At 36.6% G+C, this 115,343-nt stretch carries 110 protein-coding genes (2 of these 110 running past the window's edge); 41 read left to right on the top strand and 69 right to left on the bottom strand.

All coding sequences use genetic code 11. The annotated features are described in order from the left end of the window. Positions 1 to 583, bottom strand: partial view of an acylase gene (locus tag FB2170_RS09020; protein ID WP_013306237.1) — the start only. Its footprint begins 1,592 nt before the window's first position; the window shows 583 of its 2,175 coding nt (coding positions 1-583); it begins with the start codon at positions 581 to 583; its stop codon lies beyond the left edge, outside the window. Between the two features lie 171 nt (positions 584 to 754). On the opposite strand from FB2170_RS09020, the gene FB2170_RS09015 reads away from it, so the two are divergent. Further along, a complete protein-coding gene (locus FB2170_RS09015; protein WP_013306236.1) occupies positions 755 to 2,494 on the top strand; it encodes an ABC transporter ATP-binding protein in 1,740 nt (579 codons plus the stop codon). A 9-nt stretch (positions 2,495 to 2,503) separates the two neighbouring features. Here the strand turns inward: FB2170_RS09015 and FB2170_RS09010 are convergent, their stop codons facing one another. The 11 genes from FB2170_RS09010 to FB2170_RS08960 all read right to left on the bottom strand — a co-directional run bounded on the left by FB2170_RS09010 (position 2,504) and on the right by FB2170_RS08960 (position 18,583). Next, positions 2,504 to 2,743 carry a NifU family protein gene (locus FB2170_RS09010; RefSeq protein WP_013306235.1) on the bottom strand — a complete coding sequence of 80 codons (240 nt, stop codon included), beginning with the start codon at positions 2,741 to 2,743 and terminating at the stop codon, positions 2,504 to 2,506. 2 nt (positions 2,744 to 2,745) lie between these two features. After that, on the bottom strand, positions 2,746 to 3,885 hold the full coding sequence (locus FB2170_RS09005; RefSeq protein WP_013306234.1) for an Mrp/NBP35 family ATP-binding protein: 1,140 nt from the start codon (positions 3,883 to 3,885) through the stop codon (positions 2,746 to 2,748). 109 nt (positions 3,886 to 3,994) lie between these two features. Then, on the bottom strand, positions 3,995 to 4,660 hold the full coding sequence (locus FB2170_RS09000; RefSeq protein WP_013306233.1) for an ABC transporter ATP-binding protein: 666 nt from the start codon (positions 4,658 to 4,660) through the stop codon (positions 3,995 to 3,997). A gap of 17 nt (positions 4,661 to 4,677) precedes the next feature. Beyond that, positions 4,678 to 5,415, bottom strand: coding sequence for a head GIN domain-containing protein (locus FB2170_RS08995; RefSeq protein ID WP_013306232.1), 738 nt, complete (start codon positions 5,413 to 5,415; stop codon positions 4,678 to 4,680). A 32-nt stretch (positions 5,416 to 5,447) separates the two neighbouring features. Continuing rightward, positions 5,448 to 7,847 carry an ABC transporter permease gene (locus FB2170_RS08990; RefSeq protein WP_013306231.1) on the bottom strand — a complete coding sequence of 800 codons (2,400 nt, stop codon included), beginning with the start codon at positions 7,845 to 7,847 and terminating at the stop codon, positions 5,448 to 5,450. A 24-nt stretch (positions 7,848 to 7,871) separates the two neighbouring features. Next, on the bottom strand, positions 7,872 to 10,304 hold the full coding sequence (locus tag FB2170_RS08985; RefSeq protein ID WP_013306230.1) for an ABC transporter permease: 2,433 nt from the start codon (positions 10,302 to 10,304) through the stop codon (positions 7,872 to 7,874). A gap of 23 nt (positions 10,305 to 10,327) precedes the next feature. Then, on the bottom strand, positions 10,328 to 12,763 hold the full coding sequence (locus FB2170_RS08980; protein ID WP_013306229.1) for an ABC transporter permease: 2,436 nt from the start codon (positions 12,761 to 12,763) through the stop codon (positions 10,328 to 10,330). Positions 12,764 to 12,801: 38 nt separating this feature from the next. Further along, on the bottom strand, positions 12,802 to 15,156 hold the full coding sequence (locus FB2170_RS08975; protein WP_013306228.1) for an ABC transporter permease: 2,355 nt from the start codon (positions 15,154 to 15,156) through the stop codon (positions 12,802 to 12,804). Positions 15,157 to 15,205: 49 nt separating this feature from the next. Beyond that, entirely contained in the window at positions 15,206 to 15,901 is a 696-nt protein-coding gene (locus FB2170_RS08970) for an ABC transporter ATP-binding protein (protein ID WP_013306227.1), read from the bottom strand. A gap of 63 nt (positions 15,902 to 15,964) precedes the next feature. Then, on the bottom strand, positions 15,965 to 17,215 hold the full coding sequence (locus FB2170_RS08965; protein ID WP_013306226.1) for an efflux RND transporter periplasmic adaptor subunit: 1,251 nt from the start codon (positions 17,213 to 17,215) through the stop codon (positions 15,965 to 15,967). Between the two features lie 15 nt (positions 17,216 to 17,230). Next, a complete protein-coding gene (locus tag FB2170_RS08960) occupies positions 17,231 to 18,583 on the bottom strand; it encodes a TolC family protein (RefSeq protein WP_013306225.1) in 1,353 nt (450 codons plus the stop codon). 203 nt (positions 18,584 to 18,786) lie between these two features. Between FB2170_RS08960 and FB2170_RS08955 the strand changes: the two genes are divergently transcribed. Both FB2170_RS08955 and FB2170_RS08950 read left to right on the top strand, forming a co-directional pair. Then, on the top strand, positions 18,787 to 20,151 hold the full coding sequence (locus tag FB2170_RS08955) for a sigma-54-dependent transcriptional regulator (protein ID WP_013306224.1): 1,365 nt from the start codon (positions 18,787 to 18,789) through the stop codon (positions 20,149 to 20,151). 1 nt (position 20,152) lies between these two features. Further along, positions 20,153 to 21,499: a sensor histidine kinase gene (locus tag FB2170_RS08950; RefSeq protein ID WP_013306223.1), complete on the top strand. Its 1,347-nt coding sequence runs from the start codon at positions 20,153 to 20,155 to the stop codon at positions 21,497 to 21,499. Between the two features lie 16 nt (positions 21,500 to 21,515). On the opposite strand, the gene FB2170_RS08945 is transcribed toward FB2170_RS08950, so the two are convergent. Genes FB2170_RS08945 through FB2170_RS08925 form a run of 5 tightly spaced genes read right to left on the bottom strand, consistent with a single transcriptional unit; the run spans position 21,516 to position 24,956 of the window. Next, positions 21,516 to 21,851, bottom strand: a complete 336-nt coding sequence (locus FB2170_RS08945) for an MGMT family protein (RefSeq protein ID WP_013306222.1) — start codon at positions 21,849 to 21,851, stop codon at positions 21,516 to 21,518. Continuing rightward, positions 21,851 to 22,477, bottom strand: coding sequence for a LysE family translocator (locus tag FB2170_RS08940; RefSeq protein ID WP_013306221.1), 627 nt, complete (start codon positions 22,475 to 22,477; stop codon positions 21,851 to 21,853). Before FB2170_RS08940 ends, FB2170_RS08945 begins: the two co-directional genes overlap by 1 nt. 3 nt (positions 22,478 to 22,480) lie before the next feature. Further along, the gene (gene trmB / locus FB2170_RS08935) at positions 22,481 to 23,152 is read right to left on the bottom strand and encodes a tRNA (guanosine(46)-N7)-methyltransferase TrmB (protein ID WP_013306220.1); all 672 of its coding nucleotides are present in this window, start codon (positions 23,150 to 23,152) and stop codon (positions 22,481 to 22,483) included. Between the two features lie 41 nt (positions 23,153 to 23,193). Further along, positions 23,194 to 24,270 carry a sensor histidine kinase gene (locus tag FB2170_RS08930; RefSeq protein WP_041632772.1) on the bottom strand — a complete coding sequence of 359 codons (1,077 nt, stop codon included), beginning with the start codon at positions 24,268 to 24,270 and terminating at the stop codon, positions 23,194 to 23,196. Then, positions 24,270 to 24,956 carry a response regulator transcription factor gene (locus FB2170_RS08925; RefSeq protein WP_013306217.1) on the bottom strand — a complete coding sequence of 229 codons (687 nt, stop codon included), beginning with the start codon at positions 24,954 to 24,956 and terminating at the stop codon, positions 24,270 to 24,272. Before FB2170_RS08925 ends, FB2170_RS08930 begins: the two co-directional genes overlap by 1 nt. Positions 24,957 to 25,312: 356 nt before the next feature. Between FB2170_RS08925 and FB2170_RS17650 the strand changes: the two genes are divergently transcribed. The 3 genes from FB2170_RS17650 to FB2170_RS08910 all read left to right on the top strand — a co-directional run bounded on the left by FB2170_RS17650 (position 25,313) and on the right by FB2170_RS08910 (position 27,046). Then, positions 25,313 to 25,507 (top strand): T9SS type A sorting domain-containing protein, encoded by a 195-nt coding sequence (locus FB2170_RS17650; protein ID WP_013306216.1) that lies wholly within the window; start codon positions 25,313 to 25,315, stop codon positions 25,505 to 25,507. 177 nt (positions 25,508 to 25,684) lie between these two features. Beyond that, complete coding sequence (locus tag FB2170_RS08915; protein WP_013306215.1) at positions 25,685 to 26,008, top strand: T9SS type A sorting domain-containing protein; 324 nt, start codon at positions 25,685 to 25,687, stop codon at positions 26,006 to 26,008. 57 nt (positions 26,009 to 26,065) lie between these two features. After that, positions 26,066 to 27,046, top strand: a complete 981-nt coding sequence (locus FB2170_RS08910; protein ID WP_013306214.1) for an acyltransferase — start codon at positions 26,066 to 26,068, stop codon at positions 27,044 to 27,046. A gap of 1 nt (position 27,047) precedes the next feature. Here FB2170_RS08910 and tyrS read toward each other — a convergent pair whose 3' ends face one another. Then, positions 27,048 to 28,343 (bottom strand): tyrosine--tRNA ligase, encoded by a 1,296-nt coding sequence (gene tyrS / locus FB2170_RS08905; protein WP_041632771.1) that lies wholly within the window; start codon positions 28,341 to 28,343, stop codon positions 27,048 to 27,050. Positions 28,344 to 28,445: 102 nt separating this feature from the next. On the opposite strand from tyrS, the gene FB2170_RS08900 reads away from it, so the two are divergent. Then, a complete protein-coding gene (locus FB2170_RS08900; RefSeq protein ID WP_013306212.1) occupies positions 28,446 to 29,453 on the top strand; it encodes an NAD-dependent epimerase/dehydratase family protein in 1,008 nt (335 codons plus the stop codon). On the opposite strand, the gene FB2170_RS08895 is transcribed toward FB2170_RS08900, so the two are convergent. From FB2170_RS08895 to FB2170_RS08885, 3 genes are read right to left on the bottom strand one after another with little or no spacing between them, the layout of a single operon-like run. Then, on the bottom strand, positions 29,434 to 29,862 hold the full coding sequence (locus tag FB2170_RS08895) for a DUF4296 domain-containing protein (protein WP_013306211.1): 429 nt from the start codon (positions 29,860 to 29,862) through the stop codon (positions 29,434 to 29,436). The genes FB2170_RS08900 and FB2170_RS08895 overlap by 20 nt on opposite strands. A gap of 2 nt (positions 29,863 to 29,864) precedes the next feature. Continuing rightward, on the bottom strand, positions 29,865 to 31,199 hold the full coding sequence (locus tag FB2170_RS08890) for a dihydroorotase (protein ID WP_013306210.1): 1,335 nt from the start codon (positions 31,197 to 31,199) through the stop codon (positions 29,865 to 29,867). Positions 31,200 to 31,201: 2 nt separating this feature from the next. Continuing rightward, positions 31,202 to 31,930: a polyprenol monophosphomannose synthase gene (locus tag FB2170_RS08885; RefSeq protein ID WP_013306209.1), complete on the bottom strand. Its 729-nt coding sequence runs from the start codon at positions 31,928 to 31,930 to the stop codon at positions 31,202 to 31,204. 131 nt (positions 31,931 to 32,061) lie between these two features. Between FB2170_RS08885 and FB2170_RS08880 the strand changes: the two genes are divergently transcribed. From FB2170_RS08880 to FB2170_RS08870, 3 genes are read left to right on the top strand one after another with little or no spacing between them, the layout of a single operon-like run. Next, positions 32,062 to 33,732, top strand: coding sequence for an ArnT family glycosyltransferase (locus tag FB2170_RS08880; protein ID WP_013306208.1), 1,671 nt, complete (start codon positions 32,062 to 32,064; stop codon positions 33,730 to 33,732). Continuing rightward, a complete protein-coding gene (locus FB2170_RS08875; RefSeq protein WP_013306207.1) occupies positions 33,732 to 34,388 on the top strand; it encodes a DUF4271 domain-containing protein in 657 nt (218 codons plus the stop codon). Before FB2170_RS08880 ends, FB2170_RS08875 begins: the two co-directional genes overlap by 1 nt. Before the next feature lie 5 nt (positions 34,389 to 34,393). After that, positions 34,394 to 35,140, top strand: a complete 747-nt coding sequence (locus tag FB2170_RS08870; protein ID WP_013306206.1) for a uroporphyrinogen-III synthase — start codon at positions 34,394 to 34,396, stop codon at positions 35,138 to 35,140. Positions 35,141 to 35,179: 39 nt separating this feature from the next. Here the strand turns inward: FB2170_RS08870 and pckA are convergent, their stop codons facing one another. Together pckA and FB2170_RS08860 are read right to left on the bottom strand one after the other, a co-directional pair. Next, positions 35,180 to 36,766 carry a phosphoenolpyruvate carboxykinase (ATP) gene (gene pckA, locus FB2170_RS08865; RefSeq protein WP_013306205.1) on the bottom strand — a complete coding sequence of 529 codons (1,587 nt, stop codon included), beginning with the start codon at positions 36,764 to 36,766 and terminating at the stop codon, positions 35,180 to 35,182. 96 nt (positions 36,767 to 36,862) lie between these two features. Then, a complete protein-coding gene (locus FB2170_RS08860; RefSeq protein WP_013306204.1) occupies positions 36,863 to 37,249 on the bottom strand; it encodes a DUF423 domain-containing protein in 387 nt (128 codons plus the stop codon). 84 nt (positions 37,250 to 37,333) lie between these two features. On the opposite strand from FB2170_RS08860, the gene FB2170_RS08855 reads away from it, so the two are divergent. After that, positions 37,334 to 38,707: a saccharopine dehydrogenase family protein gene (locus FB2170_RS08855; RefSeq protein WP_013306203.1), complete on the top strand. Its 1,374-nt coding sequence runs from the start codon at positions 37,334 to 37,336 to the stop codon at positions 38,705 to 38,707. A 47-nt stretch (positions 38,708 to 38,754) separates the two neighbouring features. Continuing rightward, positions 38,755 to 39,225, top strand: coding sequence for an Lrp/AsnC ligand binding domain-containing protein (locus tag FB2170_RS08850; protein WP_013306202.1), 471 nt, complete (start codon positions 38,755 to 38,757; stop codon positions 39,223 to 39,225). 28 nt (positions 39,226 to 39,253) lie between these two features. On the opposite strand, the gene FB2170_RS08845 is transcribed toward FB2170_RS08850, so the two are convergent. From FB2170_RS08845 to leuS, 3 genes are all read right to left on the bottom strand, one after another. Further along, positions 39,254 to 39,949: a zinc metallopeptidase gene (locus FB2170_RS08845; protein WP_013306201.1), complete on the bottom strand. Its 696-nt coding sequence runs from the start codon at positions 39,947 to 39,949 to the stop codon at positions 39,254 to 39,256. Positions 39,950 to 40,067: 118 nt separating this feature from the next. Continuing rightward, positions 40,068 to 40,322, bottom strand: a complete 255-nt coding sequence (locus FB2170_RS08840) for a SemiSWEET transporter (RefSeq protein ID WP_013306200.1) — start codon at positions 40,320 to 40,322, stop codon at positions 40,068 to 40,070. Between the two features lie 31 nt (positions 40,323 to 40,353). Next, the gene (gene leuS / locus FB2170_RS08835) at positions 40,354 to 43,167 is read right to left on the bottom strand and encodes a leucine--tRNA ligase (RefSeq protein ID WP_013306199.1); all 2,814 of its coding nucleotides are present in this window, start codon (positions 43,165 to 43,167) and stop codon (positions 40,354 to 40,356) included. Between the two features lie 81 nt (positions 43,168 to 43,248). Here leuS and FB2170_RS08830 point away from each other — a divergent pair, with 81 nt between their 5' ends. The 5 genes from FB2170_RS08830 to FB2170_RS08810 all read left to right on the top strand — a co-directional run bounded on the left by FB2170_RS08830 (position 43,249) and on the right by FB2170_RS08810 (position 46,755). Next, positions 43,249 to 44,127: a cell division protein FtsX gene (locus FB2170_RS08830; RefSeq protein ID WP_013306198.1), complete on the top strand. Its 879-nt coding sequence runs from the start codon at positions 43,249 to 43,251 to the stop codon at positions 44,125 to 44,127. Positions 44,128 to 44,136: 9 nt separating this feature from the next. Continuing rightward, positions 44,137 to 44,406: a DUF3098 domain-containing protein gene (locus FB2170_RS08825; RefSeq protein WP_013306197.1), complete on the top strand. Its 270-nt coding sequence runs from the start codon at positions 44,137 to 44,139 to the stop codon at positions 44,404 to 44,406. After that, positions 44,407 to 45,201 carry an undecaprenyl-diphosphate phosphatase gene (locus tag FB2170_RS08820; protein ID WP_013306196.1) on the top strand — a complete coding sequence of 265 codons (795 nt, stop codon included), beginning with the start codon at positions 44,407 to 44,409 and terminating at the stop codon, positions 45,199 to 45,201. 42 nt (positions 45,202 to 45,243) lie between these two features. Further along, on the top strand, positions 45,244 to 45,942 hold the full coding sequence (truB, locus tag FB2170_RS08815; protein WP_013306195.1) for a tRNA pseudouridine(55) synthase TruB: 699 nt from the start codon (positions 45,244 to 45,246) through the stop codon (positions 45,940 to 45,942). A gap of 84 nt (positions 45,943 to 46,026) precedes the next feature. Further along, the gene (locus FB2170_RS08810; protein ID WP_041632770.1) at positions 46,027 to 46,755 is read left to right on the top strand and encodes a hypothetical protein; all 729 of its coding nucleotides are present in this window, start codon (positions 46,027 to 46,029) and stop codon (positions 46,753 to 46,755) included. Here the strand turns inward: FB2170_RS08810 and FB2170_RS08805 are convergent. The 3 genes from FB2170_RS08805 to FB2170_RS08795 all read right to left on the bottom strand — a co-directional run bounded on the left by FB2170_RS08805 (position 46,738) and on the right by FB2170_RS08795 (position 49,031). Beyond that, complete coding sequence (locus tag FB2170_RS08805) at positions 46,738 to 47,373, bottom strand: thioredoxin family protein (RefSeq protein ID WP_013306193.1); 636 nt, start codon at positions 47,371 to 47,373, stop codon at positions 46,738 to 46,740. The two genes, FB2170_RS08810 and FB2170_RS08805, sit on opposite strands and share 18 nt — an antisense overlap. An 87-nt stretch (positions 47,374 to 47,460) precedes the next feature. Next, positions 47,461 to 48,351: a YitT family protein gene (locus tag FB2170_RS08800; RefSeq protein WP_013306192.1), complete on the bottom strand. Its 891-nt coding sequence runs from the start codon at positions 48,349 to 48,351 to the stop codon at positions 47,461 to 47,463. A 5-nt stretch (positions 48,352 to 48,356) separates the two neighbouring features. After that, complete coding sequence (locus FB2170_RS08795) at positions 48,357 to 49,031, bottom strand: TetR/AcrR family transcriptional regulator (RefSeq protein ID WP_013306191.1); 675 nt, start codon at positions 49,029 to 49,031, stop codon at positions 48,357 to 48,359. A gap of 226 nt (positions 49,032 to 49,257) precedes the next feature. Between FB2170_RS08795 and FB2170_RS08790 the strand changes: the two genes are divergently transcribed. Next, entirely contained in the window at positions 49,258 to 49,821 is a 564-nt protein-coding gene (locus tag FB2170_RS08790) for a DNA-3-methyladenine glycosylase I (RefSeq protein ID WP_013306190.1), read from the top strand. Between the two features lies 1 nt (position 49,822). Beyond that, positions 49,823 to 50,488, top strand: a complete 666-nt coding sequence (locus tag FB2170_RS08785) for a DNA alkylation repair protein (RefSeq protein ID WP_041632769.1) — start codon at positions 49,823 to 49,825, stop codon at positions 50,486 to 50,488. A 2-nt stretch (positions 50,489 to 50,490) separates the two neighbouring features. On the opposite strand, the gene FB2170_RS08780 is transcribed toward FB2170_RS08785, so the two are convergent. The 6 genes from FB2170_RS08780 to FB2170_RS08755 all read right to left on the bottom strand — a co-directional run bounded on the left by FB2170_RS08780 (position 50,491) and on the right by FB2170_RS08755 (position 56,502). Next, positions 50,491 to 50,967 carry a TspO/MBR family protein gene (locus FB2170_RS08780; protein WP_013306188.1) on the bottom strand — a complete coding sequence of 159 codons (477 nt, stop codon included), beginning with the start codon at positions 50,965 to 50,967 and terminating at the stop codon, positions 50,491 to 50,493. Beyond that, positions 50,960 to 51,655, bottom strand: a complete 696-nt coding sequence (locus FB2170_RS08775) for a lycopene cyclase domain-containing protein (protein ID WP_041632768.1) — start codon at positions 51,653 to 51,655, stop codon at positions 50,960 to 50,962. Before FB2170_RS08775 ends, FB2170_RS08780 begins: the two co-directional genes overlap by 8 nt. After that, entirely contained in the window at positions 51,652 to 52,107 is a 456-nt protein-coding gene (locus FB2170_RS08770) for a sterol desaturase family protein (RefSeq protein WP_013306186.1), read from the bottom strand. Before FB2170_RS08770 ends, FB2170_RS08775 begins: the two co-directional genes overlap by 4 nt. Before the next feature lie 61 nt (positions 52,108 to 52,168). After that, the gene (locus FB2170_RS08765) at positions 52,169 to 53,005 is read right to left on the bottom strand and encodes a phytoene/squalene synthase family protein (protein WP_013306185.1); all 837 of its coding nucleotides are present in this window, start codon (positions 53,003 to 53,005) and stop codon (positions 52,169 to 52,171) included. Between the two features lies 1 nt (position 53,006). After that, entirely contained in the window at positions 53,007 to 54,470 is a 1,464-nt protein-coding gene (locus FB2170_RS08760) for a phytoene desaturase family protein (protein WP_041633134.1), read from the bottom strand. 145 nt (positions 54,471 to 54,615) lie between these two features. Beyond that, a complete protein-coding gene (locus FB2170_RS08755; RefSeq protein ID WP_041632767.1) occupies positions 54,616 to 56,502 on the bottom strand; it encodes a fasciclin domain-containing protein in 1,887 nt (628 codons plus the stop codon). A gap of 187 nt (positions 56,503 to 56,689) precedes the next feature. Here FB2170_RS08755 and FB2170_RS08750 point away from each other — a divergent pair, with 187 nt between their 5' ends. Beyond that, the gene (locus FB2170_RS08750) at positions 56,690 to 57,592 is read left to right on the top strand and encodes a MerR family transcriptional regulator (RefSeq protein WP_041633133.1); all 903 of its coding nucleotides are present in this window, start codon (positions 56,690 to 56,692) and stop codon (positions 57,590 to 57,592) included. Between the two features lie 18 nt (positions 57,593 to 57,610). Here FB2170_RS08750 and aat read toward each other — a convergent pair whose 3' ends face one another. The 4 genes from aat to FB2170_RS08730 all read right to left on the bottom strand — a co-directional run bounded on the left by aat (position 57,611) and on the right by FB2170_RS08730 (position 60,492). After that, entirely contained in the window at positions 57,611 to 58,279 is a 669-nt protein-coding gene (gene aat, locus FB2170_RS08745; RefSeq protein WP_013306182.1) for a leucyl/phenylalanyl-tRNA--protein transferase, read from the bottom strand. Between the two features lie 111 nt (positions 58,280 to 58,390). After that, positions 58,391 to 58,768: a DUF3127 domain-containing protein gene (locus FB2170_RS08740; protein WP_013306181.1), complete on the bottom strand. Its 378-nt coding sequence runs from the start codon at positions 58,766 to 58,768 to the stop codon at positions 58,391 to 58,393. Positions 58,769 to 58,810: 42 nt separating this feature from the next. Beyond that, positions 58,811 to 59,614 (bottom strand): hypothetical protein, encoded by an 804-nt coding sequence (locus FB2170_RS08735; protein WP_013306180.1) that lies wholly within the window; start codon positions 59,612 to 59,614, stop codon positions 58,811 to 58,813. Continuing rightward, positions 59,611 to 60,492, bottom strand: coding sequence for a flavin reductase family protein (locus tag FB2170_RS08730; protein WP_013306179.1), 882 nt, complete (start codon positions 60,490 to 60,492; stop codon positions 59,611 to 59,613). Before FB2170_RS08730 ends, FB2170_RS08735 begins: the two co-directional genes overlap by 4 nt. Before the next feature lie 108 nt (positions 60,493 to 60,600). On the opposite strand from FB2170_RS08730, the gene FB2170_RS08725 reads away from it, so the two are divergent. After that, positions 60,601 to 61,749 (top strand): sensor histidine kinase, encoded by a 1,149-nt coding sequence (locus FB2170_RS08725; RefSeq protein WP_013306178.1) that lies wholly within the window; start codon positions 60,601 to 60,603, stop codon positions 61,747 to 61,749. A 3-nt stretch (positions 61,750 to 61,752) separates the two neighbouring features. After that, a complete protein-coding gene (locus FB2170_RS08720) occupies positions 61,753 to 62,109 on the top strand; it encodes a hypothetical protein (protein WP_013306177.1) in 357 nt (118 codons plus the stop codon). Here the strand turns inward: FB2170_RS08720 and FB2170_RS08715 are convergent. Continuing rightward, positions 62,096 to 62,488 carry an HIT family protein gene (locus FB2170_RS08715; RefSeq protein WP_013306176.1) on the bottom strand — a complete coding sequence of 131 codons (393 nt, stop codon included), beginning with the start codon at positions 62,486 to 62,488 and terminating at the stop codon, positions 62,096 to 62,098. The genes FB2170_RS08720 and FB2170_RS08715 overlap by 14 nt on opposite strands. A gap of 80 nt (positions 62,489 to 62,568) precedes the next feature. Next, positions 62,569 to 63,045 carry a transcription elongation factor GreA gene (gene greA, locus FB2170_RS08710; RefSeq protein ID WP_013306175.1) on the bottom strand — a complete coding sequence of 159 codons (477 nt, stop codon included), beginning with the start codon at positions 63,043 to 63,045 and terminating at the stop codon, positions 62,569 to 62,571. Positions 63,046 to 63,156: 111 nt separating this feature from the next. Here greA and FB2170_RS08705 point away from each other — a divergent pair, with 111 nt between their 5' ends. Beyond that, entirely contained in the window at positions 63,157 to 63,594 is a 438-nt protein-coding gene (locus FB2170_RS08705; RefSeq protein WP_049782644.1) for a hypothetical protein, read from the top strand. On the opposite strand, the gene FB2170_RS08700 is transcribed toward FB2170_RS08705, so the two are convergent. From FB2170_RS08700 to FB2170_RS08670, 7 genes are all read right to left on the bottom strand, one after another. Continuing rightward, on the bottom strand, positions 63,591 to 64,571 hold the full coding sequence (locus tag FB2170_RS08700) for a Gfo/Idh/MocA family protein (RefSeq protein WP_041633131.1): 981 nt from the start codon (positions 64,569 to 64,571) through the stop codon (positions 63,591 to 63,593). The two genes, FB2170_RS08705 and FB2170_RS08700, sit on opposite strands and share 4 nt — an antisense overlap. A gap of 117 nt (positions 64,572 to 64,688) precedes the next feature. Then, positions 64,689 to 66,860: a TonB-dependent receptor gene (locus FB2170_RS08695; protein WP_013306172.1), complete on the bottom strand. Its 2,172-nt coding sequence runs from the start codon at positions 66,858 to 66,860 to the stop codon at positions 64,689 to 64,691. Positions 66,861 to 67,089: 229 nt separating this feature from the next. Beyond that, entirely contained in the window at positions 67,090 to 68,631 is a 1,542-nt protein-coding gene (locus FB2170_RS08690) for a DUF4301 family protein (protein ID WP_013306171.1), read from the bottom strand. Beyond that, positions 68,628 to 69,188 carry an AAA family ATPase gene (locus FB2170_RS08685; protein WP_041632765.1) on the bottom strand — a complete coding sequence of 187 codons (561 nt, stop codon included), beginning with the start codon at positions 69,186 to 69,188 and terminating at the stop codon, positions 68,628 to 68,630. Before FB2170_RS08685 ends, FB2170_RS08690 begins: the two co-directional genes overlap by 4 nt. Beyond that, on the bottom strand, positions 69,149 to 69,781 hold the full coding sequence (gene pnuC, locus FB2170_RS08680; RefSeq protein WP_013306169.1) for a nicotinamide riboside transporter PnuC: 633 nt from the start codon (positions 69,779 to 69,781) through the stop codon (positions 69,149 to 69,151). Before pnuC ends, FB2170_RS08685 begins: the two co-directional genes overlap by 40 nt. Further along, positions 69,765 to 70,025, bottom strand: a complete 261-nt coding sequence (locus FB2170_RS08675; RefSeq protein ID WP_013306168.1) for a hypothetical protein — start codon at positions 70,023 to 70,025, stop codon at positions 69,765 to 69,767. The genes pnuC and FB2170_RS08675 overlap by 17 nt, the downstream gene beginning before the upstream one ends. A 17-nt stretch (positions 70,026 to 70,042) precedes the next feature. Beyond that, complete coding sequence (locus FB2170_RS08670) at positions 70,043 to 70,675, bottom strand: 4'-phosphopantetheinyl transferase family protein (RefSeq protein ID WP_013306167.1); 633 nt, start codon at positions 70,673 to 70,675, stop codon at positions 70,043 to 70,045. A gap of 84 nt (positions 70,676 to 70,759) precedes the next feature. Here FB2170_RS08670 and ahcY point away from each other — a divergent pair, with 84 nt between their 5' ends. Next, complete coding sequence (ahcY, locus tag FB2170_RS08665; protein ID WP_013306166.1) at positions 70,760 to 72,076, top strand: adenosylhomocysteinase; 1,317 nt, start codon at positions 70,760 to 70,762, stop codon at positions 72,074 to 72,076. A gap of 155 nt (positions 72,077 to 72,231) precedes the next feature. Here ahcY and FB2170_RS08660 read toward each other — a convergent pair whose 3' ends face one another. The 3 genes from FB2170_RS08660 to rplU all read right to left on the bottom strand — a co-directional run bounded on the left by FB2170_RS08660 (position 72,232) and on the right by rplU (position 74,247). Further along, entirely contained in the window at positions 72,232 to 73,194 is a 963-nt protein-coding gene (locus tag FB2170_RS08660; RefSeq protein ID WP_013306165.1) for an ROK family protein, read from the bottom strand. A gap of 198 nt (positions 73,195 to 73,392) precedes the next feature. Continuing rightward, entirely contained in the window at positions 73,393 to 73,653 is a 261-nt protein-coding gene (gene rpmA, locus FB2170_RS08655; RefSeq protein WP_013306164.1) for a 50S ribosomal protein L27, read from the bottom strand. A 42-nt stretch (positions 73,654 to 73,695) separates the two neighbouring features. Continuing rightward, positions 73,696 to 74,247, bottom strand: a complete 552-nt coding sequence (gene rplU / locus FB2170_RS08650) for a 50S ribosomal protein L21 (protein ID WP_013306163.1) — start codon at positions 74,245 to 74,247, stop codon at positions 73,696 to 73,698. Between the two features lie 274 nt (positions 74,248 to 74,521). On the opposite strand from rplU, the gene FB2170_RS08645 reads away from it, so the two are divergent. Continuing rightward, positions 74,522 to 75,847 carry a M16 family metallopeptidase gene (locus FB2170_RS08645; protein ID WP_013306162.1) on the top strand — a complete coding sequence of 442 codons (1,326 nt, stop codon included), beginning with the start codon at positions 74,522 to 74,524 and terminating at the stop codon, positions 75,845 to 75,847. A gap of 1 nt (position 75,848) precedes the next feature. Beyond that, positions 75,849 to 77,912, top strand: a complete 2,064-nt coding sequence (locus FB2170_RS08640) for a M16 family metallopeptidase (RefSeq protein ID WP_013306161.1) — start codon at positions 75,849 to 75,851, stop codon at positions 77,910 to 77,912. 33 nt (positions 77,913 to 77,945) lie between these two features. Here FB2170_RS08640 and FB2170_RS08635 read toward each other — a convergent pair whose 3' ends face one another. Continuing rightward, a complete protein-coding gene (locus tag FB2170_RS08635; protein WP_013306160.1) occupies positions 77,946 to 78,830 on the bottom strand; it encodes a DMT family transporter in 885 nt (294 codons plus the stop codon). A gap of 133 nt (positions 78,831 to 78,963) precedes the next feature. Between FB2170_RS08635 and FB2170_RS08630 the strand changes: the two genes are divergently transcribed. Next, positions 78,964 to 79,314 carry a heavy-metal-associated domain-containing protein gene (locus FB2170_RS08630; protein WP_041632764.1) on the top strand — a complete coding sequence of 117 codons (351 nt, stop codon included), beginning with the start codon at positions 78,964 to 78,966 and terminating at the stop codon, positions 79,312 to 79,314. Between the two features lies 1 nt (position 79,315). After that, complete coding sequence (locus FB2170_RS17430) at positions 79,316 to 80,149, top strand: hypothetical protein (RefSeq protein ID WP_013306157.1); 834 nt, start codon at positions 79,316 to 79,318, stop codon at positions 80,147 to 80,149. Positions 80,150 to 80,218: 69 nt separating this feature from the next. Here the strand turns inward: FB2170_RS17430 and gldD are convergent, their stop codons facing one another. From gldD to mutY, 4 genes are all read right to left on the bottom strand, one after another. Next, positions 80,219 to 80,779 carry a gliding motility lipoprotein GldD gene (gene gldD, locus FB2170_RS08615; RefSeq protein ID WP_013306156.1) on the bottom strand — a complete coding sequence of 187 codons (561 nt, stop codon included), beginning with the start codon at positions 80,777 to 80,779 and terminating at the stop codon, positions 80,219 to 80,221. Continuing rightward, positions 80,769 to 82,061, bottom strand: a complete 1,293-nt coding sequence (locus FB2170_RS08610) for a gliding motility-associated protein GldE (protein ID WP_013306155.1) — start codon at positions 82,059 to 82,061, stop codon at positions 80,769 to 80,771. Before FB2170_RS08610 ends, gldD begins: the two co-directional genes overlap by 11 nt. A gap of 61 nt (positions 82,062 to 82,122) precedes the next feature. Then, positions 82,123 to 82,587: a single-stranded DNA-binding protein gene (locus FB2170_RS08605; protein WP_013306154.1), complete on the bottom strand. Its 465-nt coding sequence runs from the start codon at positions 82,585 to 82,587 to the stop codon at positions 82,123 to 82,125. 25 nt (positions 82,588 to 82,612) lie between these two features. Continuing rightward, positions 82,613 to 83,650, bottom strand: a complete 1,038-nt coding sequence (gene mutY, locus FB2170_RS08600; RefSeq protein WP_013306153.1) for an A/G-specific adenine glycosylase — start codon at positions 83,648 to 83,650, stop codon at positions 82,613 to 82,615. A gap of 126 nt (positions 83,651 to 83,776) precedes the next feature. Here mutY and FB2170_RS08595 point away from each other — a divergent pair, with 126 nt between their 5' ends. From FB2170_RS08595 to FB2170_RS08580, 4 genes are all read left to right on the top strand, one after another. Continuing rightward, the gene (locus FB2170_RS08595) at positions 83,777 to 84,067 is read left to right on the top strand and encodes an HU family DNA-binding protein (RefSeq protein WP_013306152.1); all 291 of its coding nucleotides are present in this window, start codon (positions 83,777 to 83,779) and stop codon (positions 84,065 to 84,067) included. A 263-nt stretch (positions 84,068 to 84,330) separates the two neighbouring features. Beyond that, positions 84,331 to 85,878 carry a ribonuclease E/G gene (locus FB2170_RS08590; protein WP_013306151.1) on the top strand — a complete coding sequence of 516 codons (1,548 nt, stop codon included), beginning with the start codon at positions 84,331 to 84,333 and terminating at the stop codon, positions 85,876 to 85,878. 191 nt (positions 85,879 to 86,069) lie between these two features. Further along, positions 86,070 to 86,870, top strand: coding sequence for a DUF3667 domain-containing protein (locus FB2170_RS17025; RefSeq protein ID WP_013306150.1), 801 nt, complete (start codon positions 86,070 to 86,072; stop codon positions 86,868 to 86,870). Between the two features lie 18 nt (positions 86,871 to 86,888). Then, entirely contained in the window at positions 86,889 to 87,365 is a 477-nt protein-coding gene (locus FB2170_RS08580) for a regulatory protein RecX (protein ID WP_013306149.1), read from the top strand. A gap of 8 nt (positions 87,366 to 87,373) precedes the next feature. Here FB2170_RS08580 and FB2170_RS08575 read toward each other — a convergent pair whose 3' ends face one another. Together FB2170_RS08575 and FB2170_RS08570 are read right to left on the bottom strand one after the other, a co-directional pair. After that, on the bottom strand, positions 87,374 to 88,231 hold the full coding sequence (locus FB2170_RS08575) for a cupin-like domain-containing protein (protein WP_041633126.1): 858 nt from the start codon (positions 88,229 to 88,231) through the stop codon (positions 87,374 to 87,376). Positions 88,232 to 88,391: 160 nt separating this feature from the next. Further along, positions 88,392 to 90,227 carry a TonB-dependent receptor plug domain-containing protein gene (locus FB2170_RS08570; RefSeq protein ID WP_013306147.1) on the bottom strand — a complete coding sequence of 612 codons (1,836 nt, stop codon included), beginning with the start codon at positions 90,225 to 90,227 and terminating at the stop codon, positions 88,392 to 88,394. Between the two features lie 97 nt (positions 90,228 to 90,324). Between FB2170_RS08570 and FB2170_RS08565 the strand changes: the two genes are divergently transcribed. Continuing rightward, a complete protein-coding gene (locus FB2170_RS08565) occupies positions 90,325 to 91,821 on the top strand; it encodes a PLP-dependent aminotransferase family protein (RefSeq protein WP_013306146.1) in 1,497 nt (498 codons plus the stop codon). Between the two features lie 150 nt (positions 91,822 to 91,971). Beyond that, complete coding sequence (locus FB2170_RS08560) at positions 91,972 to 93,459, top strand: ArnT family glycosyltransferase (protein WP_013306145.1); 1,488 nt, start codon at positions 91,972 to 91,974, stop codon at positions 93,457 to 93,459. 103 nt (positions 93,460 to 93,562) lie between these two features. Here the strand turns inward: FB2170_RS08560 and FB2170_RS08555 are convergent, their stop codons facing one another. Further along, entirely contained in the window at positions 93,563 to 93,952 is a 390-nt protein-coding gene (locus tag FB2170_RS08555) for a DUF2007 domain-containing protein (protein WP_013306144.1), read from the bottom strand. 136 nt (positions 93,953 to 94,088) lie between these two features. Between FB2170_RS08555 and FB2170_RS08550 the strand changes: the two genes are divergently transcribed. Further along, positions 94,089 to 95,873 (top strand): M61 family metallopeptidase, encoded by a 1,785-nt coding sequence (locus FB2170_RS08550; protein ID WP_013306143.1) that lies wholly within the window; start codon positions 94,089 to 94,091, stop codon positions 95,871 to 95,873. 73 nt (positions 95,874 to 95,946) lie between these two features. Here FB2170_RS08550 and FB2170_RS08545 read toward each other — a convergent pair whose 3' ends face one another. The 7 genes from FB2170_RS08545 to FB2170_RS08515 all read right to left on the bottom strand — a co-directional run bounded on the left by FB2170_RS08545 (position 95,947) and on the right by FB2170_RS08515 (position 106,209). Beyond that, on the bottom strand, positions 95,947 to 96,468 hold the full coding sequence (locus tag FB2170_RS08545) for a hypothetical protein (RefSeq protein WP_013306142.1): 522 nt from the start codon (positions 96,466 to 96,468) through the stop codon (positions 95,947 to 95,949). Positions 96,469 to 96,528: 60 nt separating this feature from the next. Next, positions 96,529 to 96,807 (bottom strand): F0F1 ATP synthase subunit epsilon, encoded by a 279-nt coding sequence (locus tag FB2170_RS08540; protein ID WP_013306141.1) that lies wholly within the window; start codon positions 96,805 to 96,807, stop codon positions 96,529 to 96,531. A 20-nt stretch (positions 96,808 to 96,827) separates the two neighbouring features. Continuing rightward, positions 96,828 to 98,336 (bottom strand): F0F1 ATP synthase subunit beta, encoded by a 1,509-nt coding sequence (atpD, locus tag FB2170_RS08535; RefSeq protein WP_013306140.1) that lies wholly within the window; start codon positions 98,334 to 98,336, stop codon positions 96,828 to 96,830. Positions 98,337 to 98,516: 180 nt separating this feature from the next. After that, positions 98,517 to 101,294: a TonB-dependent receptor gene (locus tag FB2170_RS08530; RefSeq protein WP_041632762.1), complete on the bottom strand. Its 2,778-nt coding sequence runs from the start codon at positions 101,292 to 101,294 to the stop codon at positions 98,517 to 98,519. Between the two features lie 193 nt (positions 101,295 to 101,487). Next, positions 101,488 to 103,335: a glutamine--fructose-6-phosphate transaminase (isomerizing) gene (glmS, locus tag FB2170_RS08525; protein WP_013306138.1), complete on the bottom strand. Its 1,848-nt coding sequence runs from the start codon at positions 103,333 to 103,335 to the stop codon at positions 101,488 to 101,490. A gap of 169 nt (positions 103,336 to 103,504) precedes the next feature. Further along, the gene (locus FB2170_RS08520) at positions 103,505 to 105,394 is read right to left on the bottom strand and encodes a DUF4270 domain-containing protein (RefSeq protein WP_013306137.1); all 1,890 of its coding nucleotides are present in this window, start codon (positions 105,392 to 105,394) and stop codon (positions 103,505 to 103,507) included. A gap of 5 nt (positions 105,395 to 105,399) precedes the next feature. Next, on the bottom strand, positions 105,400 to 106,209 hold the full coding sequence (locus FB2170_RS08515; RefSeq protein ID WP_013306136.1) for a glycogen/starch synthase: 810 nt from the start codon (positions 106,207 to 106,209) through the stop codon (positions 105,400 to 105,402). A gap of 103 nt (positions 106,210 to 106,312) precedes the next feature. On the opposite strand from FB2170_RS08515, the gene panC reads away from it, so the two are divergent. The 5 genes from panC to radA all read left to right on the top strand — a co-directional run bounded on the left by panC (position 106,313) and on the right by radA (position 111,092). Beyond that, a complete protein-coding gene (panC, locus tag FB2170_RS08510) occupies positions 106,313 to 107,158 on the top strand; it encodes a pantoate--beta-alanine ligase (protein WP_013306135.1) in 846 nt (281 codons plus the stop codon). A 13-nt stretch (positions 107,159 to 107,171) separates the two neighbouring features. Continuing rightward, positions 107,172 to 107,522, top strand: a complete 351-nt coding sequence (gene panD, locus FB2170_RS08505) for an aspartate 1-decarboxylase (RefSeq protein WP_013306134.1) — start codon at positions 107,172 to 107,174, stop codon at positions 107,520 to 107,522. Positions 107,523 to 107,524: 2 nt separating this feature from the next. Then, positions 107,525 to 108,490, top strand: a complete 966-nt coding sequence (locus tag FB2170_RS08500; protein WP_013306133.1) for a lysylphosphatidylglycerol synthase transmembrane domain-containing protein — start codon at positions 107,525 to 107,527, stop codon at positions 108,488 to 108,490. A gap of 30 nt (positions 108,491 to 108,520) precedes the next feature. Then, positions 108,521 to 109,663 (top strand): alpha/beta hydrolase, encoded by a 1,143-nt coding sequence (locus tag FB2170_RS08495; protein ID WP_013306132.1) that lies wholly within the window; start codon positions 108,521 to 108,523, stop codon positions 109,661 to 109,663. 67 nt (positions 109,664 to 109,730) lie between these two features. Beyond that, positions 109,731 to 111,092 (top strand): DNA repair protein RadA, encoded by a 1,362-nt coding sequence (gene radA, locus FB2170_RS08490; RefSeq protein ID WP_013306131.1) that lies wholly within the window; start codon positions 109,731 to 109,733, stop codon positions 111,090 to 111,092. Between the two features lie 105 nt (positions 111,093 to 111,197). On the opposite strand, the gene FB2170_RS08485 is transcribed toward radA, so the two are convergent. The 3 genes from FB2170_RS08485 to FB2170_RS08475 all read right to left on the bottom strand — a co-directional run bounded on the left by FB2170_RS08485 (position 111,198) and on the right by FB2170_RS08475 (position 114,715). After that, positions 111,198 to 112,238, bottom strand: coding sequence for an NADP(H)-dependent aldo-keto reductase (locus FB2170_RS08485; protein ID WP_013306129.1), 1,041 nt, complete (start codon positions 112,236 to 112,238; stop codon positions 111,198 to 111,200). Between the two features lie 135 nt (positions 112,239 to 112,373). Continuing rightward, positions 112,374 to 113,930, bottom strand: coding sequence for an FG-GAP repeat domain-containing protein (locus FB2170_RS08480; RefSeq protein ID WP_013306127.1), 1,557 nt, complete (start codon positions 113,928 to 113,930; stop codon positions 112,374 to 112,376). A gap of 23 nt (positions 113,931 to 113,953) precedes the next feature. Then, entirely contained in the window at positions 113,954 to 114,715 is a 762-nt protein-coding gene (locus FB2170_RS08475; protein WP_013306126.1) for an exodeoxyribonuclease III, read from the bottom strand. A gap of 165 nt (positions 114,716 to 114,880) precedes the next feature. On the opposite strand from FB2170_RS08475, the gene FB2170_RS08470 reads away from it, so the two are divergent. Next, a protein-coding gene (locus FB2170_RS08470; RefSeq protein ID WP_013306125.1) for a hypothetical protein crosses the window boundary here: on the top strand, positions 114,881 to 115,343 show its 5' portion. 56 nt of this gene lie beyond the right edge of the window; 463 of the gene's 519 nt are visible here — the first part of the coding sequence; it begins with the start codon at positions 114,881 to 114,883; its stop codon lies off the right edge, out of view.

The following is a 115,343-nucleotide window of genomic DNA, read 5'->3' as shown; positions in this document are numbered from 1 at the left end:
TCATTTCCTTTTCCTGTTTCAATTTCAACTCTTCCATTTCCGGAATTTGCATGTCGCTTTCATAAAAGGATTTGATTTTTCTGGTCGAGATGCGTTCAATATCACCCCCTATTGAACCTTCGCTGAAATACATGGGCATCCATGGTTCAAATCGGGTCAATAACTTGGGCTTAACCTCGGGATGTGTATGCAAATAGTAGTTTATACCATCCGCAAAAGCATCACATAATTCTTTTAACCATTTTGGACTTTCTTCATAATTGGTTTTTGCTTCTTCTTCGGTCATAAATAGTTTTGCCCGTAAATCACTGTACAGTGCTTCTTTACCTTCTACTTCGGCCAATCTACCCGTTGCCCATATATAATTCTGCTCAACACGATTAAAATCGTCTTCACATTGCGCGTATAAAAGTCCAAAAACAGCATCAGCATCGGTCTTTCCATAAATATGCGGCACTCCAAAATCATCTCTTATTATGGTTATGTTTTCAGCTTGTGCTTGCCATTTATCAAGTTCGGAAAGCTCATTATTAGTGGAGCATGATAATACCCCTACTAATAGAAAAAGCATTAAATATTTCATAATACAACTTGTTTTTTATTGGGTGACAATAATTGCCAATGCTGTGAAATTAACAGACTTAAAAAAGAAATACTAATTTTTCCTCAAATTTCATTTCAAGTACAAGGGATTTAAAAAAACAAGATTATTTTACTGTACCTTGCATCTTCCTAAAATTGAATTTCTCAGCATATGTCAAATAAGAAAGTAAGCATACTAACTGCATTTAAAACCATCATCTGGCCGAGAAGAAATTTGGTTTTTGTTGGACTGTTATTAATTGTTATAAGTAGAGCTGCAAGTTTTGTAGCGCCCATATCACTTAAATATCTAATGGACGACATTGTACCTTATAAGGACATTGATTTTCTCAAAATCTTAGTGAGCTTGGTTGTTATTTCATTTCTGGTACAAGCCATTACTTCGTTCTTACTAACCAAAGTATTGAGTGTACAAGCGCAATACATGATCTCGGAATTAAGGGCTCAAGTACAAAAAAAAGTATTGACCCTGCCAATTAGGTTCTTTGACAACACCAAATCTGGGGCATTGGTCTCAAGAATAATGTCCGATGTTGAGGGGGTGAGAAACTTAATAGGCACCGGATTGGTACAATTAGTCGGCGGAACAATAACGGCTGTTGTTTCATTGATCTTATTGCTTAAAATAAGCATGGGTATGACCCTAATGGCCCTAATCCCATTAGTCATATTTGCCGTTATTGCTTTAAAAGCCTTTAAAATAATTCGTCCAGTATTTAGAGAACGTGGAAAAATAAATGCTGAAGTGAAAGGAAGATTAACTGAAACGCTTGGTGGTATTCGAGTAATTAAAGGTTTTAATGCCGAAGAACAAGAAGCAAGAGTTTTCGAAACCGGTGTTGATCGTCTCTTTCAGAATGTGAAGAAAAGTTTAACAGCCACTGCTGTAATGACGAGCTCTTCGACGTTTCTTTTAGGACTTGCGACCACTGGCATTTTGATGGGTTATGGTGGATTAGAAATGATGAATGGTCAATTATCTACAGGGGATTATTTTGAATTCACTTTTTTACTGGCACTAATGGTGGCACCAATTGTTCAAATGAGCAATATAGGCAGCCAGTTAACTGAGGCATTTGCTGGCCTTGATCGCACAGAGGAGCTTATGAACATGACAGCAGAAGCCGATGAGAAAGATCGCAATATAAATTTGGAAACCATTAAAGGTGATATGACCTTTAAGAATGTTTCCTTTGCATATGAAGAAGAGAAAGAAGTTCTTCATGATATTAATTTTGATGTAGAATCTGGCTCTGTTGTCGCCCTTGTTGGTAGCTCAGGATCAGGTAAAAGCACAATTGCTGGTTTAGCGGCAAGTTTTTTGAATCCGCAGTCGGGAACAATTACCGTTGACGGAAAGGATTTAGCGAAGGTAAACCTTAATAGTTTTAGGCAACATTTGGGAGTGGTATTGCAAGATGACTTCTTGTTTGAAGGCACAATACGCGAAAACATTCTTTTTCCGAGACCAAATGCGACTGAAGAAGAATTGCAAGCAGCCGTTAAAGCTGCTTATGTTGATGAATTTACAGATCGTTTTGACGATGGTCTAGATACACTTATTGGAGAGCGAGGAGTAAAATTATCTGGAGGTCAGCGACAACGAATTGCTATCGGTAGAGCTGTTTTGGCAAATCCAAGAGTATTGATTTTAGATGAAGCAACCTCAAATCTTGATACCGAAAGTGAGGCATTGATTCAAAAGAGTTTAGCAAAACTTACTGAAGGTAGAACCACTTTTGTAATCGCACATAGATTAAGTACTATACGCAAAGCAAATCAGATTTTGGTAATTGAAAACGGCAAAATTGCCGAACAAGGAACACATGACGAATTAATTGCGAAAGAAGGCAGATATTATAACCTGTTTACTTATCAAGCAAGGATTTAATAAGGTATCTTATTCTATATTTATTACTTCCTCGATTTGTGGGGCGTATTTCTTGATAGTCATTTCAACACCACTTTTAAGTGTCATTTGGTTTACACTACAACCAACACAAGCTCCTTGAAGTTTTACCTTTACAGAAGAATCATTGTCAATTGAAACTAGTTCAATATCACCGCCATCACTTTGTAAAAAAGGACGTATTTCCTCTAGGGCTTTTTCAACATTGATCTTTAACTCAGTTGATGTCATATTTAATTTTTATTTACCGTAGAACAACCTGCCATCGTAGTAATCTTAATTGCTTCGGTTGGAGGTAATGTTTTATTTCTATTTACCATCTCCTGCACGGCGTTTCTCGTAATTTCCTCAAATGCAGCTTCTATAGGTGTAGAAGTTTGCATGGCCGCTGGTCTACCAACATCACCAGCCTCACGAATACTCTGTACCAATGGTACTTCACCCAAAAATGAAACACTTAAATCTTCAGCTAGGTTTTTCGCTCCCTCTTTCCCAAAGATATAATATTTGTTGTCAGGTAATTCCTCTGGAGTAAAATAGGCCATATTTTCTATAATCCCCAATACGGGAACATTTATCGATTCTTGCTGGAACATTGCAACGCCTTTACGCGCATCGGCCAAGGCAACTTCCTGTGGGGTACTAACCACCACTGCACCAGTAACTGGCATAGCTTGCATAATACTTAGGTGAATATCTCCGGTTCCAGGAGGTAAATCGATCAATAAGAAATCCAACTCGCCCCAATGGGCATCAAAAATCATTTGGTTCAATGCTTTCGCAGCCATGGGACCTCTCCAGATCACAGCCTGACTAGGTTCTGTAAAAAAGCCAATGGATAATAATTTAACCCCGTAATTCTCAACGGGCTTCATTTTTGATTTTCCGTCGATAGTGACCGCCAGTGGTTTTTCATGGGTAACATCAAACATAATTGGCATTGAAGGCCCATAAATATCGGCATCCAACAAACCAACTTTAAAACCCATTTTAGCCATTGTAACTGCTAGATTAGCTGTAACTGTAGATTTACCAACACCACCCTTCCCGGAAGCTACGGCAATAATATTCTGAATACCAGGTAAAGGTTTCCCCTTAATTTCATTTATGGGAGGATTAGCAGGAGCATCAACCTTTACATTGATTTTTATCTTCGCTTTCGCATAGACCTCACTATGGATGATTTTTAGAATTTCGACTTCGGTCTTTTTTCGTGCTTGAAGGCTCGGATTCTTGATGGTAATATCTACCTCAACCTCATCACCAAAAATCTGTATATTCTTTACTGCACCACTTTCCACCATATTCTGGCCTTCTCCAGGTACTGTAATATGTTCCAATGCCTTTAAAACATCTTTCTTATCAATTTTCATGCGCTATGTAAATTCATTCTAAACAACAAAGATACGCTTTAAGGGCAAGAAACTAAAGTTATTGAATTGAAAAGTGGAATGGTATTATAGACCAGTCTTATAAGTCTACTTACACGATTTTTCGACCATCTAAAAGATTGATAATACGGGAGCCATAAGCGGCATTTTGTTCTGAATGGGTCACTTGGATAATAGTAACTCCATCCTGGTTCAGTTTTTTGAACAACTCCATTATTTCTGTACTTTGGGTAGAGTTTAAGTTGCCCGTTGGCTCATCTGCCAAAATAAGTTTCGGGTTCGCCATAAGTGCCCTGGCCACACCGACCAATTGTTGTTGCCCACCACTTAATTGCGCAGGAAAAAGGTCCTTTTTCCCTACAATACTAAAGCGGTCCAGCATATCGGCAACCCTAGCTTTTCGTTCAGAAGATTTGACTTTTTTATAAAGTAAAGGCATTTCCAAATTTTCCTGTACTGTAAGGTCATCCAATAGGTGATACGATTGAAAAACAAATCCGATGTACTGTTTATACAGATTTGAGCGGTGTTTTTCTTTAAGTGTATGAACAGATTCATCCATAAAATTATACTCACCCTCATCAAAAGAATCTAACATACCAATAACATTGAGTAAAGTAGATTTTCCTGAACCAGAAGGCCCCATTATTGATATGAACTCGCCTTCCTCCACTTCTAGATTTATATCTTTCAATAAGAAGATGCGCTGTCCGCCAGATTGTACCCACTTAAAAATATTGTTTAGTTGTAGTAACATGGTCTTTAATTTACTTGTTAATCAATACTTTGAATTGTGGCCTCACCAATTATAATCCCCCTATCAACATCTGGCGACCCTTTATAGGCAATGGTTGCCTCACCGTATGCAGTAACTTTCAATCTTTTCGAGACATTCACTCTATAACTACCTTCACCATAGGCTACGATTTTAGTACTATTATTTTTAATGCCCAGTGCATTAATCCTGGTTTCTCCATAAGCAGTATATTTCTGCCTATCTATTCTTCCGGATTGAATTTCCAAAAAGCTTTCTCCGTAAATAGATGCCTGCAATTCATTAAAATCAACTTGGGAAAGATATACTTGTGATTGACCATATATTTTCAATTGAAACCGATCACTATTCAATGGACTTTCACAAACAAATTTCTCTTCACCCCTCAATGAAAGTTCTTCCAAGTTTCTATATGTGATTATCACTTTCAGAACTGTGCCATTATAGATGGATTTACTCCTTTTATAACCATTCTCTTTTACTTTCTCATTTTTGGTTATTTCTTTTGCTCCATCTAGATAAATACGAAGTGTTTTACCTTTAATCTCAGTGTTTACTTTATTCATTGACACTGTACAACTCTCTATTTGCACCTGTTCTTTATCACCTTGAACAAAAGTTGCTTCAATATGCGGGTTAACAGTAACTTTATCAAAATGCCCAACACTAATTGTTTTTTCCTGTGCCCAAATGGTAACCGTTAACAACATTATTAAAATCGAAATTCTTCTTTTCATGATTCAAAATATTTTGTGAATAGTTAATTGAATTATTCGGTTCGTAAACTCTTTACAGGATTTTGCTTAGCTGCTTTTATTGCCTGAAAACTTACAGTAATAACGGTCACCAACATTGCACCGACCATAGCCAAAGCAAAAATCCACCATTTCAGAATAATTCGATAAGGGTATTCTTGCAACCAACCATTCATTACGAAATACGCGACTGGAACGGCTATAAAACATGAGATAATCACTAGCTTCAAAAAATCTTTTGAAAGCATATTCCAAACATTGAAAACTGAAGCTCCCAATACTTTACGTACACCAATCTCCTTGGTTCGTTGCTCCGCAACAAATGATGTAAGACCAAACAAACCAAGGCAACTGATTAAAATTGCCAGAGCCGTAAAAATCCCAGATAGGCTACCGATACGCTCCTCAGAAGCAAATTTTTCTCCGTATTCTTCATCTATAAAATCGTACTCGAAAGGTATATCTGGAAAATGCTCTTTAAATACCCGTTCAACGGTTGCAATATTCTCACTCGAACTTTTCTCAGGATTTAACCTTAGATTATAATAGCTGGAATTATTAAATCTGTCATATACATAAACCCCCTGTTTTACAGGCTCATAAGGAGATTGTGTAATCATATCTTGAACCACACCTATTATTTTTAAAGGCGGGTTAGGATCTTCATCATCATCATCTTTTAAAAATTTACCAACGGGATCGGCCATTCCCAAATAGTTCTTAGCAGTCTCATTGATAAGCACTCCTAATGAATCGGTAGCGAATTCTCTTGAAAAATCTCGTCCTTCTAAAATCTTCAAATTCAATGATGAAGCATATTCGGGAGATACTTCCGTCCAAGCCAAATCTTCTTGAAACCCTTCAGGTTTTCCTTCCCATGTAAAACCTCCTCTGTTAGACCAGATTCGGGTGGTCGGACTGCTAGAAGATGACATCCCAATAACCGCATTAGAACTTAAGAACTCTGTTCGCATCAAATCATACTTGCCGTTAAAGTCTTGACTAAATGTCGGCACCTGAATTAACCCTTCTTTATCATATCCAACAGGGCGATTTTTTGCATGATTAATCTGTTGCATCACTATGACCGTACCTATTATAAAAGCTACTGATACCGTAAACTGAACCACCACCAATATTTTTCTTGGCAGACCGGCATATCGCCCTGATCTAAAAGTTCCTTTTAGAACATCAACGGGTTTAAAAGAAGACAAATACAGGGCTGGGTAACTTCCCGCCAATAATGCCGTAAAAAGAACAAATAGTAAAGAAATACCCCAAAAAATTGGGTTTGACCATGGAAAGACAATCTCTTTCCGAGCCAATTCATTAAATCCGTTAAGGGACAGTAATACAATAACCAACGCAATGAAAAAAGCGAACAAAACCACCAAGAACGATTCACTTAAAAACTGATAAATCAATTGACCTCTTTGAGAACCGATTGATTTACGAATTCCAACTTCTTTACTCCTTTTTTCAGATCTGGCTGTGCTCAAATTCATGAAGTTGATACACGCCAACAGAAGTACAAAAGCTCCAATAACACCAAATAACCAAACATACTTGATTCTCCCTCCAGTTTGTTTCCCATTTTCAAAATTGCTGTGCAGATGCCAATCTTCCATCGGAAAAAGAAAAATCTGTGGATTAAATTCCGCTGTATCTTCATTCAAATCTTTCTTAACATTGCGAATGGACTCACTAACCATACCCATATTTGTATTATCAGCCAATTGAACAAACATTTGAAAAGAATTGTTACCCCAACTATCCTCCGCGTTTCTTACCCATTCTGTTGTAGACAGATACTGTTCCCATGGAATAAGGAAATCGGTGTCGTTAAAAGAATTATTTACCGGAATATCTTTGAAGATAGCACTTACCATCAAATCATCCCGATTGCCTACTTGAACAGTTTTTCCAATAGGTGCTTCATCACCAAACAGCGCTTTGGCAGTTGATTCGGAAAGCATAATAGAATTGATTTCTCGGAGTCCATCTTTTTCTCCTTTGACAATTTGCAGTTCAAACAGTTCAGGAGCCTCTCGTTGCGCATAATTACCCGATCGAGATAGATTGGTTTCCTTATATTTCAAGTAGCGGTCGTTGGTCCAAGTCACCATTATCAAATGCTTGAAATTATCACCATACCCTTCTCGCAATGCCTTTTCTAAAGGTCTGGGTATAGCTGGTCCGGTCCCTGTTTCGTTATTAAAGGTTTGTGATTGAAATACTTGTGCAATTTTCGTTTCGTTTTGGAAATAATTGTTATATGTGAGTTCATCCTGAATCCAAAGCCCAATAATTAGCGTGACTGCCATTCCTAATGCAAGGCCTCCAATATTGATGATGGAATAGGCCTTATTCTTTATTAAGTTTCTCCAAGCAATTTTTAAATAGTTTTTAAACATGATCGATTCTTTTTTTGATTGTTCTTACTCGGTTCTTAAACTCTCAACTGGATTTACAATGGCTGCCTTAATACTTTGATAACTGACGGTCAGTACAGCTACCACTATTGCTAAAAATGCAGCAAAAACAAAAACTCCCCATCCAATTTCTATTCGGTATGAAAAATCTTCCAACCATTTGTTCATGACATACCAGCCCAAGGGTATAGAAACGAGAATGGCAACACCAACAAGCCTAAGAAAGTCAACGGTAAGTTTATACGTTATTTGACCTACACTTGCTCCCAAAACCTTTCTCACACCAATTTCTTTAGTACGCTTTTGTGCGTTAAAAGCAGCCAGTCCGAACAAACCAAGGCAGGCTATCAAAATAGAAAGTATGGTGAAAATCATAAATATCTTGCCCAAGCGATGTTCTGCCTCATAGGTGGAATTGAACGATTCGTCCATGAAACTATAACTAAATGGTTGACCAGGGGCCAATTTGCTCCACACCTCTTCGATGTCAGCAATTGCCTTCGAAAAATCACCCGCATTTAACTTCACTGCCATCATTCCAGATGATTCTCTATAGAAGAGTCCCAAGGCACCAATATCTTCACGTAATGATTCGTAATGAAAATCTTTAACTACACCAATAATGGTGAAGAATTGGGGAGTTTCTAATTCAATATCGTCTGAAATACGCATCCCCAAAGCTTCATGGGGCTGTACACCAAGAACTTTCAAGGTTGCCTCGTTAATAATTGCCGCCGTAGAATCCGTGGCAAACTCTTTGTTGAAATTACGCCCTTCAACAAGTTCCATATTCAATGTTGCGAGATAATTCTCATCAACATTCCAAGTTTGTATTTGAATTGCATTTTCTTGTTCCCTTGCCCCTTCCTTAAAATAAGAACTATTGGAGCGCGAGGAGGGCGTGGGCATGAAGCCACTTAAGGTTGCGCTTTGCACTAGGCCTAACTTTTGAGTTTCTTCCTTAAATGTCTGTGCTTGACTTCCCGCGGCGTAGACATCTTCAATCAAAACAACTTGTTCTTTGGCAAATCCTAAATCTTTATTTTGAATAAAATTCAACTGCTGAAAAACGACCAACGTGCTAACAATTAAAAAAACCGATATGGCAAACTGGAAAACTACTAATGTGTTCCTGATTTTACCACCACCTACACTACTATCACCACTTCCTTTAAGTACTTTAACGGGAACAAATTTCGACATAAAAAAAGCAGGGTAACTTCCTGAGAAAAGTGCTAAAAGAACTGTCGCAATAAGTAAAATTCCCCAGAAAAAAGGATTGGTAATCGGAACGGTAACGGATTTGCCAGAAAGCTCATTGAAAAACGGTAACGCCATAATAGTGACCAACAAGGCAAAAAGCAAGGAGATGAAAGAAATGAGTCCTGATTCAATCAAGAATTGACGTACCAGATCTGCTTTATTAGACCCCAAAGTCTTTCGAACACCCACCTCTTTTGCTCTTTTTAACGAATAGGCCGTGGATAAGTTCATAAAATTTACACAGGCCAATACTATAAGAAAAAGTCCAATAAACGATAATATGTAAACATTTTGCATGCTACTATTGGCACTCAATTCTTGATCACGAGAGGAATGCAAATGTATATCGGTCAAGGGCATTGTATGGTAATCTAAATAATTACCCGCTGCAAGGAATGTTTCTTTTGTGATACCCGGAAAAAATTGTTGTGCCCAAGGGAGCATATACTTTTCTAGCATACCTTGTAACGGCACCTCAAAATCTGCAGCATTTGCTGAGGATATCAACTTAACAAACGTTACAAAATTATTACTACCCCAATTATTCTCATGAGCAGGAGGATACCCAGACATCGACATAAAAACAGAGTGGTTTCTTAATAAGGAATTTTTAGGTAGATCATCAATAACCCCAGTTACGGTGTAGGTGTCAGTATTATTCAATAACAAACTTTGCCCCAATGCACTCTGTATTCCAAAATGTTTCTCAGCCGCCGTTTTGGTCAATATCACCGTATTGGGTTCTTTCAATGCTGTATCTGAGTCTCCAACTAGTAAGTCAATTCCAAAAAAATCAAAAAAATTGGTATCCGCAAAAGTTGCATTCAATTCTTTTGTATTTGTTTCAGAGTCACTTTTCCTTAACAGAATGCTTCCACTATTACGAAACCTAAAGGTCATTTCTACTTGTGGAAAATCACTTTGCATTGCAGCAGCCATTGGAGCAGCGGCTTCTGAAGCTCTCATTTCAGCTCCTCCAAATTTAATATCAGTATCTATTCTATATATTCGATTTGCATCTGTAAACATTTTATCAAAACTTAATTCATCATAGATGTATAATGAAATAAGCAAACCGCCTGCCATACCAATAGCGAGGCCAAAAACATTTAGGGAAGTGAAAAAAGGTTGCCTTTTTAGGCTTCTCCATGCGATTTTTAGATAGTTTTTAAACATGATTGACGATTTTTGATTGATGATTATTCTGTACGTAAACTTTTTATGGGGTTTACTATTGCGGCTTTAATACTTTGATAACTAACGGTAATAATTGAAATGGCAATTGCTAATAACGCTGCAAAAACAAAGACCCAAATACCAATTTCAATACGGTATGAAAAATCCTCTAACCATTTGTTCATGGCAAACCAGCCCAATGGAAGAGAAACTAGAATAGCAACACCTACCAATTTTAAAAAGTCAACCGATAGTTTATATGAAATCTGCCCAACACTTGCCCCAAGAACTTTTCTTATGCCAATTTCTTTGGTACGCTTTTCGGCATTAAACGCGGCCAAGCCAAATAAACCCAAACACGCAATTAATATAGACAAGGCAGTGAATATGAAAAATATTCTACCCAAGCGCTGTTCTGATTGATACGTATCATTAAATGAATCCTCCATAAAATAATAGTCAAATGGTTGCCCTGGTGCTATTTGATTCCAAATACCTTCAATTCCAGATATTGCATTTGTAAATTCGCCTGATTCTAATTTGATGGCAAGAGCATAGGCGCGATTACTTAAGTGTAAGCTCAAGGATTCAATATCAGCTCTAAAGGGTGAAAAATGAAAATCCTTTACCACACCGATTATGGTAAAATACTCCGGATTTTCCGCACTAAAATCAGGAGTGTAACGCTTACCTATTGCATCTTCAGGCGATCCTCCAATAACGGATACCGCAGATTCGTTTACAATAATTGCAGTGGAGTCATTTTTAAAATCATGATTAAAATCCCTACCGGCAATTATCTCAAAATTCATGGTGGACACATAATCATGATCAACACCCCAACGTTGCATATTCAAAGCGTTTTCCTGATCTGTTAGTCCTTCCTCCGGTGCAAAGGTTGAATCAGACCTGGAAGATGGTGTTGGAAAAAAACTACTCAAGGTAGCATCTTTAACATAGCTTAGTTTTTTAACTTCTTCTTTAAATGAAGTCGATTTATTACCGAGTGTAAATGCATCGTTCACTATTAATACCTGATCTTTTGAAAAACCAAGGTCTTTGTTTTGAATATAATCCAATTGTTGATAGACCACCAATGTTCCGACAATCAAAAAGACGGAAATAGCAAATTGGAAAATCACCAATGCGTTTCTAACTTTACCTCCGCCAATACTATTACTACTTGTGCCTTTTAAAACTTTTACAGGAATAAACTTTGACATGAAAAAGGCGGGATACCCCCCTGAAAAAAGTCCAAGGGCAATACCTGCAGCAAGAAGCAACAACCAGAAAAACGGATTTGTATACGGCATTGATATATCCTTATCTGCCAAATCATTGAACAATGGAAGTAATATTATTGCCAAAACCACAGCCAGCAGCAAAGATGCCAAGGAGACTAAACCAGATTCTATCAGAAACTGCCTGATCAGTTCCCCCCTTTTAGAACCTAAAGTTTTTCTTATCCCAACTTCCTTGGCCCTCTTAAGAGAATGCGCAGTAGATAGGTTCATAAAATTAACGCAGGCCAAAACCAGTAAAAATATAGCAATGAACGATAGAATATAGATACTCTGGATGTCATTGTTCCCACTTATTTCTGCAACCCTATCCGAATGCAAATGAATATCAGTCATTGGCATGGTACTATAGATTAAATGATTGCCTGCAGCCTCAAACTGTTCTTTTGTAATTCCTGGCATAAACTGTTGTACCCCTGGAATTACATACTTGTCCAAAAATCCCCGTAATGGCTCCTGTATATCATTAATATTTGCATTCGGTATCAACTTAATATACGTTTGATAATTATTACTCCCCCAATTCACTATACGAGAATCTTCATAACCCGACATCGCAATAAAAACTGTATGATCTCTTAAAAACGAATTTTTGGGAAAATCTTCAATAACTCCTGTTACCGTATAAGAATTATCATTATCTAAAATCAGAGTTTGGCCAACAGCCTCATTGACACTGAAATGCTTTTCAGCAGCAGATTTAGTCAAAATCAAGGTATTAGGAGATTTTAAGGCTGTTTTAATATCACCAACCAATAAATCCAACCCAAACATTTTGAAGAAAGTCGAATCTACATATGTGGTCTGTATTTCCTTAATATTTGCCTCAGTATCCGATTTGCGAACTAACATACTACCCTGCGTACGAAATCGCATGGCCAACTCTACTTCAGAAAAATCATTTTGAGCTGACTCGGCCATAGGAGCTGGAGTAACAGCAAATTTGCGATCTTCCCCACCAAATTTAATATCGGCATGAATTCGGTGAATCCGATCAGCGTCAGCGAACATTTTATCATAACTTAATTCATCATAGATATATAATGAAATAAGTATTCCGCCTGCTATTCCTATAGCGAGGCCAAAAGTGTTCAAAAAAGTAAAAAAAGGTTGTTTTTTTAGACTTCTCCAAGCTATTTTCAAATGATTTTTAAACATTATTCATGATTTTAAGATTGATGTTCCCTTCTTTTATTTCATTCTGTTCTTAGACTTTCTACAGGATTAGCCAACGCTGCTTTCAAAGCCTGAAAACTTACGGTCAGTAAAGCAATGACCATTGCAATAATTCCGGCAATTGCAAATACTTCCCATTTAATGTGAATACGGTAAGCAAAGCTCTCTAGCCAATTCTTCATCATCCACCAAGCGATTGGACTTGCGACCAATATGGCAACAAGCACCAACTGCATAAAATCTTTGGATAATAGTTGAACAATGCCCGTAACACTGGATCCCAGAACCTTTCGTACTCCTATTTCTTTTCGGCGTTGTTCTGCTGTAAACGCTGCAAGCCCAAACAAGCCTAAACACGAAATCAATATAGCCAACAATGCAAAAAGTTGTGAAAGGCTACCGATGAGCTTTTCACTTTTGAACCTAGCGTTGAATGCATCATCAACAAATTCATATTCAAAAGGAAAAGCGGGATTGTGTTGTTTAAGAACGCTTTCCATAGCTACGAGAGTTTTCCCTAAATCTTCTCCGGTCTTGGCTCTGGCATACATGAATCTTGCATTACGGTTATAATTAAAGAATATTACTGGGTCGCTTGAGCCGTACATATCTCCATACAAATAGTCCTTGACGACCCCAATAACAGTATATCCACCTCCGCTGATTACTTTCTTGCCAACCGCTGAGCCTTTACCCATAAGTTTAGCAAAACTTTCTGTAACCAAAATATTCGTGCTATCGGCGACTGCATTAGAACTAAACTTTCGACCCTCAACGATCTCCATCCCCGCAGTTTCCAAAAACTTTGGGCTCACATATCGAACAGAAACAAGAATATCTTCTGTATCGGTACCACCTTGCCATTCCAATCCTGATGTATTATTACCTCCTGATAAAATTTCTGAGTTGTTCAATCCAATATTTTCAATCATCCCTGAAGCAAGCATATCCTGTTCAATAGGACTAAAATTTTTGATTATATCACCATTGACAGGCACTTTAATGAGATTGTCCCTATCGTATCCTAAATCTCGGCTTTTTACATATTGTACTTGTTGATATACTATAATTGTGCTAATTATAAATACTATGGATATAATGAATTGAGTAGCTACTAGACCTTTACGTATTAAGGGGGCACTACCTTGCTTGCGGCTTGAACCTTTAAGTACTTGAACAGGTTTGAAAGAAGACAAATAAAACGCAGGATACCAGCCAGCAATAAGACCACAGATTATTGTGATGGCAACCAAAGACAGTAAATGAACTGGGGCAAATAAATGAAGGACGATTTGTTTATCAATCAACGAATTAAACTGTGGAAGAATCACAACCAATAGAAGTACGCTTACTAAAGTTGCCAAAGTCGCTGTAATCATCGCTTCGGCCATAAATTGAGAAATCAATCCCCTCTTCCCAGAACCCAATACTTTACGCACACCTACTTCACTAGCTCTTTTTTCGCTTCTAGCGGTCGAAAGATTCATGAAATTGATACATGCAATAAAGAGGATGATTATTGCGATTAGTGCAAATAAGCGCACATAAACGATTTGTCCACCTACTTTTTTTCCTCCTTCAAAATTAGATCTTAGGTGCCAATCTTTCATCGAATGCAGAAATGCGTAAGTTTCATCATCTTCAGTCTTTGCCGGAAGTATTTTCTTCACCTTGGAATTGACCGATTCAAAGTCAGCCTCCGAAGAAAGTTCAACAAAAGTGTCCGAAAATTTATTCCCATATTCCTTCATCCATTCTTTGCCTGCTGAAAACCTTTCAAAAGGAGCAACCCAATCAAAAACATAGGTCACATTTGTTGGCAAGTCCTCAAAAACCCCAGTAATTGTATAATTAGTATCATTATTGACCTGGACAACTTTGCCCAAAGCAGATTCATTTTCTCCATAAAGATGAGTAGCTGCTTTTTTTGAAATAACAATGCCATTATAATCGTTAAAGGCATTTTCCAAGTTTCCTTCAACAAAAGAAAGGCTAAACATTTTTAGAAAATCTGGATCTGCAAATCGCCCATATTTACTTATTGAGTTTTCACCTACCTCAAACAGAAGGCTTTCTTGTTTTGTTCGGGCACTTCCAATAATTTCTGGAATTTCATCTTTTAGAACTTTGGCCAGAGGACCTGGGGTTGCTTGAAAAAATGTACTCCACTCACCTTCATACTGCTGGTTTGTGGGAAGATAATATACTTGATCTTGCTTTTCGAAAGTACTATCAAAACTTAACTCGTCCTCCACCCAAAGTAATATTAGGCTGGCACAGGTAATCCCGATGGCCAATCCAAATATATTTAGTGCACTGTAGACTTTATTCTTCCAGAGGTTTCGCCAAGCGATTTTCAAATAGTTTCTAAACACGATTATTGATTTTTGATTGATGAATAAACTCCTTTAATAAACAATGTGATTAAATCAATGCCCCAATTTCTCTATTCTGACTTTCGGTCACAATTTGACCATCAAATAAATTAACCACTCTATGCGCATAATGAGAATCCCTGTCCGAGTGAGTTACCATAACAATGGTTGTACCTTCCTGATTTAATTCAGTAAGAAGATTCATTACCTCTATTCCATTTTTAGAATCCAAATTACCCGTTGGCTCATCGGCTAAAATCAGTTTTGGGTTAGTAACAACCGCCCTAGAAATAGCAACTCTTTGCTGCTGACCACCAGACAATTGTTGTGGAAAGTGTTTTGCGCGGTGAGCTATTTTCATTCGCTCAAGTACTTTCATCACTTTTTCTTTTCGTTCACTCTTACTCATTTTAAGATATATAAGGGGTAGTTCCACGTTCTCATATACCGTTAACTCGTCAATTAAATTGAAACTTTGAAAAACAAAACCCAGATTACCTTTTCGCAGTTGAGTACGTTGACTTTCCTTTAGTCCACCAACTTCATTACCCGCAAAGTTGTAGCTACCTTCAGTTGGGTTATCTAGCATACCAACAATGTTCAAAAGCGTCGACTTACCACATCCTGAGGGTCCCATAATGGCCACAAATTCGCCTTCTGCTACATTTAGGTTGACATTATTCAGTGCCAAGGTTTCTACCTCTTCCGTTCTAAAGCTCTTTTTTAAATTTTGAATCGTTATCATTTCTTGATTGAATTATTTGTTAGTATAATAGACAACATCATATGACTGATGTGTCAGTTGATTTTATTTTAAGACTATTTTTTCTGCTTCACCAAAACTTGCATAATTACTGGTAATTACTTGTTCTCCTGGTTCAAGACCCTCAAGTACCTCATAGTACCTTGAGTTTTGCTTACCTATACGAATATCTCTTCGCAAAGCTTCCCCGCCATTTTGATTAACCACAAAAATCCACTGGCCACCTGTACTTTGGAAGAAACTACCTTTTGGTAATAGCAAGGCATCTGAAGATTCTCCCAATTGCAGTTTTATATTATAGCTCTGACCAGCTCTTATATTCTCAGGTTTATCTCCTGTAAATACCAAATCAACCTTGAATCTACCACTGCGAACCTCAGGATATACTTTTCGTAACCTTAATTCATACTCTTGCCCATTTCGTTCAAAAGTTGCATTTAAATCTCGCTTAACCCTGTCGATATAGTGCTCATCAATATCCGCTTCAATTTTAAAATCTGTCAAAACATTTATTTGGCCAATTCTTTCTCCTTGACCAATATTCTGACCTATTTCGGCATCTAAAAATCCAAGTTGACCATCGGCTGGGGCACGAACGTTCAAATGGTCCAATCTTTCATACACCATACCCAAAGTTTTCTTCATTCTAGCCAAATCGGCATCCAATCCAGTTAATGAGGTCTTGCGCAGCTCATCATCATTAACAGTTTGCATTTTTACAATGTCATGCTGCTTTTGTGAAAGTTCATAGTTTTCTTTTGACAATAAATAAGTCTCTTTTGAAATCAACTCCTCATTATATAATGCCTGATTTTGTTCAAAATTTCTTTTTAATCGCTGTAAATCTGTACTAGCAGTAGCCAAAGACCGCCTTCCTTCTACTTGACGAGAATCAAAAGTTAATTTGGTTGATCTAAGGTCATTCTGCTTTAAGGCCAGGTTACTTTCACTCGCTAAAATTTGCTCGTAAAGATTCATATTCTCGAGTTTCAAAATAATATCTCCCTTTTTAACCATCGCACCTTCCTCAATCAATTTTTCATTGACACGCCCACCTTCGTAGGCATCCATATAAATAGTAGCTATTGGAGCAACATTACCGTTTATTGTAATATAGTCATCAAATTTTCCTTGGGTAATCTCCCCTAATGACAGCTTGTCTTTCTCTGCTCTAAAAGTTGAAACAGACGTGCTCATTACCAACTTATAAAGAACAAAAAGCAATAGTATCGCACCAGCTATATATGCGTAATGCTTTGGTTTCAATCCCTTTTTCTTTTCTATTTTTATATCCATCTTAGGTAAAAAATCTTAATTGTTTATATTAAATACTGGTAGTCCTTGGTAAAAATCGAGAGTGCTTTTATTAACTTCTGCACTTAAACGCACTTGTAAGTTCTCATTTTGAGCGGTAGCGAACAATGTTTTGGCCTGGACCAACTCCAATGCACTTATCAATCCTTTTTCGTATCGCTTTTGGGCAATTGTAAATGCCAATTGCTGTGATTGTACTTTCATATTGCTCTGGGTCGTTTCAACCTCGAGTGAATTCCTCTCCTGCACCAACTGTTGAATGGTCTTATAGAGTTCTTGTTCCTGAATTTGCAGGTTGTTCTTTTCTCTTAATAAAGCTATTTTTTGCTGTTTAACCCTTGAGCGGTTTGACCATTTGTCACTTATGGGAACATTAAGCGAAAAACCAATATACCTAGAAGTGTTGTCTTTTATCTGTGTTCTAAAAGGAATTATATTGTTCATATCATCCGTATTGGTCTCAAAATAACCGGTGCCATATCCTGCCGCGAAGGACAATGAAGGATAAAGATTTCCTCTTGCAACTGCAACGTTCTTTTTTGCAGCCTTAGTCCTTAATTCTTGAGCCTTTATTACCGGAATAAAATCTATTGCATTATTAAAAATGGAATCTTGGTCCAAACTTTTTGATGCAACTTCAGTATAGTCAATACTATCCAATACTGGCCGTAATTCTATTGTCGAGACCCCTTCAAGGTTCATTTCCTGAATTAGACTAATACGCGAGGCTTGTAGATTGTTATCATTTTGAGTTACAGTCAAGATATCAGAAAGCAATAATGATTCGGCTTCATTTAAATCTGCCCCAGCTTTGAGCCCTAGTTCAACTTGTCTATTGACAAGATTATAATTGGTTTGAGAAATCTCTTTTTGCTCTTTGGAATTTGCAAGCAATCCCTCAAAAAATTTAATTTCATAATAAGCTGACATCACCCTAAACGCCAATAAATACTTCTGTTGTTCAACATCTTCCTTGGCCGCCTTATGCAAGAACTTGGAAACCTTAATAGTATTTATTTTTTGAAAACCTCGAAATAAATCGATTGTTGAATTCAATGAATAGTTGTTCGAGAAGAAATCAGTGTTCACATAACCTCCTGTATTTGGGTCCTCTGACCTTCCAAAGCTTTTATTATATCCTGCAAAACCGCTTACACTTGGCAATAAATTGCGAATTGACTGACGATAGTTTTCTTTGTTGGATACCTCATTATATTCAAAATCCTTCAGATTTAAATTGTGTTCAAGGGCATAGGACACACATTCATCCAAAGACCAAGTGTCCTGAGCAATAAGTCCAGAACAGCTCATGGCAAATATTAGTAAAGTTGTTTTTATTTTATTATTCATGCTTAATTGAATGTGGCAAACTATATACTATTGTTGTGCCACAACTGCAATCATTTGTATATCAATACATTATCAACAGCGTCTACATTTATCACATAAATTAATGTAAAATTATTTTACAGATATTGTCCAATTTTTGGACACTTTCCCAGCCAAATAAATTTCAAATCGTAGATTTAACCATCCTTTTTATTTATTTAATTATGATTGATGCAAACATCTTAGTGATAGACGATAACAAAAGCGTGCTTAGCGCTCTGGAAATATTGTTACAGTTTGAATTTAAGAGTGTAAACACCATCTCGAACCCAAATCAGATTCCTTCTTATCCAGATTTTACAGCTTTGGATATCATACTACTGGATATGAATTTCTCTGCTGGAGTAAATACAGGTAATGAAGGGCTTTATTGGCTTCGGGAAATCAAAAAAAAAGCTCCTCATATTTCGGTAATAATGATGACCGCATATGGCGCTGTTGAGTTGGCAGTTGAAGCATTGAAGGAAGGTGCTTCCGATTTTATTTTAAAGCCTTGGAGCAACGAAAGACTAATTACCACGGTCAAAACAGCCTTTAACTTAAGAAAAGCCCAAAATGAAGTTAAACATTTAAGAAAAAAAGAGAGCAGTCTAAAACAGGTGATCAACCATAATAAAGAATATATCATTGGGAATTCCAAGACACTTAATTCAGTTCTCACTCTCGTCAGAAAAGTAGCAAAAACAAGTGTGAACGTATTAATTACTGGGGAAAACGGAACAGGCAAAGAACTCATTGCCCGTGAAGTGCATAATCTATCGCTTAGGGAAAACGAAGTTTTTATTCCTGTTGATATGGGTTCGATTTCTGAAAGCCTGTTTGAAAGTGAACTTTTCGGACATGTAAAAGGGTCATTTACCGATGCCAAAGGAGACCGTATTGGTAAATTTGAAGCGGCCAATGGAGGTACATTATTTTTGGACGAAATAGGAAACTTGTCACTGCAGACACAGGCCAAACTTTTATCGGCAATCCAGAACAAAGAAATTGTAAAGGTTGGCTCAAACAAAACCATACCCGTTGATATTCGTTTGATCTGCGCAACCAATTGTAATTTAGAAAAAATGGTTGCTGACGGACTTTTTCGTGAAGATCTTCTTTACCGTATAAACACCATAAGTATTGAGGTTCCTCCACTCAGGGAACGGGACGGGGATATTTTGGTGCTTTCAGATTTTTTCTTGAAGAAATTTACATCTAAATATGGAAAACCCCAATTGAAAATAAATCAAAAAGCAGAAGAAAAACTAAACTCTTATGGGTGGCCCGGTAACATTAGAGAATTATTACATGCGATTGAGCGTGCTGTTATTCTATCTGAAGGAAATATTTTATCCCCAGACGATTTTATTTTAAATACAAACACAACAATCTCTTTACAAAAAGGACCTAATACATTGGGTGAAATGGAGCAATTGATGATTGCAAACGCTCTTAACAAAAACAATGGTAATTACAGTGCGGCCGCTGAGCAATTAGGTATATCAAGACAAACCTTATACAATAAAATTAAAAAAGAGAACAAGTAATATGGTTAGTAGAAATATTTACTTCCAGTTAATTCTGAGGATCGTTTTGATTACCGCTACTGCCATTGCAATGGCTTTCTTCTTTTTTAAATCTGAGTATTTGGCTACTTCTTTATTCTTGGTGTTATTGGTTTTGCAAACCATTTTTGTGATTCAATACATTAACCAAACCAACAGAAAAATAGCTTACTTTTTTGATGCCATTAAAAACGAGGATTTCACTTTACGATTTCCTGAAAAACTGAGTGTTAAATCTTTAGAGGAATTGAATCATAGCTTGAATATGTTGAATAGTATGATTCAAGATATTCATCTTAAAAAGCAGGCCCAGGAACAATATTACCAAGAAATTTTACGGCAAGCAGATATGGGTGTTTTTACCATTAATCCCAAAGGACACATTCTCTATGCCAATCCCACGGTTCAAAACCTTCTCAATTATTACCCACTAAATCACATAAAACAACTAACACAAGTAGATAAGGGACTTTACGCATTATTTGAGAATATAGAACCTTTTGAAAATACCGTTTTTGAGCTTAGTAATGAACGTGAAAAAAAACTATTATCTATTAAATGTACTTCACTAAGCATTGAAGACAGTCGCCTTTTGCTGGTAATAGTTCATGATATTCATAAAGAACTCGATGAAAAGGAAACCGATTCATGGGTAAAATTAATTCGAGTTCTCACCCATGAGATCATGAATACGATTACTCCAATAACATCAATATCAGAATCCATTCTTAAATATTTTAGAAAAGGTGATTCCATAATTCCCTTTACCTCATTTGAAGAACATGAAATAAAGAACACAGTCAAAGGGTTGGAAGTAATTAAAGACCAAGGAAAAGATTTAATGAGTTTTGTTCAATCATATCGTAAATTCTTGAGTATACCGGAACCTGATAAGGAATTGATATCTGCTCACAAGCTGCTCGAGAAAATACGCTTACTATTGAAATCAGATGCCGACCATACCAACCTTAAAATCGAAACAATTGTTGACCCCATAGAATTAGAATTATTCATTGATGAAAAGCAGATTACCCAAGTACTTTTGAATTTGGGCAAAAATGCCAAACAGTCATTGGCAAATCAAGAAAATGGAACGATTAGATTTGTGGCCGCGATCAATAAAAAAGGAGGAAAAATTATCCAAGTTTTCGACAATGGTCCAGGAATATCCCCAGATCTTATTGACGAAATTTTTGTGCCTTTTTTCACGACAAAAAATACCGGTACTGGTATAGGTTTAAGTCTTTCAAAACAAATTATGAGATTACATGGCGGTAGTATTCAGGTAATTTCGAAAGAGCACACCTTATTCACTTTAAATTTTTCTTAATACTTATATGAGTACGTTATTGTAACTCCTTCCATGGGTCCCAGAAATGTTTGTCAAAATCGATGATTTGATTTTCGACAACCTCAATTCCTTCACTTTCCAATAGTTGTTGCATAAGGTTTGTTCCATCAAAATGATGTTTCCCGGTCAGTAAACCTATTTTGTTTACCACACGATGCGCTGGAACATCGGGTAAATTTCCAGCCCCGTTCATGGCCCAGCCAACCATTCTTGCGCTTCTTGCCGCTCCTAAATATTTGGCAATTGCACCATAGGAAGTGACCCTCCCATACGGGATGAGTTTTGCAACCTCATAAACTTTTTGAAAAAAATTTTTGTTCTCCTCTTTCATCAATTGAAAATCCTATAAAGGGTTATTCCTAAAAGAACCAGCATTAAAACGCTTAATATATAGTTGGAGTTTTTGGAAAATCTATCGGTTCTATGTTCCAACTTATTAAAGTAAATGGTGTACATATAGAGAACAGAAAAAGTGCCGCAACCTGCTGCGAGCACGAATATTACAATATCCCATGCTTCAAATTTAATCCACCCAGAAGCATTCCACATAATGTTAAGACCACTATAATAAGGGATGGTTAGTAGATTTAGGGCGGCCAGAAACAATCCCTTGTAAAAACTATTTCTTTTGCTAATGTTCACGGTTTTCACCACTTTTTTACGATTGTTTCTCGCTGCTAAAAAGAAATAAACCGCTAAAGAGGCAAACACCAATACTGCAATCTTCAATAAGACCTCAACAATCTCAGGATTATTATTTAAATACTTGGATATATAAACAGCGATCACCGCTTGAAGCATAATCATGGTAGACACCCCCAAACTGAAGATTATACCATTTAATTTTCCTTTTTCAACGCTCGTCTTTGCGGCATTCATATTTAAAAGCCCTGGCGGAACAGTGGCCATAAAGGCTGCCGAAAAGGTGGCGAAAAAAAGAATGAGCGGGTGTTCCATGTTTTAGTTCAGTCTAAACTTTATATAGGTAATTGGTTTTCCTTTATCAAGATACTGTTTTTCATAGAAAGTTTGAATTGAAAGTACTTCTTTTGGACTACCTTCATTTTTATATACATCATGATTGGCATATATAACCTCCCTTTCTGAACCATGCAGTAACCCTAACGTATAACCGTGCATAAACTCACTGTCGGTTTTCAAATGAACCAAACCGCTATCATTTAGAATCTGCTCATATTTATTTAGAAATACCTCATTGGTCATTCGATGCTTTGTCCGCTTATATTTTATTTGGGGATCGGGAAATGTTATCCAGATTTCAGATATTTCATTTTCTTCAAATATTTCGTCCACTAACTCAATTTGTGTTCTTAAAAAAGCCACATTATTCAGTTCTTCTTCTATACCCGTTTTGGCCCCACGCCATAACCGAGCTCCTTTTATGTCTAAACCTATGTAGTTTTTATCAGGATTTAATCGCGCTAGACCAACTGTATATTCCCCTTTACCACAACCTAATTCAAGAACGATGGGGTTTTCATTTCCAAAATGCTCTGCCCATTTACCTTTTAAGGCAAAAGTACCATTCTCGATTTCCTGTCTTGCAGGTTGCACCACATTTTTGAAGGTGGCATTCTCATTAAATCTTTTTAATTTGTTTTTACTTCCCACGAAAAGCAGTTTATTTTTTTCGTGGCAAAGCTAGTAAAATCTTATCTGGTAAGGCTAAACTGCTCATCGTTATGAACATTTGTTTTTTCAAGTGTGAAAGAAAACTCCGATCCAACACCTTCGGCACTTTCAACATAGATCTTTTCATCATGGGCCTCAATGATATGTTTTACAATCGCTAAACCCAAACCTGAACCACCCTCGTTTCGGCTACCACTTTTGTCAACCCTATAAAAACGTTCAAAAAGACGTGGAATATGCTGTTCTGATATACCCTCACCGTTATCTGTTACGCGCACAATAACCTTGTTCTTGATTAAATTCTCCACACTGATCTCTGTAGTACCATTTTCCTGCCCATATTTAATGGAATTCACCAGTAAATTGGTAAGTACCTGCTGAATTTTTTCTCGATCTGCATATACAGGGACAGAATCTGCATAATCCATATCAAAAGTGAGTGTGATTTTCTTTTTATTGGCCTTCATTTCCAAGAGGTCAAAAACATTTTGAATCAACTCAATAATATCAAATTCAACTAACTCCAAATTCAAATCACCTACCTCAAGTTTTGTTATCATATCGAGGTCACGAACAATATAAATTAGTCGCTCAACACCTTTATTGGCTCGCTGCAAATATTTTTTGCGAATGTTCTTGTCGTCCATGGCGCCATCCAATAAAGTCAAGATATAACCTTGCACAGTAAAAAGTGGTGTTTTGAGCTCATGAGAAACATTTCCAAGAAAATCTTTCCTATACTCCTCACGGATTTTTAAAGTATCAATCTCAATTTTTTTATCATGGGCAAATTTTTCAATTTCCTCTGTAAGTGTTTTCATGTCTGTTGTCACCGGTCCCGAAGTAAGGTTTTTTGACTCCAGCAATGCAACGTCATCATATATTTTTTTTATCCTTCGATAAATAAAATTCTCGATTCTTATTTGAAGTACAACAAAGGAAAGTAAGAAAACCGTAAGTGTGAATATGCCGATTAATGGCCAATTAATCGTATCAAAAACCCATAATAAAGATAAAAGAATCAATGAGGAGATCAACGTAATCAATATCGCTGACCTAAAGGCGAACCTATATGATTTTTTTAATCGAATGGCCACTATAAAACAAATTTATAGCCTACACCTTTGACCGTCTTAAAATGGTCATCACCAATTTTTTCGCGCAATTTTCTAATATGAACATCTATTGTTCTACCGCCAACAACGACCTCGTTACCCCAAACCTTGTCTAGAATGACCTCTCTTTTAAAAACCTTATTTGGTTTTGACGTAAGTAGAGACAAAAGTTCAAACTCTTTTCTAGGAAGTATAATTTCTGTACCATCATTAATGATTTTATACTCCTCTCGATTGATTACGATATTACCTACACTAACAATATCATCATTGGAATTTGAATCTTTTCTAAATCGCCGTAATAAGGCTTTAACCTTACTAACAAGAACCTTAGGTTTTATTGGCTTTGTAATATAATCATCTGCTCCTGCCTCAAAACCAGCAACTTGCGAATAATCTTCACCGCGCGCTGTCAAAAAAGTAATAATAGTATCCTCTAGCCCCACGGTCTTTCGAATTATTTCACAGGCCTCAATGCCATCCATCTCTGGCATCATAACGTCCAGAATAATTAAATGAGGCTGTTTTTTCTTTGCCTTTGCTACACCTTCAACACCATTATTAGCTGTAAATACTTGGTAACCTTCCGAAGAGAGGTTATAGCTAACGATTTCCAAAATATCTGGTTCATCATCAACCAAAAGTATTTTTATATCCTTCTTTTTCATCACTAAATACTATTCTTAAACATCGTAAAAGTAAATATAACACTATTAGGACTAAACCTTTGGAAATCACCTTAAATGGTAACATTAACATAACACGAAGTACACAAATTCCTAACAAACAAGAGTCTATGAATTTATCAGGTGTGCATTTCATCGATCTTTCTGCGAATGAAGAGAAAGCACCTACAATCGGAAGGTAAAATTATTATATTTGCGGTATGCTTTTTGCAACCCAATTTATATGAAGAAATTTTACTCTATTTTTCTTTTTCTTTTTATCTCGCTGAGCTACGCACAGGATGCGAAGCCAAATGGGGATATTGAGGGGTTTAAACTGTACCCAAATCCTGTTACAAATGGGCAAAGTTTTCATAATGACGGCCGATAAAGCACCCAAGAAAATCTTAATTTTTGATGTTTTAGGTACTCAGGTAATGCAAACAACACTTCTTCGTGAAGAATTGAATGTTTCTGAATTGGATGCTGGAGTATACGTTCTTCGTGTCTATGAAAAAAACAAAATTGCAACCAGGAAGCTGATTATTAAGTAGTTATTTTTCCTTTTTCATTCAAGATTTTGATAGTATTTACTTCGTTTATTTGCCAAAAATATCGATGAACTGCACATACAAAATCATTTACCTACATTTTAACGAATTTCACAACATTTTCATCCCATAAATACCCTCTTTCTTTATCTTTACTTTGTTGATCCCAAATCAATACAAATGAAAAAAATCTACTTTGCCCTACTTATGGTGTTTTCTTTTGCCCTTTCTGCGCAAGAACCAGTGGATTTTAATAATCCTCGAAAAGAAGAAATTTCCGGATTCAAACTCTATCCAAATCCAGCATTCGATGATGTGGTTTATATTACCACTGAAAAAAATGCCCGTAAAGTGGTAACTGTCTATGACGTTTTTGGAGAAATAGTACTTACCGATCGCATCTTGAACAGATCTTTAAATATATCAAGGCTAGTCCCAGGGGTATATGTATTGCAAGTAACAGAAGATAGTAAGACCATTACCCGCAAATTGGTGGTAAAATAATAAAGACACTAGAATCTAACATTTCATCATATCATTACCTTTGTGCTGACCAAGCTAATGATAGATCCTCATAAAATATTTGATATTTCTACAACAGAAGAATTTAAATCCATAGCAATGGATGTCTTCAGGTTTCAAATAGACAATAATCCAATTTATACCGATTTTTGCAATCTACTGGGAAGGACAAAATCAAACGTAACACAATTAAAAGAAGTTCCCTTTTTACCTATCGAATTCTTCAAGTCAAAAAAAATCGTTGTAACAACTGATATTGAGCAGGCCATCTTTTCAAGCAGCGGTACTACTGGACAAGTTACCAGTAAACATTACATAACTGATTTAAAGCTGTATCAAGAAAGTTATTTGCAAGGGTTTCATCATTTTTATGGCGACATTTCCGATTACTGCATTTTGGCTCTTTTGCCATCATACTTAGAACGCGGTGGGTCTTCTTTGGTATACATGGTTGATGATCTGATTAAAAAAAGCTCGCATCCTGAAAGTGGCTTTTATCTAGACGAAATTGATGTTCTTTCTGAGAAATTGGTAAAACTTGATTCCGAGGGCCAAAAGGCTATTCTCATTGGTGTTTCATATGCCCTATTGGATATGGTTGAAAAAAATCAACTAAAACTGAAGAACACCATAATCATGGAAACCGGTGGAATGAAAGGCCGGAGAAAAGAAATGATTCGAGAAGAATTACATGAAATTCTTCAAAAAGGATTTGGTGTTGAAACCATTCATTCCGAATATGGAATGACAGAACTACTTTCCCAAGCCTACTCCAATGGAAATGGAATATTTAGAACTCCATCTTGGATGGAAATCTTAATACGGGACACGGAGGATCCCCTAACTTTTCAAAATTATGGAAAAAGTGGAGGGGTAAATGTCATTGACCTTGCCAATATAAATTCATGTTCATTTATCGCAACCCAGGATTTGGGTAAAAAATACAAAGACGGGAGCTTTGAAGTCTTAGGACGTTTTGACCATTCTGACATTCGAGGTTGTAATCTCATGGTATTATAGACTACTCTACCACTAAAACAAAATAATTTCTTCTGCCTTTTTGCAAAAGCACAAATCTGTCGTTGATCAAATCGGTTGAGGTAATCATATAATCGTCTTTGACCTTCTCTTTATTCACAGATATTGAATTCTGCTTTAATTCTCTTCTTGCCTCCCCATTAGAGCTTAAAAACCCAGTTTTTGCAGCCAACGCACCTATCATATCCAAACCACTCTCCAATTCAGATTTCGAAATATTAGCTTGGGGAACACCATCAAAAACATCTAAAAATGTTTTTTCATCCAGCGTTTTTAAATCTTCAGAGGTCGATCTTCCGAACAATATGTTACTTGCTTTTTTTGCATTGTCCAAATCTTCTTGAGAATGAACCATGACCGTAATTTCATCAGCTAATCTTTTTTGCAAGACCCTTAAGTGTGGCGATTCTTGATGTTCTGAAATTAAACCATCAATCTCTTCCTTGGTAAGAAATGTGAATATTTTTATATACTTCTCTGCATCTGTATCAGAGGTGTTCAGCCAATATTGATAAAATTTATAAGGAGAAGTTCTATGAGCATCCAACCAAACATTACCACCCTCGGTTTTTCCAAACTTAGTGCCATCCGCTTTGGTGATCAGAGGACATGTTAAGGCATAACCTTTACCCCCACCAATTCTACGAATAAGTTCTGTACCTGTGGTAATATTTCCCCACTGATCACTACCTCCCATTTGCAGGGTACAATTATTGTTTTGGTATAAATGGAGAAAATCGTATCCCTGAACTAATTGATAGGTAAACTCGGTAAATGACATTCCATCTTTAGACTCAGCTGACAACCTCTTTTTCACAGAGTCTTTCGCCATCATATAATTCACGGTTATATGCTTTCCGATATCCCTAATAAAATCCAAAAACGAAAAATCTTTCATCCAGTCATAGTTATTGACTAAAATAGCGGCATTTTCATCTTCACTATCAAAATCTAAAAACCGACTTAACTGTGCCCGCAGGGCTTCTTGATTTAAACGAAGTGTAGCTTCATCCAATAAATTTCGTTCTTCAGATTTGCCAGAGGGATCACCAATCATACCTGTGGCTCCACCCAACAAAGCGTATGGTTTGTGCCCTGCCAATTGAAAATGACGCAACATCATTACACCCACCAAGTGCCCAATATGCAATGAGTCTGCTGTTGGATCAATACCAACATAAGCCGATTGCATTCCTGTCATTAGGTGTTCTTCTGTGCCTGGCATGGCATCATGTAACATTCCCCTCCACTTTAACTCTTCGACGAAATTTGTGCGCATTCTTTGTATTATTTGGTAATAGCTGCAAATATAAAAGGAATTACATTGCCTTTCCCTATTTGAAAATGGTTTTATTAGCTGTCATTTCCCTAAATTTGAAACATGATTTTGGTTACAGGTGGTACGGGATTGGTTGGGGCGCATCTTTTGCTGAATCTTGTGCAAAACAACAACGTTGTGAGGGCAATTCATAGATTCCAAAGCAATTTAGAACAGGTTGAAAAAATCTTTTCCTATTATACTGAAAATGCTTCTGACCTCTTCAACAAAATTGAATGGTTCCAAGCAGATATTAATGATATCCCGGCGATGGAAATCGCATTCAAAGATGTAGATTATGTTTACCATTCAGCAGCGTTGATTTCATTTGACCCAAACGACTATCGAGAATTAAAAAAAATCAACGCTATTGGAACGGCCAATATTGTAAACTTATGCTTGTCAAACAAAGTAAAAAAGCTCTGCTATGTAAGTACAATCGGTGCCATTGGCAAAAGCACCAATGATCAAGAGGCCACTGAGGAAAACGAGTGGAACGGTCAGGAAGTAAATGTTTATGCCCTTACAAAACATAGGGCCGAAATGGAAGTTTGGCGCGGATCTCAGGAAGGGTTGGTCACCGTCATTATTAACCCTGGCGTAATCATTGGCCCTGGATTCTGGAATAGTGGTAGTGGAAAATTCTTTACAACAGCGAACAAAGAATATAGTTTTTATCCTCCTGGAGGCACAGGATTTATCACCGTAGGTGACGTTGTTAAAATGATGAAGAGACTTATGGATTCAGATATTACCAATCAAAGGTTCATTGCAGTTTCAGAAAATCTTACCTTCCAAGATATACTAACAAGAATATCTAAAGAATTAGGGAGAAAAGGGCCTACCAAAGAATTGAAAATTTGGCAGTTGAAAATAGCCCGAAGCTTTGACTACTTAAAACATCTAGTTCTAAAGAGCAAAAGAAAAATTACGAAAAAGACCATTCATTCTCTGGTACATCGCGATATCTATGATAATCAAAAGATCATTAATACGCTTGATTTTAAATTTGAAGATCTGGATAAGGTTATCACCCTAAGTTGTAAAAAATTTAAGGAAGATTATTCTTAGGCTTTTTTGATTTCGCTTTTTTTAAAGGGCTTTCCCTTAGTTTATCGCGCAATTCCATACTGTCCTTAAGTCTTTTTGCTTCAGACATTTGGTCTTTCTGCACGCTAATGCGTTTTTCAATTTCAATATATATGGCTTCATATTCATTGGGAAGAGAGGCATAGTACTTATCACTCGTTACAAATTGTAGGCTGTCTATCCCATATTTTGAAAAAATAAACTCGGTAGCTTCAATATTGTGGTCCTGTAATACTATAGCACTGGTATTTTTAGCCGAATTTAAAATGGTAAAGTCTTTAAGGATATTGATCATTTTTTCCTTAGGAATCAAATCTTCTGGCTTTTCCATTAGTTTCTCACCACATGAGTACATGAATACAAATAACAGAATATAAAGAACCTTTTTCATTACTATCTATTGAACGTTAATCGTTTTGCGTTTCTATTTGATGAAAAGCTACCGTTTTCATAAGCTAAATGACCATTTACGAATGTGTGCGACACTTTTGATTTGAACGTGCTTTCCTCAAAAGGTGACCAACCACATTTATAAGCAATGTTCTGTTTTGTAACCTTCCAGGGATTATTGGTGTTCACTAATACCAAATCTGCGTAAAACCCTTCTCGAACAAAACCTCTTTTCTTTATTTGAAACAGTTTTGCCGGGTTGTGACTCATCTTTTCCACGATTTTTTCTATCGTAATAACGCCCTCATGATACTTTTGCAACATTGCGGGTAATGCATGCTGCACCAAAGGTCCTCCAGAAGGGGCCTGTGTGTATACATTGTCTTTCTCCTCAATAGTATGAGGAGCATGATCCGTAGCGATAACATCAATGCGATCATCTAATAGTGCTTTCCAAAGTTCGCTTTTATCCTTGGCAGTTTTTACGGCGGGATTCCATTTTATGAGCGTCCCTTTTTCATCATAATCTTTATCGGAAAACCAAAGATGGTGAATACATACCTCAGCGGTAATTTTCTTTTGTTCTAATGGAATATCATTTCTAAACAGATCGGTTTCTATTCCCGTGGATAAATGGAAAACATGAAATCTAGCTCCCGTTTTTTTTGCCAAAGCAATAGCCTTGGATGAAGAAAGATAACAAGCTTCAGCACTTCTGATCAAGGGATGATATTTAACAGGAATAGCATCACCATACTGCTCTTTGTACTTTGCCAAATTGTTCTTTATGGTGGTCTCATCTTCACAATGGGCAGAAATCACCATTTCAGTATTTCTAAAGATCTTCTCAATCACATCCTCATCATCAACTAACATGTTTCCTGTAGAGGAACCTAAGAACAGTTTTACACCTGAGCAGGCATTTTTATCCAACCTTTTTAATTCCTCCAGGTTATCATTGGTTCCACCGAACAAAAAAGAATAATTCGCAAAAGAAGTTTCTGCTGCCCTCGCAAATTTATTTTCGAGTTTTTCGATAGTCGTAGTTTGAGGGTTGGTATTTGGCTGCTCCATAAAAGAAGTTATGCCGCCAGCGATGGCCGCCCTACTTTCTGATGCTATGTCTCCCTTATGAGTTAATCCCGGCTCCCTAAAATGAACCTGGTCATCGATTACGCCGGGCAATAAATAATTACCTTCGGCATTAATTACCTTGGCATTAGAATCACTAATATCCTTTTCAACCTTAATAATCAATTCGTCTTCGAGTAAAACATCGCTTTCAAATATTTTATTCTCATTGACCACTTTTGCATTTTTGATCAAAACTCTACCCATACTCAGAATTTATTTCTTTGAAAAATACTTTTTAGTTTCATTTTCATTACACCAAAAATGGCCTCACTTATTATAGAAGAACTCATTTTGGATTTACCTTTTACCCTATCACGGAAAATAATGGACACTTCCTCAATTTTATACTTTTTTAAATGGGCCCTGAATTTCATTTCAATTTGAAACGCATAACCGACAAAGCGAACTGAATCAAGGTTTATATTCTCTAGAACATGTCTTTTATAACAAACAAAGCCAGCTGTTGGGTCATGCACACGCATTCCCGTGATCATTTTAACGTAAAATGAAGCTCCATAAGAGAGCAGAACACGATACAAGGGCCAATCTACTACGTTAACCCCTTTTTTATACCGAGATCCAACGGCTACATCTGCACCATTTTCACAAGCCTTGTGCAATCGCAATAAGTCTGTAGGGTTATGGGAGAAATCAGCATCCATCTCAAAGATATAGTCATATTTCTTTGCAATGGCCCACTTGAATCCGTGAATATAAGCCGTTCCCAAACCAGATTTTTCCTTCCTCACTTCCAGAAACAATCTTTGGGGGAATTCTTTCTGGATTCCGATTACATGATCAGCAGTACCATCAGGAGAATTATCATCGACTATGAGCACGTGAAAATCTTTTTTCAGCTCAAAAACTGCCCTAATTATGGCGTCGATGTTTTCAATTTCGTTGTAGGTGGGAATAATGACTAAACTGCCTGACATAGACTTGATAGAATTTCAACAAAAATAGTGTTTTAATAGGTCTGGAAGAATATGATCCTGGTATTTATCATTTTTTTAAACCTTTCATTAAAAGGTATAATTCGTAATTTTGCGCCAATTAATAATTAGCAATGCCTTTGAAGTTACCCAGGTTATTTTTAATCCTTTTAGGTTCTATATTGGTCTTAAACCTTTTGCAAGCCAATTTCACTGAACTGATCTTTGATGAATCTTATTATTGGCACTATGCCAAGAATATGGCTTGGGGATATTTTGACCACCCCCCGATGGTTGCGTTTTTAATAAAGATCAGCAGTTTCTTTTTCAAAGGAGAATTGGGTGTTCGTTTTATGAGCTGTTTATTATCTGCCGGCACCTTTATTTTTTTATGGTTAGCCATAGATAATACAAATAAGGAAAAGTATGTGCCTCATTTTTTCACACTTGTGTTTTCAATGACACTGCTTAATGCCTATGGCTTTTTCACATTGCCAGACACCCCACTATTATTCTTCACTGCGTTGTTTCTTTTAGTCTACAAACATTTTTTAAAAGCACCATCAATTTTATTGGCGATTGGTTTGGGGCTAACCATGGCTGCCCTCATGTATAGTAAGTACCATGCTGTTTTGGTGATTTTCTTTGTGCTATTATCAAATTTGAAATTGGTTTTTAACAAATACGCTTGGGTTGCCGTAATCACATCACTACTATGTTACACACCGCATTTCATCTGGTTGTATGAGAATGATTTTGTTTCAATAAAATATCACCTTTTTGAAAGGCCTAACGCAGCTTATGACATTAATAAATACACTTTAGGTTTTCTGGTTAATCTAATTGCTATTTTCGGGCTTACATTCCCATTTATTTATTATTCATTGTTTAAGATTAGATCAAAAGGCCTCTTCACCAGAGCACTTTTATTTTTGACTTACGGCGTTTTGATATTCTTTTTCATCTCAAGTTTTAATAGAAGGGTACAGACGCAATGGATTATTGTAATTTCTATTCCTGTTGCCATTCTAGTTTTTAATTATATGATTGAGAATGACAATATTCGAAAATGGATTTATCGTCTGGGACTTATCAACATTGCAGTTATACTTTTTTTACGTCTGGGACTGATTTACGAACCAATTTTTCCCGTAATTTATGAGTCGCATGGTAATAAGGCATGGATGTCTGAGATACAATCCAAGGCGGGTGATAATCCAGTGGTTTTTGAAAATTCTTACCGCAATGCTCCAATGTATGCTTTTTATACCGGTAAGACCTCATTCTCCTTGAACAATATAAATTATAGGCAAAACCAATATACAATTGATGGTTCCGAAAAAAACGTTCAACACAAGAAAGTACTTTATGTTTCAAAATACATGAGCAATGGAGAATTTACTTTTCCAAAATTGAGTGGTACCGTTTATTATGGTCATTTCATGAATAATTTTGAATCTTTTAGAGGACTTAGGTGCTACCTTGATGAGGAAAATATACAACTGGAAGAAAAGAAGCTGGTAGCCAAAATACACAACCCTTATAAACAGGATATTGCCAAAAGTAAATTGAAATTTAGTATTGCTTATTTGAATGATTCCAAACAATTTAAAGAACTTGTTCCATTAGAATTGGTTTATATTGATGACAAATCGAAAACACTAAAAGCAAAAGACACTGCTCTTTTTTCATTTAACCTTCCAAAGGCAAAGAAATTAGAATCCCCAGCATACTTTAAAATTGTAATTTCAGAAAACGGATTGCGGCACGGGTTGAACAGCGAATCATTTAAACTAAACAAATAATGGAACCCATTCTCAGAAACATCGAAAACTATGATTGGGTTACCATCCTAATCTTCCTCAGCTTATTGTTTGTGGTATTGGCCAAAAGTGTTTTTTATACAAGGTTCCTTAATTTCATTATTCTTCCGTTTAACAACAAGTACATTTTTATGTACAACAAAAAAGAAAAGCTGATGAATTGGTTCAATCTGTTCTTCGGCCTGTTTCTTATTATAAATTTATCTTTATTCCTTTATTTAGCAAGAACTGTTCTGGTTGGTTCATCTGCGAATTCATCCATTTTTGTTTTTCCCGTGATCATTGGATCAATAATCCTCTTCTTAATTATCAAATTATCCCTACAAATGGGTAATAGTTTCATTTTTGGGACGCAGAAACTAATATCCGAGGTAATTTTCAAGAAATTGTCATATTTCAACTATAGCGGTTTGATCATGTTCGTGGCAAATGTTATGCTAACTTACATTTTCATGGGTTCAAAAGTTGTGGTATATGTAGCGATTATACTAATTCTTTTGGTTAATGTGATAGGTTGGATAACTGTTCTAAGGAATCATCAAAAATTCATTACTAGCAACTTTTTCTATTTTATTTTGTACCTTTGCGCTCTTGAAATTGCACCGTTTATCCTCATCGGAAGCTATCTAAAAGACTAGGATTTATGAAAATAAAGACGATTTTGGTATCGCAGCCTGAACCTAAAATGGAGAACTCTCCATATTCCAGACTAATTGACAAGGAAAAAGTAAAAGTTGACTTTAGACCATTCATTCATGTTGAAGGGGTTGATGCTAAAGCGGTTCGCCAACAAAAGATAGATTTACACAATTATACTGCGATTATTTTGACCAGTAGAAATGCGGTTGATCACTTCTTCAGAATTGCTGATGAAATGCGTTTCAAAGTACCTGACTCTATGAAGTATTTTTGTCAGTCTGAAGCGGTTGCTTATTACCTACAGAAATACGTGGTGTATCGCAAGCGTAAGATTTATGTTGGCAAAAGAAATTTTAATGACCTTGTTCCTTTATTTAAAAAATATAAAGAAGAGAAGTTTCTTTTACCGTCTGCAGACGTTCTAAAACAAGAAGTTCCTGAAAAATTAGATGAATTGGATGTTGAATGGACAAGAGGTATTTTCTATAAAACAGTGATCAGTGACCTTTCAGATTTAAGAGATGTTTATTATGATGTATTGGTCTTCTTTAGCCCTTCTGGTATAGAATCCTTACTAAAGAACTTTCCTGACTTTGAGCAAAATGACACGCGTATTGCAGTCTTCGGAAATTCTACGGTTGCAGCTGCTACCGGAGCAGGACTTCGAATAGATATTAAAGCCCCTACGCCCGACACACCGTCGATGACAATGGCGCTCCAAAAGTATATAACTACAATAAACAAGAAATAAAAATAAAAAAGCCCTGACGAAAACGTCAGGGCTTTTTTATTAGAAAGCGTATCGTTGTGGTCCGCCCCGCCTAATTTCCTCACTTGCAATTTCCTCGAATTTCTTAAAGTTCTCTCTAAAAGCATTGGACAACTTAAAGGCCGTCTTATAATAGGCCTCATCATCGTTCCAAGTAGTTCTAGGACTCAATACACTTGTCGGCACACCAGGACATTCTCGCGGTTGTGCAACACCAAATACTGAATGAATGTGGTAATTATCATAATTGTAAAGCCCTAAATCTCCATTTAAAGCAGCACTGATCATGGCCCTTGTATATTTTAGTTTCATACGGGTTCCCACACCATAAGGACCTCCGGTCCAACCCGTGTTAACCAACCAAACGTTTACACCAGCCTCTTGCATTTTTCTACTTAACATTTCGGCATACTTTGCTGGGTGTAATGGCATGAAAGGCGCTCCAAAACAGGCCGAAAATGATGGAATTGGCTCAACTACCCCTGCTTCGGTACCAGCTACCTTAGCTGTATACCCAGAAATAAAATGATAAGCTGCCTGTGCAGGCGTTAATTTAGATATCGGAGGTAAAACTCCGAACGCATCGGCAGTAAGAAAGAATATATTCTTTGGATTTTTCCCTATTGAAGGTCTTTGAACATTATCAATATGGTATAATGGATAGCTTACCCTTGTGTTTTGTGTAATAGAGGTGTCAGCAAAGTCTACCTCTCCATCCTCACCCATGATTACATTCTCAAGAAGTGCCCCTTTCTTAATTGCCCTGAATATATCAGGTTCATTTTCTTCAGAAAGGTTAATGACCTTGGCATAACATCCTCCCTCGAAATTGAATACCGCATTTTCATTATTCCAACCATGCTCATCATCACCTATTAATTTTCTATTGGGATCCGCTGATAAAGTAGTTTTTCCTGTTCCTGATAATCCAAAAAAGATAGCCGTATCACCATCCTTGCCCACATTGGCGGAGCAGTGCATTGGTAAGGTATTTTTGAATACAGGTAGAATAAAATTCAGAGCCGAAAAAATTCCTTTCTTGATTTCTCCTGTATAACCTGTACCACCTACTAAAGCAATCTTTTTGGTAAAGTTCAAGATTGCGAAGTTATGCTGGCGTGTTCCATCAATTGCCACATCAGCCATATAACCAGGCGCATTTACCACTGTCCATTCTGGTTCAAAATTCTTTAGTTCTTCATCAGAAGGCCTTATAAACATATTATAAACGAACATATTTGACCAGGGCAATTCATTTACCACTCGAATGTTCATTCTATAATTTGGGTCAGCACATGCATAACAGTCCCTAACATATAATTCCTTTCCATCTAAATAATCGAGTACTTTTTGATGTAGCTTATCAAACTTTTCTGGCTCAAAAGGTATGTTTATATCGCCCCACCAAATCTCATCTTTGGTTATTTCATCTTTTACAATAAAACGATCCATGGGTGATCTACCAGTGAATTCACCAGTATTAATAGCCAAAGCGCCTGAAGAAGCCTCTTTACCCAATCCTTTCTCTAAGGTTATATCATGTAATTTGGCCGGTGACATTTGATACAACATGTTGTCCAAATTCAATCCTTGCTTTTTTTCTGACATTGTTCTCGAATTTTTTCGAAATAATTAATCAATTGGATTTAAAAGTGCGCAAAATTATCATTTTTTTATTTTTGCCCACTAAAAATCATTGATTTATTAATTTTTTCTTTTAAAAACGCGAAAACTAAATATCAGCCAACCTAAAATCAAGAGAACACCACCCAAAGGCGTTAGGAGCGCAATTTTCTTGAAATCAAAAGAAGTTAAATCATTGGTAGCAAGAAGGTATATCGAAAATGAAAAAAGCTGTATTCCTGCCACTAAAAAATAAAAAATCAACGCTTTACTCTTATCGGATAGAAAGTTAGTATTTCCTAAAACCAATAATAACAAAGCATGATACATTTGGTACCTTACCCCAGTTTCAAATGTTTGTATTGCCTCAGCATCAACCAATTTTTCTAACCCATGGGCGCCAAAAGCACCTAGTATTACCGCAAGAACCCCAAATGCGATACCAGTGCCGAATATTGTTTTGTTCATAACTTAAGTAGTCTCTTTTTTTATAAATATAACAATTTGATACCTTAGTGCTCCGTTATAATCATGTAAAAGTAATTTAAGTAAATGTTGCGAAAAATACTTGTATTAGGTGCCGGTAAATCAACTTCTTATTTGTTGGACTATTTTTTGGAAAAGTCGGCCAATGAAAATCTACACCTCACTATTGGAGATATCAACCCAGATTCTATTCCCAAGGCAATCAAAGATCATACGAACTGCACCGTCATGCATTTAGACATATTAATTGACGAAGACCGAGAAAAAGCAATAAAAGGGAGTGACATTGTGGTTTCAATGCTACCTGCTCGTTTTCATATTAAAGTAGCTGAAGATTGCGTAAACCTGAAAAAGAATTTAGTTACCGCTTCATATGTAAGCGAAGAAATAAGAGCACTGGATAATAAAGTAAAAGATCAAGGTTTGGTCTTTATGAACGAGATAGGTCTTGACCCCGGAATCGATCATATGAGTGCCATGCAGATTATTGACCACATTCGTGCGCAAGGCGGTAAGATGCTTCTATTTGAGTCGTTCACTGGTGGTTTAGTGGCACCTGAAAGTGATGACAATCTATGGAACTACAAATTTACATGGAACCCCAGAAATGTGGTTCTTGCTGGCCAGGGAGGCGCAGCGAAATTTATTCAGGAGGGTTCTTACAAATTTATACCCTACCACAAATTGTTTAGGCGTACCGAGTTTTTCGAAATCGAAGGGTACGGTAAATTCGAAGGGTATGCAAATAGAGATTCATTAAACTATCGTGAAGCATACGGACTTCATGATGCGTTGACTTTATACAGAGGAACCATGCGTAGGGTTGGGTTCTCAAAAGCATGGAATATGTTCGTGCAATTGGGTATGACCGATGATAGTTACACGATTGAAAATTCAAAGGGAATGTCCTATCGAGAATTCACTAACATATTTCTACCTTATTCTCCTACTGATTCAGTCGAATTAAAATTGAGGCATTATTTGAAAATTGACCAAGACGATAGCAAATGGGAAATGTTGGCTGACCTTAATATTTTTGATGGTACTAAAACCATTAAAAAAGAAAATGCCACTCCTGCCCAAGTCCTACAACAAATTTTAGAGGATTGTTGGACACTTGATGAGGATGATAAGGACATGATCGTTATGTACCACAAATTTGGTTATGAACTGGATGGTAAAAAACTACAGATAGATGCCAATATGGTTGTCATTGGTGAGAATCACACCCATACCGCTATGGCAAAAACAGTTGGCTTACCAGTTGCCATTGCAACCTTATTAATTCTGAACAAGCAAATTACCACTCCTGGGGTTCAGATACCGATAACCAAAGAAATCTATGACCCCATTTTAGCCGAACTAAAGAACTATGGAATCGCTTTCAAAGAGTACGAAGTTCCTTATTTGGGGTACAATCCTGATTCTGTTGGTAATTAAATATTATCAAGGATTTCGTATTTTTACTTACATATTGAAATAGACCCATGAAATCTGACAACAAAAATGTAAAAATCGATGGGATTGACAAGAAAATCCTAAGGTTCTTAATGGAAGATGCCCGTAAACCTGTTTTGGAAATAGCCCGAAGCATAGGCATTTCTGGTGCAGCCATTCATCAACGTCTCCGTAAATTGGAGGCTTCAGGCTTATTGGCCGGATCCAAGTTCATCATAAACCCCAAGGTCATGGGCTATACGACCATGGCATATATAGGTATATATTTGGATAAGGCTATGAGTAATCCTGTTGCTGTAAAGCATTTAGAAAAAATACCCGAAGTTTTGGAATGCCATTATACCACTGGAAATTGGTCTATACTCATTAAAGTGCTTTGTAAAGACAATGAACATTTAATGCATGTACTGAACAAAGAAATTCAACAAATAGATGGAGTTTCACGCACAGAAACTTTTATTTCTCTAGATCAACAAATAGACCGACAGATTACGATATAATCAAATACAAAACGAAACCTTTTAAAGATTAATCCCGACCACCTAAAACCTGTAAGCCCCAATAGACCAAAGTAGCCAATGAGCCTATTGCAGCAACTAAATAAGTACGTGCTGCCCATTTCAAAGCATCTTCCGAACCTTTATACTCTTGTTGCGTCACTATGTTTTTTGCCTTCAGCCATGCTAGAGCACGATTACTCGCATCATACTCAACAGGAAGGGTTACAAAACTAAATAATGTAGCAAATCCCATCATAATCAATCCCGCAATGGCCACCCAATAACCGAAACCTACTCCCGCAGCAGCTCCCAATGCCAATCCGCCAAATACAATCCAAGTAGACATTCCTGAAGTAACACTTACTACAGGAACCAGCTTTGAACGTAAATTCAACCATTCATAGGCCTGTGCATGCTGTACGGCATGCCCACATTCATGTGCAGCTACAGCTGCTGCCGAAGCATTACGCTGCGAATAAACACCTTCGCTTAAGTTTACCGTTTTATTTTTTGGATTATAGTGATCTGATAGCATCCCAGGGGTAGAAACGACTTTTACATCCCGTATACCATGATCGGCCAACATTTTCTCAGCAATCTCAGCACCGCTCATTCCGTTGTTTAAATGTACTTTGGAATAATGCTTAAACTTACTTTTTAGCTTACTACTTACCAACCAGCTGACCAAAGCAATAGCTCCAATCAATATATAATATCCCATCATAATTTTTCTATTTTAATTTTATAAAAATACTAAAGAATCCCCTTTAATCGAGGTTAAGAATAAAACAAAAACCCCGCCAAATTTGGTGGGGTCTATTTTTATGACAAAATGTCTAAAACTATTTATGCTTTAACTTAAGAAAAACCATGAACAACACTAATACCAACGTTATTCCATTCGCTAAAATTACGGGCAGACTGTCAATATTGATTCCATATATTAACCACAAAGCAAGTCCCAAGGTCATTACAAGATACATGGTTAAAGAAATATCTTTTGCGGATTTTTCTTGCCACACTTTATAGACTTGTGGAATAAAGGCAAATGTTGTACAAGTAGCTGCGATTAACCCTAATAATTCAATCGTTTCCATTTTGTAAATCTATGCCTTTCAAAAGGAACAACTATCCCACGATATTAACAATCTTTCCAGGAACTACAATGATTTTCTTAGGTGTTCTACCCTGTAATTGCTGTTGGGTCTTTTCGTGGGCCATTACAGTCTCTTCTATTTCATCTTTGCCCATATCCAATGGCAACTCCAATGTAAATCTCATTTTACCATTAAATGAGATAGGGTATTGCTTGGTGCTTTCAACCAAATGACTCCCGTCAAATATTGGGAATGATACTGTCGCAATAGATTCATCATGCCCTAACTGCTCCCAAAGCTCCTCCGCAATGTGTGGCGCATAAGGTGATACCAATATGGCCAATGGCTCCAAAATAGCTCGGCTGGTACATTTTTGACTTATAAGCTCATTTACACAGATCATAAAAGTAGATACCGATGTATTAAAAGAGAAATTCTCAATATCTTCCTCTACCTTTTTTATGGTTTTGTGCAATGTTTTTAAATTGTCCTTCGTAGGTTCTGCATTGGTAAACTTGGCACCATTCTCATCAAAATATAAACGCCATAACTTTTTCAAGAACGAATGCGTTCCTGAAATCCCAGCAGTATTCCACGGTTTGGACTGCTCCAAAGGCCCCAAGAACATTTCATACAAACGTAAAGAGTCTGCCCCATAATCTTCACAAATACTATCCGGACTTACCACATTGTACTTGGATTTGGACATTTTTTCGACTTCTCTCCCAACAACGTATTTTCCATCTTCAAGAACAAACTCCGTTGCTTTATATTCTGGAAGCCACTTCTTGAATCCTTCAATATTTAATTCATCAGAAGTATTTATTAATGAAACATCTGCATGGATAGGTGTCACCTTTTTTCCTTCAATCAATCCTTTGGAAATCACATTCCCCGTTTCTTCTTCTCTATAAACAAAAGCACTGGTCCCGGTAATCATCCCTTGATTAATTAATTTTTTGGCAAACTCATCTTTTGGCACCAAACCTTTATCAAACATAAATTTTTGCCAAAAACGAGAGTACAGCAAATGCCCTGTGGCATGTTCACTACCGCCAATATATAAATCAACATCTTGCCAATAGTTTATGGCTTCCTTTGAAAATATATCATTCTCATTTCCAGAGTCCATATACCGGTTAAAATACTGCGAGCTGCCTGCCCAACCTGGCATAGTATTTAATTCCAACGGCCACACCGTGGCATTGTTTATCGCGCTGTTATGTACAACCTTATTAGTGTCAGTGTCCCATGCCCAAACCTCAGCATTCCCTAAGGGTGGTTCTCCTGTTTCAGTTGGTAAATATTTTTCAACCTCGGGCAATTCTATTGGCAAATGCTCGGCATTGATCATCTGCGGCATTCCGTCTACATAATACACAGGAAAAGGCTCTCCCCAATACCGTTGACGGCTAAAAACAGCATCACGCAAACGGTAATTAATCTTGCCCTCACCTTGTCCCAACTGCGCCAACTCATAAATGGCTCTTTTTACAGCCTTCGTATATTTTAATCCGTTTAAGAAATCAGAGTTTGTAATCACCGTAGTTGACTTATCAGCAAAAGCTTCTTCAGAAATATCAACTCCCTCAAATATGTTCGGGATGGAGATATTAAAATGCTTCGCAAAATCATAATCCCGTTGATCCCCACAAGGAACGGACATTACAGCTCCTGTTCCGTAGCCCGCCAGAACATAATCTCCAATCCAAATAGGAATGGGTTCTTTTGTAAACGGGTGTTCTGCATATGCACCCGTAAAAGCACCTGTTATCGTTTTTACATCGGCCATACGATCACGCTCAGAACGTTTTGCAGTTGCTTCAATATAAGCTTCAACTTCGGCCTTTTGCTCACCCGTTGTAATTTTCGAAACCAATTCATGCTCAGGAGCCAATGTCATAAAACTGACCCCAAAAATGGTATCTGGTCTTGTTGTGAAGACATCAATAATGGCATCATGACCATTAACATTGAATATTGCGGAAGCTCCTTCAGAACGACCAATCCAATTCGTTTGGGAATCTTTTAAGGGTTGTGGCCAATATATCTTATCCAAGCCATCTAACAAACGCTGTGCATAAGCAGTGATTCTCATACTCCATTGGGTCATTTTTTTACGAACTACAGGATGCCCACCTCGTTCGGAAACACCATTTACAATTTCGTCATTGGCCAATACGGTACCTAATGCAGGGCACCAATTCACCTCTGTTTCCGCCAAATAAGTCAAACGGTAGTGTAATAATATCTCTTGTTTTCTCTTATTTGAAAACGAATTCCAATCTTGGGCGGAAAAAGCATCAACGTTTTCATCGCAAACAGCATTAACCGTTGCATTTCCTTCCTTTTCAAAAATTGAAATCAATGTCTGAATATCTTCTGCCTTATCAGAATCCTTGTTATACCATGAATTGAACAGTTGAATAAAAACCCACTGTGTCCATTTGTAATACTTTGGATTAGACGTTCGCACCTCACGACTCCAATCAAAAGAGAACCCAATTTTATCTAATTGCTCCCTATATCTGTTAATATTAGTTTCTGTTGTAATTGCCGGATGTTGACCAGTTTGTATAGCATACTGCTCTGCTGGAAGCCCAAAAGAATCGTAACCCATTGGATGTAAAACATTGAAGCCTTTATGCCTTTTGTACCGTGCATAAATATCGCTGGCAATATACCCTAATGGGTGACCAACATGAAGTCCTGCACCTGATGGATAAGGGAACATGTCCAACACATAGAATTTTTCCTTTTCTGAATTATTCTCTGCTTTAAAAGTTTGATTTTTGGCCCAATATTTCTGCCATTTGGCCTCAATTTCGTTGAAATTGTACTGCATTTTGTCGCTTTCTTTACTATACCGGGCAAAAATAAGTTTATTCAATTTACTTTCCTATTTTTACATATTCATATCCTATACATGAGTAAATCTTTTGAAAGGTACCAAAAACGAAAGCTGATTTCTTCTTACTTCTCAGTGGTTTTGAGCATTGGTTTGGTGCTCTTTCTTCTTGGGATTCTTGGATTATTGGTCCTGAACACAAAAAAAATGGCAGATCATTTTAAAGAGCAGATAACCATATCTGTTTTTCTAAAAGAAAATGCCAAGGAAGTGGAAGTTGACCAATTACAAAAGAGTTTGGCAATGGCCGAATACACCAAATTGGCGACCTATGTATCCAAAGAAGAAGCTGCCGAACAACATAGCGAAGAAATTGGGGAGAATTTCATTGACTTTTTAGGATATAATCCATTAAAAAATTCCATTGATGTTCAATTGAATGCAGATTTTGTTTCCCCTGAGCAAATAGAAAGTATCGCAACCGAAATATCGAAAAAGAACTATGTTGATGAAGTCAGTTATGACAAACCTTTGGTTGGTCTTCTTAGTGACAATGTTAAAAAAATAAGCTTCTGGATTCTCATTGCCAGCACTATCTTTACTTTTATCGCCGTACTACTCATCAATAGCTCTATTCGATTATCAATATATTCGAAACGATTCATAATAAAGACCATGCAAATGGTAGGTGCAACCAAGGTTTTTATTCGAAGGCCATTTATTTGGTCCAATATTAAACTTGGAATGTTGGGGTCGCTTATTGCCCTTTTGGCTTTGGGAGGGGTACTATTTTATTTGAACAAAAATTTCCCTGAATTAAATCTTTTTCAGGATAGTACATTATTGATATTGCTTTTTGCAGGAGTTTTTGTTTTAGGGGTATTGATTTCACTAATAAGCACTTATTTTGCAACCCAACGGTTTTTAAACCTTAGGACGGACGAATTATATTACTAAATTTGCGATATGGGTAAAAAGCAAAAGAATACTCCTGGCCAGGCAGCAAAGCCTGAGTTTATTTTCCAGAAGAAAAATTATATGTTCATGTTCATTGGTATAGCCTTTATCGCTTTAGGGTTTATTTTAATGAGTGGCGGAGGTAGTGATGACCCTAATGTATTTAATGACGATATTTATAATTTTCGAAGAATACGATTGGCACCGACTTTGGTGTTGATTGGTTTGGGTATCGAAGTTTATGCCATTTTGTTGAATCCCCATAAGAAGCGCAAGTAATTGGAGACTATAGATGCTATTATCCTTGGTATTATTCAAGGACTTACCGAATTTCTTCCTGTATCATCAAGCGGACATCTAGAATTGGGCAAAGCCATATTAGGTGACAATTCGGTTCCAGAAGAAAGCCTTTTATTTACTGTTGTACTTCATTTCGCTACTGCCCTTAGCACCATAGTCGTTTTCAGAAAAGATGTGTGGGAAATTCTAAGTGGACTCTTTCAGTTTAAATGGAATGAGGAAACCCGATTTTCATTGAAAATTATCATTTCAATGTTACCGGCCGTTTTGGTTGGATTGTTTTTTGAAGAACAGTTGGAAGCTTTTTTTGGTGGAGATATTCGTTTAGTGGGCTTCATGCTATTGATTACTGCGATTTTACTCTATTTCGCTGATAAGGCGAAAGATACTGACAAAAAGGTTTCCTATAAAAATGCGTTCATTGTTGGTATTTCACAAGCAATTGCAATGCTCCCAGGAATTTCTAGAAGTGGGGCAACAATATCAACATCGGTATTGTTAGGGGTTGATAAAACAAAAGCCGCCCGTTTCTCTTTTCTTATGGTAGTGCCTCTGATATTTGGTAAAATGGCCAAGGATATCATGAGTGGAGAACTTAGTTTTGATAGTGAAAACACATTTGCAATGAGCGCAGGATTCATAGCGGCGTTTATAGCGGGGTTAGCAGCCTGCACCTGGATGATTCAACTTGTTAAGAAGAGCAAGCTTACTTACTTTGCCATTTACTGCTTGCTGGTGGGGCTTATTGCAATAGGTTATAGTTTTTGGAGCTAAAGCCCAATTCCGAACAGTAATCTGTACTAACGAAAATCCTTTATGAAATCATTATCGAAAGAAGATTTTTTAGACGGACAATTACTCCTAATCGACAAACCATTAGGTTGGTCATCGTTTCAGGCAGTTAACAAACTTAAATGGGTCATTCGAAGGAAATTCCAGCTAAAAAAAATCAAAGTTGGCCATGCGGGCACATTAGACCCATTAGCCACGGGACTTTTACTCATCTGTACAGGTAAGTTCACAAAAAAGATAAACGACCTTCAAGGACAGATAAAAGAATATACTGGTACTATTACCCTTGGGGCGACCACCCCTTCATTTGATTTGGAAACTGAAGTCAATGAAAATTTTCCAATTGAGCATATAACCGATGAAATGATTCGCGATACCACTGCGCAATTTATGGGGAACATAGAACAGGTCCCACCTATCTTTTCGGCATTAAAAAAAGATGGAAAGCGACTTTACGAATATGCCCGGGAAGGTAAGGAAGTAGAAATCAAAAAAAGATTGGTCACCATTTCTGAATTTGAAATCACTAAGATCAATATACCTGAGGTCGAATTTAGGGTTGTATGCAGTAAAGGAACATATATACGATCCTTAGCCCATGATTTTGGGCTACACTTACGGTCTGGAGCGCATTTATCTCGTCTCAGAAGAACCAAAATAGGCGATTACAACGTAAATAAAGCCCTAGACCCATTGGTTTTCGAGAAAACATTGCTTGATTAAGAAGTCAAAAAGCTGGTTTTTAAACAAATGGCTCTCTTTTAAAACGTTTTTAAAATAATTTTATAAAAAAGTGGTTATAGCTCTATGAGTCTCAGTCGTCAACAGTTATCGCTATTGATTACCTTCCTCACCATGTCCATTATGGTGTTGGGACTCTATAACATACATTTAGGCGGTCAACAAGAGGAAGATGAATACATTGTTGAAATGGTTTTAGATCCTGAGATACTTGAAGAATTGCTCAAGGAAGAGGAGAAGTTAATAGAAGAATTGCAACAGCAAGACCCCATAAAAAGCCACATGGCCTATAATGAAACTGCAAAACCAAGCTATGGTGACCCTGAACCTTTAAAAACGCTTGAAGAAATTCTTGAAGAAAAAGCCGCTAATGAAACCGATGAGATTTCAGATTATAGCAACGAAGATTCTGAATATGCCGCAAAGGTTAAAGAACTGGCAAAACAGAGAGAGGAAAAAAAGAAATTATTGGGAGAACGTGAGGCTCAAAAAGAGGAGCGCACCAATAATTTGGCAGAAAGAAAAACTTCGGTTTCCTATTCATTGGTTGGAAGAAATAATTACAAACTGCCCCCTCCAATTTACACCTGCATAGAAGGTGGAAAGGTAGTAATCAACATAGTCGTTGATGCCGTAGGCAATGTGTCAGATGCTAGTTATAATGCAAAAAGTTCAGGCACTTCAAACGGTTGTTTGGTCGACAATGCAATCACTTATGCTTTAAAAGCTAAATTCAATACTTCGACAAAAGCCTCTCAAAAAGGCACAATCACCTATTTATTTCAAGGAAAGTAACCCCAACAAATCATCTAAAGTACTTTGCCCCTTATCCTTGTTATACCAAACTTGTAAATCTTGTTTAAACTCTGGAGTTAAAGTACCATGCTCATTTTTATAATCTATGACCATTTTAGCGGCAACTTTAGGTCGCGAACCCCATTCTCCAACCACCTTTCCTGAACCATCCTCAACCATGATCAATTTAGGTATCGCCATGGCTCCATTGGTTAGAAAACGATTCATAATATCAAGATTTTCATCACGTAAAATGACCTTCAATGAAATATCATCGTTCAACTGGGCTACTTTGTTTATCATAGGCATTGTTTGGGCAGCATCACCACACCAACTTTCTGTCAACACCAACCAAGTAACTTTTTTATCATAACCCTTGATTTTTGTCACTATCTCCTCCCCAATTTTCAAAGTCTTATCCAATCGCTTCATGCGTCTTTGGTTCAAAAGGGTATAATCGGTCAATGTCTCTGTTTGCTCTGGGCCCGTTGATTTTTTGGCTGCGGCCAAATCATCGACCAATAACCTGTATTCTTTATAAGACATGGCCTTTCTTGTTCCTTTTTGGACCAATTCTTCAGTTGTACTCTCTAAACCTTCTAAAACGATAGTTTTCATACTAGTAATTTTGAAGTGCAAAGTTACCAATGAATCATTTATTTATTGGTAACATTGGTGACATATGTAGGTGTTTTTCACAAAACCTTACAATACTCTCTTTTTTATCATTCCCCCTCGAGTATCATTGATTTTGTTCATCACCACAAAAGCTTTAGGATCAATTTTGGAAATCTCGATATTCAGTTTACGAATTTCCAACCTGGTAATTACCGTAAAGAGTACGTCATACTCATTATGCTTGCCATTCTCAACATAACCACCCTTTGCATCATATATAGTAACACCGCGACCTAATTTATTTATGATCATTAATCGAATATCATTACTGAAATCGGATATTATGGTAACTCCCGTGTACTCTTCAATACCTTCTATCACAAAATCAAGTGTTTTTGAGGCGGCCAAATAGGTAAGCATTGAATATAAAGCAGTCTCTATGGATAGGAGATAGGCCGCGGCCAAGAAGACCATTATATTGACCAAAATAATAATGTCCCCAATAGTGGTACCCAGTTTTCGACTTAGAAAAATCGCCAAAACCTCAGTCCCATCCAAAACACTACCTCCCCTAACCGACAAACCTATTCCTGCACCCAAAAAAAATCCTCCAAAAACAGCGACCAATAGCTTGTCCTGGGTGATTTCCGGAAAGTTCACAGTGGCCAAAACCAATGCCAATCCTAAAATCGCAAATGTTGCCTTTAGAGCAAAAGTGCGGCCAATTACTCGAAACCCGAGGATTATAAAAGGAATATTCACCAATATAATGAGTAATGAAAGGGGTAAATTGCTCACCTCTGCGACTAATAAAGAAATACCAGTTGCCCCACCATCGATAAAACGATTTGGGAACAAAAAACTTTCAAGTCCAAACGCTGCGGTAAATATCCCGGAAACGATAAAAAAAATATCCTTGAAAATAAGTTTATAATTTGTGCGCGCCTTTGCATCTGAGGTCATAATAGTTTTAGCCATACGGTCTATGATTTGAGTAAATTGAAAACTAGATTAAGAAAGTAATTTGTTGGGCCACTGTCCTTATGACAGTCGGTCATAGAAGGGAAATGATCTTTAAGGAAATATTGGTGCAGGGATCCTTCCAAAATTGTACTCGCAAGACTTGATGGATACTCATATTCAGAATCCAGAGCAGATATCATATCCCTAATACGATTGACCAATCTTTTATAAATCACAAAATAACCCGCTTTGTTCTCTGTGTCCACCTCTTTTGTCAAATATGATTTTGAATATTCATTGATTACGATTTTATTGAGTAGCACTTCATTAATATGTGAAAAGGCAGAATCTTCTTCGGTGGTCTTTGTAACAATCTCGATGGTCCTTTTTAGTTTTTCGGCATGGTCACTAATACTATTGGTTGCAAATACCAATTGATATTCCAACCAACCCCAATACCAGGAAGTTAAGTATAACAACAATTTGTGCTTGTTTTCAAAATAACGGTAGATAGAACTTTCGTTAGACCCTATCTTAATACCTAGCTTTTTAAAGGTGAAACTTTCGAAACCCATTTTATGAATCATAAGAATACTTTCCTCGACTATACTTTTTCCCAAATCAGAGGATTCTGGATCTTTCAGAAAGATTTTTTCATTGATGTTTATTTTAACAGATTGTAGCAGGCGTTCCATTGGTCATTTGTTTTGTTCGTTACAAATATAATAGTATTACTATCAATATATAATAGTTTAACTATTTTTAATAAAAGTTATACTACCATATTTTTGAATTTAAACTAACAGATTTCCACCGAACATCATCCCATAAAGTCTCGTTTCATAAATCAACTATCCAATAGTAGAATACTCAATATCTTGGAATTGTATTTATCTATATCTTTAAATCATAAAATGAATAATGGAAAAACATAAATGTGGTTGGTGTTTAGGTAATGACCTGTATGAGGCTTATCACGATTTGGAATGGGGCGTTCCCGTAAAGGATGATGAAACCTTGTTCGAGTTTCTGATTTTGGAAACTTTTCAAGCTGGTTTAAGCTGGATAACCATTCTTCGAAAACGAGAGAATTTCAGGAAAGCTTTTAACCATTTTGATTATAAAAAAATCGCTACTTATGGTGATGCTAAGATTGAAGCCTTATTGAATGATGCAGGAATCATCAGGAACAAACTTAAAGTACATTCGGCCATTAGCAATGCCCAGTCCTTTATGAAAATACAGGAAGAATTTGGGAGTTTTAGCAATTACATTTGGGGATTTGTAAATAACAAACCCATTAAAAACTCCTTATTGGATTATAAGGAAGGCCCGGCAAATACTCCCTTATCCGATAAGATTAGTAAAGACTTGAAAAAGCGAGGATTCAAATTTGTTGGTAGTACCGTGGTCTATGCTTTTATGCAAGCCATTGGTATGGTCAACGATCATGAGAAAAGTTGTTTTAGGTATAAGGAGGTTTAAAATGAACGAATACATACAAACATTAGAACTTGAACTTAAGCGTAATTCCAATGCCAAAATCGCTGAAGAACAAAAGGCCTATATGCGAAACCAGTTCGAATTCTATGGCATAAAAACTCCAGTACGCCGCGAAATACAAAAACCTTTTCTTGCCAAAGATTTTCTTCCCCCAAAATCCGAATTGCAATTAATCATTAAAACCTTATGGAATAAACCTGAACGGGAATATCAATTCATAGGGCAAGAATTAGTGCACAAATACAAAAAACAGTTTGTAAAAAGTGATATTGCCCTATTGGAATTCATGGTTACCCATAAATCGTGGTGGGATACGGTGGACTATATCGCAGTAAAGTTGATAGGTCCATATTTTGATATGTTTCCGGAACAATTGAAACCTATTATAGAAAAATGGTTGGCATCTGGCAATATGTGGTTACAACGCTGTTGTTTGTTATACCAGCTTAAAAGCAAGGATAAAATGGATACGCAAAGGCTATCCCAGATTATCAACCTTCTGCTAGGTTCGAATGAATTTTTTATAAACAAGGCTATCGGATGGGTATTACGTGAATATAGCAGAACCAATCCCAAATGGGTAGTTAAGTTTGTATCAAACCACAAATTAGCTCCCTTAAGCAAAAGAGAAGCATTAAGGTTACTTTGAGATTATTGGTTATAAAGAAATATATAAGCGTTTAGACTTGTGGCGATAGTCATCCAGACCAAATACGGAATAATCAACAAGGTGTAAAATTTTACCTTTTTAAGGTGTTCAAAAGTGAAATAACCAATAAGTAACCACAACATAGTAATTACAATCAAGCCAATTAATACTAAATGTTGATTAAAGAAAAAGAAGTTCCAGCTAACATTTAAAACCCATTGAATACTATATAGTGCAAGTATCTTTTTGTCTAAAAAAGTGTATAAAAAACTAATTTTTGTCATGTAAAAAGAGAAGCACAACATTATGGTTGACCATGCAGCACCAAACACCCAATTTGCCGGTGTCCATGGAGCTTGATTTAAAGAGGTGTACCAATCAGTTTGAGGACCATTGTTCATTAATAAAACTCCACAACCCAGAGCCAAAAAATTAAAAAACAGAAAAACAATAAATCTAATAGCTCTATTATTAAGCATAATACTTTTTCTTTAAAGTGTTAAAAATCAATTGAATTGAAAATAACATGACAAATGCATAAAAAATATCTTCAACCGGAATAGTGAATATCCTAATTCCTAAATTTTCACTGTTATCATACCAAACCACCGGCTCATCAATAAAACTTCCTGTTAAAACTCCATTTACAATTAAGAATGGAACCAATATCACCAAAAAGCTAGGATAGTATTCTTGCAGCGTTCGTACGTGATATTTTAATCCGTACAAAATCAGTAAAACAAACAGTGCAAAGTTTATGGTTGTATACCATTTGCCAAAGTTCAGCATGAACAAAATTCCAGTAATAAGAACCAATGAAAAACTAATCATCAATGTTATAAATCTTGACAGTTTAAAATTTGGCAAATAATACTTTAGCACCTCATGTGTAAATAAACAAGCATATGGAATACAAAAAAAGAACATCCATTCTTCGAAAGGCATTCCGATAATTTTTACTCCTAAATAATATTCAGGGTTGAATCCCCAAATACCATTTGACGTAAAAATACCGTCCCAAACCAAAAATGGAACAGACACCAAAAGAATACTGATGAAAGCAGCCTTAAAATATTGGATGAAGTGAAACTTTCTTTCGAAAATACTGTAGAACAAGGGTATACTTAGGCTTGCTAAGTTTAAAAATAAATATAGATAATGATTCACCTTATTTCTTTAAAATATTTAAGCGGCACAAATAACATTCCGAAACATTCACCATCCGGTTTGTCTAAATGCTTATGGTGAATCTTATGACCCTTACGCAATCCACGTAAGTACCTGTTGTTTACATTGTCTAACCATTTAAAGCGTCTATGAATCAACACATCATGGACCATAAAATATGCAATACCGTAGCATAGGATACCCAACCCTATAAAGAACATATAATTTAACTCTGGTCTTATACCATAGTAGAACAAAAGAATACTTGGGACTGCAAAAACAACAAAAAACGCATCGTTCTTTTCAAATTTATGAGGATACCCCGGCTGATGGTGATCTTCATGTAAATACCACCCAAAACCATGCATTACATATTTATGCGTGCACCAGGTAACACCTTCCATGATAATAAAAGTAAAAAGCGTGGTCAAGATGTATGCTAATATTTCCATAATACCCTTCTGTTTAATTTATCAAGCAATATAATAGACTAAGTTACTGCAATACGAACAATTAAATATGATTAATCTTATATCGTACATACGTTCTGGTTAGCAGTACCAATTTCATTGGATCCGATATGCGAATTCTTTCATTCATTATTCTATCACAATCCAAACGTTTTAGTTTTCTTAATAGCCTATCAAAATATCTGTATGCCAAATACACTCCTAATTTTGCTTCCAATGGTAATTGTATAATACCTTTTCTTGCATGTTTCAAATCTTCCTCAATGTCTTTTATTATTTCAAATTTATTCTCGTTGGTAAGCTCCCCGTTGTACAAATTTGGGAAATAAGAGCGTCCTAAATTCTCTGTATCATCCTTGATATCCCTTAAAAAGTTTATTTTCTGAAAGGCAGAGCCCAATCGCATGGCCGAATTTTTTAATGCATTAAAAGCATCATCATCATTATTTACAAATACTCTTAAGCACATTAACCCTACAACATCAGCAGATCCATAAATATATTTAACAAAATCCTGTTTGGAACTATATTCCTTTTTGTACAAGTCACTTTCCATACTCCCAAGAAAATCTTCTACATATGGGTGTAAATCATAATTATGTACAATTTCCTGAAATGCATTTAGAATGGGGTTAAGACTTATTCTTCTTTCAATTGCTTTATTATAATCTTCCTTGAACTCATTAAAAAGCAACTCCTGATCGTATTCATTAAATGTATCCACAATTTCGTCAGCGTACCGTACAAATCCATAAATCGCATAAATCGCAGGCCTTATAGATGGGGCGAACATCTTTATCCCGGAGGAAAATGAAGTGCTATATGTATTTGTCACCAACTTGCTACAACTGTAACTGGAATCATCAAAAAGCTTTTTCATTTTAATAATATTTTGAAATTAATTCGCTGACTATTTTCCCTGAAATCAAGGATGGGGGAACCCCTGGACCTGGTACTGTCAATTGTCCGCAAAAAAATAAATTATCAACTTTCTTACTTCTCAATCTAGGGCGCAGAATATGTGTCTGTGTTAGTGTATTTGCCAAACCATAGGCATTACCCTTGTAAGAATTATAGTCCGATTTAAAATCATTTACGCAATAAGATTCTTTAAACTCAACCATAGCGTGTAAATTTTGCTCAGTTAAATCCTCCATTCTTTGAATTATCTGATTAAAATACTTCTCACGTATAGTCGGGTTATCCTCCAGATCCGGTGCTATGGGTATCAAGAAGATACCTGCCTCTTTTCCCTCCGGGGCACTTTCATTATCCGTCAGGCTAGGAAAACTTGCGTAGAACAATGGGTCCTCTGACCATTCTTTAGTATCATATATGGTTTTGGCATGCGCATCAAAATCGGTATCAAAAAACAAGGTGTGGTGCGAAACATTTTTTAACTTCTTTTTGAAGCCAACGAAAAAGAGCAATGCTGATGGGGCAAAAATCTTTTTACTCCAATAACTTTCTTTATACTGTCTTCTATTAACAGGTAAAAGTGATTCTGTATGGTGATAATCAGCTCCACTTAACAGGATATCACAGGAATAAAACTTATCACCTACTTGTATACCTTCAACATTGTTATCAGTTGTACGAATAGATTGAACAGGAGAGTCTGTCACGATTTCAACTCCTAATTCCAAAGCCAAATTCGTCATCGCCTCAACCACTTCATACATGCCTCCCATGGGGTGCCAAGTCCCCAGTTCAAAATCAGCATAGTTCATGAAATTGTAAAAAGAAGGGGTATTTCCTGGTTTTGCACCTAAAAAAAGTACTGGAAACTCCATTATTTTTCTAAGCTTTTCATCTTTTACGTAAGAAGCCACCTGTTTTTTTATCGTTCTGAAAAAATCAGTAATCTTTAGCATGGTGGTTGGAGTGATAATCTCCAAGATACTTTCTGCTGGTTTATATACTAGATCCTTAATGGCAATTTTATAATTCTTGCCCGCCTTTGATAAAAACCTGCGTAAAGCTTTCTTGCTTCCAGGTTCAATTGTTTCAAAGGTGTTCATTGTTTCCTCTATAGAACCTGATACTTTAATTGAATCTTTAACCCCAAAATATACTTGATAGGCAGGGTCTAATTTTTTTAATTGATAATAGTCACTCGGTTTTTTATCAAAATCACTGAAGAAGCTTTCAAAGACATCTGGCATCCAATAAAAAGTTGGGCCAATGTCAAACACAAAACCATCTCTCTTTTTTTGACGGGCCCTTCCGCCAATCTCTGGATTCTTCTCAAAAATTTGGACCCCAAAACCTGCCTTAGCCAAATAGCAACTGGCTGCAAGGGACGAAAATCCAGAACCAATTATGATGATCTTTTTATTGTTCATTTGTAATAATTTGAAGAAAAAATACTGAACTATTAAAATAATAGAAAAAAACATAACAAGCACTGATACCTATCACAATACCAGTGCCCGTTACTCAATAAAAACAACCTAAATCTTCTTTTTCATAAGATTGTTACCAATTCATCTAGTTGCTCGTATCGGGAATCATAACTTGATTCACTACATGTATTACACCATTGTTTGCTTGTACATCTACAACAACAACACCAATACCAGTATTTCCAGCTCCATCAGTGATGTCGGCAATATTATCTCCTGTACCTGGTAAATTGATTGTTATATTATCACCTTCCAATGTGGCTGGTGCCATACCATCGGTTAAGTCACCAGATCGAACGTTGCCGTTTGCCACATGGTGGTTTAATACAGATGTCAATAACATTTCATCAATATCGGTTACGCCATCCCAGTCCATATTACTATCCAATAATGCTTGAAAAGCAACATCTGTAGGTGCAAAAACCGTGTAAGGTCCTTCGCCATTAAGTACAGAAACAAAGTCGGTATCAGGTGTGCCTTCAGTCAAAGCAGCAACAAGTGGGCTAAAAGTCGCATCTGCAGTTGCAAAAGTCACCAATGTTGGTAAATCAATCACCGCATCAACAGCATGGATGACCCCGTTTGTAGCTACAATATCCGCAGCTGCAACATTACTCGAACCGTTCAGAGATACTCCGTCGTCCGTATTTATGTACATACTTAAATTGTCTCCATCTTCATTAGTAGCTGCCGTACTCACATATGAATTTGTCAACCCTGATGAAAAAGCGGCAGCACCAACAATAACATGGTTTGCCAAAATGGTATTCAATTCATTTGACATAGGGTTTGTAAAAGCTGAAAAAGCGGCATTTACAGGAGCAAAGACAGTAAAGTCAGTAGCATCATCTGATAATAAATCCGTAAAAGTGGTATTGCCGCCAGCAGTTAATGCTCCAACCAATTCTGTTAAATCACTATTTGCCACTGCATGGTCTACGATATTGGGCAAACCTATAACTGCGTCAACAATATGTACTACCCCATTAATGGCTTTATTATCTGCCGCGGTAACGGTAGAACATCCGTTCAAACTAACTCCGTCTGCAGTATCTACCAGCATACTTAAATTGTTGCCTCCCGCTCCGGCGGTAGAAAGAGTTGAGATATATCCTGTCATTAAATCAGTAGATAAATTATTACCACTTACAACATGGTTCAATAATACTTGAGTCAATACATCCACTGGTACATCACCTAGTTCAGCAAAATTATTGTCAGCCAAAAATGTTGCAAAAGCATCGTTAGTTGGCGCAAATACAGTGAACGGCCCTTCACCGGCCAAAACAGTTGGCAGGTCTCCATCTGCAGCTACTAAGGCAGCGACCAAGTTTTCCAAACCTGGGGTGGCAATGGCCAAATCAGTAATCGAAACCAAAAGAATATCACTTAAGGCATCCAATGCAGCTTGTGGTAAAAGTATTTTATCAATTAAATGTACCGTACCATTGTTAGTAGCAACATCAGCCGTTGTAACCATTGCATATTCTCCCGCTGCATCCATAAAAGAAGCACCGCCGTCTAAACTAACCGTTAATTCCTCTCCTTGGACAGTTGTAATAACCTGACCCTCTGTAAGATCACCAGATGTCACAGAAGCACCACTCACTACATGATAGGCCAAAATACTGGCTAAGAGGTCTTGTAATTGTTCAGAGTTAAAATCATCAAGCGAATCAAATCCATCCAACCTTGCCAAAAGGTCCACGAAAGCATCATTAGTCGGGGCCAATACCGTAAAAGTCCCAGTTTCATCGCTAAGCGTTGCGATAAGGTCGTTAGATCCGCTTTCATCCGCTTTAGCCAAAGCAGCAACAAGATTGCTCAGGGCATCAGTACCCTGAGCGGCCTCGACAATGTTCATTGTCTCTTGTTCCATTTCAATCACTGGTTGGTCATCATCCTCACTACACGAATACGTGAATAAGGATACTGCGATGAACATAAATAAATAACTAATCTTCTTTTTCATAATTAAATTTTTTAAGGTTTGTCTAATCTTTTTTGTTTTTACTTAGACAAGAGTATAACATTTTTTTTATATGTCCAACTTTTTTTACTTTTTTTTAGACATTTTTAATAAAAAATGCTCATTTTTGTACCAAACTCCATTGAATTGCTGTGATTCATGGTTAATTCTTTCACTTAAAACTCTAAATATGTCGAACTATTCAATGGCTGATATTGTATCAATAACAGGAATCAATGCCCATACATTAAGAAAATGGGAATCGCGTTATAGTTTTATAGTACCTAAAAGGACAGCAACCAATATTAGGTATTATACAGATGATCAACTTCGTAAGTTGCTCAATATTGGTATTCTTACCAGAAACGGCTATCGCATATCACACATCGATACTTTGACGGATGAACAAATACACGAGGTAGTTTCAAAAATTCTTTTGGATACCACTCCACAGGACGACATAAATGCCTTAATAGTAAGTATGTTGGAAATGAACGAGATAGACTTTAATGAGATAATAGAAAGGTATATCGCCAAGCATGGGCTGTTAAAGACGATTACAGAACTATTGTATCCCTTTCTGAATCATATTGGGGTATTATGGGGTACGAATAAAGCAATGCCAGCTCAGGAGCACTTCATCTCTAACCTTATTAAACAGAAAATGTACAGTGCAATTGATGCAATTCCATCAAAAGATGAAACCAGCCCAACCATTGTTTTATACTTAGTGGAAGGTGAAAATCATGAAATAGGGTTATTATTGGCGAACTACATAGCCAAAGAACTAGGTTGGAGAACATTTTATCTTGGGTCAAATGTGCCTCTAGAAAATATTAAAGATGTTTTGGAAATTACCAAACCGCATTTAATGCTGACAATGTTTACCATGCTAAGACCTGCAAAAATTGAAAAACTCATCACCTCATTATATAAGGACACGACTGTCACCCTTGCTGTTTCAGGAGGCATGAATATTGAGAGCTCCTTAGATGGCTTCAAACAAGTAGTCCACTTAAAAAATCCGAATGAGTTTATTGATTTACTAAATCAAAAACAAAATTCATTGCTTTCTGAAGCCTCAAATACATAGTCAAATCATCAGAGTTCTTCATTGGGTACCTTTTAGAAAACCCATGAACTTTTTTCTTGGTATTTCCTCAGCTCCAAGGCTTTCTAAATGACTTGTATAAAGCTGGCAATCAATTAATGTATAGTTCTTTTCCTGAAGTTCCCTAGCCAGTTGAATAAATGCGAATTTCGAAGCATTGCTTACGAAACTGAACATACTTTCCCCACAGAAAATATGTCCAAGATCAATACCATAAAGCCCCCCAACAAGTTCTTCGTTTTGCCATACCTCATATGAATGTGCATACCCCAACATGTGCAAATCCAAATAAGCTTCTTTCATTTCCTTGGAAATCCAGGTGCCATCCTGCCCTTGGCGTTTTACTTTAGCACATTGATCAATTACAGCTTCAAAACAATGGTTTTTGGTCAATTTAAATTCATCGTTCCTTATTACCTTTCGCATACTTTTTGAAATTTTGATGCGCTTTGGAAAAAGAACCATTCTTGGATTCGGGCTCCACCACAAAATCATAGACCCCTCATTGAACCAAGGGAAAATACCACTTTTATAGGCCAAAATAAGGCGTTCAGTAGAGAGGTCACCACCTACTGCCAACAAACCTTCTTCATCGGCCAGTTCTACCTTGGGAAATGCGATTTCATCAGTTAAAAAAATCAAAGGTCTATTATAGCTATCTTTTTTCATCGTAAAGCAATGGTCATAAATTTACATAAAACCTAAAAGACCATATTCAATCAAAATATTACAAATAAAAAAAGACCCGATTGGGTCTTTTTTCTAATAATCTTATTGTAGTTAAAAAGGAAGGTCGTCGTGCTCGTCCTCATTTAATTTATCCGCTGGTTCAAAAGCTTCCATAGGAGGAACTGGTGGTATGTCCTGATTAGGGGCTGCTGCCTGTAAGTTTTCAATTCTCCACCCTTGGATAGAATTAAAATACTTTACCTCTCCTTGAGGGTTTGTCCATTCCCTGCCTCTTAAATTAATGCTGATCTTAACATCTTGTCCAACACTGTAACTATTCAATAAATCACATTTGTCCTGAACAAATTCCACCATTATGTGTTGAGGGTATTGCTCATCTGTAGTTACCACAACTTCTCTCTTTCTAAAACCATTGTTACCAAAAGTTTTAGTCTCATCTATCACCTTAATTTTTCCTTGTACTTCCATAGTATGTTAATCGTATTATCTGTGTTTAATGTTTATGTTATTTTAATTAGGGAGGCCTAATAGAAATGTTCCCGATTTTTTTCCATTTTCTTTTTTTGCATGTCCTTTTTTCCAAGTATAGTTGTCAGAACCCAAGCCTTCTAGAAGAACATCCAAATCTTTAAGTGTATACATTCTTGGCAATGATGCTTGACCATCCCAAGCATAACAGATTGGGATTATTGGAATCAAATAGGTAAAGACAATCTGCCGCCAAGTTAAGGGTTTTACAAATGGTGTCATAAAAAGAACCATAATAATTAGTATGACCAAAGAAATCGGAAGCAACAGCCACCAGATTAATAAAGGAATGTTGTTTTCGCCCATTTCATAAATCAATAACGCCTGGTTGGTTCTTTGAGCGGAAGCCAAAATCTCTTTTGCCTTTTTCGGTGGCATATGATGAAAACAATTGACCATTGTTTTCAACCCTTCAGGCGCCGTTGCAATATTTGTGGCATCCACTGACGTCTGACTATAACTGATTTTATCCTCTGTGTTTTGGTTGAACTTTTTCAACATTTTATCATTTGGGAACAAATCTGTCATAACCAATTCTACATTCTCCAAACCTTTTATTGCGTGTAGAGAATCCAGAACTTCTGGCATTGCACCGCCAGAACCGGATCCTAAATCCACAATGTTATTAAGGTTCTTTTTCCTCAGCACTTCGGCAATTAAACCTGCCAAAACTTCCGGCACTCCCATCATTTTTTGTAAAATGACAATGAGGTTGGTCATACAGGTACGTAGCCAACTGGGAAACCAATTAAAATCCTCAAATTCGAATAGTTGTATTCGTTTCATAATGCCAATAATACTTTCCAAGCAGAGATTACCTCATTGTTTTTTAAAAACTGTTGGGCTTTTCGATGTACTTTATTCCTGTCCTTTGAATTGACCAAAGAATACAATTCATCATTCGCCTCAATATATTCCTTAATTTCAGATGCTACAGGTAATTTTTCAACGTTTCCAAGCATTCCTAAATCGTTACCAGTTAGCACCTTACTTAATCTAATTTCTTTGGGAATTTTGTCAACTCCAATTCCTAAACTTGATAACGGTTTGGGAACTTCAAATAATCCTTGGTTTGCTCTTGAATACCAGTTTCCACCCATACGAGCGACCAAATCAATTTTATGTTGATCAATTGCACCATTGTCATCCAAAATATCAGAGTCAATATGGATTTTAACCACTTCCGAAAAGATAAGGTTTCCTGCTCCGCCTTCTTTCCCTAGAGTTTCAATTTTAGTCACTTTGCACTCAAACTGTACAGGTGATTCTGCTACTCTGAAAGGTTGGATCAAATCGGATTTTAACATGGTCAAACCAGCTTTTACAAACTCATTTTCCCCTTCGGCGTATTCGGTACTTGAAAGTGACATTTGTTGTACAATCTTATAGTCAACTACATTAATGACCACTTCTTTTATCTTATGTACATTCTCAAGTGTATGCTTTGTAGAATTATCCCTAACTCTTCTGGCCGGTGAAAATATGAGAATTGGAGGATTAGCACTAAAAACATTGAAAAAGCTAAAAGGCGAAAGATTTGGTCTGCCTTCATCATCGATTGTGCTGGCAAACGCTATTGGTCTTGGCCCGATGGCCCCCAATAGATAGCCATGTAATTTTTGGGTGGAAATCTCGTTTGGAAGTATAGAAACAATGTCTGCCATGGTTTTGCAAATGTAGTTAATTTGAATACGATTTAAAACAAGAACCTATATGCTTCGGACACCATTTATTATCATTTTACGTTATCTTTAAAGCAACAAACCAACTGGATGAATTTTAATCCTCAAAAAAAAACTTCCAATTTTATTTTACTTGCTGTGGCCTTTGCTATCGTAAGTTTGATTTTATGGAACACCAATAGTTTCTTTAAAAAATTCAAAGAGGAAGAGCGCTTAAAAATGGAGATTTGGGCAACCGCCCATTCCGAATTTTTGCAATCCTCTGAAGATTTAGACTTAGGCAATCTCACCTTAAAAGTATTTCAAAACAACACATCAACCCCAATGATATTGGTCAATAAGGACGGTTCTATCAAAACCAATAACATGCCCAAGGAAAAGGTTGAAAATTCTACATATGTTCAAGAAAGCATCAAAAAATTCCAAGGCGAGAACATGCCTATCTTCATTGATCAACAAGGAGAACATTTGGCCACTTTATATTACGGGAACTCTGAAGTACTGAACAAATTAAAATATTATCCTATTGCTTTGTTATTGATTATTCTACTCTTCGCGGCAGTTATTTTCTTTTTCTTCAAGACCAACAAAGCTTCAGAACAGAACAAACTTTGGGCAGGTATGGCAAAGGAAACAGCCCATCAAATCGGCACTCCACTCTCATCACTCTTGGGCTGGAACGAATTGCTCAAGAATGAAAAAATAAACCCTGAAATCACAAAGGAAATAGAAAAAGATATATCTCGACTTGAAACTATTACAGAACGTTTCTCAAAAATAGGTTCATTACCCGAACTAAAGGAATTTGACATAGTAGAGGAAACAAAAGAAGCCTACGACTATTTAAAACGTAGGAGTTCTAAGTTGATTCATTTTTCCTTTAACACCAAAACCCAAAAGCTTCCTGTTCTACTGAATCAATCACTATATAATTGGACAATTGAAAATCTAGTTAAAAACGGAATAGATGCCATGAAAGGCAAAGGGAGTATTGCAATCGACATTATTCCTGCCGGCAAATACGTGAATATTCTAGTGGCGGACACAGGGGGTGGAATTGCAAAAAGCGAATATCATACCATTTTCAATCCAGGAGTGACTTCAAAAAAAAGAGGTTGGGGTCTTGGGTTGTCACTCGTTAAAAGAATAGTGGAAGAATATCATCAAGGAAAGGTAAAGGTGCTTTCTTCTGGGAAAGAGGGAACAATAATGCAGATATCTTTAAAAGTTAACAGTTAAGTCATGGCGAAGGAAAGATTTGAAACTATCAAAGAAGCTGATATTACCAACAATTGTCCTGAATGTTTTAATCAGGACATGAAAATCACTTTTCAGCAAAAACATAAATACGGGAAGTTATATGACAGAACCACCAATGAAGTGCGTAACAAAATAAAATGTAACAAATGTGAATCTCTAATTTACCCCGTGAATTGGACAGATGATATTGAACGAACGTTCAACTATTATCAAAAGATGGTTACGCCAGAAAAGATTTCAATAAAATTTACCTCGTTGTTCTATGTTCTAATAATTTCCGCCATTGTTTTGATTGGTGTTGGGATCTATTTATGGCAATCTGGCATTATTCGATTTTAGAAATGATTTTCCTGGCAATAGTTTCAAATTCTTCTTGGGTTAGAGAAACCTTATGCTGAAAGGTGGCTTCTTTCATAGTATTCAAAGGAATCATATGCACATGAACATGTGGCACTTCCAATCCGATTACGGTCATCCCTACACGCTTACAATCCAAGGATGCTTCAATTGCTTTGCCTATTTTCATTGAAAATGACATAAGACCCAGATAGGTGTCTGCATCCAAATCTGTAATTTTATCAACCTCTTTTTTTGGGATACATAAAGTATGCCCAATGGCATTGGGATTAATGTCCAAAAAAGCAAAGAAATTTTCATCTTCGGCTATTTTATAACAAGGAATTTCTCCGTTAATAATCTTGGTGAAAATACTGGCCATGGTAGTTTAGTTTTTAGTTTCAATCCAAAAAAAAATCCTATCAAAATTCGATAGGATTAAATATAAAGATTTATGATTATCTATTCTCTGGTAATTTCTAAAATCTCAAAAGTGATTTTACCATTTGGCACAGTGATTTCAGCTGTATCGCCTACTTCTTTACCTAACAGGCCTTTACCAATTGGCGAGTTTACCGAAATCTTGCCTGTTTTTAGATCGGCTTCACTTTCTGCCACCAAAGTATATTTCATTTCCATACCGTTGGCCTGGTTCTTAAGTTTTACCGTTGATAACACCAACACTTTCGAAGTATCTAATTGAGATTCATCGATTAATCTGGCATTGGCCACAGTATCTTCCAGTTTAGAAATTCTCAATTCTAAAAGACCTTGCGCTTCTTTGGCAGCGTCATATTCCGCATTTTCAGACAAGTCTCCCTTATCCCTGGCCTCTGCAATTGCCTGGGAGGCTTTTGGTCGCTCAACATCTTTAAGTTGATTCAACTCATCTCTCAAATTTTTTAAGCCTTCTGCCGTGTAATAAGATACGTTACTCATAGCTTCATCGTTTAATAAATAGGAAAATCCCCTTTTTTAAAGAGGATTTAACGCAAAGATACATATTTTTTGCTCAATTTTGCGGAAGTTTCACTTATTAGAAAACGTACTATGAGTCGCTATTGTGCCTTATTTTTTATAGTCTTTTTATTATCATGTAATACTGATACTACGAACAGGAATCCTTACTTACAGGAAATTGGTTTTAGGTTTGATATGAACCTGAATTTACCGTTGTACAGCCCCTTGACAAATACGGGAAATGCAATTTATGTAGGTTCGGCCGGTGTAGGTACGGCAGGCGTTTTTGTAATTAATGCAGGGTTCAACCAGTTTCGTGCATTTGAGGCCAGTTGTCCCAACCATGCCCCCAACCAATGTTCGACCATGGAACTAAATGGACAAACAGCAACCTGCTCTTGCGAGGATTATGAATATAGTCTGTTCACAGGGCAAATGTTGAACAGACCAGATGATGGCAAACGCTATTATGATATGTTGGAATATAGAACGAGTTTTGGTGGAAATGTATTGAGCGTTTCCAATTAAAGAACACCCAATATTTTATCCATTACCCAACTGGTATGTAATCCCGTTTTTCCCAAAGATGGATGGGTCAATTTTCCAGTTAAGTGATTTTGGATGTTCAATACATGATATTCCTGAATATGCTTGGGATTTGAAATATTAAACTCTTGAACTTCATTGGTATTCTCCTGAATTATTGGTGCTTCATCAAAAACAGAAAATGTAATATTGCCATTACTTCCAATAATCTCCACTTTATCTTCTCTCTTGAAACTCCCAAAATTCCAGCTACCCTCTCCGGTTACACCACTTTGATGTATCCAATTACCTACAATGGCATCCTTTGCCGAATATAAACCCAGTTGATTCGTAGCAAAACCACAAGCCTCCTTAACATCTCCCAACAGATACATAAACAAATCGAGCCCGTGACTTGCCAAGTCATCAAAATAGCCGCCTGGGGCGACTCTTGCATCAGTTCGCCAATTTGGCTCCCTATTCAAGTCCAACTGATTGGGTGGTTTGGATAGATACCATCTGACATGACGTACTTTACCAATTGCTTCTTCCTCTAATAACTCTCTTACTTTATTGAATCTTGGTAATGAACGGCGGTAATAGGCAATGAATAAAGGAATACTCTTGCTATGGAATGCATTGAATATTTTCAAACTTTCTTTATGGTTTGGAGCCATAGGCTTTTCTATACAGCATGGTTTGCCAGCGTTGGCAACTTTTAACGCATAATATAAATGCGAATCTGGAGGGGTTGCTATGTAAACAGCATCAATATTCTTACTATTGATTAAATCATCTGCATTTTCAAATACTTGTGGAATATTGTGCCGTTTGGCGTAGTCAATTGCCTTGAGTTTACTCCTCCGAGTCACTCCATATACTTCAAAACCCTTAATTTGTTGATAAGCAGGACCACTTTTTATCTCGGTTACCGAACCACAACCAATAAATCCCCATTTAATATTTTTTATTTGGCCCATCGAATCAAATTGTATCATTATAATTCCATCTAAAACTACAAATTAAGTCCAGTGTTTTAAACAAAAAAAAGTGCTTATTCTTTCAAACAAACACTTTTAAGTACTCAACATATTGGATTAAAAACTTAAAGTCGCTCCCAATAACATATTGATTCCCGCCTGTGGATAATACCCAGCGCCTTCGATAGTTGTTGTCGAATTAGGAACTGACCATGTATCATCATAAGTATAGAAATAACCGTTCGATACATATTCTTTGTCAAGTATATTGTTCACCAATAATGATAGTGCTATACTCTTAATAAATGAGTTGGTTTCAATAAGGTATTGCACATTTAAATCGGTCTGGGAATAGGATTCCAATTTTGAGCCATCAGAATCAATATTACCCATATATTGTTCCCCAACGTATTTACTTAACAATGACAATTGTAACTTTTCGTTGGGTAAATAGTCAAATCTATTTCCTACAATGATTCCTGGAGAAAACGCTATGTTGGTATTTCCCAATTCCTGTAAAACTCCATCACGTTGAAAAACAATATCTCTATTCTTGTTAGAACTAATCGCAATATTAGGACCTATGGCGAATTTATTCCCCAAACTAACATTGGCATCTATTTCAAGTCCCAATCTATAACTATCTCCTACATTGGACCTCAACGGTGCCCCAACATCGTTCAATTCCCCCGTAAGTACAAGTTGATCCTTATAACCCATATAATAAACATTGGTATTCACTTTAACACTCGGTGAAACATAACGCCATCCCAATTCAAAATCATTCAACTTCTCTGGTTTTGGGCTTCCATTCTCATAATCATTTTTATTAGGCTCACGGTTTGCTTGGGCATAAGAGAAATAAAAATTATTGTTTTGATTCAAATCAAAGGTGATTCCTGCTTTTGGATTGAAGAAATTAAAGGTATCATCAACCAAACCAGTATCCTCACCATTTGCCTGATAACCAACAGCTCTGTATTGTAAATCGCCAAACAAACTCCAATTTTCATCTAACTTATAATTGGCTTTGGCATAGATATTAAAATCAGTCTTTTCTGAATCGTTATCATAATACCTATTCCTTATCCTGCTCCCAGGAGCGTATTCGGCCCAAATAACCTCTCCAAAATGTCCTCCTTCATATTTATTCCAAGCCCCTCCCAATATAAAATCGAGCTCCTCATTACTATATTTTGTTGAGAATACAGCTCCATAAAAATCATTATCCAACCATCTTCGCCGTATTAAATCAGTTGTATTAATTTCTTCACCATCAACAGTAAATGGTTGAAAACCATAAGTAGAAAAATCTTCTTCTTCTTTAAACTGCTCAAAATATCCTCGTCCTTTTGTATAATGAAATGCAAGATTGGTACTCCAATCATTATTCAACTTTTGGTTCCAAAGTAGTTGTGCATGATTTTGTTTGTAATTGTCTTCTTCCTTTTCGTAAAACCGGGTATTCCCATTTTCATCTGTATGTATTCCAGATGGGTTAAAGGTTCGGTCTGTTTCCAAGGTTGCTGCATCAATCCCATACCAAGCTTGGTATGTTATTTCATGCCCTCCAAAAAGCAGAGCTTTTACCAAGGTGTTATCACTTTTATAAGCACCCTGAAGAAAATATGAATCGAGTTCAGAAGAGGCGCGATCAATATATCCGTCTGAAGTGATTCTTGACAATCTACCGGCTATTTCAATATGATCATTCAACAAACCTGTACTGAATTTCACTGAATTTTTCAATGTATTGAAACTACCTATTGAAGATGAAATTTGCCCAAAGGCTTCCTCGGCATAACCATCTGTTAATACATTTAAGCTAGCACCAAATGCACCTGCCCCATTTGTTGATGTTCCCACACCACGTTGCAATTGTAAACTTTCGGTCGAAGATGAAAAATCGGGCATGTTCACCCAGAATGTCCCATGTGATTCCGGGTCGTTATAAGGTATCCCGTTAATGGTCACATTAACTCTTGTTGCATCACTACCCCTAACCCTAAGGCTGGTATAACCAATACCTGCTCCTGCATCTGATGTTGTTACCACTGAAGGTAAGAAGTTCATTAAAATAGGAATGTCCTGACCTAGGTTTCTTGATTTTACATCTTCCTTTGTTAAGTTGGAAAAAGTAACTGGTGATTCTTTGGTAACCCGGACTCCAGAAACAAAGACCTCATCGAGGGTTATTTTTTTTCCTTCAAGAGAATCCTGTTGGGTTTCCTGGGCCGATATGCCCATTGTAAGCCCAATCAGGGCAAAAGTTGTGAAAATAGTTTTCATTCGTAATACGATGGTTACGAATAAAAGGGGCTATTATTCTTAGTTAAAATTGATTTTTGTTTCTATAGAAACATTGGAAAATCCAAATGGCAACAATTGCCTCCCTTAGCAGCATTACCCGCCCAGGTTCATTGGGTATAATCTCAGCCAGTTAAACCAGCACCCCTTTGAGATGGGGCAAATGTACTACCGAAAACTAAATCGGCATAATAAATAAATGATTTTCTTTTTATTGAACCTGATGGGTAGGTTTAAGCAAATCGTTTACAGTTTTAACCGGATTGAACGTAGATAACGGAACTTCAACAAAAATTGAATTCCAATAGGCCATAGCACCATTCCAAAGGCCGGGCAACTCCAAAGCTTTGAGTTCACGTCCTTCCTGGGTTTTCCCAGTAATGAAACCTTGTTTATGATCAACAAAATTTAGTAGATTATACTTTTCCCCTTTGAAATTCTTAACCCCGCAAACAAGATCTACTGGATTAAAATGAGTGGAATTCTTTAAAATACCTAATTGTTTTTCATCATTCATATCAATCTGCGCAGATTCAATGATCTGTAAGGAAACATGATTGTGAACATTTCTGATCCAGAATGGACCTCCTCCAGGTTCTCCTTCATTTTCTACCATACCGCAGATGCGAATTGGTCTATTTATTTTGTCCTTTAAAATCTCAATCTGTTCGCCTATACTAAAACCAGCATACTTATCTATAAAGCGAACATTCAGGTCCTTTTCAAGAAACTCCTTAATCTCCAACATTACATCCGCAGATAGCTTATTGTCGTCAAGTAATTTAGCAAACTTAAAGGCTTTTTCTTGTACTTTTAAAAGTAACCCCGCCAGTACCTTTTTACTCTTTGCAAGTTCTTCCTGTGCCTCAGGAACAACAACATTATCAATGTTTTTAATAAAGATGATATCGGCATCTTCCTCATTCAAATTTTCAATCAAAGCCCCATGACCACCAGGTCTAAAAAGTAAAGAACCATCAGAATTCCGGAAGGGATTATTCTCATTATCAACAGCGATGGTATCCGTTGACGCCTTTTGATAGGAATACCCAATATTGAAAACAGTTTTGGTTTCCTTTGCTAGACGATCATAGATGGCGCCATACTCTTTCGTAAACATTTTAATATGTTGCTCAGAAATTGTAAAGTGCAAATTGGCTTCATCGCCATTCTTTGCGTAATCGGATGCCTCTTTCAAATGCTCCTCAAAGGGTGTTGCGGAATGGTCCCCGTAATTATGGAATGGTAATAACCCTTTCGGATAAAACCCATAATTCAAAGCATCTTCAGACATCATTTCCTTCACAAAAAGATAAAGCGCCTCACTTTCGTTAGTTGCCAAGCCTTTGATATGGTCGCGAACCAATTCATAAAATGGAAAGTATTCTATTTTTTCTGAAAATGCTTGCAGGTCTTTATCACCAGTTCGCTCAAAATACTCCTCAAAGGTTTCCTTGGCTGGATCAAATTCATCCAAAAAGCTAAAAAGTGCCTTGAACATTCTTGAGGCAGCGCCTGATGCTGGCACAAACTTCAGAAGTGTTAATTGGCTCTTTAAGCCTTCATATTTGGTTATCAATGATTTCTGCTCACGTACCGTAAATTTGCTTATGCCCTCACCCACAACGGCAGCATTTACAAGGTTCACAAATGGAATACCTTCTTTAAAAATCTCAACTTGATTCCTAACCTTCTCTTTTTTTATTCCTTTCGCTGCAATTTGTTTTAAATCGTCCTCAGTAAGTTGCATCATTTCAATAAATTATCAATATGTTCAATAGCTGTTTTCAAGCGTGTTTTCTTATCCCCCTTCAAGGTAATAAATTTCCTATTATATTTTACCAATGTGTTTTTAAAGTATAAGAACATGCGTTCCCGTTCATTAGGCTTGTCACGAAGATCATCAGCTTCCCATGGTATATCTATATAGGTCAAAAAATACAAATCATACTTATTCTCTAATGCATATTTTTCAAGCATGGGATCGCAATACCCCAAATAGTACGCCTCAGAATAGACCTTTGTTTCTAGAAGATCCGTATCACAAATAAGTATTTTTGTTGCCTTTTTTACAAGATCATTCTCCAATTTCATTTGCCCTTCGGCGATAGGGAGCAAGTCTTTTGGCTCGCAGGTCTTTCTTTCATTGTTCCATTTATCCTGTAAATACCTCCTCGCATATTCAGGAGCCCAAACGGTATTATAATGTCTTGCCAATTGCTCCGACAACGTAGTTTTTCCCGTTGATTCTGGTCCGAACAATACAACCTTTAAGATGTCCGAGGGCTCTTGTCTAAATTTTTCTTCCATGCGAAATAAGCCTGTACGGCAAGTATTGTAAATATAATATATTGAAAAGATAACATTCCCCATCCTCTAGAAGCGTAAAGTGGAATGGTTATTAAGTCAGCAAAAATCCAAAGTGTCCAGTTTTCCAGTTTTTTCAACGCCATATACCACATTGCCGTAAAGAAGATCCCAGATGTAAAAATATCTATATAATTTAAAGGTTCTATGTCAGTACCAAAGGCCTTATAAACCCCATAATTAATTCCCATAGTTGCCACAAATAGACCAAAGCCTATGGCTTTCTCCTTTTGAGTGGTCCTAGTGATTTTCACTACTTTTTCCTCTCCCTTCCTTCGGGCCCAGTTCCACCAGCCAAAAATACTCATTGCCGACCAGTAAAAATTCATCATCATATCGCCCAATAAACCATCCTTGAAGAACAAATAGACTGTTATTACCGTAGCAACTAAACCTGTAGGGTATACCAGAATATTTTCTTTTTTGGCGTACCAAACACTTAATATTCCAAAAACCAACACGATGGCTTCCAAGACAATAATATAGACTTCTTTGCCGCGATAGGCATCAAATAAAAAATCAAAAATGTGGCTCATACTCGCTGCGATCAGATTTTACGACTTTGATGTACAATAAACCTTTATCCATTAGTTCAAAAGCTTGTTTGATCTCAACATTCAAAACCCGCATAACCTCATCATAGGTTCCGAAAACTTGAGTACTCAATGGGTTCTCAAGAACAGTAAGCCCTGAAGCCCTTAATTTTTTAATAAAATTGATGATATGCTCTTCAAAATCATTTTGAAGAGGAGAAAAAGTGAGTTCAACTGAAATTTCCATATTCAAATTTTAATTTCCTATTTCTTTACTGCATAAACACAAGTGAACCCTTCAAACTCCAAAAACTGAAGATTATAATATGAAGTATCTCCCTCATACGCAATCAATCCTTCAATTATTGTATTCGAAAATTCAAAATCCTCAATATAAATATGCCTGAAAAAACTAAGGCCCTGGGTAGCGTGGATTTTATATAGCGACTCCTTACACCCCCAAACAATGGTAAACTTACGCACTAGATCGTTTGGGTTTTTAATATGCTCATAAGCTTCCAAAGGGGTGAATTTATAGGCAATCCGAGTAATTTTTTCGCGTTGCATTTCAACATCAATTCCAACTTCATCAGTAGTGCTAACAATAATCCCGGTAAAATGATGTGAATGAGTTATGCTTATATGATTGCCATCATGTAAATGGGGCTTTCCATTAGCATCATAATACAAATCTTTGTCCTCATAACCAGCTTCGGCCATTAAATGTCTAATGCTGAGAAAGCCACGACGATGCATTTCAGATTTCATTCCGTCCAAACGGTTTTGACAATGGTCAGTAAGTCTAATACCATCGGCTAGTTTCTCTTCAGACTCTTCAATTTTCCAAATGTAAACTGTGATTTCCGGTGTTACCTGTATTGTCTTATAAAGAGGCATGGTGTTATTTAGGATATTCGTAACTTTGCCACTCTTAAAAAAGAAGCGCAATAGTTAACAACGAAAGTAAAAAGAAAAAAGGATATGTCTACCAAAACTGTTTCATATGTACCCTATAAGGTAAAAGATATTTCTCTAGCGGATTGGGGAAGAAAAGAGATTGAATTGGCCGAAGCAGAAATGCCAGGACTAATGGCTCTAAGAAAAGAGTATAAAACTGAACAACCGCTAAAGGGTGCTCGTATCGCAGGATGCTTACATATGACAATACAGACGGCAGTTTTAATTGAAACGCTCGTTGCTCTTGGTGCTGATGTGACCTGGAGCTCCTGTAATATTTTTTCAACTCAAGATCATGCAGCAGCAGCTATAGCAGCAGCTGGAATTCCTGTATATGCATGGAAAGGTATGAATGAGGAAGAATTTGATTGGTGCATAGAGCAAACTTTGTTCTTTGGGGAAGATCGTCAACCATTGAATATGATATTGGATGATGGTGGGGATCTTACCAATATGGTTTTGGACCAATACCCAGAACTGGCAAGTGCTGTAAAAGGACTTTCTGAAGAAACCACCACTGGTGTTCACCGTTTATATGAAAGAGTAAAGAATGGCACATTGCCAATGCCGGCAATCAACGTGAACGATTCGGTTACAAAATCTAAATTCGATAATAAATACGGTTGTCGCGAAAGTGCAGTTGACGCTATTCGTAGGGCCACTGATACTATGTTGGCAGGTAAGCGTGTCGTAGTTGCGGGTTATGGTGATGTAGGTAAAGGAACCGCTGCCTCTTTTAAAGGAGCGGGAGCCATTGTGACCGTTACTGAAATTGACCCAATTTGTGCGCTACAAGCCTGTATGGATGGTTTTGAAGTCAAAAAACTGGAAAATGTTGTAGGTAATGCCGATGTTGTAATCACCACAACCGGAAATAAAGATATTATACAGGCCAAACATTTTAGGGCCATGCGAGATAAGGTCATTGTTTGTAATATCGGGCATTTTGATAATGAAATAGATATGGCATGGTTGAATGAAAACTACGGTTCTACCAAGGATGAAATAAAACCGCAGGTTGATAAGTATACTATTGACGGCAAGGATATTATTGTATTGGCCGAAGGAAGATTGGTAAATCTGGGTTGTGCTACTGGCCACCCAAGTTTTGTAATGAGTAATTCATTTACAAACCAAACTTTGGCCCAAATTGAATTATGGAAAAACAGTGATTCCTATAAGAACGAAGTTTATATGCTACCGAAACATTTAGATGAGAAAGTGGCCAAATTACATCTTTCCAGATTGGGGGCAGAACTTACTGAACTACGTGAAGATCAGGCAGAGTATATTGGGGTTACAGTAAATGGTCCTTTTAAGCCAGAATATTATAGATATTGATTTAGTATTCTACTATTGAAAAAACAAAAGCCCTGTGAATCACAGGGCTTTTGTTTTTATAATATTTACTGGAATGATAAACGTTATAACCATTGGAGATCAACAGAAATAGCTTTCATTAAATCAATCATGGACAATGCCAAAGTCATTTCACATTATTGCTCCGAATGTTCTTCCCAAATAAGCGCAGCTGCCCCACAAATTGGCGTAGCTCTTCCAGGCAGACCGGACCTCAAAAGTTTAACTTTCCCTTTATAAAACTCCAATAAATGTTCTTCAAAATATTTTTCCAGCGGGTCAAATATCCACTTTCCACTATTAACGAGCCCTCCCATTAAAAAGAAAGCTTCTGGTTGCGTAAAAGCAGTGAAATTGGCCAGAGCTTGTCCTAATATTTCAGCAGTGAAGTCAAAAGACTTTAATGCTATCGTATCTCCTTCCTCTGCCGCCTTTGTAATATCTTCGCCATGAAGGTCATTAAAAGCGATATCCCTAAACCTACTATCGTCCATATACTTACTCATCATAAATAAAATAGTACGTTTTAAACCTGTAGCTGAAACATAGGCCTCTAGACCTCCCCTTACACCTTGACCCGTTAATCTGCCGTCCCCAATAGTCATATCTATATGTCCCAATTCACCTGCAAAACCATCATACCCATCAATTAATTTTCCATTGGCTACAATTCCAGACCCAAAGCCAGTTCCTAGGGTGACAACGATAAAATCTTTCATCCCCTTTGCATTGCCAAAGAGCATTTCCCCTAAAGCTGCCGCACTAGCGTCATTCATTATCTTCATGGGTACAGGAATTCGTTCTTTTAGTTTATCAAGAATTGGAACAGTTCCTTTCCAAAGTAAATTCGAAGCATTTTCTATAGTTCCATTTTTGCTTGATGCATTAGGGGCGCCTATTCCGCAACCTATTATCTCAACATCTCCTGGAAATTTTTGTTTGATTTCGTCAACCGTACTTTTTATTTTGTCCAAATAATCTTCAATATCTGGATAATCTCTCGTCCTAAAGAAAGCATCTTCCAAACAATGTCCTTCTTTGTTTACTAATCCTATTTTGGTCTTCGTTCCTCCTATGTCAATTCCTATTGCTAAATCCATTTGAAGTTGTTTAATATATAAATTATTGTGCTTTTCACACAAGCCTTCTTTCGCATATGAAAGATACTACATAGTACTTTAATTTCTAATGGAATTTTAAGCAAAAAATGCACTTTTAACAGCAATAATCAATACGATTTAAACAAAAAACCCTTTCCAAATTGGAAAGGGTTTTAATATTGTTAAAAAGAGAAATTTCTATGCCTCAAAAGGCTCGATAGAAACATAGGATTTACCTCCTGATTTCTTTTCGAATTTTACCATTCCGTCTACTTTTGCATGCAAAGTATGATCTTTACCTGCATAAACGTTATCTCCTGGGTTATGCTTTGTACCTCGTTGTCTAACGATGATATTACCAGCAATGGCGGCCTGGCCACCAAAAATCTTAACACCTAAACGTTTCGATTCTGATTCTCTACCGTTCTTAGAACTACCTACACCTTTCTTATGTGCCATGATATATTATTTTATTGACCTTGGTTTCTGGTCAAAATTAACTTATTTACTTAAAGCGGCAATTAAATCAGCCTTTTTCATTGAAGAAATACCTTCAATTCCTTTGGCCTTTGCCATTTCTTTTAACTCAGCAACAGTATTTTTACTAAGGTCAACAGCCTCTTTCTTAGGAGCTGCCTTTTTAGGGGTTGCCTTTTTAGCTGCTGTTTGGGGTGCAGCTTTTTTAGGAGCGGCAACCTTTGGTTCAGCTTTTGCTTTAGGTGCAGCTGTTTTCTTAGCGCCTTTGGCGATAATGCTTTCAACAATTATTTCAGTCAAAGATTGGCGATGACCATTCTTAACTGCATAACCTTTACGTCTTTTCTTTTTAAAGACGATAACTTTGTCACCTCTTAGGTGCTTAACGACTTTAGCCTCAACAGCGGCTCCGTCTATAGCCGGGGCGCCAACAGTTACATTCTTACCATCATCCAACAAAAGAACATTGTCAAAAGTTACCTTTTTACCTTCTTCTGTTTGCAAACGGTGAACATATACTTTTTGGTCTTTCGCAACCTTAAATTGCTGCCCTGCCATCTCTACAATTGCATACATAGCGTATATTTAGTTTAAATTACTACCCAATTTCGCATTAGGCGGGTGCAAATATACTGCTAATTCATTAATGTACAAGGGTTTTTAAAAATAAAAATCTGTCCGTTTCGAAGCAAAGAGGAAAACCAAAGCATTCAATTAATTCTTCCCTAATTTCTTGTTAAAGCAACCCGACTTTTCCTTCATTATTTCTGAAAAATTTATATTCGTGTAACAATTTCAAAGTTGAGAACACATATAAACTATTAACTATATAACCCTAACACTTGAAAGAATGAAACTAAGACTATCATTTATTCTTTTGGCACTACTAATGGTGTCAATAACCAAGGCCCAAGAGGTTTCGTATGAGGAATATGACCTGGACAACGGGCTTCATGTAATTTTACATCAAGACAGGACAACTCCTATAGTTGTTACCTCAATATCGTACCATGTTGGTGCAAAAGATGAAAACCCGGAAAGAACAGGTTTTGCCCACTTTTTCGAACACCTTTTGTTCGAGGGCACCGAGAATATTGGACGCGGGGAATGGGATAAAATTGTTTCCTCTAAAGGCGGCAAAAACAACGCGACAACAAACGATGACAGAACCTATTATTATGAAGTTTTCCCTTCCAACGCTTTGGAAACTGGGCTTTGGCTCGAATCCGAAAGGTTACTCCACCCTGTTATCGAGCAAATTGGTGTGGACACACAGAATGAAGTGGTAAAGGAAGAAAAAAGAGCAAGGGTTGACAACCAACCTTATGGAAATTTTTTGACGGAAATAAAGAAGAACCTTTTCAAAGAACACCCCTACAGATGGTCGACCATTGGATCAATGGAACATCTTGATGCCGCCACATTAGAAGAGTTCAAAGCCTTCAATGAAAAGTTTTATATTCCAAATAATGCTGTACTGATTATTGCCGGGGATATAGAGACTGCAAAAACAAAGAAAATGATTCAGGATTATTTTGGCCCTATCCCAAAAGGCACCAAAATCCAAAAAAGTTTCCCGAAAGAGGAACCTATCACTCAAGAATTCAAAGCAGTAGCCTACGATGCAAATATTCAAATTCCTGCTGTTGTGGCTTGCTATAGAACACCATCTTTTAAAACTAGGGACGCTAGAATTCTAGATATGATTTCTACTTATTTAAGTGATGGAAATAGCTCAAAACTATATAAAAAACTGGTAGACAACAAGAAAATGTCTTTAGCGGTTCAAGCCCTTAACCTAAGTCAGGAAGATTACGGCATTTATGCCATTTATGCTTTGCCACTTGGAGAAACTTCGTTAGATAGTTTGGTTGCTGAGATTGATGAGGAAATAATAAAACTTCAGAACGAACTAATATCTGAAAATGATCATCAGAAATTGTTGAACCAATTCGAAAATCAATTTGTGAATTCAAATGCCACCTTAGAGGGAGTTGCTGCATCTTTAGCAACTTACTATCAATTATATGGCGATACTAATTTGATAAATACTGAAATTGATTTATACCGTTCAATTACAAGAGAAGAAATAATGGCTGTTGCCAAAAAGTATCTGAACAAAAACCAGAGATTGCTCTTAGAATATCTTCCTGAAAACCAAAAAGAAAGCAAATAAGATGAAAAATATAATAACAGGCATAGCTTTATTTGCTGTTATAGCAATGAACGCGCAGATTGATCGCACCACAGAACCAAATATTGGGCCGGTCCCAGAAATAAACTTTGGATCTTCCCAAAGTTTTGAGTTGGGCAATGGACTTAAGGTAATAGTGGTGGAAAATCACAAATTACCAAGAGTTTCTTTTACCTTGACCATCGACAACCCTCCTTTTATTGAAGGTGAAAAAGCCGGTGTTGGTAGCCTTATGGGCTCTCTTCTTGGAAAGGGATCTGTTAATGTTGAGAAAGATGCCTTCTATGAGGAAGTAGATTTTATGGGTGCATCTTTAAGTTTCAATTCTTCTGGCGGAGGGGCAAGAGGCTTGTCAAAATATTCTGATAGACTTTTAGAACTTTTAGCAGATGCTGCTCTCAATCCCAACTTTACTGAAGAAGAATTTGTTAAGGAAAGAGATATTCTTTTAGACGGATTAAAATCCAACGAAAAAAGTGTTTCCAGTGTTGCAAGAAGGGTAGATGCAGCCTTGGCGTATGGATTAAACCACCCATATGGCGAATTCGTTTCCCAAGAAACGGTAAACAATGTAGTACTTGCCAACATCACTTCACATTATCGCGATTATTTCGTTCCGAAAAATGCCTATTTAATTGTTGTTGGCGATGTTGAATTCTCGATAATCAAAGACAAAATAACCGACCTCTTTGAATCTTGGCAAAAAGCCAGCCCACCAGTTTTTACCTTATCAGTACCAAAGAATGCACAGTATTCACAAATTAATTTTGTTGACATGCCCAACGCTGTACAATCAGAAATTGCAGTGCAAAATTTGGTGGATTTAAAAATGACCGATCAGGATTACTTTTCTGCATTACTCGCTAACAAAGTCCTTGGGGGCAGCTTCCGTAGTTACTTAAATGGTAGCCTTAGAGAAGACAAAGGATATACATATGGAGCAGGATCTAGAATTGGGGCTGATAAATATGCTTCAAGATTTAGGGCTTCTGCAAGCGTAAGAAATGTGGTAACAGATAGTGCAGTCGTTGTTTTTATCGAACAATTGAATCGTATTCGAAACGAAAAAGTAGATTCTGAAGAATTGGAAATTGCCAAAGCCGAATATGTTGGAGAATTTGTAATGGCATTAGAACGGCCAGAAACCATTTCTAGGTTTGCCCTAAACATTCTGACAGAAGACTTACCGCAGGACTTTTACAGAACATATTTGGACAAAATAAATGCAGTAACAGTTGATGAATTACAAGCAACGGCCCAAAAACTAATTAGTACGAATAATGCGAAAATCGTGGTTACTGGCAAGGGCAGTGAAGTATTGGACAATCTTGAAAAAATGAAGATTGATGGTAAAAAAATTCCCATAAAATACTTTGACAAATTCGCTGCTAGCACTGAAAAACCAAATTATCAGGCAGCATTGCCAGAAGGGGTAACAGCTAGAACTGTCCTGGAAAAATATATTGAGGCCATTGGCGGCAAAGAAAAGTTAATGGGTGTTGAATCTTATTCATTGGTGGCGGAAGCTGAAATGCAAGGCATGAAATTAAATCTTGAAGTCAAGAAAACATCTAGAGATCAGTTTATGCAAGATGTAAAGGTCATGGGAAATTCAATGAGCAAACAAGTAGTTGACGGTGATAAAGGATATATGGTTATACAAGGCCAACGCAAAGATTTAGGTGAAGATGAATTAAAAAAAGTCAAGGAAGAATCCGCTCCATTCCCAGAATTAAATCTATTGAATACCGATGTTACTTTAGAAGGTGTTGAGGTGATCAATGACAAGAAAGCCTACAAAATAATAATCACTGACGAGAAAACGTCTTTCTACGACGTAGAAACTGGATTAAAAATTCAAGATGTAGTGCAAGTCGAAGCCCAAGGACAGCAAATTAACACGACTTTTGATTATAACGACTATCAAGAAGTTTCAGGTATAAAATTCCCATTTCTATTGATACAGACCATGGGACCTCAAAAATTTGATTTTGTGGTTAAGGAACTAAAAATCAATGAAGGCGTATCTGATGTAGATTTCGAGTAATTGATTTTCTTATTAAGAATAAAGGCCTTTAGTTTATACTGAGGGCCTTTTTTTTCGGTTCACCAGATAAACCCCAAAGAGGATTATTCCACCTCCAATCAATTGATAAAGATTAATGGTCTCACCATCCCAAACTCCCCAGAGAACAGCAACTATAGGAATGGTATAAGTAACCGAAGCAGCAAAAACAGGACTTGACAAATGTATAAGTTTATTGAAATAAATATTGGCGACCGCTGTACCTAAGAAAGCAAGCGCCAGTAAATACCATAATGAATTCTGCATTTGAAGGTCTTCACCAATTTGGCTGAAAACTCCAGAATAAACAACAATTACAATTGCTGGTATGAAAGCCACCGCAAAACTCCCAGTGGTAACAGCTAAAGGGCTCAAATGCCCTAAGTGTTTTTTAATGATATTTATGTTCAAAGCATAACCAAGAGCAGACAACAAGATGAAAATGGAATACCAATAATTTTTATCAGGGTTGAATTCCATTCCAGCTAAAATCAGGGACAAAGTTCCAAAAAGACCAATCAACACACCAGCAATTTGACGTTTAGTGATTATTGCACCAAACAAAATTATGCCGACTATGGTGGTAAAAAGCGGAACTGCGGAATTGAAAATAGATGTAACTCCACTATCAAGTTGGGTTTGTGCCAAAGCGAACAAAAATGGCGGAAAGAAAGAACTAAGCAATCCGGCCATTAAAATCCATTTCCAATCTCTTATAGAAATGCTTTTCAAGCTACGATAGCCAATAATCAGTAATAGTGTAGAAGCAAAAACAATGCGCAAACTGCCCAACTGCAATGCCGAAAATCCCAAAAGGGCCTTTTTAATCAATATAAATGATGAACCCCATACTATTGAAAGAATGATAAGGTAAATCCATTTTCTATTGTATTCGTTCAACTATGATATTTTTTTACAAATGTGGTGTTTTAGGTTGAGATATCACCAATTAATTTGTGAACGCGTGAAATATGGAAAAATGATTATTCCATATTAAAGTATTCAGTAAATTTGAATACTAATCATTAAAGAAATGAAACAATTAATCCCACTGGTACTTCTATTTATTATTGCCAGTTGCTCAAATACTAAAAGCATCACCTCATCTGAATCAAAAACAAGCTTGACCTCCATGGTCAAGATGGCCGATATTTCTATTGAGGGCATGGCTTGTCAAGAGGGTTGTGCAGATGCCATTCAAGCTAATTTGACCAAAATCAAAGGTGTTAACGCTGCGGAGGTAAAGTATGAATCTGGTAAGGCTAAAATCGAATTTAATCCGTCATTGGTCTCATCAGAAGAAATACAAAAAACAATCACCGATACCAAGGTAAAAGATTACATCTACACCATTAAAGACGTCACAATCACAAGCAAAAAATAAAATGAAAAACATTATAGGTATTCTAGTATTTGCATTGATTTTAGCAAATTTTTCATCATGCAAAGAGCAAAAAAAAGACGCTGACAACGTTTCAAATGAACAAATGAAAAAGGTAATGGCCATTCACGATGAGGTTATGCCAAAGATGAGTTCAATGGGGCAAATGGTCAGTAAATTAAAGGTTAAAGAAGATAGTACCGAACTTGGCCTGCAATATAAAGAGGCAAGAATAATGCTTCAAGATGCAAATAAAGCGATGATGGATTGGATGCAAGGTTTTGGGGGTCGATTTGATTCAGACGAGATTTTGAATGGAAAAGCGCTCACTGAACAAAAACAGATTTGGTTGAACGAAGAAGAAGAGAAAGTAAAGGCGCTTCGCAAGCAGATTTATAGTAGTATTGAAAAAGCCGAAAAACTATTGGGAAACACTGATGAACATAAAACCATAAATTACTTAAAACTTAAAGAACCTGTAGGTTCTGGTTTTCGAATGAATAGCGGCAAACCAATGGAATCTGAAAAGGCCTCTACCGTGGAAAAACTGAGAGGTTGCGTTGCTATCATGGCAGACCCGACCATGGTCAAAAAAGAAAAAGTACTTTACTTTCAATTTATTGGACCCGATAATAAAATCATTAAGGATATTGATAACCCCATTACCGAGAAGGGTAAAGAATTTAGTAAAAAGATAGAGCTTCTCTTTATGGGAGAAGATTCGGAGATTTGTGATTTTATCAGCATTACTCAAGGGTCGTTAAAAGCAGGGAATTATATTCTCAACATATTTGAGGGTGAGAAACTACTTGAATCAGCTAAATTTGAGTTAAAATAAAATGCGCCTTTTTTGGCTAAATAATCTAATAAGAAGACAAGTTTAGAAGTGTTTTGGTTGTTCAAGTCATTACTCTTTCCATTTTATACTTTCCATGATTTCCCTGATATCATTCTGTAAATAACTGGCTGCAGGATAAATAGAATCATAATTGGGTTTGGTATAGAAGTATAGAGAACCAGTAACAAAGTGGTTGGTGCTATCGGTTACATAAAACTGGGCTTGGGAGGCAGCATCACCGATTACTTCAAAAAATACTCCATACACTTGATTTTCTTCATTAACATAGGGGTAAGCATGTGGAGGGCCGTCTGCCTTTACGGCATGTTCAAGAGATAATCTTTGGGCATCTATCAACAACCGATCTATATTATTTTCAACTTTTTTATAGGTAAGAAATAAAGACCCTTTCATTGTCGGGTAGTCCAAAATGAGGGAATTACTGTCCTTTTGTTTAAAATTGCTCACCAAATTCTTATTGAACTGGAAATACTTCGTGTTTATTAAACCGTATTCACTATTTGGGTACTGCAACCTAATCATAGCCCTGGGTTTAGGAAGTACTTCTTCTTTGCACCCAGAAATGAACAAGAGTATAATTATTATAGGATATAGGCACTTAACTCTCATTTGGCAAAATCACTTTTATTTGTTTTAATCTCTTTTTATCCAAACTTTCTACAATAAAAACATAGTTTTTAAATGTCACTTTTTCTCCTTTTCTAGGAAAGTTTCCGGCAATTTCCAGAACAAATCCTGCAATGGTCTCTGATTCTCCTTTTTGTTCCTCAAAATCTTCTTCATCATCAATTTTGACCACTCTATAAAAATCTTTCAAAGCCGTTTTTCCTTCAAAAACGTAGTTGAAATCATCTAGTTTTGAGTACACCAAATCCTCATCATCAAACTCGTCGCTAATATCGCCTACAATTTCTTCAATAATATCCTCTAAAGTGACAATACCTGAAGTTCCTCCATACTCATCAACAACTACCGCCAAGTGGTTTTTCTTTTCCTGAAACTCCAATAATAAGTCATCAAGTTTTTTGTTCTCTGGCACAAAATAAGGTTCTCTTATCAACGAAATCCAGTTGAAGGTCTTGCGGTCAATATATGGTAAAAGATCTTTCACGTATAGGACGCCCAAAACATTGTCCATATTTTCTGAGAACACAGGTATTCTTGAATAGCCTTGGGTTTTTATCTCATCTAAAACATCCAAGAATTTCATGTCTTCGCTTAAAGCGAATAAATCAATGCGCGGCCTCATCACTTGTTTGGTATCGGTATTCCCGAAAGAAACAATCCCTTCCAAAAGCTTTTGTTCCTCTTTCGTAGTATCGCCCTCAGAGGTTAGTTCCAAAGCCTGTGATAAGTGGTCCACACTTAAGTTCGATTTATATTTACCTAGTTTGTTGTTCAAAAAAATGGTCCCATAGCGCATGGGCAAACTTAATGGGGCAAAAAGAAAATCAAGGGCTTTTAATGGGTATGCCATAAAAAGGGCAAAACTCATTCTATTTCTATTAGCATATACTTTAGGTAATATCTCACCGAACATTAATATTAGGAAAGTTGCTACAACAACTTCAAGTAAAAAACGGACAGAAATAAAATTGAATAATTGATAATTTATATCCGAGAACAAGGTGTCACCAATAACATTAAAAAGTAAAACCACGCCAATATTAATGGCATTATTCCCTATTAATATTGTTGCCAACAACTTCCTAGGGCGGTCTAACAACTTAATTACAATGTTACCTCTAGCTGTCTTTTTCTGTTCAATCGCGTTGATGTCTGTTGGTGAAAGGCCAAAAAAAGCGACTTCAGCGCCAGAAATCAATGCGGAACAAAGCAATAAAAGTAGAAGGACACAAATTTTGAGTATAAACGCACTATCGAAAGCCATAAAACTCAGAAAAAAACTAAGAGGGTCAGGGTCCAATAGTTATATTTTTGATTTAAATTGTCTAAAATGGTAAATCATCATCCTGCTCAGGTTCTACAGCGGCAGTTGGTTCAGTAGCTTTGGTAGGTGCTTGAGGTTGCACAGGTTGTTGAGGCTGACCACTAGACTGAGCATTTGCCATACTTTCTTTTTTGGTAGACAAGAAAGTAAAGTCTTGAACATGCACCTCGGTAGTGTACCTAGTATTACCATCTTCGCCTTGCCATTGCCTGTTTTTTAATCGGCCTTCAACATAAACCTTGTCGCCTTTGCTAAGATATTTTTCACAAATTTCCGCGGCCTTATTTCTTACGACAATATTATGCCAATCTGTATTGGTTACACGTTCGCCTGTTTGCTTACTTGTATACGTTTCGTTGGTAGCTATAGGAAATCTACCTATACTCCCTCCGCCTTCAAAATAGTGCATTTTCACTTCGTCTCCTAAATGCCCAATCAGCATTACTTTGTTCAATGTTCCGCTCATAATTTTTGTCTAATGGTCAAAAGTACTAAATTTTAAATGTTTTTATAAAATCTGCAATTAAAACAGGTACCGGGAATTTGTCCAATTCGTTAAACCCAATCCCGTCTTTAAACTTCGTTTTAGTTTTTAATATCCAAAACTTTGTATGTAGGTGTTGATGTGAAAGTTTATGAACAATATCCTCTTGATTGAACTCATATATCTTAGGGGCTTCATTCAGTGATACAACATTATGATGTTTGCCTCCCAATTCATCAATATTGATTTTTCCATTTGTCTCCAACAAAGGAAACTCCCAGAGGTTTTGCCAAATGCCCTTACCTTTTCTCTGTCGTAACAACGTTCTATTATTTGCATCAAGGAACACCAAATAATTAAAATATCGATTTTTTATTTTGGTTTTATTTATTTTGATAGGCAACTCCTTAATTATATTCTTTTTAAGTGCAACACAACCTTCATTTAACGGGCAGACAGAACAATCTGGATTCTTTGGGGCACATTGAATGGCCCCAAACTCCATAATACCTTGGTTGTAATCCCTGATATTTTCAACATTCATAACCTCCTTTGCCAATTCCTTGAAATACTTCACTCCTTTGGTGCCATTTATAGGAATATCTACTCCAAAATATCTAGAAAGTACTCTATAAACATTTCCATCAACCACGGGTTCGGGCTCATCAAAACAAATTGATGCAATAGCACTTGCGGTGTAGTCTCCAACACCTTTAAGCTTCAACAGTTCTATATAGGTATTAGGGAATTTTCCATGATATTCGTTGACCACAGTTTTTGCTGTTGTGTGTAGGTTTCTTGCTCTAGAATAATATCCCAATCCTTGCCATAGTTTTAACACCTGTTCTTCAGATGCTCCGGCCAACTCATTAACCGTAGGAAAATGTTCGGTAAATTTTAAATAATATGGCAATCCTTGTGATACCCTGGTCTGTTGCAGCATGATTTCAGATAGCCAAATCCTATAAGGATCCTTCGTGCTTCGCCAGGGCAGATTTCGCTTATTTTGGGCATACCAATGAAGAATTTTTTGGGAAAAAATCATGTACTCGAATACTAATGGCCAAAAGTAGCTGTTTATATACTTAAAATTAGTTGTTTAGAGCAAAAGATTGAATTTAATTTATATATTTGCAAGCCGAAAAAACATACAGAAAATATAATACTCAAGATGACGAAAGCGGAAATTGTATCGAAAATCTCAGACAAGCTGGGAATTGAAAAAGGAGATGTACAAGCAACTGTTGAATCCTTTATGGAAGAGGTGAAAACTTCTTTGGAAAGTGGTGACAATGTTTACCTAAGAGGATTTGGTAGTTTTATCATAAAGACCAGAGCAGAAAAAACTGGTAGAAACATCTCTAAAAACACTACTATTAAAATACCGGCGCATAACATTCCGGCATTTAAACCAGCAAAGGTTTTTGTAGAAGGAGTAAAGAGCAACGTTCAAGTAAAATAATATAATAATCTTTAAAATAAGAACTTTATGCCGAGTGGTAAGAAAAGAAAAAGACATAAGGTAGCTACCCATAAGCGCAAGAAGCGTAGAAGAGCTAACCGACACAAGAAAAAGTAGTTGTTTTCAACTACTTTTTCGTTTAATACGTTCATTGACATAGAAATTCTAAAAAGAATTTCGACGGGTTTATACAACCTGTAATTACTATTGTTTAATCTATTTGTTCAATCTAATTAGAGATGAACAGATATAAATAAAATCAGGTGAATAGAGAATTAATCGTAAGATCTAGTTCTGACGCCGTCGATTTTGCCTTACTAAAAGAAGGGAAACTCACTGAATTACACAAAGAGGAAGACAACAACGACTTTTCGGTTGGCGATATATTTTTGGCCAAAGTCAGAAAACCAGTTACCGGTCTTAACGCAGCCTTTGTAAATGTAGGTTATGAGAAAGATGCTTTTCTGCATTACCATGACCTTGGGCCGCAATTATCCACAATGCTTAAATTCATTAAACAAGTGAGCACTGGAAAGCTTAGAGATTACTCTCTAAAAAACTTTCCGCTAGAAAAAGATATTGATAAGCATGGCAGCATAAATGATGTCATAAAATCAAATCAATCCTTATTAGTACAAATTGTTAAGGAACCCATTTCTACCAAAGGACCAAGGATAAGTTCTGAGCTTTCATTAGCCGGACGTTATTTGGTCATGGTGCCTTTTTCCGAACGTGTTTCAGTCTCACAAAAGATTGGGAGTAAAGAAGAAAAAGACAGGCTAAAAAGGCTCGTAAAGAGCATTAAGCCAAAAGGATTTGGTGTAATCATCCGAACAGTTGCAGAGGGCAAGAAAGTCGCAGAGTTAGATAAAGATCTAGAAAACTTGCTGGACAAATGGTCAGCAATGTGTAAGAAATTGTATAAAGCTCCAACCCCTTCCAAAGTCTTGGTTGAGCTCAATAGAGCCTCAAGTATTTTAAGGGACATCTTCAACGATTCGTTTACAGGAATACAAGTTGATGATGAGACGCTTTATAATCAGGTTAAGGATTATGTACAGGAAATTGCCCCAGGCAAAGAATCTATTGTGAAGTTATATAGTTCTTCGGTTCCGATTTTTGAAAAATTCGGGATAGAAAGACAAATAAAAACTTCTTTTGGTCGTACAGCTTCAATGAGTAAAGGAGCGTACTTGATAATAGAACATACTGAAGCACTTCATGTTATCGACGTGAATAGCGGTAACCGTTCTAACAAAGCCAAAAATCAAGAAGATACTGCACTGGAGGTAAATATGTTATCGGCTTCTGAAATCGCAAGACAATTGCGTTTGAGGGACATGGGAGGAATTATCGTTATCGATTTTATAGATATGGTAAAAGCGCCTCACCGAAGAAAACTTTTTGATCATCTAAGAGATGAAATGAAAGATGATAGGGCCAAACATAAAATTTTGCCACCAAGTAAATTTGGTCTTGTACAGATAACCAGACAACGGGTACGTCCTGAAATGAATATTAAAACAACAGAACAAGATCCTAACAGGTCGGGTATGGAGGTAGAAGCTCCAATTGTTTTAATAGACAAAATAAATGTTGACCTTGAAAAACTTTTGAAAGGCCCTAAGAAGGACAGTAAGATCACACTGAACTTACATCCTTTTATTGCGGCATATATAACCAAAGGTTTTCCATCAATACGTTCTAAATGGTTTATGGAACACAAAAAATGGATCAAGATTCAACCTAGGGATGCATACACGTATCTAGAATATCGTTTTAAGAATAAAGACGGTAAAACCATATATTAGTGAGATACTAGTTTTACTGCTTTTGCAGAAAAATTAGATTTTCGAACTAACCCTGAACAAAGTGACGGGTCTTTTAAACAAAGATGTAAATAATAAAAAGCGACTTCAGAAATGGAGTCGCTTTTTTTGTTCATACCATTTCCTCTTTTTTTACTACTTTAACCCAAACATCCAATACCAACCATTAATAAATGATTTGTAAAAATTGTCAAACCTCCATTTCCGAGGCTTCCAAATTTTGTGATAGCTGTGGCGCCAAAGTAATAACCGAAAGATTATCAGTTAAAAATTTATGGTCTGATGTTACTCAAAACGTCTTTGGTTGGGACAATAAATTCTTTTTGACTATTCGAAAACTCATTACAGCACCACAAGAAATTCTAGGGGATTACTTGGATGGTATACGTAAAAAATATACGAATCCAATTACTTTTTTTGCCATAGGCATGGCCATATCCATATTTATTTTCAACACATTCGATGAGGAATATCTAAAGATCTCCTTGGATGCGGCCAAAGTGCAAAACGAATGGATGGCAGAAAATATAGGTGGACAATACAAGTCAGTTGAACTCCAAAAGGAAAGCTTAGAATTAAATGAAAAAATTCAAAAAGGATTTTTGAAATTCTTCAACATTATCAGCCTTTTGCTCTTGCCTTTATATGCGTTTATTGCCTTCTTGGTATATCGAAAACCATATAATTATGCTGAACATTTAACTGTAACTACATATATTCAAGGGTTTAGCTTTTTTCTTTCTTCCATATTTTTCTTAGTTGCTATAAATACCTCTCCTTTTCTATATAGTATTTCTTTGCTATGCCTAATGTTTTTTTACTGCTATGCCTATGGCAAGCTATATAAGCTCTCTATAGGACAGTCTATAATTAAATTCATTTTTTTTCTAGCAATACTTTTCGTTGTTATAATAGCACTAGGAATTATGGGATTTGCCATAGGTATTGGCTATGCTTATTTTAGTTCAAAATAATATAAGACCAAGTTTATTTTGTATCAAAAATTATCAACATATACCCTCAATGAGGCCACCAAAAAACTGGAACATTATTGTGCCTATCAGGACCGTTGTCATAAAGACGTTGTTACCAAACTTCGCGGAATGCGAATGATTCCCGAGGCTATTGACCATATAGTAGGTCATTTAATCCAAGAGAATTATTTGAATGAAGAACGATTTTCCAAAAGCTTTTCCAGGGGGAAGTTCAAAATCAAAAAATGGGGCAGAGTACGTATTACAAATGAGTTAAAACAACGAAACATTACCAAATACAATATTAAGATTGCCCTCAAAGAGATAGATGATGATTTATATATAGAAACATTTAATCAGCTGGCCAAAAAGCGGTTGGAAGCAATTACAGAAACTAATATTCAAAAAAAGAAAAGAAAACTGGCTGACTATCTTTTATATCGCGGCTGGGAGAGTCATATGGTGTACAGTAAAATACAAGAGCTTATTAAGTAGATAAGCCCTTAGCACCGGTCATTTTTTGTCCTCAAGATGGCCTGCTCATTCTTCCAATCAATCCATTTTTGACCTTTCACCCTTCTCATAAGAACATCATATTTGCGCATTACCAAAACATTGTAAAATGCAGAAAATAGGTTTTTTGGGTTTTTGGCTATTGAACGTAGACTCATTGAAAATCCTGGAGTCAAATATCTCATATAATGCCAATATCCTTCAGGGATATACAGCATTTCACCATGATTTAAGTGGGTCTTAAATCCTTTTGCATTCTTAAGAGCGGGCCATTTTTCAAAATTTGGGTTAGCAAAATCAATACTTTCATGTGCAATCAATGAATGTGGTACTTTGTACAGATGTTTTGTTTCAGATTGCGGAAATAAAATGCATTCTTTCTTTCCCTCAAAATGAAAATGAAAGATGTTGGCCAGGTCTATATCGTAATGCATGAAAGTGTATGAATCTGTTCCTCCAAAGAATAACATTGGTAATTTCTTCATTAGCCGTAGACCTAGATTCGGGTACGTAAAGTCGTTTTGGAGTGCTGGAATCTCTTTTAAGATATTCCATAGAAAAATGCGGTATTTCGTTGGTTCCTTTTGAAGTAAATCTACATAATCAGACATCTTCATTTTTGCATGTGGCTCGTTGAACCCGTCTTCATGATGAACTGGTCTGTCGTCATATAATGGCACCTCCTTGTCCCCGGCAATCTTGCTCATATAGTCCAAATTCCATTTGGAATATGCAGGCCAACCCTCAATAAAGCGTTCTATTACTACAGGCTTTTGAGGTTTAAAATAATTAGTGACAAATTGTTCCCTGGTAATTGTTTTTACCCGTGGAATATCGTTTAAGTTCAAGCTAAATTGGGTTGAATTATTCAACAAATTTAAAAAACCTCTTAAAAGTAGGCACTTAAAATTGACTTAATCTAAACAACTACCAGTTAATTAAAACCCAAAACTGCTCACTAATAAAGTAAAAGTGAGCAGATAAAATTGAAGTAGAAAAGTAGTATTGTTATTTAAAACTATAGCGTAAACCAAATAACACATTACTAGGTGGCATTGGTGTAAAGCCAGACTCAATATAGTCAGCATCAAAAATATTACTTGCCGTCATTGACAATTCAACTTGTTTTAATTTCAATGCAACAGAAGCATCCCAAACATTATAAGTTTGTCCTGTGGTACGTTCTGCATATTTGTAAACGATATTTTGACGCACATTTTTCAATAATTGAGTACTGAATCGTGTTGTAAAATGATGTTTCAACGTGTTTAGAGAGTAACGAGATAATTCTTCGTTTTGGTCTAAAATATTATCATCTAAAAAAGCATAACCAATTGCCAAAGTTTGGTTATAGTCATTCAGCTTAAAATTATAAGCTGCATCTATTTCCAATCCTTTCGTATTAACTTTAGTTATGTTGGTTGCGGTAAAGGTTTCAACATCTGTATTTGGTCTTATATAATCAATAAGATTTTCCGCATCTCTATTAAAAACTGAAATACTTGCTCCAATTTTTGGACTGACATATTTAAACCCTATCTCTTGCGCAAATGCTTCTTCAGGTTCTAAATCCGGATTTCCTGCACTACCACCTCCGTTATAATATAAATCAGTATAAGTTGGAATTCTGTAAGTATAGCCAATGTTTCCATATGCTTTTAGGTTACTGGTAATGTCAAATCCAATATCCAAACCTGGAAAAGCATTAAATTTAAAATCCGAAAAATAAGTCACCGCAACTCCAGGAGTAATATCTAAACGATCGTCTGCAAATTGAAATCTATGCTCCAAAAATAAGGTTGTCATAAAACGACTACGACTGCCTAAATTATTGCTTCGCAAATACACTTTAGACATGTCGATTCCAAATCCTGTAATACCTAATGAAGAGTAATAAGCCGCATTAGCTTCGGCCCCTATTTTATTTGAAATATGAAAATTTCTAAAAAAGTTAGGATCATCACGTTGTAGTAAAAACATATCTTGATTACGTTTCCAATACACTCGCGGTTGCATTTTAAGTTTTTCAGACTTAAAAGTGGTTGTAAATGCAATTAAGCTATTTTGAGTTTCTTCATATTCATTAAACCCCCAACTACTTGGTGTATAAAAATTTTCAGCTCCGAACTTACGTTCAAAGAACGTTGCAATCATTTCAATAGGTTGGTCTTTTTTATTGAAAACACTTTTTAGAAAAAAGTTAGAATTGTTATAATCTGAATTATTTCTATACCCTTCAGAAGTCATTTTTCCAGCATGAAAAATATGTGTTGAGTTCTCTAATTCAGACCCAACGGTTACCGAAGCATTAAGCTGACCAAAAGAACCAGCTTCAAGATTTGCAGAAACAGAATTATTTAAGGTAGATTTAGTGACTATATTAATAGCACCTGTAAAAGCGTTCTGCCCAAAAACGCGGGCTGCAGGGCCTTTTATAATTTCTATGCGCTCAATAACTTCAAGTGGTAAAGAAGCATTCATGGTATGGTGACCCGTTTGTGCATCGTCCATTTTAACACCATCTATTAACAATAATGTTTGGTCAAAACCACCTCCTCTAATAAATAAATCTGCCTGACTTCCGCCAGTGCCACGTCTTCTAATGTCTAAACCAGCCACTTGTTGTAATAAATCTGCAACGGTAACGGCAGAACTGTTTTTTATATCAGCTGCTGTAATAATGCTTATGGTTCTAGAATTTTCCTTGAAGGGTAAATCAATTCGATTTGAAGTAACTACAACTTCATTTAAGGTATCAACTTTTATTATAGTTTGCTCTTGTTGGGCATTTAATTGAAATGCGCCAATTAGTAGAATTGCAAAAAGTAAGGCTGTATTTTTCATCTATTTAAGTTTCGCAATGGTTGTTAATTGCAAGATTTATTTTACTCTGCAAAAGTCGTAACTTTCCGGACGATTAAACTAGTCCAGTTTTAAAACAATGAATAGTCCGGTTGGTAATATAATAAAACAACTTGTCGCATTTGACAAAACGCTTGCGCAACCCGTATATATACAAGTGGCTCAACAAGTTATAAATGCTATACAACGTGGCTATTTAGAAAAAGGTAGTAAGTTACCAGGAACTCGTGTTTTAAGTCAGTTGTTAAAAATTCATCGGAATACAGCTGTTGCTATTTACGAAGAATTGGCTTCACAAGGTTGGGTAGATATTATAGCTAATAAAGGGACTTTTGTTTTGGTGCCTGAAGAATCTACTGTGAAAATTAAAGCAACAGCTCAGCATATTCATCAGGCATATACTTATCCCGATGTTGTTGGTTTTCCATTTCAACAGTCATTTCATTTGGCCTCAACAACGGAAGAAACTTCTTCAAAATACGCGCTAAGCGACGGTAAACCAGATTTGCGTTTACATCCTGTGTACCAGTTTTCCAGATGGTATAGTGCAGCAATGAAACGAAAACCATTGATTCATAAATGGAATAGAACAAGTGCCTTAAATCCCTCCGTTTTTAGTACACAACTGTGTAATTATTTAAACGCAACACGAGGATTTCATATAAAACCAAATAATTTAGTGAACACCCGTAGTACAGAAATGAGTCTGTATATAGTCTCACAATTATTACTTAAACAAGATGATTTGGTGCTGGTGGGGCAGCTAAGTAATTATGCCACTAATATGATTTTTCAACAAGCCGGTGCTACGATTAGAACGATTCCAGTAGATAAAGAGGGTTTAAATATAGAGTATATAAAAAAGCATTTTGTAAAAGGAAGTATACGCTGTGTGTATGTTTGTGCCAATAGAGATTACCCAACAACCGTAACGTTGAGCGCAAAACGACGATTACAATTATTGCAATTGGCCAAAACCCATGGATTTGCTATTATAGAAGATGATTACGACTACGATTTTCAGTATGAAGGGTCTGCAATGTTACCAATGGCAAGTGCAGATACCAACGGAATGATTATTTATTTAGGGAAGTTAGGACAGTCGTTCTTTCCAAGTTTTCACACGGGCTTTGTAGTGGCACCAGAAAACTTAATTTCTGAGGCTAAAAACTATTTGCAATTACTTGATAAGCAAGGCGATCTAATACAAGAACAAATGCTTTCTGAACTTATATCTGAAGGCGAAATATATAGACTTAAGAAAAAAAATATAGTCACCTACAAGCAGCGTCGTGATAGTTTGTGTAAATTCTTAAACTCTTATTTTGAAGGAATTATAACTTGGGTGATGCCCTTAGGAGGTTTAGCAATATGGCTGCAATTTATAGAAACAATATCATTAGTGAAACTTGCTGAGGAAGCCGAAAAATTAGATTTATTTCTACCAAAAACTATTTTATACCAAGATAAAAATACCTGTGCTATTCGTTTTGGTTTTGGGCATATAAATGAGGAAGAAATCGAAATTGTGATTAAGAAGTTGAAAAACGCATACAATAAGGTTATTAATCTTTAATAGGAAATTCAGAATGAAAAGAATCGTTCAAATTTTCCAGATGCTAAGGATGTATTTTAAATAGAATTGTAAGATTTTTGGCCGCCTTGGAATTCAATACACCGCTTTTTATATATCTTGCAAAGATGGGAAACAATCCCAATAAAACACATGTTCAACGAGCTTATAAATTCGCTTTTTAGCAATCTTGATCAACTTAAAAACAGAACTGTTTTTAAGTTGATTTTCGCTATTTCATTCTTTCTTCGTTTGCCTTTTTTCTTTCGAGACTATATTGACCGTGATGAAAGTACATTTATACTTATGGGGCAATCTTGGGTAGATGGTAATTTGCCCTACACAGAACTATGGGATTTAAAACCCCCTATTACCTTCCTGTTCTTTGCCGGAATTATTTATGTTTTTGGCAAAAGTTTTATTGCGATAAGGATTATTGGTTCCATACTAGTGGCTCTAACCGCTTTTTTTACCTATAAAATTGGCCAAGAAGTCCATTCTAAAAGAATAGGTTTATTATCTGGTATTATTTGCGTTGTACTCCTGACATTATTTGGTAGTCTACAAGGGGTAATGTCTGAGCATATTTGCATGGCCTTTTTTATGCCTGGATTATATTTAGTGATAAAAGCGGAGAAACCGCAATGGTTCTTATTGGCCGGATTATTTATGGGGTTGGCACTAATGACCAAAATGAATATTGCCTATGCCGTTTTATGCTGTGGCCTTTTCATTATTTACTTGGGTTTTAAAGAAAATCAAAAAATTCATGGAATACTCAAATCTTTTCTATACGGAATAGGAATACTTTCCATTATAGGCCTTACCGTATTGCCATATTATTTCAATGGTATTTCGGATTTATGGTGGAATTCAGTAATACTTGCACCTCTGGAATACATCGGTGCTCGTCGTTATTCCATTTTAAAACTAGCCCCAATATTTCTTGTTATTTTAGGTTTCTTTTTTCTAGCTTGGAAAAAGAAATGGTTGAATTTCAAAGATTCGAAAATCCAGCTATTGCTAGTTGCTGTTTTAGGTATTATGATCGCTTTCTATAAAGGTGGAAGAATAAACGGTCATTATCTGATACAGTTGCACCCTATCCTGGTCATATTAGTTGTTTTAGCCTTAATCCAGTTTAAATCTGTTCAGAAATTAAAATGGAGGCCATTTTACCTTGTCTTGTTATTTTTGATTCCAATGGAGTCCTATTTGGAGTATGGAAATATCATAAGAAACAAATTTGAGCGGGGCACTTTTTTTAACGGAGAAGGCTTTTCTGCTCCCAAATACATTAAGGAAAATCAACTGGAAACTGAAAACATCCTGTTCTTAGGCTACCATATTGGTTATTGGAACTTAAATACCAATCCACCAACCAAATCAACCACCCATCCCAGTAATATTTGTCGTGATGAATTATTCCCTTTCTATGATAATCAGAGGAAGACATCGATTGAAGAGCTACAGCATATTATGGAAGTTATTAAACCCAAAACTATTGTAACACGAAAAAATAGACGGGTTTTCGACAAAGAAGAGATTGAGGCAAATGAGTATATTGATGACTATTTAGACAAGCATTACAAGGCACATACAACAGTAGAAAAAGCCGAAATATTACAGCGGTTGGATTGATTCCAATACTGATTTAAATTTATCATCTTAGAGAGCTTCAGTAATAATTGTTTTACCTACTTCAGAGGAAATACCTATTGTAAATATTCTTTTTGTTTAGTTTTTAATTTGATTTGGTAATAATTCCACATTGTAGGCACTTGTATTTTCTACTTTCAAAAAAGGGGAATAGTTTAAGAAAAATTCCTTTTCTGTGATAATAGAGCTCAGATTTTTTGGCCTTACAATTTGGGCAAACAATGGGGTTTCCTTCATCATCTAAGGCATAGGCTCGAATAGCGTCGTATATTTTCAATGCCTTCTCCTTGTGCTTTGTATACACCTGAAGCTTCACGCCACCAATGGCATAGCTAATTAAAGGGTCCGAATTAAGTGTGTTTTCATCCTTAAGAAATACGGGCACCCCTTCAGATTCAAGTTTGCCTTTTAAAATCTGTACGTCGGCAGGATAATCAAAAGAGGCTATGGTATAAAAAGTATTTTCCTTACTCATGAAACAACCGATTTTAATAGATTTAACATCGTTTCAATTTGATTTTCTCCAATAATTTCTCTGGAAATCTGTCCATTTAACAAAGGTACTATTTAGGTATTTAAATGCTATATTCGTTTTAGTAAATCGCTCTAAAATGAAATATAGAATTCTCTTTGCATTTCTCCTGTTAATTAGCACTTATGGTACGTCTCAAACCATATCCTACGAAATATCCTTTGAAAATGCTGTACACCATGAAGCCCAAATAGCAGCTACATTTACCAATATAAAGGAAGTTTCTTTTTCATTAAGAATGAGTCGAACTTCCCCAGGTCGTTATGCTTTACATGAATTTGCTAAAAATGTATATGGGTTCACTGCTACTAATAGTCAAGGAAGAAAACTTAAAACTATACGTCCAAATAATCATGAATGGCAAATCTCTGGTCATGATGGCACAATTAATATCAACTATATTTTATTCGCCAATCGAGGGGACGGAACATACTCACAAATTGATGAAACCCATGCCCATCTAAATATTCCTGCAACTTTTATGTTTGCTCCCAGCTTAGAGAAAAAACCTATTCAAGTGAAATTCAATTTAAGGGATGATTTGAATTGGAGGATCGCCACCCAATTACCTTTAGTTTCTGGAACAACTTATTCTGCTCCCAATTTAGAATATTTTATGGATAGTCCGACAGAAATAAGTGATTTTAGCCTTAGAGAGTTCAAAGTTGACGCTCAAAATGTTCGACTGGCATTACATCACAATGGCACCGAAGAGGAAGTGGACACCTATTTTGAAAAGGTTAAAAAAGTAGTTATTGAACAAGAAAAGGTATACTCCGAATTACCCAAATTCGATTTTAATACCTATACTTTTCTTGCTTGTTATATTCCCAATGCATCAGGTGACGGCATGGAACATCGTAATTCAACCGTTTTGACAAGTACAAGAAGTCTTGCAAATGGAGGAATGGAACGAAATATTGGTACGGTATCACACGAATTTTTCCATGCTTGGAATGTGGAGCGCATACGACCACAATCGTTGGAGCCCTTTGATTTTAAAGAAGCAAATATGAGTGGTGAACTCTGGTTTGCTGAAGGATTCACAAGCTATTATACCAATCTCATTTTATGTAGGGCCGGACTTATTACACCAAAAACATATATTGAAGGATTGGCTGGAGGATTTAATTATGTATGGAATTCGGCAGGGCGCAACTTTTTTAACCCTATTGAAATGAGTTATCAAGCTCCTTTTGTTGATGCCGCAACAACCGTTGATCCAGTGAATAGAGACAACACCTTTATTTCTTATTATTCTTACGGAAGTGTTCTTGGTCTGGCATTAGATCTTTCCCTAAGAGATCATAATTTAAATTTAGATGATTATATGAAATTAGCCTGGAAAACGTTTGGCAAGAATGAAAAGCCATATACCATCAATGACCTGCATCAAACATTGAATACCTATGCAGGTAAATCGTTTGGTGATGCTTTTTTCGACAACTATATCTACAAGAGTAAAATGCCTGATTATAAGAGCCTTTTTGAAAGCATGGGGGTAATTCTATTGCAAGAAAGCGAACAGCCCTACTTTGGCGCTTCAGCAGGTATAAATGGTGAAGGAAAAGCAATCATACAACGAAATACGCAAATAAACAGGGCCGCTTATAAAGCTGGTTTGGAGAAAGGGGATGTCATTATAAGTATCAATGGAAAAGGATTTGAAAAAGGCCAAAAATTCAATGATATCATTAAGCAATTTAAAATAGGTGATGTTTTGAACATCGACTATACCCGATTTGGAAAGACTAAGACAACCACAGTAAAACTTGACTCCAGTCCAAGGTACAGTATGGTTTTTGACAATGAAGCAACTGATGAAATGATAGTAAAAAGGAAAGCTTGGTTGGAAAAGGAATGATACGGTCTATTCTGAAATAAGTTTCACTCTTTTAAAACTCACAAATCAGAAGGCTATGATTATTTTAACTTAGTTAATTCAATTCAACCCATTTGTGCGCATTGGGAATGGTAGCGTTCAACAATTTTACATTCAAAATCTGTGCAACTCTTTTTCCCATCTCAAAGACCGATTCTAGATTATCACTTTCCAAAATATTGAAATGTTTGTTTTTTTGATACCATAGGTTTGCCTCATAAATATAATCCCCATTTTCTTTCGGTTGTTTAAATACTGAAACATAGTCAATTTGAGGCAGTGGTTTCCATTTTCCAAAGCCAATCGGCCCTAAAGAATAATCTATTTTATATTTTTTATTGTCCAAGTCAAAATGCCAATCGCGGACAACGGAAAACGCAAGTGCTGTGGGCAATAAAACAATGGCTAATTCAAGTAGACTAAAGCTACTTTTAAGAATTTTCGTATTCGTAGTGAAATTAAAATTGGTAAAAAATAAGATAAGAAATACAATTATGCAGGTATAAATCAGGGAAGCTATAATGCGCTGCCATAGCGGTCTATTGCCCTCAGAAATGATAACGTTTTTATTGTCCATGATTCTTAAAAACGAAAAAAGCCATACTAATAGTATGGCTTTAACTTAATCAAGTTCTTTTTAATCTGCTAAAACGATGACTTTATTATCATTCATCTCAATAGTCCCACTATTAATGGCAAGTACAGTACGTCCATTAGCATCACTGGTGAATTTACTTTCAAATTCCTCTTCAATTGTTATATCACCATCTACAATCACATTACCATTTTGCAATAACGAAACTATAGGGGCGTGATCTTTCAACATTTGAAATTCTCCATTGATTCCAGGAACGGTAACTGAAGTCACTTCTCCAGCGAATAAAGTTGCTTCAGGTGATACAATTTCTAAATACATCTTATTTAAGTATTAAGTATTTACGCTTCAGCTAACATTTTCTCTCCAGCCTCCATAGCTTCCTCTATGGTTCCCTTAAGGTTAAAGGCAGATTCTGGTAAGTGGTCTAATTCACCCTCCATAATCATGTTAAACCCTTTTATAGTCTCCTTAATATCAACCAATACACCTGGGATACCAGTAAACTGCTCAGCTACATGGAAAGGTTGCGAAAGGAAACGTTGAACACGTCTTGCTCTACCTACGGCCAATTTATCCTCTTCAGATAATTCCTCCATACCAAGGATGGCGATAATATCCTGTAATTCTTTATAACGTTGCAATAACTCTTTTACTCTTTGGGCACAAGCATAATGATCGTTACCCAATATCTCAGGAGTCAAAATCCTTGAAGTTGAATCCAAAGGATCCACAGCTGGATAAATACCAAGCTCAGCAATCTTACGAGAAAGTACCGTAGTTGCATCTAAGTGAGCAAATGTTGTTGCTGGTGCCGGATCCGTTAAATCATCCGCAGGTACATAAACTGCCTGTACAGAAGTAATAGATCCTCTTTTGGTAGAAGTAATACGTTCTTGCATTGCTCCCATCTCCGTTGCCAATGTTGGTTGGTAACCTACCGCAGATGGCATACGACCTAAAAGTGCCGATACCTCAGACCCTGCTTGTGTAAAACGGAAAATATTATCTACAAAGAATAGTACGTCTTTTCCTTGTCCTTCGCCTGCACCATCACGAAAATATTCTGCGATGGTCAATCCTGAAAGTGCCACACGAGCACGTGCACCAGGAGGTTCGTTCATTTGACCAAAAACGAAAGTAGCCTTAGACTCTTTCATCGCTTTCTTATCTACTTTTGATAAATCCCATCCGCCTTCTTCCATAGAATGCAAAAAGTCATCACCATATTTTATAATTCCTGATTCCAACATCTCACGAAGTAAATCGTTACCCTCACGAGTACGTTCACCTACACCCGCAAAAACCGAAAGTCCACCGTGACCTTTTGCAATGTTGTTGATCAATTCCTGAATCAATACTGTTTTACCAACACCTGCACCACCGAACAATCCAATCTTTCCACCTTTTGCATATGGCTCAATTAAATCAATAACCTTGATACCAGTGAAAAGAACTTCAGTTGAAGTTGAAAGGTCTTCAAATTTTGGAGCCTCTCTGTGAATTGGTAAACCGTCTTTGCCTGCTTTTGGTAAATCACCAATACCGTCAATGGCATCACCAATCACATTGAACAAACGTCCATAGATATCATCACCAATTGGCATCTGTATTGCACTTCCTGTTGCGTTTACCTCAGTTCCTCTGCTCAAACCATCAGTAGAATCCATTGAGATAGTTCTTACTGTATTTTCTCCAACATGGGATTGAACTTCTAAAACCAAAATTGAACCATCCTTGTTTACGATTTCCAATGAATCATAAATTTTTGGAAGATCTGATCCAGATTGAAATTCAACATCTACAACTGGCCCAATAATCTGGGAAACTTTACCTGCAACTTTCGACATTACTTATGTGTTTATGTTTTAGTTTATTGATATCTAAAAATCAGGACATGAAATCCTTTGTTTTTCAGGCTGCAAAGATATGTTTTTCAATTTTAAATTGAAATCCTTTTTGCTCTTTTTTACACAAAGAAAAAAGACGCTATTTATAGCGTCTTTTTTAATGGATATCTTGTTTGTTATCTAATTATTGATTGTCCATGACAAGTAATACTGTGAACCTATAAAACCAGTTCCTATTGCCGTGGTGTATTCATCTCCCAATAAATTGGAAGCCCCTACTTTAAATACCGACTTTATACTTGGAACTGCCAAATTCACCTGTGCGTCCAATACGCTAAAAGATGGAACTTTACCTGTTGCAAATGAATTTTGCCATAGGAAAGTCTCTGTCCATCTATAGTTTACATTAAATCCAACGTTCTTGAACAGCTCAGTATTACCGAACGAAGCTTTAACCTTGTTTCTTGGTGTGTTAAACTGAGGTTGGAAATCTGGATCGGATGATTGGTCAAAATCAAAATCAGAATACGTATAGTTCACTCCTACATCAAAATTGCCAAGTACCTTAGCCTCTATACCCGCAGTAACTCCATAAGAAGTAATATCTGCCAATGAATTGGTATAAGCATTCCATACTTGGGTGTCACCATTCTGCAATGCTAATAAAGACAAACCACCATCACCTGCTTGGCCATATTTTGGCGACACAACTAATTTTTGTGAAATAAAATCTTCATAATCATTATAGTAACCGCTTACATCTATCACCACTTTCCCAATTTGGCCTCTATATCCTAATTCCATTGCTGTTACTTTTTCAGGTTTTACCAATGGAGTATTAACGGCTTCAGGTGCTCCGGCGGCTAGGGAACTGAGGGAAAAAGTGTTTTCATAAGCTGCGCGTCCTACCAAAGTAACCGAATTAGAACCAACAATTGCTGCTCCGTTTGTAGAAACAGGAACATCAATTACATACCTATCTAGGTTATCAGGAGAAGCTCCAACCAAATGAGCACGTCCTGCATCAAGTCCTATATATAAATCTTGGGTGGTTGGATTTCTAAAACCTGTTTGGAATGACCCCCTAAAATTATGATTTCTGTTTTCGCCAACAGTATAAGTCAACGAAGCTCTTGGAGAAACAAACCCATCAAACAGTTCATTCTTGTCATAACGTACCGAGCCCGTGAACTTAATTCGCTCATCCATAAATTTCTTTTGGATTTGGGTATATAGACCATATTCTTGATAAGGAATAGGCCCATCGTTATCGGTAAAAATAGTACCGCTCGAATTCAGCTCATATTCACGATAAGACCCACCTACTTGTATGTCGGCAAAATCACTTGTTAAATGACTTAGATTATAATTAGCATCAACATGTCTTAATTTTGTGTTGTCAATGAACCTAGCACCAGTAGACACATTCCCATCCGCAATCACCGTATTAAATGCACTTTGGAATGCTGGAGTCCCAGGAATTAGCCTGCCAGTATCCGCAGCAGCTCGTGCAGCTGCATGAGCGGTAGCATCATCCAATTGTACACCTGTACCAACTCCTAGTTTTGCTCCAATATAGGTAGCCGCGTAGTCGCCAAACCAAGAAGCCTCACTGGGGTCATTCGGGTTCGGAGCATCCCTTTTCCATTTTCTATTGACATTGACGGCTGCTAATCTTGTATCATATGAATCACCAGCATTTTCCGAGGTGATATAACCCCTTACAAAAAAGTTATCGTTCTTAAATTCAAGCTTATGTTGTTGTAATGAGAAGTTATTGATATAATACCTGTTAGCTCCTTGATAAATGGTAGCCCCACGACCAATCCTGCTATTAAAGATAATTTCAAAATCGTCAGCAAACGGTCTATAATGTATGGCTCCATCAAACTTTACACTTTCCGCTCCATAATCAGTCAAATCACGTTCGGCATACCCAGTTCTTGTCACAAATGCAGAACCCAAAGTTCCTGAGGGTAAGCCCGCTAAAGCATCAAAGTTAAGTGTAGTGGATACTGCCTCACCATAAACATTAAGCCCATCATAACCTGGGTCTGCTCTGGTTAAACCTGGGTTGTTCAAATCTTCTTCATTCGCCGCATGCCAATCAGTACCCTCCATATAAGAAAAGCTTGCTTTTACAGCCAGTTTATCGCTAAAAGCATGGGCCGCACGAATACCAATATCATAATACTCATTATCCCCAGCGGCATCTTGGGATGTGATTCCTGTTTTGAAATAACTGCTGATTCCTTGGAAATCGAACGGATTTTTACTTCTCATAAACAAGATACCATTGAAGGCATTCGCACCATATAACGCAGAAGAAGCTCCTGGAAGAATCTCTACACTTTGAACATCGAGGTCATTCATACCTACTAAGTTCCCCATTACAAAGTTCAATGCAGGCGAGGAATTGTCCATCCCATCAACCAACTGCATAAAACGGGTATTGGCAAAACTTGCAAAGCCCCTAGTATTTATTGATTGAAATGTTAAACTGTTTGTATTGATATCTACTCCTTTTAGATTCTCTAAACCTCCATAAAATGAAGCAGAAGCGGTATTTTGAATTTCCTTTAATCCAAAACGCTCAACAGAAACAGGTGATTCGAAAAGCCTTTCTGGGGTCCTTGAAGCAGAAATTACAATCTCATCCAAAATTGTAGATGCCTCGGACATCACAACAGTGATTGTTTGGTTATTCGAGGTTATCTCCTCGAATTCATCGGTATATCCAATGCTTGTTATTTTTAATTGAAATGGGGGGATTTCAGAAGTTTGCAGTGTAAAATTACCGTCAAAATCAGTTACGGCACCTATTGCTTTTCCAACAATAATTACATTAGCCCCTGGCACGGGTTCATTGTTTTGATCAACAATGTTTCCAGAAATCGTTGTCTGTGCCATGCCGATAGTACCCAGCATCAACAGGGATAAAAATAGAATCGTTCTCATTATAGTTTGAGTTAAATTAGTTTGAGCCCAATATACAGATTTTTTTATATCGATTAATAAAAAATAAAATTATTATGCGTGCATAATAATATTTTCTCAATGATTTAACCTTAAAAATGTGTAATCTCTATTATTTCAACAAAAAAGACCATGATAATTATCATGGTCTTTCTCAATCAATTTTTGTATAAAACTACTCTACGGTCACAGATTTTGCCAAGTTCCTAGGCTGATCCACATTACATTCCCGCATTACGGCAATATGGTATGAAAGCAACTGAAGCGGAATTGTTGTCAAAAGTGGAGTTAAACTCTCCAAAGTTTCCGGAACTTCAATAACATGGTCCGCCAATTCGGTCACCTGATCATCACCTTCTGTTACAACGGCTATGATTTTACCTTTTCGTGACTTGATCTCTTGAATATTACTTACCACTTTTTCATAATGCCCTTTTTTAGTGGCAATTACAATAACTGGCATTTGCTCATCAATCAAAGCAATTGGGCCATGCTTCATTTCTGCAGCAGGATAGCCCTCTGCGTGTATATAACTAATCTCTTTCAATTTTAGAGCACCCTCTAAAGCTACTGGAAAATTATATCCTCTTCCTAAATAAAGACAGTTCTGAGAATCTTTATAGACGTCTGCTATTATTTCAACCAGAGTATTCGACTCCAATGCCTTTTCTACTTTAGATGGGATAGTTTCTAACTCTGTTAAAAACTCATGGAACTTAGATTCTGAAAATTCACCTTTTTCCTTGGCCAATTTCAAAGCCAACAAAGTGAGGACAGTAATTTGGGTTGTAAACGCCTTGGTCGAGGCAACCCCAATTTCTGGACCAGCGTGGGTATAAGCCCCAGCATGAGTTTCCCTTGCAATTGAAGAGCCGACTACATTACATACTCCAAACACAAAGGCTCCTTTTTCTTTCGCCAATTTAATTGCCGCCAAAGTATCAGCTGTCTCCCCTGATTGCGAAATGGCAATCAATACATCCTTATCAGTAATAACAGGATTTCTATATCTAAATTCTGACGCATACTCTACCTCAACAGGAATTCTTGCCAAGTCTTCAAAAATATATTCCGCTACCAAACCAGCGTGCCAAGAAGTACCACATGCCACAATGATTATTCTATCTGCATTTAAGAATTTTTCCAAGTGCTGGTCAATTCCTGCCATTTTAATCAAACCTTGATCTGCCAATAAACGACCTCTGAAAGTGTCCAAAATTGCTCTTGGCTGTTCATAAATTTCCTTTAGCATAAAATGATCATATCCTCCTTTTTCTATCTCCTCCAAATTCATTTGAAGTTCCAGTATATTCGGATAAGCAACCGCATCATTCTTTATCTTTCTCAGTTTTATTTCCTTACCCAAACGCACAATTGCCATTTCCTCATCTTCAAGATAAACTGCATTATTCGTGAATTCGATAAAAGGTGATGCATCAGATGCAATAAAAAACTCATTTTCACCTATACCTATGGCTAAAGGACTACCTAATTTAGCCACAACCAATTCATCTGGTTTTTTCTTGTCAAAAACGGCTATTGCATAGGCTCCAACAACTTGGTTAAGTGCTATTTGCACCGCTTGCCCAAGCATTACTCCTTCAGTTTTTTGAACTTCCTCAATAAGGTTGACCAAAACTTCTGTATCAGTATCAGAAGAAAAAGTATAGCCCCTTTTAATCAACTCCTTTTTAACGGATTCATAATTTTCTATAATCCCATTATGAATAATTACCAAATCTCCTGAATTTGAATAGTGCGGATGTGAATTAATGTCATTGGGAACACCATGTGTTGCCCACCTAGTATGACCAATTCCCAATGAACCTTTAAGCGATATAGTTGATTTTGATTTATTTTTTAAATCTTCAACCTTACCCTTGGTTTTTGAAAGATTTATATCGGTTCCGTCATAAAGTGCAATACCTGCGCTGTCATAACCCCTATATTCCAAACGCTGAAGACCTTTTACAACTATTGGATAGGCATCTCTATGCCCAATATATCCTACAATTCCGCACATAATATATTGTTTGTTAGATTGTTCTATTTAAATGAATTGCCACAAATCTATGGCTAAAGATGAAAAACCATATATATCTTAGACGTAAAACGTCAAAATTCTGTAAGTGGTATACTACCGCTTCAAATTTGAATAAACATCTTCTTTATTGGAAAGTTGGGCTAGTTGGTTACTGTTCCGTTTTGGTGTAGAATATTTCGAGTTTCAATTTTTTGTCAATATATGCTGGATCATCTATCTCACTACCATAAAGCACAGTTCCTAAAGGTGTTAAGGTTGCAGCAACGGGTATCTCTTCTTCACCATTGTCAAACATGGCATCACTAACTCCTATAAATTCAATATCTGGAGTAAGTGTTAGTCCAAGTGTGGCACTTGTGGAATCCCTTATAATCAGATTATTAATATGGTCAGTTATCCTAACAGTATATTTTTCACCTTTGTCATCCGAAGATTTATTAATGATTCCATCGTAATTTTGAAAAAGCCCAAAAAGCTTGATAGTCTCTTGATTGGAATTCTCAGTAGCGGTATTAATCAATGGAGCCTTCGATTCCGCATTGTGCAAATATAAACGTGGGGGCTCAATTATACCACCAGCCATTTCTAGGGCTTCTTGATCAATGTAAAACACCAGATTAGCTTCATTGATAATCCAGTTTTCAGCTTTGATCTGATTAATTACCTCTTGTGCTTCCTCTTCATCCTCCGAGAACAAATTGATTTTTGAATAGGTTCCTGAGCCTCCTTTAAGGTAAATTCTAGAAGCATTTTCCTCGGCATCCATAACACCATCAATGGCTCCTGGGTAAATCTCATTTTCAAAGGTATTTACGGCATTACCAACAATAGCGCCATCTTGGGTTTCCCTTAACATTGAAAAAATAAATTCACCCTTTTTTTGCACTATTTCGTCATCAGAAGTATCATCCGCTGTTTCATTAAGATCAATGCTATCATAATTATATCCGATGGTGATGTTTGCCGCTTTCATATCCAATAGTAGCATAACATCATCAGTAATACTTGAGGTAGAAAGGTGAATGCCTCTCATAAACTCATTAAAATTGGCCTGGCTCACCATTTCCGAGCCATCTTCTCTATCAATTATATTTGCTTGAAAAAAGTCTATATCCAACGGAACCCTAATTCCTGGCTCAAGCCTCTTTGACACGCCTGATTCGTCAACCTCTTCTGTATTTGGATCATCTTCTTGATCAATCAAAATCTGTTCGTTGCTAACAATAACCTCTCCCTCATAAAGAAGGTCAGAAACGAAACTTGGGGAAAACTGCTGTGTGGAATAGTATTCTTGTGCTTCTTGAAAGTTTGTGTTGGGATCCAAATCTCTTAAGAAATAGGTAGAACGTTCTACCTTAATATTAAAAGACGTGGTTACATCTTTGTTATAGACTGAATTGTTAATATAAATACTATCTAAATCTATTTTCTTGGCGAAATTGTCTTTTATGGTTGAGTCATCTTCATCATCATTTATACCATCACCATCAGTATCTTCGTTCAAAGGGTCTGTCCCGTTCAATTTTTCTTGATTATCACTTACACCGTCACCATCGGTATCACTGGTTGAATCTTCTGGATCACTATCCAGTTCATCTATAAGGCCATCTCCGTCAGTATCTGATTGCAAATTCCTTAAATAGGGGATATAAAGAAAAACTTCTGTTGCGATTTCATTTTCGTCTATAGTACTTACGGAATCATCGTTCTCAGCATTATCCTCGACTTCTTGAGAATATACCCCAAATTTTGGTCTACTTGTTGGCAATAACAATTGCGAAGTTATTCTAGCTTCTGTTTTTCCATAAATGGGATCATTAAAAATTCCCAATTGGTAGTGCGGCAGTTTGTTAGTCCTAACTGCCTCAACTTTATTGTTATAGGCAAAAACATCATAAACAGCTTTGTCCGTTGTAAAGGGCTCTCCACCAATGACTTCTGCACCTATAGTTGTGATATCATTCTCGCAGGATGCAAGAATCAAAACAAGTAAAAATCCCGCGAAAGCAGGAAATTTCAATCTCTTAAAAAAACTCATTTAGATTATTTTAAAACTTCAGTGTTATAAAAATTGACATATGCTTCTTCAAAACCTTGTAAAGGAACATAAGACAACACGGGTTTCTCTAGGTTGGATATATGGTTTTCTAATTCTTCTGGAATTTCTTCCGCCGCTAAAATAACAGCATCAGAAAAATCTACCGCTACTTTTAACAAATTATTATAGTTAGGAGTGTTCAGTACACTTATACTCTCTTCAGGAACACCGTCAAAAGCTATTTTTTTGACCATACCCTTATCGAGTTCTCCCTCAAAACCCTGACCGTAAACTGAAGTGACAATTTTGCTGTCACCAAATAATGGTTCGTCAGCGTAATACTTCTTTAAATATAAAGGCAAGAGAGAAGCCATCCAACCATGTACATGAATAATGTCTGGAGACCAATTTAATTTTTTCACAGTTTCAACAACACCCTTGGCAAAGAAAATTGCCCTTTGATCATTATCCTCAAAGAAATTCCCATCAACATCAGCAAAGGTTGCTTTCCTTTTGAAGTATTCCTCATTATCAATAAAATACACTTGGATTCTTTCTTTCGGTATTGAGGCCACTTTTATTATCAATGGCATGTCCATGTCATTGATTACAAGATTCATTCCCGATAGTCGAATAACTTCATGCAGTTGGTGCCTCCGCTCGTTTATATTACCATATCTTGGCATAAAAATCCTAATCTGGCCACCATTGCTGTTGACCATTCGCGGGGTTTCGTATGACATTAGGGAAACTTCATTCTCTGGGAGGTAGGGGACTAATTCTGAAGATACAAACAATATCTTTTTACCATTCATAAAAGCAATATTTTATTTATCCTAAAAAGGTTCTTGCAAAATTACAAAAATTATGCAGATTACCAGTATTTATAGTAAGTTTGCTCGCTTTTAAATTAAACCCATGTTGTTGATCAAAACCAGAAAACTTTTAATTGAACATCTTTCTACTTGCAAAACAAGTGAAAGCCTTGGGCTGGTACCAACAATGGGGGCCCTGCACATTGGTCATGGAGCCTTGGTTAATAGGGCGGTTCGGGAAAATGACGTCGTTGTCGTCAGTATTTTCGTTAACCCCACACAATTCAATAATCCCAATGATTTAGAAAAATATCCTCAGACTTTAAAGTCTGACATGGCCATTCTGAGAAAAATCTCAAAAAATATAATTGTTTTTGCCCCTAGCGTTCGGGAAATGTATTCCTCAGATGTTAAAGCTATTAATTATGATTTTGGCGGATTGGAACATGTCATGGAAGGAGCTTTTAGATCTGGACATTTTGACGGTGTAGGTACAATTGTAGAATCTCTTTTGACACTTGTTAAACCTGACAACGCTTATTTTGGTGAGAAAGATTTTCAACAACTGCAAGTAATCAAAAAGCTTACTGAAATTCGTCAAATTCCTGTAAAGATCATAGGTTGTCCCATAGTTCGTGAACCAAACGGATTGGCATTCAGTTCAAGAAACGAAAGGTTATCAAAAACCATAAGAAATGAAGCGGCATTTATCTATAAAACCCTTAAGTCTGCCAAAATAAAATTTGGCACGGAAAGTGCTAAGAATATAAAGGATTGGGTAACAAATCAATTTAGCCAACACCCAGATCTGGAGTTGGAATATATTGAGATTACCAAGACCAAAACATTAAAGTCAATTGTTAGAAAACAAAAAAATAAAAAATATAGGGCCTTTATTGCCGTTTATGCAGAAGGCGTACGACTAATAGATAATATAGCCCTTAATTAATTAACTTTGTCCCATGCTAATAGAAGTTGTAAAATCTAAAATTCACCGAGTAAAAGTTACTGGAGCCGATCTTGATTATATTGGTAGCATAACCATAGATGAGGATTTAATGGATGCGGCAAACATTATCCAAGGTGAAAAAGTTCAGATTGTTAACAACAACAATGGCGAACGATTAGAAACATACGCAATCCCAGGACCAAGAGGTAGTGGGGAAATCACATTAAACGGAGCTGCCTCTAGAAGAGTGGCTGTTGGTGATGTCCTGATTTTAATTACCTATGCCCGAATGGATATTGAGGAAGCTAAAAAATTCAACCCTTCATTGGTTTTCCCTAACGAGGAAACCAATTTGTTAAACTGATTTTGACAAAAAAATTAAAAAAAATCCTAAAAACCATACTCCCAATCGCCTTGGGAGTTTTTTTGGTTTGGTACCTTTATAATTCCACAACTCCTGAACAGCGACAAGAAATATTAGGTTATATCACCCAAGCAGACCCACTTTGGATTAGTTTATCAATCGCAATAGGAATCTTAAGTCATATTTCAAGAGCCATTCGTTGGAACTACCTCCTAGAACCTCTTGGCTATTCCCCTAAATTAAGTAATAACGTATTGATTATCCTTACTGCGTATCTTGCAAATTTGGGAATCCCAAGATCCGGTGAATTTTTAAGGGCCACCGCACTGGCCACCTATGAAGATGTGCCTTTTGAAAAGGGATTCGGTACTATAGTAACAGAAAGAGTAGTCGATGTGATAATGCTACTCATCATCATATTTGTAGCCTTACTTTTACAGACCGAGCTAATTATCGGATTCATAAAATCCAGTGGAATAGGGCTTTTTGGGGGCATCATCGTTTTAATCATAAGCATATTGGGTTTATTTCTTACGATACGATTAATAAAAAAATCATCATCAAAATTCGCTCTAAAGCTAAAAGGCTTTCTTAAGAATTTATTGGAAGGTATTCTCAGTATTTTTAAAATGAAACGTAAGTGGGCGTTTATCTTTCACACTTTCCTTATTTGGGCGTGTTATATTGCCATGTTCTGGGTAATTAAATATACGGTTCTAGAAACTGCGGATTTATCCTTGGGTGCTCTTTTGGTTGCCTTTGTGGGCGGTGCCATTGCAATGACCACAACGAACGGTGGATTTATCGCTTACCCCGCCTTTGTTAGTAAATCGCTTGAGATTTTTGGAGTAAGTATAGTATCAGGTAATGCGTTCGGCTGGATTATGTGGATTGCACAAACCCTTATGGTCATTGTTTTCGGGGCAATATCTTTTCTATTATTACCGTTATTGAACAGAAACCGGTAACTCTATATCTAGTTACTTTAATTCTGTTTTATGCAACGTTTTCTTATTCTTTTTGCCTTTCTTTTTTGCTTTGGTCTAAATGCACAAATTACGAAAGAGATTTTCGAATCCTTTAAACTTCAGGAAAGAAGAGACGTAAGTTATTATTTCCCTGAGGAGTATGATAAAGAAAAAAAACATCCCCTTATTGTTGTGCTGGATGCCGATTATTTGTTTGAACAAGTGGTAGCAACAGCCAAGTTTTATAGCAATTTTCACGGAATGCCAGAATCAATAATCGTAGGTATTCACCAAAGTGAGGATAGTATTCGTTTTGACGATTGCGCATTTGATGAAGATACTGGTTTGCCCTCCGAAAAAGGTGGAAAATTTTTTGAGTTTCTCGGCATGGAGATTATTCCCTATCTTGATTTGACGTACAACACAGCACCCTTTAAAATGGTGGTTGGCTATGACATTACAGCCAATTTTCAAAACTATTGGCTTTTAAAGGACAATCCTATCTTTGATGCTTACATAAACATATCTCCTTCATTGGCACCCGATATGGAAAAACACGTTCCCACCAGACTGGAAGCTATTAATCAACAGATATTCTATCAATTAATCGTTGAAGGGGAAAAGAGTAAGAACACATCAAAAATCAAGGCAATGAACAATGCCATTAAAGTCATTGACAAAGAATCATTGCATTACTTTTATGATGAATACCAAAATGCCGATCACATATCAATTGTGACATATGGTATTGGAAAAGCTTTCGATAATGTATTTGGCATGTTCAAACCAATTAGCCCAAAAGAATACAAAACCCAGATTTTAACTTCCGATGAACCTGTTTTCAACTATTTGGAGAACAAATACAAAACCATAGAAAACCTATTTGGAATTAAGAAACCCGTTGATCTTAATGATGTTATGGCAATCTATGCCGGCACCCGAAAAAAAGAAGACGTGGAATCTTTGAAACCTTTGTCTGACTTGTGCAAGGCCGAATTTCCAGGAACCATGCTTGGTTTTTATTTTGAAGGAGAATATTATGAGCAACTGGGAGAGCCTAAGAAAGCACTAAGAACTTTCGAAAAAGCCTTTGGAATGGACGAGATAGACTTTCTAACCAAAGAAATGGCCCTTGAAAAAATTGATGCTTTAAAAGCTGACTTTGGGTACTAATACCTCAACCAGAAATACTCTTATTTAAAAGTTTACTTTATCTTTAGCCAGAACCAAAAAACAGGTAATGGCCAAGACCAAAACTGCATTTTTCTGTCAAAATTGTGGCTCCCAATATGCTAAATGGGTGGGGCAATGTTCCGCTTGCAAAGAATGGAACACAGTCGTAGAAGAAGTAATTCAAAAAGAAGAAAAAACAGGTTGGAAAACCCCTTCGAATACTTCAAAAAAAATTGCAAAACCTTTACGTGTCAAGGAAATAAGCACCGAAAAAGAACTTCGGTTAAACGCCTATGACCTTGAATTCAATAGAGTCTTGGGTGGCGGACTCGTTCCTGGCTCATTGGTTCTGTTGGGCGGTGAGCCTGGTGTGGGCAAAAGTACTTTAATCCTTCAAATTGCCCTAAAGCTTCCGTATAAGACATTGTATGTTTCTGGTGAGGAAAGCCAAAAACAAATAAAAATGCGGGCGGATCGCATTCAACCAAATAGTGAGAATTGCTATATTCTTACTGAAACAAAAACACAGAATATTTTTCAGCAAATCGAGGCTACTGAGCCAGATATCGTGGTAATAGATTCGATCCAGACCCTGCATTCCGACTATATTGAATCTGCCGCCGGAAGCATTTCGCAAATAAGGGAGTGTACCGCTGAGCTTATCAAATTTGCAAAGGAAACCAATACCCCGGTCATTCTAATAGGACATATAACCAAAGATGGATCTATCGCCGGACCCAAAATCTTGGAACATATGGTTGATACAGTGCTTCAATTTGAAGGTGACCGCAATTATGTATACCGAATTCTTCGAGCTTTAAAAAACAGATTTGGTTCAACAGCAGAACTTGGTATTTATGAAATGCAAGGGAATGGTCTGCGTGAGGTTAACAACCCTTCCGAAATACTTATTTCAAAAAACGACGAAGGCCTAAGTGGAACTGCGATCGCGTCAACTGTTGAAGGTATGCGCCCATTAATGATTGAAATACAGGCTTTGGTAAGTACAGCGGTTTATGGTACTCCTCAGCGTTCAACCACAGGCTACAATGCCAAAAGATTAAATATGCTCCTGGCCGTTTTGGAAAAAAGAGCAGGATTCAAATTGGGGGCAAAAGACGTTTTTCTGAACATTACAGGGGGTATTTCGGTTGATGACCCTGCGATTGATTTAGCGGTTATTTCAGCAATTCTTTCAAGCAATGAGGACATTCCTATAGAAAAAGGAGTTTGTTTTGCCGCCGAAGTTGGTCTTGCCGGTGAGATTAGACCTGTGCAACGTGTTGAACAGCGTATCATGGAAGCCGAAAAATTAGGGTTCAATACAATATATGTATCCAAAAACAACAAAATCAGTTTAAAAAATCCCAAAATAAGTATCACGCTTGTCGCAAGAATCGAGGATATAGTAAACGAGTTGTTCGGTTAACGTTTGTCTCTCATTATTCTAGCTATTACTAAAATTCCAACGATAACCACTATTGTCAAGACCAGTTGGCCCATTCCTATTGCAAGAACATTCATAGAATACATTTTAAGGTGCAGGATTAGGGATTTGATTATGAATGGCATTAATCTCTTTTAAAACCTCATCACTCAAATCAACATTTATACTATCAATGTTCTCCTTTAGTTGCTCCATAGTTGTAGCTCCGATAATGTTACTAGTTACAAAAGGTCTTGAATTCACAAAAGCCAATGCCATCTGAGCTGAAGAAATACCATTTTCTTGCGCAAGGTCATAATATTTTTGTGTGGCCTTTATTGCCATTTCACTAGTATATCTTCCATAATTGGGAAACAAAGTAATTCTCGCTTTTTCGGGTGATTTACCTCCCAAATACTTACCGCTTAACACCCCAAACCCCATAGGAGAGTATGCTAAAAGACCAATATGTTCCCGTATAGCTATTTCACTCAGTCCAACTTCAAACAAACGATTTAAAAGGTTATATGGATTTTGAATGGTAATAGCTCTAGGAAGACTCGCATGAACCTTACTTTCTTCCAAAAAACGCATTGTTCCCCAGGGGGTTTCATTTGAAATACCTACATGTCTTATTTTACCCTCTTGGATCAGTTCTCTCAAAGTTTCAAGAACCTGATGTATGTTATCTTCCCAATGATCGGTGATATCATGTTTATATCCCCTATGTCCAAAATAATTGGTAGAACGTTCAGGCCAATGTAGTTGGTATAAATCTATATAATCTGTCTGAAGTCTTTTAAGACTAGCGTCAACTGCTTCGATTATAGAATGCTTGTTATATCCTGTGGTACGAATAAACTTGGTGAATTCTGCTTTTCCCGCTATTTTAGAGGCTAAAACAACCTTCTCTCTATTCCTGGTTTTCTTAAACCATGTTCCTATTATTTTCTCAGTATTTGAATGACGATCCGGATGTGGTGGAATGGAATACAATTCGGCAGTATCAAAAAAATTGACTCCCTGATCTAGCGCATAATCCATTTGTTCATGACCTTCGGCTTCTGTATTCTGACTGCCCCACGTCATGGTTCCCAAACAGATCTTACTCACTTCAATATCGCTATGTGGTAATTTAGTATAAATCATTCAGCAACTAATTTGATTTCTCTTTTTTTTCAAAAATAGACATATTGTTACTATCAAATAGTAGAACCAAAAATAAAATCACATATTCATAATCTACCACAACCCCCAAAATACAATGTTAGCTAAAAAGACAACCTAATTGGCAGATTGGGTAAGTAGGAGCACCTGCGGAAATGTATTGGATCCGGTACTGGCAAAAACTTTTCCCATTTCAGTGAAATTCATAAGAAAAGACCCTAACATAACATCTAAAAAACCGTCGTTATTAATATCCCCAACTTCCATGGTCATCCATTTACCATATGCTGCTTCAGGAAGATAGGACGCCGTAAAATCCAAATGTCCATTGTTTGTAAGATATACAAAACTCTTCTTCGGGTCTTTTAAATCGGTATAAAAAGAAGAGGCTACTATATCCAAGTCGCCATCATTGTCAAAATCGCGGGCCATAGCTTTACTACACCCAAACATGGGATAGAAAAATGCGCTGCTAAAATTATTCTTTTTATCATTTAAAAATATTCTTAGACCATGGTAAGGTTTTTCAATTTTGGAAAAATCCCAATTATCCCCATTGGAAATCAAAACGTCTTCAAAACCATCACCATTGAAATCTGCCATTTCAAAATAACTAACACCATGGGTTGGCGGAAATTCCAATACTTTTTCCCGTTCAAAAATACCGTTGCCTTTATTATAATAAATAACGAGCTGTTCATAGGCCTGGGCCATGAGTACAACAATATCTGGTTTTTGATCACCATTCATGTCTTTTATTTCAACCCTCCGAGCACCTGGTTGGTTGGTTAGGACATGTTCTTTGGATTGGTCAAAATTTTCATACCATGATAATTTTCCATTATAATTCCCAAAATTGCATACAATAAGATCCAAATTGTTATCCATATTAAGATCAGCGGAAGCAAAATAAACGGGTCTTTTCAAATTGGAAAAATGTACATCAAGAATATTTTTGTTTTCGCTTAAGTAAAGGTTTGATAGGATTCCTTTTTTCTGATCAGAAGGTCCAAAATTTCCAATAGTCGAAACCAAGGGGGGCAAATTAGTCCTAAACTCCATATGTGTAGCGGGGCTATTGATTATCCAATTTCCGGTTATGTCACCATTCCACTTTATGGCATAAAGTTTTTGATAGTCCCCAACGAATAACTCCGAAGTCTGATCATTAAATTTTAACAATGACACCTTAGGTAGTTTTGCTTCACCTACATTTAAAAAATGAGGCTTAAACGGCATTTCAACATTATCAATTTTAACTGCTGTATTGACAGAGGGCAATTTCTTAGGTGCTTCTTTGTTATAGTATTCAACAATACTTTCCCAATCAGTTTTAGAAATTAAAGGAGTATCTGGGTATATGTTCAGTTCCTTAGTGATTTTTTTGTCAATGGCACTCAATGTTTTATACGGATCTTGCCCTTTGTGTTTAATCCCTAACCGCATGCCCATATTGGGTAAGACATCTTTGGTCCATGTTTCTTTATCAAGTAGGCTGGGGTCCGGATAAATATGGCACATTTGGCAATAACGCATTGCCAAATCTTTACCAGATGAATTGGTACTGTGATATTGATTCCCGGGTTCTAATTCTATTTCTTTATTAAGAAAGAAAAAAAGGAGGAAAAGAGGAGGGAACGCATAAATAAAAAAGAAAATGTGGTTTTTCTTCATTGATCTATTGTGAATTATTTCATCTAACCCAATTCAACCAAAATAGGACAATGGTCACTATGCCTGGCATCTGATAGGATCACAGAACGCTTTAGTCTATTTTCAAGAGGCTCACTTACCATACCATAATCCAAACGCCAGCCCTTGTTGTTGTTTCTGGCATTGGCCCGGTAACTCCACCATGTATAATTATGGGGTTCCTTATTTAAATGTCTAAAACTGTCAATGAAACCGCTTTCAATAAAACTACCTATCCATTCTCGTTCTACTGGTAAAAACCCAGATACTTTTTTGTTTCTTACAGGATCATGTATATCTATTGCTTCATGACAAATATTATAATCTCCGAGAATAATCAAATTTGGATGTGCCTTTCTTAAATCATCAACATACCGTTGAAATTCAGCCATATATTTTAGTTTAAACTCCAATCGATCCATATTAGTGCCAGAAGGTAGGTACAGGCTCATGATGGATACCCCATCAAAATCGGCACGAAGGTTTCTCCCTTCAAAATCCATATAATCAATCCCAGTACCGTATTCAACATGGTCAGGTTGTTTTTTTGACAATATTGCTACTCCGCTATAGCCCTTTTTTTGAGCACTGTACCAATAATTATTTGCGTAACCTGCTTCTTCGAACAAAGAAAGATCTAATTGTTCTTTCATTGCTTTTATTTCTTGTAGGCATATTACATCGGGGTCAGTTGCCTTCAACCAATCCAAAAAACCTTTGTTGATTGCGGCGCGAATGCCATTTACGTTGTATGATACTATTTTCACCTTTCAAATTTTGCTTAAAAATAACGAATGTTTTTTTGTTGGATTGCCTCTGTTAAAAGTAAACCTCAAATCTTTGGGGTGGCGGTAAAAATCAACATTTAACCTAAGAATTTATCACTTTGGAACACGATTTGATATCCTAATGGAATATCAAAAGCATAGGCGATGAAAAATCTTAGTGTAGTAGTTTTATTATTGAGTTTTAGTTTGGCCAATGCTCAGGCCTATCCTAGATTCAATAATGATAATGAACTAAAATTCAATATTGGATTGTTCTTGGCAAGTAGTACTGTCGAAGGCTCCTATGAGTATTTCTTTAATGAGGATACCAGTATCGGCGGAACACTATATTTTGATAGCGACGCGACTGACTACAATGGTAATTTTGGTATTGGCCCCAACTTAAGGGCCTATTTTGGTTATGTTCCAAGAAGTGGATTTTTTGCCGAAGCTTTTGGCTTATACTATACAGGGGAAGACAGGGTTCCGGATAATAATCTTGGTCTCCGCAACAATGATTATAGCACCACAGCTTTAGGATTGGGGATTGGGAATAAATGGGTGACACAAAGTGAACGATTTAGTCTTGAAGTAAACGCCGGACTAGGAAGAAACATAAACCCAGAGG

The sequence above is a fragment of the Maribacter sp. HTCC2170 genome, from assembly GCF_000153165.2.
Taxonomy (GTDB): Bacteria; Bacteroidota; Bacteroidia; order Flavobacteriales; family Flavobacteriaceae; genus Maribacter_A.
The sequence above is the reverse complement of the archived record's forward strand: the minus strand, read 5'-3'. Positions and strand labels throughout refer to the sequence as shown.

What these genes read in the sequence shown, in the direction of transcription:
- FB2170_RS08940 (WP_013306221.1), bottom strand. Translation starts at nt 22,477, where the DNA reads ATGGAACACCCGCTCATTCTTTTTTTCGCCACCTTTTCGGCAGCCTTT.
- FB2170_RS08795 (WP_013306191.1), bottom strand. Translation starts at nt 49,031, where the DNA reads ATGGAACGCCTGCTACAATCTGTTAAAATAAACATCAATGAAAAAATC.
- aat (WP_013306182.1), bottom strand. Translation starts at nt 58,279, where the DNA reads ATGAAAAAAGATAGCTATAATAGACCTTTGATTTTTTTAACTGATGAA.
- pckA (WP_013306205.1), bottom strand. Translation starts at nt 36,766, where the DNA reads ATGTCAGAAAAAAAGCAAGGATTGAATTTGGACAACATGTTGTATCAA.
- rplU (WP_013306163.1), bottom strand. Translation starts at nt 74,247, where the DNA reads ATGTATGCAATTGTAGAGATGGCAGGGCAGCAATTTAAGGTTGCGAAA.
- FB2170_RS08685 (WP_041632765.1), bottom strand. Translation starts at nt 69,188, where the DNA reads ATGGAAGAAAAATTTAGACAAGAGCCCTCGGACATCTTAAAGGTTGTA.
- FB2170_RS08550 (WP_013306143.1), top strand. Translation starts at nt 94,089, where the DNA reads ATGAAATATAGAATTCTCTTTGCATTTCTCCTGTTAATTAGCACTTAT.
- FB2170_RS08750 (WP_041633133.1), top strand. Translation starts at nt 56,690, where the DNA reads ATGTCGAACTATTCAATGGCTGATATTGTATCAATAACAGGAATCAAT.
- FB2170_RS08705 (WP_049782644.1), top strand. Translation starts at nt 63,157, where the DNA reads ATGAGTCGCTATTGTGCCTTATTTTTTATAGTCTTTTTATTATCATGT.
- FB2170_RS08790 (WP_013306190.1), top strand. Translation starts at nt 49,258, where the DNA reads ATGGAAAAACATAAATGTGGTTGGTGTTTAGGTAATGACCTGTATGAG.
- pnuC (WP_013306169.1), bottom strand. Translation starts at nt 69,781, where the DNA reads ATGAGCCACATTTTTGATTTTTTATTTGATGCCTATCGCGGCAAAGAA.
- FB2170_RS17650 (WP_013306216.1), top strand. Translation starts at nt 25,313, where the DNA reads ATGGGCAAAGTTTTCATAATGACGGCCGATAAAGCACCCAAGAAAATC.
- FB2170_RS08910 (WP_013306214.1), top strand. Translation starts at nt 26,066, where the DNA reads ATGATAGATCCTCATAAAATATTTGATATTTCTACAACAGAAGAATTT.
- FB2170_RS08720 (WP_013306177.1), top strand. Translation starts at nt 61,753, where the DNA reads ATGGCGAAGGAAAGATTTGAAACTATCAAAGAAGCTGATATTACCAAC.
- FB2170_RS08485 (WP_013306129.1), bottom strand. Translation starts at nt 112,238, where the DNA reads ATGATTTATACTAAATTACCACATAGCGATATTGAAGTGAGTAAGATC.
- FB2170_RS08950 (WP_013306223.1), top strand. Translation starts at nt 20,153, where the DNA reads ATGGTTAGTAGAAATATTTACTTCCAGTTAATTCTGAGGATCGTTTTG.
- FB2170_RS08900 (WP_013306212.1), top strand. Translation starts at nt 28,446, where the DNA reads ATGATTTTGGTTACAGGTGGTACGGGATTGGTTGGGGCGCATCTTTTG.
- FB2170_RS08805 (WP_013306193.1), bottom strand. Translation starts at nt 47,373, where the DNA reads ATGAAAACTATCGTTTTAGAAGGTTTAGAGAGTACAACTGAAGAATTG.
- FB2170_RS08610 (WP_013306155.1), bottom strand. Translation starts at nt 82,061, where the DNA reads ATGGCTTTCGATAGTGCGTTTATACTCAAAATTTGTGTCCTTCTACTT.
- panD (WP_013306134.1), top strand. Translation starts at nt 107,172, where the DNA reads ATGCTAATAGAAGTTGTAAAATCTAAAATTCACCGAGTAAAAGTTACT.
- tyrS (WP_041632771.1), bottom strand. Translation starts at nt 28,343, where the DNA reads ATGCGCACAAATTTCGTCGAAGAGTTAAAGTGGAGGGGAATGTTACAT.
- FB2170_RS08980 (WP_013306229.1), bottom strand. Translation starts at nt 12,763, where the DNA reads ATGTTTAAAAATCATTTGAAAATAGCTTGGAGAAGTCTAAAAAAACAA.
- FB2170_RS08845 (WP_013306201.1), bottom strand. Translation starts at nt 39,949, where the DNA reads ATGATGGGATATTATATATTGATTGGAGCTATTGCTTTGGTCAGCTGG.
- FB2170_RS08545 (WP_013306142.1), bottom strand. Translation starts at nt 96,468, where the DNA reads ATGGACAATAAAAACGTTATCATTTCTGAGGGCAATAGACCGCTATGG.
- FB2170_RS08700 (WP_041633131.1), bottom strand. Translation starts at nt 64,571, where the DNA reads ATGGGCCAAATAAAAAATATTAAATGGGGATTTATTGGTTGTGGTTCG.
- FB2170_RS08530 (WP_041632762.1), bottom strand. Translation starts at nt 101,294, where the DNA reads ATGAGAACGATTCTATTTTTATCCCTGTTGATGCTGGGTACTATCGGC.
- gldD (WP_013306156.1), bottom strand. Translation starts at nt 80,779, where the DNA reads ATGAGAGTTAAGTGCCTATATCCTATAATAATTATACTCTTGTTCATT.
- FB2170_RS09000 (WP_013306233.1), bottom strand. Translation starts at nt 4,660, where the DNA reads ATGTTACTACAACTAAACAATATTTTTAAGTGGGTACAATCTGGCGGA.
- FB2170_RS08960 (WP_013306225.1), bottom strand. Translation starts at nt 18,583, where the DNA reads ATGAATAATAAAATAAAAACAACTTTACTAATATTTGCCATGAGCTGT.
- FB2170_RS09015 (WP_013306236.1), top strand. Translation starts at nt 755, where the DNA reads ATGTCAAATAAGAAAGTAAGCATACTAACTGCATTTAAAACCATCATC.
- FB2170_RS08810 (WP_041632770.1), top strand. Translation starts at nt 46,027, where the DNA reads ATGAGTCTCAGTCGTCAACAGTTATCGCTATTGATTACCTTCCTCACC.
- FB2170_RS08995 (WP_013306232.1), bottom strand. Translation starts at nt 5,415, where the DNA reads ATGAAAAGAAGAATTTCGATTTTAATAATGTTGTTAACGGTTACCATT.
- greA (WP_013306175.1), bottom strand. Translation starts at nt 63,045, where the DNA reads ATGAGTAACGTATCTTATTACACGGCAGAAGGCTTAAAAAATTTGAGA.
- FB2170_RS08800 (WP_013306192.1), bottom strand. Translation starts at nt 48,351, where the DNA reads ATGGCTAAAACTATTATGACCTCAGATGCAAAGGCGCGCACAAATTAT.
- FB2170_RS08915 (WP_013306215.1), top strand. Translation starts at nt 25,685, where the DNA reads ATGAAAAAAATCTACTTTGCCCTACTTATGGTGTTTTCTTTTGCCCTT.
- ahcY (WP_013306166.1), top strand. Translation starts at nt 70,760, where the DNA reads ATGTCTACCAAAACTGTTTCATATGTACCCTATAAGGTAAAAGATATT.
- FB2170_RS08945 (WP_013306222.1), bottom strand. Translation starts at nt 21,851, where the DNA reads ATGAAAGAGGAGAACAAAAATTTTTTTCAAAAAGTTTATGAGGTTGCA.
- FB2170_RS08675 (WP_013306168.1), bottom strand. Translation starts at nt 70,025, where the DNA reads ATGGAAATTTCAGTTGAACTCACTTTTTCTCCTCTTCAAAATGATTTT.
- FB2170_RS08890 (WP_013306210.1), bottom strand. Translation starts at nt 31,199, where the DNA reads ATGGGTAGAGTTTTGATCAAAAATGCAAAAGTGGTCAATGAGAATAAA.
- FB2170_RS08695 (WP_013306172.1), bottom strand. Translation starts at nt 66,860, where the DNA reads ATGAAAACTATTTTCACAACTTTTGCCCTGATTGGGCTTACAATGGGC.
- FB2170_RS08520 (WP_013306137.1), bottom strand. Translation starts at nt 105,394, where the DNA reads ATGAGTTTTTTTAAGAGATTGAAATTTCCTGCTTTCGCGGGATTTTTA.
- FB2170_RS08605 (WP_013306154.1), bottom strand. Translation starts at nt 82,587, where the DNA reads ATGAGCGGAACATTGAACAAAGTAATGCTGATTGGGCATTTAGGAGAC.
- FB2170_RS08770 (WP_013306186.1), bottom strand. Translation starts at nt 52,107, where the DNA reads ATGGAAATATTAGCATACATCTTGACCACGCTTTTTACTTTTATTATC.
- FB2170_RS08630 (WP_041632764.1), top strand. Translation starts at nt 78,964, where the DNA reads ATGAAACAATTAATCCCACTGGTACTTCTATTTATTATTGCCAGTTGC.
- FB2170_RS08640 (WP_013306161.1), top strand. Translation starts at nt 75,849, where the DNA reads ATGAAAAATATAATAACAGGCATAGCTTTATTTGCTGTTATAGCAATG.
- FB2170_RS08965 (WP_013306226.1), bottom strand. Translation starts at nt 17,215, where the DNA reads ATGGATATAAAAATAGAAAAGAAAAAGGGATTGAAACCAAAGCATTAC.
- FB2170_RS08540 (WP_013306141.1), bottom strand. Translation starts at nt 96,807, where the DNA reads ATGTATTTAGAAATTGTATCACCTGAAGCAACTTTATTCGCTGGAGAA.
- FB2170_RS08660 (WP_013306165.1), bottom strand. Translation starts at nt 73,194, where the DNA reads ATGGATTTAGCAATAGGAATTGACATAGGAGGAACGAAGACCAAAATA.
- leuS (WP_013306199.1), bottom strand. Translation starts at nt 43,167, where the DNA reads ATGCAGTACAATTTCAACGAAATTGAGGCCAAATGGCAGAAATATTGG.
- FB2170_RS08875 (WP_013306207.1), top strand. Translation starts at nt 33,732, where the DNA reads ATGGAACCCATTCTCAGAAACATCGAAAACTATGATTGGGTTACCATC.
- FB2170_RS08645 (WP_013306162.1), top strand. Translation starts at nt 74,522, where the DNA reads ATGAAACTAAGACTATCATTTATTCTTTTGGCACTACTAATGGTGTCA.
- FB2170_RS08830 (WP_013306198.1), top strand. Translation starts at nt 43,249, where the DNA reads ATGAGTAAATCTTTTGAAAGGTACCAAAAACGAAAGCTGATTTCTTCT.
- FB2170_RS08560 (WP_013306145.1), top strand. Translation starts at nt 91,972, where the DNA reads ATGTTCAACGAGCTTATAAATTCGCTTTTTAGCAATCTTGATCAACTT.
- panC (WP_013306135.1), top strand. Translation starts at nt 106,313, where the DNA reads ATGTTGTTGATCAAAACCAGAAAACTTTTAATTGAACATCTTTCTACT.
- truB (WP_013306195.1), top strand. Translation starts at nt 45,244, where the DNA reads ATGAAATCATTATCGAAAGAAGATTTTTTAGACGGACAATTACTCCTA.
- FB2170_RS08515 (WP_013306136.1), bottom strand. Translation starts at nt 106,209, where the DNA reads ATGAATGGTAAAAAGATATTGTTTGTATCTTCAGAATTAGTCCCCTAC.
- FB2170_RS08725 (WP_013306178.1), top strand. Translation starts at nt 60,601, where the DNA reads ATGAATTTTAATCCTCAAAAAAAAACTTCCAATTTTATTTTACTTGCT.
- FB2170_RS08565 (WP_013306146.1), top strand. Translation starts at nt 90,325, where the DNA reads ATGAATAGTCCGGTTGGTAATATAATAAAACAACTTGTCGCATTTGAC.
- FB2170_RS08740 (WP_013306181.1), bottom strand. Translation starts at nt 58,768, where the DNA reads ATGGAAGTACAAGGAAAAATTAAGGTGATAGATGAGACTAAAACTTTT.
- FB2170_RS08985 (WP_013306230.1), bottom strand. Translation starts at nt 10,304, where the DNA reads ATGTTTAAAAACTATCTAAAAATCGCATGGAGAAGCCTAAAAAGGCAA.
- FB2170_RS08735 (WP_013306180.1), bottom strand. Translation starts at nt 59,614, where the DNA reads ATGAAACGAATACAACTATTCGAATTTGAGGATTTTAATTGGTTTCCC.
- FB2170_RS08760 (WP_041633134.1), bottom strand. Translation starts at nt 54,470, where the DNA reads ATGAACAATAAAAAGATCATCATAATTGGTTCTGGATTTTCGTCCCTT.
- FB2170_RS09010 (WP_013306235.1), bottom strand. Translation starts at nt 2,743, where the DNA reads ATGACATCAACTGAGTTAAAGATCAATGTTGAAAAAGCCCTAGAGGAA.
- atpD (WP_013306140.1), bottom strand. Translation starts at nt 98,336, where the DNA reads ATGTCGAAAGTTGCAGGTAAAGTTTCCCAGATTATTGGGCCAGTTGTA.
- FB2170_RS08955 (WP_013306224.1), top strand. Translation starts at nt 18,787, where the DNA reads ATGATTGATGCAAACATCTTAGTGATAGACGATAACAAAAGCGTGCTT.
- FB2170_RS17025 (WP_013306150.1), top strand. Translation starts at nt 86,070, where the DNA reads ATGATTTGTAAAAATTGTCAAACCTCCATTTCCGAGGCTTCCAAATTT.
- FB2170_RS08880 (WP_013306208.1), top strand. Translation starts at nt 32,062, where the DNA reads ATGCCTTTGAAGTTACCCAGGTTATTTTTAATCCTTTTAGGTTCTATA.
- FB2170_RS08670 (WP_013306167.1), bottom strand. Translation starts at nt 70,675, where the DNA reads ATGCCTCTTTATAAGACAATACAGGTAACACCGGAAATCACAGTTTAC.
- FB2170_RS08885 (WP_013306209.1), bottom strand. Translation starts at nt 31,930, where the DNA reads ATGTCAGGCAGTTTAGTCATTATTCCCACCTACAACGAAATTGAAAAC.
- FB2170_RS09005 (WP_013306234.1), bottom strand. Translation starts at nt 3,885, where the DNA reads ATGAAAATTGATAAGAAAGATGTTTTAAAGGCATTGGAACATATTACA.
- FB2170_RS08970 (WP_013306227.1), bottom strand. Translation starts at nt 15,901, where the DNA reads ATGATAACGATTCAAAATTTAAAAAAGAGCTTTAGAACGGAAGAGGTA.
- FB2170_RS08715 (WP_013306176.1), bottom strand. Translation starts at nt 62,488, where the DNA reads ATGGCCAGTATTTTCACCAAGATTATTAACGGAGAAATTCCTTGTTAT.
- FB2170_RS08780 (WP_013306188.1), bottom strand. Translation starts at nt 50,967, where the DNA reads ATGCTTAATAATAGAGCTATTAGATTTATTGTTTTTCTGTTTTTTAAT.
- rpmA (WP_013306164.1), bottom strand. Translation starts at nt 73,653, where the DNA reads ATGGCACATAAGAAAGGTGTAGGTAGTTCTAAGAACGGTAGAGAATCA.
- glmS (WP_013306138.1), bottom strand. Translation starts at nt 103,335, where the DNA reads ATGTGCGGAATTGTAGGATATATTGGGCATAGAGATGCCTATCCAATA.
- FB2170_RS08495 (WP_013306132.1), top strand. Translation starts at nt 108,521, where the DNA reads ATGCAACGTTTTCTTATTCTTTTTGCCTTTCTTTTTTGCTTTGGTCTA.
- FB2170_RS08765 (WP_013306185.1), bottom strand. Translation starts at nt 53,005, where the DNA reads ATGAAAAAGCTTTTTGATGATTCCAGTTACAGTTGTAGCAAGTTGGTG.
- FB2170_RS08785 (WP_041632769.1), top strand. Translation starts at nt 49,823, where the DNA reads ATGAACGAATACATACAAACATTAGAACTTGAACTTAAGCGTAATTCC.
- FB2170_RS08755 (WP_041632767.1), bottom strand. Translation starts at nt 56,502, where the DNA reads ATGAAAAAGAAGATTAGTTATTTATTTATGTTCATCGCAGTATCCTTA.
- FB2170_RS08825 (WP_013306197.1), top strand. Translation starts at nt 44,137, where the DNA reads ATGGGTAAAAAGCAAAAGAATACTCCTGGCCAGGCAGCAAAGCCTGAG.
- FB2170_RS17430 (WP_013306157.1), top strand. Translation starts at nt 79,316, where the DNA reads ATGAAAAACATTATAGGTATTCTAGTATTTGCATTGATTTTAGCAAAT.
- FB2170_RS08690 (WP_013306171.1), bottom strand. Translation starts at nt 68,631, where the DNA reads ATGATGCAACTTACTGAGGACGATTTAAAACAAATTGCAGCGAAAGGA.
- radA (WP_013306131.1), top strand. Translation starts at nt 109,731, where the DNA reads ATGGCCAAGACCAAAACTGCATTTTTCTGTCAAAATTGTGGCTCCCAA.
- FB2170_RS08840 (WP_013306200.1), bottom strand. Translation starts at nt 40,322, where the DNA reads ATGGAAACGATTGAATTATTAGGGTTAATCGCAGCTACTTGTACAACA.
- FB2170_RS08990 (WP_013306231.1), bottom strand. Translation starts at nt 7,847, where the DNA reads ATGTTTAAAAACTATTTAAAAATTGCTTGGAGAAACTTAATAAAGAAT.
- FB2170_RS08730 (WP_013306179.1), bottom strand. Translation starts at nt 60,492, where the DNA reads ATGGCAGACATTGTTTCTATACTTCCAAACGAGATTTCCACCCAAAAA.
- FB2170_RS08480 (WP_013306127.1), bottom strand. Translation starts at nt 113,930, where the DNA reads ATGAAGAAAAACCACATTTTCTTTTTTATTTATGCGTTCCCTCCTCTT.
- FB2170_RS08570 (WP_013306147.1), bottom strand. Translation starts at nt 90,227, where the DNA reads ATGAAAAATACAGCCTTACTTTTTGCAATTCTACTAATTGGCGCATTT.
- FB2170_RS08925 (WP_013306217.1), bottom strand. Translation starts at nt 24,956, where the DNA reads ATGAAAAAGAAGGATATAAAAATACTTTTGGTTGATGATGAACCAGAT.
- mutY (WP_013306153.1), bottom strand. Translation starts at nt 83,650, where the DNA reads ATGATTTTTTCCCAAAAAATTCTTCATTGGTATGCCCAAAATAAGCGA.
- FB2170_RS08870 (WP_013306206.1), top strand. Translation starts at nt 34,394, where the DNA reads ATGAAAATAAAGACGATTTTGGTATCGCAGCCTGAACCTAAAATGGAG.
- FB2170_RS08855 (WP_013306203.1), top strand. Translation starts at nt 37,334, where the DNA reads ATGTTGCGAAAAATACTTGTATTAGGTGCCGGTAAATCAACTTCTTAT.
- FB2170_RS08555 (WP_013306144.1), bottom strand. Translation starts at nt 93,952, where the DNA reads ATGAGTAAGGAAAATACTTTTTATACCATAGCCTCTTTTGATTATCCT.
- FB2170_RS08860 (WP_013306204.1), bottom strand. Translation starts at nt 37,249, where the DNA reads ATGAACAAAACAATATTCGGCACTGGTATCGCATTTGGGGTTCTTGCG.
- FB2170_RS08895 (WP_013306211.1), bottom strand. Translation starts at nt 29,862, where the DNA reads ATGAAAAAGGTTCTTTATATTCTGTTATTTGTATTCATGTACTCATGT.
- FB2170_RS08850 (WP_013306202.1), top strand. Translation starts at nt 38,755, where the DNA reads ATGAAATCTGACAACAAAAATGTAAAAATCGATGGGATTGACAAGAAA.
- FB2170_RS08595 (WP_013306152.1), top strand. Translation starts at nt 83,777, where the DNA reads ATGACGAAAGCGGAAATTGTATCGAAAATCTCAGACAAGCTGGGAATT.